This is a genomic window from Vibrio sp. La 4.2.2, from assembly GCF_027586995.1.
In the GTDB taxonomy this organism is placed as follows: Bacteria; Pseudomonadota; Gammaproteobacteria; order Enterobacterales; family Vibrionaceae; genus Vibrio; species Vibrio mediterranei.
Map to the genome: position 1 here is coordinate 403,700 of NZ_JAPPTJ010000002.1, position 115,343 is coordinate 519,042.

The following is a 115,343-nucleotide window of genomic DNA, read 5'->3' on the forward strand; positions in this document are numbered from 1 at the left end:
ACAAGTGAAGTATTTCTTCAAACCCTGCGTCTCTGTCTGCATGTTTACCTAAGTTTTCGCAATAGTTCGCGAAGTTACTCATATAGTGGCAGTCACCTTCAAGGGTTAACTCTCTGAACATTAATGATTGGCTGTTGATGAGCCACTTGGGGCTATCGGGACTTTGTTGTACGCCGGTTAAGATCGAAGTAATAATATTATCTAAGAGATCCTCATCAGACGACGCTAGCGGTATTAGAGAGTTCAAGAAATTAGATTCTGATGTTGTATCAAGGACGCTTGGTGCAGAAGGAACTTTTGATACCCAATCATCTATTTTGTTTTGACGAAACGCTTCGCTGACAAAGAGTTTGGTGAGCATCATTTGGTTTTGCTCATCGTTTTCTGTCATTATCAATGTCGCTTCTCGTTGAGCCATGAGTGCAGCGATTGACGATTTATTCTCTCCATACTGTGAGTTCGGGACGTTGGACATCAGGTGTTGAAGAATCTTGGTAGCTCGTTCGATTTTGTAGTTGACGATTGTTCTATGCCTCTCCTTTTCTATAGTATCTGGATATTTTGATTCATCGAAATACGCGATGACATGTATAGCACCATCATTGATACCTGACGATCTCAATTGCCTCGTCGCTGTACCTGAAGGAGTTACTGAAACGTAGAGGTTAAAACCAGCATTGCTTGCGATGTTAAGCTCTTGTGGAAGTGTCTTACTTACTTGACTAATTGATATGTTGTTCACGGTCTTCGAGGCTGGAACTGTTGGAGGGGGTGAAGTTGGATTACTTGAATCGCTGTCTGACTTACAACCTGAAGCAATAGCTAGTGTCATTGCGCTAAAGCTTAGCAACTTAATCAAATGCATTTTATTTCCTAATGATTTCTAACGGTAACCTTTACAAGCTCAACATTATTTGAAATACGTTAATGCCTATAAACGAAGTGGGACAGTTATAAAACGTGAGTCTACCCTCTGAATTGTGCGCGATAGTAATAAATGCAGAGCAGAAATCTAGGTGTACAAATGGAGTTACAGTGCTCAATTAAGGTATTTGTAAGTATGAGTACAATAATTATCTAGTCACATTTAGTCATTAAATGTAATTTCTCGGTTCCATGAGTAATGTGATACCACTAAAGTATTAATTTTAATGGTGTGGTGTACTGTATATTTGGGCAAAGTAAGCTAATGTAAGCAAGGACGTTGTAAAATCCGTGATACTAAACTTTTTTATGTTTTTTTATATTGGCATTGAGAAATGCTCAACTTTCAATATACTCCGGCGCGTTTACGTTTTAAGGAGGAGTTATGGATTGCAATATTTTGCTTATCGAAGATGACATGCATATTGGAAATTTGACCAAAATGTTCTTGGAGGCAGAAGGTTATACAGTCAACTGGATTGAAGACGGATCAATAGCTCTGAATAAAATCGATTCTCTTAAACCCGATCTAGTGATATTAGATTTAATGTTACCAGGAAAGTCAGGGGTGGATATTTGTCGAGAAGCGCGCGCATTTTATTCTGGAATGATTATGGTAGTTACGGCAGCAGAAGATGAAATGAGTGAGGTGTCGCTATTTAAGCTAGGGGCTGACGACTATATAACAAAACCAGTGAGAGGCCATATTCTTGTTGCTCGTATTGAAGCGTTAATGCGCCGTTATAAACCTGTCCAACAAGCTGAAAAGTCTTTATATATATCAGATGCTTATGGAATTGTCGTTAATAGTGAGAACCAGACCGCATACTATGAACAGAAACCTTTAAATCTCACTAACTCTGAGTTTGAAATTCTTCAGTTACTTATTGAAAATAAGGGAAAAACAGTTTCTAGAGAGCATTGTTGTCGAGTTGTCAGAGGGATTGAGTACAGTTCCTACAACCGTTCGATCGATATGCGAATTTCAGGCTTAAGGAAAAAGCTGATTCAAGCTGAAATATATGACGCAATTATCAAAACAGTTCGAAACCAAGGATACAGACTGGTTAAGGCCTAACGATGAAAATAATGTCTCAGCCGAAAAACATGTTTACCTGTTTGTACATAGAAAGTCTAATAGGGTTAGTATTAACCTTCTTCGTCTTTATCAATGTTACGAATGTTTTATTAAGACACGAGGATATTGGCTCTTTTATCGACAATGGTAACTCTTACGTTCAAGATTATATCGATAGTCAACATGAGAGGCACGGATTTCATCATAAACTCAACAGCATGTCCTCTTTGCAGTATTACGACTACAAATTAATGCTATCGGACAGTACTACTCCCATTACAGACGTCTGTTCAGATTGTGAACTATTCAAACGAAGAGATGGCATTGATGTTTATATCAAAAATAACCAGTTATTTGTAGCCGCTTTTCCAATACCACGTGCCAACAAGCAACTATTTTTTATAGAAACCGAAGACCCGTTTAGTGCTGACGCTAAATGGTATGAAGACAGCGATAACCAGTTCTTTTTTGCCTTATTCGTGACATTGAGCATCGCTTTAGCAGGATTAATTTACTTGCCGTTGCACAGAGTTAACAAGCGCATTAACAAACTATTAGTTGTGCAGACAAAATTTGGACAAGGTGACCTTAGTGTTCGCTCTGAGGTGTTCCATATTTCACCGATAAAAGAACTCGCTCATAGTTTTAACGATATGGCTGATGATATCGAACTAAAAGTAAAAGAGTCGCTGGTGTTTTCTCAGGCTATTCCTCATGAAATCCGAACGCCCCTAACTAGAATTCAAATGGCCAGTGATTTACTCAGAAGAGAGGATACAAAGGACAAACAAACACTCTTTAACGACATAGACAGTTATATTGAAGACATTTCCCATTTAACCAGTGATATTCTTAAGTTATCGAGGCTTACTAACGGTCGGTGCGGTGAACTACCAATCGCTCGCGAGGCATTTTCCGTTTCTGAACTAGTTGAAAAACGTATCGATGTTATCGCTGATACCAAGCAAATTCAGTTTATCAAAGATTCAAACATCCTAGATGATAGGTATTTGGCTTCTAAGTGCTTGTCCAAATTGGTCATTGATAACTTGCTTAAAAATGCACTTCGTTACGGTGGCGGGGTAGTCAATGTCACCTTGAGAGAGTACCACTCATGTTGGACTTTGGACGTAGAAGATAATGGTCCTGGCATCCCTATTGAAAAGCGAGAGGAAGTATTTATCGCCTTCTCGCGTTTGGACTCTTCGCGAAATCATAACAATGGCGGATTCGGTCTAGGGTTAGCTATTGTCGCTCAGGCAAGCAGAAACTTAGGATGGAATGTATCTGTAGATGAAAGCCACATTGGTGGCGCCCGTTTTACAGTAGTGATCCCGAAAGAGTGAATTGCTTTGTACGAAAGAACTCATGACTAGAAAGAGATTAAGTCATGAGTTCTTACTGTAGAAATTAGCGTTTGAACAAACCTTTACTGTTTAGGTAACCGAGCATATGAGGTCGAGATTCACCTTCTAGCTTACTAGTAACTTGTGAAGACCACGTACTGCTTTTTTGGTTTGTTGATCGATGTGCGTAATAGGAAAGCATCACATCATCGTATTGTGCAACCGCATTTTTATCTAGCTGATGGTATTCATTTTCATGCACAATGACGTCAAGAGGCAAGCGTGGTTTTACCTCTGGGATTTGGTCTGGATATCCTAAACACATCCCAAAAAGAACCGCAGAGTGCGGGGGCAAACCTAACAACTCATCAACTTCAGCCGCTTTATTTCTCAGGCCTCCGATATAGACGCCGCCTAACTCTAGTGACTCGGCCGCCACTAAACAGTTCTGTGCCATTATTCCGGCATCAATAGCACCGATTAAACCTAACTCTGTGTAGTCAACTTTCACGTTTGGGTTTAACTCTTGGTGTCGCTGATAGTCTATACAGAAAACGAGAAATTCAGCGGCTTGAGCCACATAGGGTTGATTGCCAGAAAGTTCCACCAGTTTGTTGCGCTTATCTTTCTCTGTGACCCTGATAATAGAGACGACTTGCAATAGGCTAGATGATGATGCGGCAATTCCAGCTTTAAGAATAGTGTCTAGAATATCCTTATCGATAGGTTGCTGCTTAAATTTTCGAATAGAACGGTGGTTGAGTATTGTTTCTAGAGTAGAGTTCACGTTCCTTTTGTCCCTATGGCTAATATAACTTACTGAACCTTAGTTTCTTTTCATAGGAGATTGCAAGTTTGAATTGCATAGGGGACTGTAGAATAAAGAAAAAAGCCTCGCAGTAAGCGAGGCTTTAGAATGTGGCGGAGAGATAGGGATTTGAAAGCTATCTCCGCAAGATCAAAACGCTTATTTTACAATGACTTAAAGTAATGCCTCAAAAGACGATATTGTTGATTGTATAGTACATCTGTAACTAAATTTAGACAGACATACGAGAAAATATCTTTACGTTATTTCACTGCTCTTTTTGAATTATTCGTAATAGCTGTGAAGCTATTTCTTCTACTTCATGATGAGCACTTGATAAAGCGACCTTGTCCGCCAAGCTATGACTGAACCTAGAGACTTGCTCATGATCAACGCCGTGCCAAATGGGTAAAATAACTTTTCCACCTAACATTGACCTATTTACAAGAGCATCTAATTCATATTGAGGCCATTGCTTAGAAAAAAAAGCAGGAGATAATACAACAACGCCATACTTAGCATTACCAAGACCTGAATCTATGGAACGGCGCAAACTGTCTCCCATTTCTAAAGTAAACTCATCATACCAAATCTTTAAGCCTAACTTGTTTAACTCATTAACAAGAGGCCTCACAAACGCAGGCTTGTCTTCACTGGCGTGAGACACAAAGAAGTCATATTGCTCTAGTCTTTCCATTGTTCTTACTTTTTCACTCGAAACGGACATACATTCACTGATTACGGCTTGAAGCTTCGCCCACTCAACCTCAGCCATTCTTGCTTCTTCATTGTAAAAAACCTCATGCATTGAGTACTCAACATCAGAGATATAGAAGAAAAATTTGTTTGAAATTTTCTGGGCATTTCTCTCAACCCACTTCCACTCGTAGTTAGTGATCGTATTGATAGAACGTTCAACATACGTTCCTTTAACTAAATTACCAAATCGAAATCGGCCTGTAGAGGGGCTAAATGCTATAAAATTAGAACCTCTACCTGAGAAGATAAAATTGAAACCATCATCGCGAAGAGTTGACTCGGAGTCTTTACTCTTTCTACGAGCATTAAAGAAAACGTAAATTGATCCCAGTGTTACCATCAATAGTAAAGTAGGGAATAAATATTCCATCATTAGTATCACCTACGTATATAAAGCAAGTTGGTGGCTCTTCAAAGAACCACCAATCCCATTCTTAGTGCTTCTTACTTGTTTTATTGATCGGAATCTTAAACATTCCACCATTTTTCCGAGTGATTCGCTTTCCTTTAACTGTGATATAAGGTCGATAAATGTATTCAATTTCTTCATTAGTATTTGTATTAGTAATACTCATAACTTGGATCTCTTTCAAAGAAACCACACTAGATCTTGACCATATACATAAATTTTGAGTATGCTCACGAAATCTAAGTGGTCATGCTTAGGAAAAGTTAGTCTGTACTGCAATTCAGTCTAACTCGCTTAGATGATTTATAGGGCAATGAAGCTGCAACTTCGTTGCCCTTTTCATTTCTGTTCTCTACGTACCCCCTTAAATGGTTCTCCATCCATTTTTACGTCCATGATTCGCCCAGTCTTAGTATCGCGTTTAGCCCAAAGACCTGACGGTGTTTGGAACTGCGAACGCCCTTTAACAGCTCCGATTCTTTTGTTGTCACCATATGGTTTGTTGACTGCCATGATTATCACCTTACTTGTCATATGAATTTTAAAATGAGCCTTAGCTCATAAAACATACTAACCTAATCATTTTGATCAGATCAAGTGGTTAAAGTGATTTTTTTGTGTAATACTAATTTTGGCTTAGGAGAATGAACAATGAACAACGAAAATCTATCATTTGCCGTGAAAGAAAGGCTGCAGTACATTGAGTTCTTATTACAGTTTCGTGGTTGGCTGGCTAGAGGAGATCTAGTTGATAAATTCGATATTTCTGCACCTGCAGCAACAAGAGACTTTAGAAAATACAAAGAGCTAGCGCCAAACAACTTAGACTTTGATGATAGCGGGAAAAAGTACATTATTAACGAAGCGGCGTTCTCGCCGATGTACCCTCTAAAAATTAATGAAGCCTTAGGAAAACTCAGAAGTCCAGTTTTAGCCAAATCACTAGGGCTTGGTGAGGGTGAGAGTTTCACTGTCCCGCCGCGCTTATCTTTACCCAAGCTCAATGTACTGATGTCCATTTCTAGGGCAATTCTTAATGGCAATGCGTTACAAGTTAATTACTTATCTGTACAAAATGGGGAATCTAGTCGAGTAATTGCCCCACACTCTATTGTTGACAATGGCCTCAGGCTGCATATAAGAGCTTATGATTATAAGAGGAACAAATTTTGTGACTTTGTTTTAGGTAGAATAATCAGTGCACATCATTCTGATAAGGTTGTTCTATCTGAGAATTCTAGGAAAGGGGATAACCAGTGGAATAGGTTCATTAGATTAGAGCTGGCTCCTCACCCAAATAAAAACAATGTCCAAAACAGTATCACCATCGAACATGATTTTGGAATGGTGGATGGTGCTAAAACTCTTGAAGTTAGGGCGGCCGTTGCGGGTTATTGGTTACGCCTTTGGAATGTTGATTGTACTAAAGATGCCTCTTTGTTGGGTAGTCAGTATCAACTTTGGTTGAGAAACCACGAAACTCTGTACGATGTTGAAAGTGCAACACTATCTCCAAGATCATAGTACTGTGAATCCAATGTAGCGTCTCATTAAGAGCAGTGAAGATATGGAGTAGTTTAGTACTGTAATAACTCTAATCACAAAACGCATGGTTATGCCTTGTGTTGCTTAGTGAATTTCTTCAGTATGAAGACTACATCTTTCTGAAAATTGCGCCTCTAAGGTAATGAGGTGCAATGTAACAAAATAAGCCTAGATACATGGATAAGATCAAAGAGTTACTCAAATCAGGTTTTTTTCCAGTCCAACTGCCGCCAACCTTTACAACAACCGAATTTGCTGAGAGTTATCATAAATTTCAAGGTCGATGGTCAGCACATAAACAACCAGAGACTAAGGCGGAAAAGTTTTCAGTAGCAAGATCTTCATATTATCGAAGAGCGACAAGCATAGTTAACCCGATTAGTTACTTTTTTCTAGTTAAAGAAATCGCTGAGTATTGGTCTGACATTGAACGACACTATAGAAAAAGCAATATTTCCTTGAGCAAACCTAAGCTGTCTCCATCGCTCAGAGCAATAGATATAAGTCGTTTTAGTGAGCTTTATGAAGCTAAAGTGACAAAATCTGCGGGTTATCGATATGCATTGATAACTGATATTACTAGCTATTTTCCTACTATCTATACCCATTCAATTCCGTGGGCTATTCACGGCAAGAGTGCAGCCAAAAGAAACAGGAAAGCATCATCAGCTTTTTTTGGTAATATTTTTGATAGTAAAAGTACTAAGTTGCAAGATGGACAAACCATTGGATTACCGATTGGCCCTGACACTTCACATATCATTGCTGAGTTAATTGGAGTCGCAATTGATAGAGAGCTCAAGGAAGCGATAGGATATTGGCCTGCTGGTTTTCGCTATGTTGATGACTACTGTTTATTTTTTGACAAACGAGAACAGGCAGAAAAAGCTTTAGCAGAACTAACTAAAGCGGTAAGCAATTTTGAACTTCAAATCAACCCATCAAAAACAAAAATAGTTGAAGTAAAAGAGTTAGTTAGTGAGTCTTGGAAATATAGTATAAGGAAGCTAAAGATATCCGATGAAAAAAGGAAGCAGAGAGATGATATCCATAACTACTTTGAAGTCCTTTTTTCGATAGAGGATAAGTTTAAAGATGAAGCAGTTGTAAAATATGGTCTAAAACAAATATCTTCGTCTATCATCCGCAAATCAAATTGGGATATTTTCGAAGCATACATACTGAAATGTGGTTATAGCTTTCCGAACACGCTCCAAGTTATAGCAAACCTTCTTTCAACATATAATTTTTATGATTATGAACTGAACAAGCCTGCTATTGAGAGGTTTTGTCATAACCAAATTAAAACCCACTCCATATCTGATCACCATAGTGAGGTGTCATGGTTGCTGACGATATGCAAGGGTCTTAAGTTAAATGTTAAGCGAGAAGTCGTGCGTGAAGTAGAAGGCATGGATAGTTCTGTTTGCAACCTTCTAATTTTAGATATGCATCACAGTGGTCAAATTAGCTCAAATATTCTTGCCGATACCTTAAGAAAATTTGCTAGTACCGACTCTCTAGAGAGTAGTTCTTGGTTACTATCTTACGAAGCTGGTAAACGTCTCTGGCTCAAGAACGAAAATACTGACTTTATTAAAACACACCATTTTTTCGGAGCTCTTCTCAAGCATAACATTAGCTTCTTTGAGCCAGAAAACCTAATTAGCCCCATATTTAAGTTCAAAGATACTGAAGAAGGTTATGATTTTTCGACCTTTTTTGATAGTGATGATCATATCGAAACTCATTTTGACTTCGATGACCGAGACGATGAGTATTTTGATGAGCTGCCAAAATATGACGGTGAAGAGAGCAATGAAAGTTATGAAGATCAAGGCTTTGATTTTCTAGCGGATATATTATAGATAGTTGCTTCAATTGAACATAAAGCCTTGCCTTTATGGCTAAGGCTTTGTATCTAGTTGTATCTCCAAGTCTGCTTTTTTCTTTAGTTACACATCCTATCAGCAATTTCTTTTAGGCTCTTTAGATCTAGACGGCCGTTAGCCCAGCCTTCAGCAAATGGTATTGTGTTTGATTTAGGAAGTTGGTTGTCATGAAGATCTCTGACCCTGATTCTCGAAGGAAGGGCGGCACCTTCACCTACAAATATGGCTTCTTGTTGTGACAAAATGGGTAGTGCTCCAACCATCCCAGACAAGCCATCTGGTAGAAAGCGGGCGACATGCTGTTGATCCGCAGAGTTAGTAAGCCTTAACACAACCCAAGTGCCACACTGTGATATCACAGTGCTATCTACATCTGCGGGCCTCTGACTTACTAACATTAAGCCAATCCCATATTTTCGACCTTCTCGTGCAATGCGTCTTATTGCTCCTTGTGCTGCTGCATATTGTGCCTCTCCATGATCAGGTACGTATCTATGCGCCTCTTCACATACGAGCAGAATCGGATCTTTTTCTTTCTCTTCTTGTGTCTGGAATACTTTATATTGAAATAATAGTCTAGCAATCAAGGCAGCTAGAGGGCCCGCAACTTCGTTAGGGAGGCCAGAGATATCTATTATTCTAATATCTTTTTTATCCTCAACAGGAGCCCCAACAAGCTGGTTTAAAACCTTGTGAAGTTTCATTTCATCTTGTTCACCTTCCCAACATTGCAACATAAAAGACAGCCGTTTATCTCTTCGGAGAACTCTCACCTTATCTAAGACTGATGGAATACGAGCTTTCCCTAAATCCGTAGGTGGCAAGGTTTCAAGGATCTTCGAGCCTTTTTTAAAACGTCCTCCTTGTATGAATCTTATATGGCTCTCAAACTCATCTAAACAAAATGGTCTTGGTTTATCTCTATCAAACTCAAGAATGTCCGATGTGTCTTTTTTATCACAAAGGTTTGGATCATCATGGTTTTCTAGCTCTTTCAATACTTCCGTATCAAACTCTCTAGGACACGGCTGCACAATTCCAGCTGCAACCATTCGAGCATGTGTCAGAGCTTTTTGGACGATGTTGTTTTGGCTAGTGGCACTTTCTTCAGTCTTGCCAACTATCAAACTGGTAAATTCATCGCTTGACATTAACCAGTATGGTAATTTTATTAATTCTTGTTGATCCTCACCCGCTGTGATGCCATAAGCTCTATACTGTATAGCCCTTTTACTGAATGCGGCACCATATTCCCCATGTGGGTCAATTACGACAATTTGCGGAGAAAAACTCATCTCTCCAGTGTTATGCTCCAAAACGCTATGAATTATTGCGGCGACAGTTCCCGACTTTCCTGAACCTGTTGATCCCAATACAGCACAGTGCATCCCGAACATTTTGTTTATATTCGCTCTGCAAGCAGTTGACTCCGATGCGCTATATACAGCAAATGGAACTAGTGGGTCGACCTTCTCTTCTCGTTCACCTTCAGCTGAGCGATAAACACATGAAATCTCGCCATTTGTTAATAAAAACACGCCTTGTTGAGGCAATGGGTATGTCTTAATACCTCGCTTAAAGGACAATTTAGAACTAGAGTTATTCCAACTACCTTCGGCCAACAGTTGCACTTCCATAAGTCTTTGATCAGATTCAGTATTTATAGGTATTCCAGCCTCTAACAATTCTTCAGAACGCATTCGAAGCATTGTAACTAAACCGAAAATAACCTTTCGACCATAGTGGATCTTAACCATACTGCCGATTTGTCCTATTGGATAAACCCGACCTTCGAAAGTTCGAGTTAGTTCAGAGACCTTATTCGAGATTTCAACTTTGATAGTTGTCCCTGAGACCTCAACAACTTGACCTATTTTCAGCTCATCAGTTGGTGTAAACATGATTTATACCTCACATCCGTTTTTAAGTACTGATGTGACACCTTTGAATGTCCACCAATCGTCGTCATCGCCTTTTCTTTTAAAGGGGCCTTGCGCACCAACATATAGACCATGAAGAGATGCAATTATTACTCGCGAGCCATAACTCGACTTACGCCATCGCTCTAGACAGGATGGAATTTCTTTTCGGCATTCAAGAAAAGCAACTAAAACGGTTCTATTGTCGTCTTTAGATAGGGCGAACTCGATTTCATTGTTGATGTGATCATCTCCAAAACTATATCCGCACACAGCTAACACATTACTATTTGGAGAGTTTAGAGCTTTGCGAAATAGGTCAAATTGTGCAGAGAATGGATCTTGTTGGGTTGCTATATATTTTGTAGCTTGAGGATAGATGAGGACTCGACGATCAGCTTTTGGATAGCGATCATTATCTCTGACTCGCCAGACATGTCCCTTTTCACATAGAAACCAGTCTATTGAACCATGCATTTTGACTAAGTTGGCACGTTGGCCATTAGTAGGGACAGGCTCGCCATAGCGTTGAGTTCGGTGAGCTACTGCACCTCCAGAAAAACCATCCCAGTAGGGGATTTTGTTCAATGCCAAAGCATCTTCTAGCAAGGTGTCATAGTTAGTTGTAAAAATGTTTACGGGTTTTCTCCGCTCATAAATACCAGCGCCTGCGTGATTGAACAGAGTGTCAATAAACTCTTTATGAGAGTCAATTTCGACTATTGGTTTAGATACAGTTCCTTGTTCAGTTGTGTTTCCCTCTTTGTCTTCAACATAGCCACTTCTAATTACATTCGAGATCGAGTCAAGTATTAAACGATGGGCTACTTGCAGTTCCTCCAACTTTACTTCAGCACCATTTATGCTGACTTTTTTATCCTTACTCCTTTCCGCCAAGGCTGCATAGTCACCTAAATGGCTGAGAATATGTTCGATATGGCACTCTGGAGGCAACTCTATGAACAAAGGGGCAACAATCTGATCGAATATGCCCTGATTGTCCGTTTCTAAGTCTTTTTTAACTTTATTTGTCAACGGGTACATGAGTGGTAGTTTAGCGTCAAAACTAATACCTGCACCCATTAACCAGCTTTGCTCGGAGCACTTCAGGTGTTCCTCTACTTGAGAAAACAAATCTGCGTCTATGAGGTTTTCCATTCTAATCCTTTGATTTACCTTGCATGTGGTAAGGTTTTATTACTCCAATATTGCTCCTGTTGACTAAGCAACTCAAGTCATAATAATAAGCAATGTGATTTCATCGGATTTACACCATGAATACGATAGTGTGGAGCGCACATAAAACAACTTGGTAAATTACGGCTAGTTATAAACTGATTACTTGCTTCTATCGATTTTTCTAGCCATCTCTTACTTAGGTCGTCTGTCCTCAGAGGCTGTTAGCTTCGCCCGTGTTTCAGATAGGTTATCTCTAGCCTCGACAGAGCAGCCAGCTCAGCAATGCTTAGAACGATGGCTCTCGTTTTCGCTCAGCGCAGAATCCAGCTTCACTTTCACAGATGTATACTCATTTTGCAGCGCGGAAAGCTGTTCATTGATGGATTGATGAGTCCCTTGAAGCGTGTCGTATTTCTCAGCAATGGAGTTTAAATTGCTTGTAAGTTTAAGATTGTCTTGAATTAACTCGGAATGACTTTGTCTAGATTCAGCCAGCTCACATTCTAGTTCTTCAATTCTGTCTTCAAGCTGTTCTTTTTCCACAACTTGTTTCTTAAGCCGTTCTTCAATATCAGCAAAGTCAGCTTCAGCTTGCTCCTTAGCTCTATATGTTAGATTGTACTTTGCGTCGAGATCTCTGACACGAATAGCCATCATAGTTTCATTATGCTCGTGCGCCTTGTTATTCAAAGCAGTCGTCATATCACGCATTACTTTACAAAGCTCTTCCTCCCGCTTAGCTAAAAGTTCCTGCAACTCCACTGGAAGCTCATAAGACAGAAAAGCACGGGTAGCTTCACACTCTTTATAGTCTTGCGCATTGAGTGCTTCAACCGAGATATGTCCACCTTTTATCAGGCGATCTAAGTCCGATTGAATTGCGGAAATTTTTCCTCGGCCTAATACTTCTTTTATGCTCCAGCCCGAAGGCTTCTTTCCTTTGCTGATCAATTGAGTCGCAATGTTGATGACATCGTCATCCGTATATGATCTTGGTCTAGCCATTGTATTACCTATGTTTTAGTTATTATGTTTAGGTTAGTAAGTTAGTAAGTTAGTAAGTAAGTTAGTAAGTTAGTAACTTACTAACTTACTTATCCAGTGAAGCTTCCGCTCCAATATTAATGTTGGCTTCCTTTATGGTCTTGATTTCCTTAGAAACGCCTTGTGCTACTGAGGGAGGAAGCTCAAGTGCAGCACTAAAAGCGGAATCAAGATACTCAGCTTGCTTTATAGCCATCTTTTTGTCGCGAGCATTGATAGCAAGTAGCACTTTCTTGAACACACTGACCAACCTCGGAACGATAGCGTCAGTTAGCTCTAGAGCCAGTTGGGATAACTTTGATTGTTGATCTTTAAGCTCTGTTATCTCAGTGGTTACTGTATCTTTTTCAACTTGAAGCTCACTAAGGTTGACCTGCACTTGAGCCACGTCATTGAGTAACTTGTCAAAGTTATCTTGTAAGGAATGAGTGTTTTCTACTAGCTCATTGTATTGCTGTTCTGCTGAATGAACCTTTGCTTGAACCAACTCAAGTTGGTGCGAGTAGTAGTTATGGCTTCGAGCAGACTTAGGCAAGTTTGCTTCCTTGTCTATCTTCTTGCGCTGCGCGGATTTTCGCTCTGTTTCGGGAGCAAATTCAGCTTTCAAACTCTTGCTCTTAAATAGTTGCTCATTGGCAAAATCAAGCATCATACGTTGATGGTAATGACCAAACTTTTGACTGAGCTTCCTGGTAAGCTTGCCATCCTCGGGAAGCAACGCTTCGCTGCGGTGGTTTTCACGAATATACTCATTAACGATGTTAATCTGAGTTTTCCTCAAGTCATATTCACCAGTTTGGTTGTTCCTACCCGAGATAAAGTAGTGAGTATGTGCTCCAGTATTGACATCAACATTTCGCTCATCATCATGTCCAATAATTGCTTGAATATCATAAGCAGGATAATGGTGCTTCAAAAACTCACGCGTAAATGAAATGTATTCTTCAAGCGTTATGGTGTCGTTGCCAACGTTCCATTGATGCGGAACTTTAAAGATGCCTTCTTGCATAAATACATTGTTCGCTGCTGGTCGCTTCTGCAACTGGTTATAAGCATTCAGATACGTTTCTAGCATCTTGATGCGTTGCTTTTTCCGCTGCATTTTCAGCTTTTTAAATTGCTCGATACGTGAGTAGGGCACATGCCCTTTTGCGTTTAAGACTGCTTGCAAAAACTCCGCAGCCTCGGTATTTCCTTTGGTTGTTTCACTCTTAATGGCGTTGTTCATTTTGAGGCGATACTGCCGCTGCTGAGTTTGCAATTTCGATTGATTGCGAATTTTTGGCTGCGGTGCCAACTGATACAACAGCTCTAAACGCTCATCTTCGGGCAATGAGTGCAAGGGTAAAACCTTTGACCCTAGCCAAATTAAGTTGGTATCTGCCAGCTCCTCATTCCACTCTAACCGCTTAGAGTCATTAACAGCGGTGGGTGGTGCAATACGTAATGAGTGAGCTAGAGAGTGTTCGCACTTAACTCGATCAACTGGTTTTGATGTGAAGTTAAAGCGTCGATGAAAGAATCGAATTTCCTTCATAGTCACCCCCGAAGGGGTGAGTATGGTAGAGAGTCAAGAGAGACATCTCTTGCCCGCAGCTCACGTTCATCTTTTTGGAACAAAAAGTGTGACGGGAGCGCAGCGGGTTGCTTTGTCATCTCACTTTTAAAGTGGATGACTTTGGCACCGATGGTGCCATTCTTGGCAGTGAAACTGCCAAGGCTGACACCACAAATGCCAATTGTTGAGTAAGCTATCATGACTGACTCCCAACAAGCATTTTGACCGCAGCGAGAAGCTCAGGTTTAGTTTGAAGAGTTTTGATTAACACCAATTCATCATTCTGAATGATGGCTTCTCCAGATACCTCTTTTTCATCATTTTGTAACAACTGCCCAAACGTTTCCGCAAGGTGTTTCGCTGCGGCATTTGCATAGTCGGGTGAGTCGTCAATGATCCATTCGCCATAGTGCTTATCGATCATCGCAGTGTCAGTATGACCCATTTGCATTGCAATCCAGTCTTTCGATATGCCTGCGGTTAAATTTTGACTTGCGAATGTATGGCGCAGTTGACCCGCTCCTCGATGGTCTACGTCAGCATCTTCGACAAACCCTTTAAAAAATGATTTGTTATATTGCGCAGCATTAAGAAACGGGGCGTCGTTTTTGCTGTTGTAGAAAACAAATCGAACATGTTCTTGAGTACGTGTTTTATTGTCTTCTTGCACAACAGAAACCTTCACTGCTGGCTTGTTACCTGTTATCTTAAATTGCTTCTTCAGAACGCTCATAGCCAATGTATTGAGCTCAACCGTACGGACAGACTCTGGATTTTTCGGTGTTTTGTACTTGGTCAGAACTCTGGCTCGTCTAACATATAGCTTACGCCTATCGAAATCGACATCTTCCCAGCCAATAGCAAGAATTTCACTAATACGTAAACCCGTTAACACGTTGAGCACAGCGGCATTTTTCCCACTTTCGCACAGCGGCGAGGTGTTGTGCAGTTTTTTCAGTTCAGCTTTAGTAAAAGGATAAGGTTTACTCTTACCGTTTTTCAGGGTCTTAATGCCAACCATAGGATCGATATCAATAGCGCCATCACGCTTTGCTATTGCAAATGTAGCTCTCAAAATAGTCAGGAATGCATTGATAGTTTTGTTGGCGTAGCATTCATGCAAGTCATCTATGATGTCGAGAACGTCACTATGGCAGATATCCTTAATTGGTATCTCACCATATAACTTGATCAATCGATTCGCTTTGCAGTTGTCAGATTTGAATGTCGATTCTGCTGCCGAAAACTTAAAACTTTTCATGTGGCTATCGATATATTGTTCTAGTGTTTTTGTGTTCCCATTTTCCATTTTTTCATCTTAGGCAGCTTCGGCTGCTCTTCTATTTGAGAGCATCATAAGTATGAAAATTAGAAAGCACAAATCACTAAACTTTAATAATATTAGCTACTTATTATAATTCTTGGGCACTTCCGTTCTTAATCAATCAGTTAAGAATTGAAATTTCCCCCAAAAAAAATGGAAGGCAGTGCTGCCTTCCAGTGGTTGAACCTCAAGAGGTTTAACGGCTGTTCTCTCCTAGGAAAAACCGACCGATTAAACTTTTCTAGCTGCTTTACTGACATGTTCTGCAAACCTCTCAGCATCTTGCTCAGAATATGATTTGCACTTCTTTCGAAACTTTACTGGTTTAGATAGTTCCTCTCCTTCGACCGTCAGGGTGAAGTTTTTAGTACAACCTACTTTCAAATTCTTCGATTGATTATGAGTGTTCTTCATCGTTGTAACCCCCTAACGCGTTCTTAATACCTTGTTTGTAATGTACTACCAATTATTCCTAGTGTCTTTTGACATAATTAGGGATTAGGTCGAGTAGAAATTCGCTTGGTCTTCCATGAGTAAACAAAAGGATACTTCTCTTTAACTCCTTGCTTAGGTCTGACACTGCATTCTCATACGCATCATTTACGGCGTAGTGCAGTGACATGTCGTCTGAATAAGGTTCATTACTGTGTTGACTGATTAAGCCAACTTCAACTAGATACTGCATCACTAACAGGCATAATTTGTCGATATATTGATTGTTATGAGGTACATGGTACCTATGGGCAAAATCACTATATTGGTCTTCGAAAACATGCCAAAGACTGTAAACTGAAAAGTTGATTGCCTGCAACGCTCGCAACCAATCCGAGTTTTGTTCTATACAAGGTGACTCACATTTTCCATGACTAGCATTTTGATAATGCTCCACTATGCTATCAGTGATTACACGGGTAAATTGATATTCCTCTCTTACGAATATAAGGATTAAGTGACAATCTCTTAGCTGGCGCAACTCGGGATAAATCTGAGCAGGTAATTCTTTTAGCTTTGGCGCAAGTTTGTATGCTTCGACGAGAATATCGTTACATACACTAGCCATGATTTGATAGGTATGTATATCGAATGCAGAATGACGTTCTTGTGCGGAGCTTGGCGTATAAGACCACGAGCAATTTACACCGCTCCAGCTACTAGGAACTTGAAGAGTTTCATTCGAGGGTAAGTACCATTTCAGCAGATAGTGTCCTGTTTGAGCTTTATTATCTTGCTCACTCGTCTGTAGAATAAATTGCATACCGATAGCATTTTGAAAAGTCATCGAAACTAGGCTCGGCTCTAAATCTAGCAATGAAGGTTTAATGGTACTGACTATCAAATTGACTAACTGCTTTTCGTTTAGATCAAACCCAGTAAAGACCTCAGTGAGGCGAGGCCAAAGCGTATTTTGGTAACGAGAATGCACAGATTCAGATGTGTTTTTCCAATCTACTTGAACATCCTCATTTCGATCTAGCTTCTTACGAATCTCTTCGGGCGAGAGGTTAAACAAGACATACGACAGCAGACGATCTTTCTCTCGAAAAGAGATGTTAATGTCGGTATTTCGCGCCAAGTATTCATCAAACGCCCTGATGAGATTGCAATAAGTAGATTTGTTACGTAAACGCATAGCAACCTCCTACAGCAAGACCAAGCTATCGATGGACTCTAGTCGCCTTGCTGCAAGTTCATACCTTACAGCAGCGTCCCACCTGTCCTGGCCATTCTTGGTTATGAACATTGCAGTTAAGACCAATAACGCCTTTTCAACAGAGGTGAATCTATATGGCATACAAAGATATTCAGCATTGTGGGAGAGAAGATTAATAGTCCAGTATGATTGACTATTTAAAGTTACCCTACAGATGCGTATTGGCTCACCAGATGAATCATATTTCCTGACAAGAGTAACTTTCGGGTTAGATGTTGCATCTTTAGACGGAAAGGTCACGCGCTTTGGCTTTAGTGTTCTGTGCTGAATTTCATTTAAGTACCCAAAAAAACTAATTAACTCATCGTGTGAACTAAACCCGAAGATGTCAGCCAGAATGTGTTTCATGAGACATGGCTTGAATGTATATTTTTTATTCTGTTTTAGATTGAAACAAATCTTTGTAGCTAGTGTTTCTATAACCTCAACATTGGGTGGTAATTCTGTTTCAATCCGAAAACCAGACTGTGCAATCGCGCATCTAACAGCTACCGATACCGCTGTATAAGTAGGCAATTTTCGAGTGATATGTTTGCACTTACTAAAGACTAAAAACCTAACTGCAACGCAATGTATAAAATAATCCATCAGCGTTTGAGTGGGCAGTTTATGGAGCTTGTAGCAACGGAGTATCGTCCAACTAAGCTCCTGACTTAGCATATGCTTGATGGTTGTAGGGAAGGTAGTAATAGACATAGCAATCAACTCCACCCCTCATGATAGTTACAAGCTCTTTTTTGACATAAGGGGCACAGTTAATTAAATACATGCGAATAAGCTCTGTTTGCGATAAAAGAGCAAACGCTATCAGCTGCCTCAAAGGGACTCAAACTGAACCGTACAGAGAACGTATTGAAAGGATAGGCAATTACATTTTCTATGTCAACGTGCAAGTGCAAAAATAACTCTTTAAAAACAATAATTTAAGTTATAATAATTAAGCTCACCAAGGCCAAGTAAGGAAAAGTAACTAACTCCCCCCTTACTCTTTAGTCAGTTTGAATCTATCCACTGCGTCTTTAAGTAACTCAGGTTTAAGTGCTTTACCATAATGCCCGAAAGTCATACTGTGATTCTTGTGCCCCACGATCTGTGACACTATATGTTCTGGAACACCTGACTTTTTTAATTCGTCAATAAAGGTATGCCTAAAAGAGTATGCGGTTGGTCGTTTACCAGCTTTAAAACCACAAGCCGTCAAAACTTCACCCATGGTATCTCTATAGTCCTTTGACCAGTCCAAATCCTTTCCTCTTGGAATAAAATCAAAGAGTTGGAGATGTTTCTGATCATGCCGTGCTTTCACGTAATCTAAAAAGCCCATCTTTAATAGGTCTTCATGAATTGGTACTTGTCTTTTAGATGCTGCGTTTTTTAGGTGCTGTTGTTCACCATTATCAGTAAATGAAATGGTTGGAAATGGTTCTGAAAACTTGATGTCGGCAACACTAAGTTGGCAAGCTTCAGAAGGACGGCAACCATGAAAGTAGATGACGTTAGTAGCCCAACGAAAGGATAGGCTTTGCTCGTTAAAGGCACGGCTTGAGAAAAGACGTTTTAATTCTTTTAGTCCCCATCGTGGTCGATGGGAATGTGACGAGGAGCTTTTACTTGGTAGCTTTATATGAGCGAATGGGTTCGTGGCTATTAGCTCTTGCACGACACACCAGTTCATAAATTGTTTGATGGCCGCGAGATAGTCCCTTAAAGTCTTATGGCTTAATCCTCGGCTTAAGAGTTCGTCTCGATAAGCCATAGCTACGCTACTGGTAATACTCGTTTCTTCCAGTTGCTCAACAAACTTTAAGAAGTCGCCATTACGTTGTTTTAGCTGCTTTAGGGTAAGGCTAGTAACTTTTTCTAAACGTTTGGATTCAACAAACTGATCCAATGTTTTTGAATTAATGACAAGCGCCGTTTTCACTTTTTGAAGTTTGCCTTTTGAAGTAATAGGACGACACTTTGAAAGGTGATCTGTAGCTTGGTGATTGAAGGATTTCCTGAGCTGATTGATTTCATCATTCAATAGCTGTTTGAAGCGTTCGAATGTTAGTGGCAGTGCCTTTGCTTCATCAAACAGCTCAAAGATGGTTTTGGTTTGCTCGATGTTGCGTCGGTATGCTAACCGTCGCTCTCGTGTGAATAGGGATAAACGGATCTCCTTTGGAAAGCCATTACCTTGGAGTGAAAGAGGGGTTGCTATACGTGTGTAGTACACACCATTTGATTGTCGAAACAAATACATCTGTATCTCCCATTTGTATCTGTCGACTTTTGAGGTATAAAAACGAAAAAACCGCTGTAAAAACAGCGGTTTAATCTTTAAATGTGGCGGAGAGATAGGGATTTGAACCCTAGATACGCTATTAACGTATGCCGGTTTTCAAGACCGGTGCTTTCAACCACTCAGCCATCTCTCCGTTTTGTGGCGCTAATAATAGAATCATAGGAAAGGGCTGTAAAGAAGAAAATTCCCTTTGGAGCACTGACTGCGTTAAATGTAGTCAAAGTGATGTCGATTTACTCATGATGCTCGTTATGTGTGTGATTCCAAGAAGATTGTTTTACTAAAAGAGGATATTCAGCGAGTTTTACTGCTAAATAAAATAATGTTTTTTATTGCTAAAGTATTGAAAAACATCAATAAAACAGCGTTCAGAATACGCGTGTTCGCTCGAAAAAGTTTGCGTGATGAAGGGACATGCTTCAAAATAGTAGGGTTAGTTCTTATGAACTGAGATTTGAGGTCAAGATGAAAGTTGTAAAATTGTTTAAACAAAGAGCTGATTCGGTTAAGCATCAGTCTGAGCTTATGCAATGGATGTCGCCCACTATTCGCGAATATTGGACTGAGTTTGTCGACAAGACAAACCATAGCAATTTTTTAGCATGGGTCAGAGACTATCACAAGCCTGCAGTAAATGAACCACATGTAGTACAGGTCGAACCAGAAATTGTGCTCAAGCCCGCAGCACAGGCACTATTTGACGAACTGCAAGACAAAATTGGCACTGTGATTCATGAAGGTAACTGGATTCACGTAGGTCAAGAACGAATCAATCAATTTGGATCAATTACTGAAGATAACCAGTGGATCCACACTGATCCAGAAAGAGCAGAACAAGAATCACCATTTAAGACCACTATCGCACATGGTTTCTTAACTCTGTCTTTGTTGCCAGCACTAACAGATAGTGTTGACCCAGATAAACCTCTATTTCCGACTGCGAAGATGATGGTAAATATTGGGTTGAACCAAGTAAGGTTCCCATATCCAGTTAAGGTAGGTAGTAACCTTCGTGCTAAGAGTACCTTGGTCAAAGTTACACCGATCAAGAAAGGTCTTGAGATAGAGCGTGAAATACGCGTAGAAATAGAAGGAATCCGTCGCCCAGCGTGCATTGCGACATCTGTGATTCACTTACACTTCTAAGTCGAATTTCAAAAAAACCAGCATCATTGCTGGTTTTTTTTTTGCTTGCCACTAACTCAGTCATGATTGACGTAACACACTTCATAATTAATATTTAATCTCTCCATCTGTTTAAACCAACGTTTTTGATTGTTCTGAAGTTTGTCACCAGGTCCCTTTACCTCGCACCATAACCATTTGTTGCCTTTAAACGCGACAAGATCAGGCATACCATTGCGATATGCTGTTAGGTCTGAGAGAAGAACAGCGAACAAATCTGCTAATTGCTCATAGTCAATGGATGTCATTGCCAACTCTAACCATTCGGTATCCACTAGGTCCCAAACAATGAATGGGTTCTGAATATCTCTTTTTGTTTCTAGAATGCTTAGGTACGGTTTAATGCCAGTTCGTTTAACTTCGGATAGTCTTTGCTCGATTGCGCCTTTTCGCCTTTCAGTAAATGACGGATGATATAAATCGAGCGGTTGGCGTTGGTATGGATTGATAAAAGCGCCTTCGACAGGGGCAAAAATAATGTCCCAAAATACCAAGCCAAACATAGTGTTGAGAAACTGATTCTCTAAATAGAAAACCTCCCATCCTAGATCAGATAACTTATTGCAAACAACTAACTCAACACGCTCATGAGATAAGTCAAGATTGAACCTACGTTCTGGAAAACTAGGTTTGACCGTCTTCTCAAGAGTTGTCTTTAATTTCCTGTCGAGTTTAGCTTTTAGTCGTTCTCCGACTTCTTGCTCATCAATGCTTAGAGGGTTTTTAATCATTGTTAGTGCAAGTTTAATGGCTGCGTCGAATCTTTCTTGATGAATAAGTATACGAACTTGTCGCTCCCTCGAGGGCGGAAGTCGGGAGGACTCGAACAAGCGCAAAGCGAGGTCGAGGTCGCCATGTCGTTCTAGATCTCTTGCGATTAAATTAGTGAGTTTGTCTAATTGTCTAGTGGCGTACTTTCCGTTTGCAGATGGGAGCAAGTCAGCAAATTGCCTTATGAGCTTAGAACAAGGCTTTGTTAGTTCTGTGTACGCTATCCTTAGATCTGTAATTTCAAGAGTTGAGTCGATTTCCGCTCTATTATTGAACAACCTAGTTGCCTTAGACACTTCATAATTCTCGAACTTATGAATTCCTAAGTTCTCTAAAACGAATTGTGCAAACTCTTGGTGCCGATTTCCAAAGAATAGTAAACAAAGAAGGGGTAACACCTCATCGTCCAACAGTCTGACGACAGTGAACGGAAGTTTCGGAACATGATTAGGCTGTTGGTGATGTAACTGTTCTATCAGTTCGTTCTTTTTAGCGGTACGTTTTAGACCTGAATAAAAAGTGAGAATCTCAGGTTTTGATAACAACGTGGATGCGAGTTCAAATGAACTTGTCGGTGGGTCTGTACTTATAAAACCATACTCTATGAGTTCTAATATAGGTGAATCGAGACAGCCGATCTCGGGATAGTTCAGTTTATCGTCTCTAAACCAAATCCCCTTGCGAGTCATTAACCGAATAACAAGGCATTGTGCGTTTTCACTAAGAGTGTGAAACGATTCAATCCAATGTCGTTCACTCTGTTTCAATAAATCAGAGTAGATAGACTCAACATGCAACAACAAACGTATGAAGTTATCTCGATAATACTTAGGTGGCAGAGTAGGTGGTGAAAAAACAGGCACTAGGAACGACGCTTCTTGTTTAGGTGAATTCCGTTTTATTAAATATTAGTTGAGTAATTTGAGCTAGAAAAAATATCACATTACCAAAAACAGAGCGTTTGTTGAGTCGTAGATTAGTGATGTAGATCTATCAGCTAAATGGATGTTTTTCTGACAATACTAATTAACTGTATGATTATTATTCAAAAATAGCTGTATTGATATGTTTACACTGTGTCTAATTTTAAAAACGAGCAATTAATTTGCCTTTTTATTTAAATAGTGATTGAACTTATTGTTCGAAGCAGATAAGTTACAAGGAAAGAGCACGACATAAGTCACAAAATGGAATGCGGTCGTGTATCAAAGATGTAGATTTAAAAGAATAGGAAGAAGTAAGCAATGTTTCAAACTGATGATGTACGAATTAATAAAGTAAAAGAACTATTACCACCAGTTGCTGTTTTAGAGAAGTTTCCAGCGACAGAAGTTGCTTCTTCAACAACGTTTAACGCACGTAAAGCAATTCACAATATCCTTCAAGGCGACGATGACCGTCTGCTAGTGATCGTCGGTCCATGTTCTATTCATGACACTGAAGCGGCGATTGAGTACGGCAAACGACTAAAAGTACTGCGTGACGAACTTGGTGACAGACTAGAAATCGTAATGCGCGTTTACTTTGAGAAGCCACGCACAACAGTAGGTTGGAAAGGCCTCATTAATGACCCTTACTTAAACGACACATTCAAGATTAACGATGGCTTGCGTATGGGTCGTAAGCTTCTTCTAGACTTGACTGATATGGGCATGCCAACGGCGAGTGAATTCCTTGATATGATCAGCCCGCAATATGTTGCTGACCTTATTAGCTGGGGTGCGATTGGTGCGCGTACAACTGAGTCTCAAGTTCACCGCGAACTGTCTTCTGGTATTTCTTGCCCTGTAGGATTTAAAAACGGTACTGACGGTAACATCAAGATTGCGTCTGATGCGATTCGCTCTGCTAGCGCTTCTCACCACTTCTTGTCTGTAACCAAATACGGTCATTCGGCGATTATTGAAACCGCTGGTAACCCTGACTGTCATATTATTTTGCGCGGTGGTAAAGAGCCAAACTATAGTGCTGATCATGTAAAAGCGATCAAAGATGAGTTGACAGCGAATGGCCTACCTGCAAAAGTTATGATTGATTTTAGTCATGCGAATAGCTCTAAGCAATTCCAACGTCAAAAAGTCGTTGCTAGCGATGTAGCTCAGCAGATGGCTAACGGTGAAGACGCTATCTTTGGTGTAATGATTGAGTCTCACCTAGTTGAAGGCCGCCAAGATTTAGTAGATGGAGTTGCGCCAACTTATGGTCAGTCGATTACTGATGCGTGTATCGGTTGGGAAGATACTGAAAATGTACTTCGTGAACTGGCAGACGCTGTTGAAGCACGTCGTAAAGCATAAGCATTTTTGATAGATGTTTAAGCCCTTGGCTAACCGAGGGCTTTTTTATTGAATTATACAGTATGGCATACTATTATGTGTGGCCTTATCATATTTTTAGGTTAAATATAATGAAGCTGTCTATCCATCATATCCTCATCGTCTGCTTTAGCGTTCTTCTTCCTACTACCGTAAGTGCAACCACATTGAGCAATGAACAACTCTGTACGGCAGGTCTAGCGCTTGCCATTGATAAACAACCACGTGGAATCAATACAAAAGGGCTAGCCGGAAAACAAATACTTCTGGCGTTAAAAGATGGTAACAACGACTGGGATTATCGTTGTCACGTGAATCGTTCTTCAAAAACAATAAAACTCGAGGCGAGAGAGTCTAGACTAAATGATGCTTACCTGAAGCAGGCTATCCGTTACGATGTTTCCAACAAGGCTAGATCCGTAGAGGTAAAGATGAAACGAAGAAATGGCGGATTTAAATCAGAAAAGTATCAAGCCAGACAACTCAAAAGCTAATGCGTTTTATGACGGAAAAGGGAGCATTAAATGCTCCCTTTTAAAGTCACTCGACAATGATGTCTTTCACAGTGGGGTGTTCATGAATCGAGACAGGATCAAGTTTCAAAGTTTGCGTAGGGTAGGCAATATCAGCGTCATTTTTCTTAATAATGTCCATTACTTGTAATAAGACATCTTGCTTTACTTCATGATAGCGAGCCCAGTTTACTGTTTTGGTAAAGGTATAGATAAAAAAGTTAAGCGAAGAAGGACCAAATTTATCGAAATTCACCATCAGTGTCTGTTTGGTGTCGATATCTTTATGATTTTCTAGCATGGTTTTCACTTCATCAACAATCTGACTAACTTTGTCTCCATCGTCATAACGAAGACCAATCGTTTCATAGATTCTGCGATTAAGCATACGTGAGGGATTCTCAACGACAATGTTGCTGAAAACAGAGTTTGGAACATAGAGTGGTCTTTTATCAAAGGTACGAATAATGGTCATTCTCCAACCAATACGTTCCACTGTTCCTTCTATTGCGCGGTCTGGAGAGCGTATCCAGTCACCGACCTTAAATGGGCGGTCAAAATAAATCATCATGCCGCCAAAGAAATTAGACAGTAGGTCTTTAGCCGCAAGACCAACAATTAAGCCACCGACGCCACCAAAGGTAAGTAAGCCTGATAGACTGAGGCCTAGCGCCTGCATTACCGTCAATATGCCTATGGAGATAAAAAACAAGCGCGCTACTTTTGCTATGGCCTGAACGGTCGTCTCATCGCGTTTTTTCTGAGCCAAGACATGCTCTTCAACGTTTTGAATAAGTCGAAGAAAAATCCAGATAAAGGTTGATATAACAAGCAGTAAGTCGACCTTATTTAACCAACTCGTATCTGTTTCTGTATGAGAGGTCAGAACTAACCCAATAGATACGGTTGCAGGCCAGAGCCAAATGAGGACACTAATAGGAGACTTAACCGCTTTGATGAGTAGATCATCCCATACAAGACTGGTTCTTTGTGTCAGTGCTTCAAGTCGCCCATAGAATATTCGCCAAACAACCCAAAGAAGGAAACTACTGCCAGTGATAAGTAGTAGATTACTTAATAGATCGTAGCCAAAAGATTGAATATAGTTTTGTAGCGTATCCATAGAACTGTTCATCGCCGTTAGAAACCTTTCTATTAACTCAATGTATTTGTTCAGATCAAACAATGAGTAAATGAATCGTAATTAACGGATATTACTCAGATTAATAAGGATAGTACATGCAGAAAGTGATTTTTATTTTATGGCAATAAACCATTTTTTCAATACAAAAAGAAACGCGATACCGAGAGTAGACTGGTATCGCGTGCGTTCAACCTTTGAAAAATGAGCAACACTTGCAGCATAGGTTTATGCTGCCCACTTATTGGTCAAACAAAGCTAAGTATTGTTCATAACCTTGCTGTGCAAGCTTTGATTTTGGAATAAAACGCATTGCCGCTGAGTTCATGCAGTAACGCAGTCCTGTAGGCGCGGGGCCATCTTTAAACACATGCCCAAGATGAGAATCTGCAAATCTGCTTCTTACTTCAGTTCTTGGAAAAATCATCTTGTAATCAGTGTTTGTGACAATGTAACCCTCGTCTATGGGCTTAGTGAAGCTAGGCCAGCCGGTTCCCGACTTGTACTTGTCAGTGGAAGAAAATAGAGGCTCTCCGCTAACAACATCTACGTAGATACCATCCTCTTTGTTATCCCAATATTCATTGTTGAATGGCTTTTCTGTACCATCTTCTTGAGTAACATAGAACTGTAAGTCAGTAAGGGTCTGTTTGATTTCATTGTTATCTGGCCTGGTATAACGCTTTACCGAAGTCTTATTCATTTGGTTATCTATCATTTGGCGAAGGGTCATTGGGTTATCTTTTCTGTCTTCACCGAAAATCTCATCTAAGTATTGGTCGCGACCAGAATTGTATCGATAGTATTTGTATTTCAAGCTACTTTTTTTATAAAAATCCTGATGGTATTCCTCCGCAGGCCAGAAAGTATCAAAAGCAATCAACTCGGTAGCGAGAGGTTTTTGAAACACACCGAGTGTGTCTATCTCGGACATAAATCGCTCCGCAATCTGCTTTTGCTCGGTGTTATGGTAGAAAATAGCAGGGCGATATTGCGGCCCTCGGTCTACGAATGAGCCTTTATCATCAGTTGGATCAATATGACGAAAGAAGTAGTCAAGAACTTGCTCGTAAGAGACTTCGTCAGCATGATAGCTTACTTGAACAACTTCAATATGACCTGATTTGCCACTCGCGACTTGTCGGTATGTCGGGTTTTGCTGTTGACCACCCGCATAACCAGATACAACTTCTGTCACGCCATGTAATTGCTCTAAATCTGATTCAGTACACCAGAAACAGCCACCCGCTAAAGTCGCGACCTCTTGATTCGCTCCTTTTGTTTTGGGTGAGTCAGCCATCCCCTTGCTCGGTACCATAAGCCAAAAAACTGGAACGGCCGCTACTAACGCAACAAGTAGTTTGGTGAAGTTCGTCATTTAAGCTCCAAATTAAGTAGTGTTTGTTATTTCTAGTAGACAGAGTGGCATGGGGAAAAATTTCAAATTGCCGTTTTATCGGTTACTATCTCAGTCCTTACAATCAGTCGGACTGCAGAGGTTTATATGCAAGCGGAAGTGAAATGGATCGAAGGATTCAAGTTTTTAGGACAATCTCAATCTGGTCATTCCATCGTGATGGATGGCAGTGGGGGTGATACCGCACCAAGTCCGATGGAAATGGTTTTAATGGCAGCAGGTGGTTGTAGCTCAGTTGATGTGGTAGACGGATTAAAGTCAGAAAACCAAGCCGTAACATCGGTAAATGCGAAGCTAACGACAGAACGTCGTGAAACAGCACCAAGAATCTTTACCGCGATTAACATTCATTTCGAAGTCAGTGGTGACAATCTTGACGAAGCCTTAGTGGCTAAGTTAACCAAAGATTCATTAGAGAAATATTGCTCGGTATGTCTCATGCTTGGTGCTGGTGTTGAAATGACTCACTCTTGGGAAATTATTTAAAGGACGACATCGGTGAAAGAAAAGGAGTTCGATCAACTTATCGTTGTTCTAGGAAAGCGCCTCAACAACAATGCACTCACTCTGGAAGGAGTGTCTAGAGTTGAAGAAATCTTGCGTCATGTTGGCAGCAGTGACTGTAGCTCATCGATTATTGCCTTTTGTGGTGGCGTGACGAATGGACAGTCAGTTTCTGAGGCTCGATTAATGTTTGAAGCGTTTGAAGCTGGTCTTTCATCGATGGATAATTCCAACATTGGCGCTGTTTTGCTCGAAGAGAAATCAACAAGTACGGTGGAAAACATCATTCACTTGTCAGAAGTACTCTTAGAAAGTGAATTGCTACAAAATGGTGCGAAAATTGAAGTGAAGTTTGTTTCGAATGACTACCACTTGGAAAGGATGTTTACCATCCAGTCCTTACTCGATGAGCAAGGCTTGCTACGCTACCTAAAATCCGAATGCCAGCGTGCAGGGTTGAATTTAACGATCTCATCTGACATAAAGTCACATTTCCCAGTACCTTATCCTCACCACTGTGTAAATGGACAGTTGTTTCTCTTGCTCGATGAACTGACGACTTACCGTGTTTATTTGGAGGGGGTTAGGGATAAGGTGTTTAGACGTCCTTTATCTGAAGTAATCGTAAAACCGTTATCCATTGCCCATCGTGCATTAGCGCAGTTAGAAGATCTCGTTTCACCTACATCTCATGCTGTGTTGTATGACCAACTGCCGGCCTTGAAGGCAGCAGTTGAAAGAACATCATCAACAGAGAACACCAGTGACATAGAGAACGATCTTTCTTTATTCGACACTGTATTAAACTACCTAAATCGATGTTTGGATCCTGAGCGGGACGAGAGTATTAAGTGGTGGCGATAACAGACTTCTGGTGAAAATTATCATTAAATTAGTCGATTAGTTCGACCTGTCTCCATGATGTCCTACACTCAAAGTATCTAAACTTTAGTTGGGCAAGGGAATGAGGCAACTTAACTTTTGGAATAACTTGTCGGTTCAACGCAAAATGGTTTTACTTGTGTTGTTACCGATAGTGCTGATTATTTTCTTGGCATCTCGTCAGATTTCTACCCTAAATCTCCAACTAAACAACCTTGAAAAAGTAGAAGCGTTAGTACGCTTTTCTGAAATTCTTTCCGATACACAATCACAGTCAAATTCTACGCGACTTGAAAAGGCGACTGTTGAGCTTTCCCCTGTGCTTGATTCTCTCCAACAATATGCGGCAAAAATATACGGTGTAGAAGATTTAAAGCGGATTGATAACCTTCTTGTTGATTATTTTGAAACGCTTGAATCGATTAGAGATAGCCAAGATATAATGGAGACCCATGAGCTAGTTGATTGGCAAAATGAGAGTTACAAGCAATTACTGTTGTTTGTAGAGAAAACTCCATTAACGGCTGTTATTCCACAAGTCGATGGGCACTTGGTATCTCTCGCACAGTTAGAGTGGCTAATGTTCTGGGCTGGAGAAGAAATCTGGCAGATCAATGCGTTAGTAAATGGCAATCAACTAAACAGTGAAGCTATGCTATCAGCAAGAGAGTCGATAATTAACTTAGTGCAGAGCCAGCAACTTTTTGTAGAAAGGTTTATCGCGATAAATGCGGATGAAACTCAAGTTAGTTTGCTATTGAAAGCCTTTTCTAACGCTGCTTTTGAGCAAAGCAGTGTTTTTAGAGAGCAGCTTTTAAACACCAAGAGTGCAAACGCTTTATCTGTAGCTGATATTAAGCTTGGAATGGAAGCGCTAGACTTGAGGCTCAATCTAATTCAGGGCGTGTCTCAGTCTATTGAGGTACAACTTAGAAGTGAAATTAGAGAACTTGTCTCTGGTTTTGAAAAACAAAGACTGCTTTTTTTAACACTAGTTGGCGTTCTAACCATCTTAGTGGTCGGTATTGGGATAAGTCTTGCTCATCGTGTAACTCGTAATTTGAGTTTGGTTCTATCTTACTTGGAGAATGAAAAAAGTACTGGAGACATACCGCTTACGGCTCGAATTGGCGGTAAAGACGAATTGAGCCGCTTTGCTCGTGAGGTCGAAAGGTTGACGAACGAACAGCAAGAGAGTCAACGTAATCTGCTTGAAGCTAAAAACGCAGCCGAGCATGCGAAAGAAAATGCCATCGAAGCAAGTAAAGCAAAGAGTAGTTTTTTAGCAAACATGTCACATGAAATTCGTACCCCTCTAAACGGTGTTATTGGTATTTCTGAAGTCTTGTCTGATACAGACTTGACTGCTACTCAAAAAGATTACGTTGATACGATTGAGACCTCATCCCAGCTGCTATTAAGCCTAATCAATGACATCCTAGACTTTTCGAAGATTGAATCAGGGATGCTTCAAATCAACCCGCACTCCACTTCTATACGGGAAACGATTTATGACATCGCATCGATCGTGGCACCAAAAGTCAAAGAGAAAGGCATAGAGCTAAACGTTGATATCGACCAGAACGTTCCGTTTCGTGTTCTTGCTGATGATCATCGCATGCGTCAAGTGTTAATGAACTTTATGTCTAATGCCGTTAAATTCACTGATAAAGGTAGTGTTACCATAGGAGTACACTATCAAGGCGAGTCTAATAACATGGCGTCGTTGATGTTTGAAGTTCAGGATTCGGGTATTGGCATCGACAAAGAAAGGCAATCCAAAATCTTTGAAGCGTTTGCTCAAGAAGATGACTCCACAACGCGACAGTTTGGAGGTACGGGTCTTGGATTAGCGATCAGCACTCAATTGATTGAATTAATGGGAGGGGAAATCCAACTTGATTCAGTGAAGGGAGTAGGGAGTCGCTTTTACTTCACACTAGAATTGGCCATTGATGAAAAAGAGTACCAGCACCGCAGTCCATTACTCTTCGATGAGCTCGTTATTGTTTGTGATGCGTCGGCCTATGAACGCCGTTTACGTGCTGAACTCGACTTTTATCAGCTGAACATTGCTCGGGTTTGTCGCTCAATTCAAGAGGCTGACTTACTCAATCCACAGAAGAAAACTTTATTAATTTATGTTGAAGGTGGAGATGTCAGTTCTGATAAGGATGAAACACGCTTTGCAGAGATCCAAGCTAACCGAACGGCAATATGTTTAATCAGACAGTTTGAAAGCTCGAATAAGGACTTTGGCAATAACATTTGCGCACTCATTACTTACCCTTTACTGGGTAATCGACTTTTGAAATCGCTCGAGGCGTGCTGTCGGACGTTAGATAAAGGGCTAGCTACTCCAAACATCGACACTTATGCTACTAAACGAGTCAAAGTCTTATTAGTTGAAGATAATATCGTGAATCAAAAAGTAGCTAGCCTGCACCTTAATAAAATGGGGCTTGAATATGATGTTGCGAACAACGGTGTAGAAGCTATTGAGCATTACAAGAAAGATACGAGCTACGCGTTTATTTTGATGGACTGTATGATGCCTATTATGGACGGATTCGAAGCGACAGAAAAAATACGCAGTTACGAATCTAATAATCATCTACCTCGGACTCCAATTATTGCTTTGACAGCTAGTGTAGTCGATGATGACATTCAGAAGTGTTTTGACTCGGGTATGGATGATTATGTTCCTAAGCCCTTCAAAGCCGAAATACTCAAAGAAAAGATTGTGTCGGCGATTGAGCTTAAAGGCGCGGTTGATAGTCCTATCGTACTCGATAACAAGATATCGATTGAACAGACACCTAAATCTAATCCAGGACCGGAAGAGACTCAATCAGTGTCTGATGCTCACTCTTCTGGAAGAGTTCTGTTGGTGGAAGATAATTTAGTTAATCAGAAGGTTGCATCACTACATCTCAAAAAAGCTGGGTTTGATTACGTGATAGCGGCTGATGGCCAAGAAGCATTGGAGCTATTTATCAGTCAAGGTAAGTTCGATGTCATTTTGATGGACTGTATGATGCCAATAAAGGATGGCTTTCATGCAACACAGGATATACGCTCGTACGAGAAAGAGAATGGATTGAACCCAACGCCAATAATCGCGTTAACAGCCAGTGTGGTCGATGATGATATTCAGAAGTGTTTTGATGCAGGAATGGATGCTTATGTGCCAAAGCCTGTTCGCAGAGAAAAACTCCTACATGAAATGAACAACTATCTGTCTTAGTTTTTCTAGACCTAGTCTTTTTAACAATGGCATTGCGGGGACACATATAACGTCACGAAAGATAGCAATGCCATTGTACTATTAAATAAAGGCATACTTTGTTCGCTTTATTAGGTGAACCATCACAACGAAACACCTACTATGAGTAAACCTAAATTACGCGAGTGTTTCGATGCTACTTATCTCTATTTCAATTCTTATATTTGCTGCTTTATTGTTACCCATTATTCGTAATACAGAGAAGGGTTCCCTCGACCAATATAGTCGAGCTCTGGTGCCAGGGAGAGTGATTAAACTGTCAGAGGGTTATGTTCATTATGAATTACAAAGTGACGAATGTGGCGAGGTAGTGGTGCTGGTTCATGGTTTTTCCGCACCCTCATATATGTGGGAGAAAAACATATCTTCGCTTGTTAGTGCAGGCTACAGAGTGCTTACGTTTGATTTGTATGGACGCGGTTTCAGTGATCGACCTAATACAACCTATGATTGCCAACTATTTGTTAACCAGATAGAACAGTTAACGCAGGCAGTTGTGCCGAAGGATAAATTTCACTTGATTGGTTTGTCTATGGGAGGCGCAATAGTGTCGGGCTACACTTCAACATTCCCACACAAAGTACTGAGTGTGGGTTACATTGCACCGTTTAATCAGCCTATTGACCTTGGTTCATTGACATTACCTGTCATTGGCAAATGGCTTGGATATAGTTTCTTTATTCCGAAGCTTGCCGCCAATCAACTTAATGATTTAGTCTATCCGGAAAAACAGCCAAATTGGGAAAAGAGGTTTGCAGAGCAAATGCAATTCAGAGGTTTCAGAAGAGCCATTATCGATACGGCTATTAACCTAATTTCCAAAGACCCTAGCGAAGATTATAAAGTAGTTGGGCGAAGTGGCATAAACAAATTGGTTATTTGGGGTGATCAAGACAAAGTAATACCAGTTAAAGATGCTAGCAGGGTAGTTGACATGTTGGGTGAAAAAACAACATTAGTGTTATTGAAGAATGCTGGTCACGTATTGCAGTTTGAGGCGGCTGAGCAAGTGAATGTTGCACTGTTGGAACATTTAGCTCGGAGTTAAAGTAGCAAATTGACAGCGCCAGTAAGTTACTGGCGCTTTGTTTGAATGCCTAGACTCGCTCAGCTAAATACGCATCGTAATCTGGAACTTCGATTTCAACTTCTTGCTCTAGAAGGTTGGACTCAAACAAGAAGTTGGCCGTTGCACGGTTTGTGGCGACAGGGATATTCCAAACGCTAGCGATACGCAGTAGGGCTTTAACATCAGGATCATGCGGCACCGCGTTTAGTGGGTCCCAGAAGAAAATCAGCATGTCTAATTTACCTTCAGAGATCAACGCACCGATTTGTTGGTCGCCACCCATTGGGCCACTAATCATACTTTTGATTGCTAAGCCGGTCTCTTTACTTAACATGTGACCAGTGGTGCCAGTGGCGTACAAAAAGTGACCTTGTAACTTTTCTTTGTTCTCTTGTACCCAACGCAGCAATTCTGGTTTGTAATGGTCATGTGCGACCAATGCAATGTGTTTATGTGCTGGCATGGTACGAATGGTTTTTTGCATTTGACTCAATTCCTAAGTGTTTATCTTCCAATTCCAATAACCGAGTATTGTCACATTGATTATTGGAATTGAAAGGTATTCAGATACTTTGATGTTAATAGTTGTATTACTCAGTATCAATGAAGATAACTGATATCTGTGACAGTTAATCTCCTTGGACTGAGAAGACAGGTCGGTAGCCTGTAGGAGATAGTGATTTTTCAATCGCTAGACTCGATAAGTGTGTCGGTGAAAGTACTTCAATACTCGGTGCTTGGTCTTTTTGAAATGGAATACCTCTCAAGTAAGAAGTGGCTTGGAGCAATGAGAGGCGACCTTGTTCAACCATTTTGTCTGTTGGAGCTAGTTGAACTTTATCTCGCAGTAACCCACGGTAAACACCGTGACTGAGGTAGATGGACAAAAGCTCAATACTATCTTCTTTCCCAGAACTTCGTAGTTCACTGATTGCTGCTTCAATCGCAACAGCGCTCCCAACAATATAGGCCAGACTATCGTGGTCCTCTATAACCTTTTGAACCAAGTTACGCTGTAACTCTTTATCATTGTCAGCCCATAGAGTTTCTACTACATTGATGTCGCTATCTTTGATAGCTTCGAGAAACCCAAGAATGACGGGCTTCGTGCCACCACTAGATCGAGGACCAGGCAGCAATGCTACAGGGGTGCTTCCTGAGCCCTTGGGGTGTTTCTTGGCAAGATAATCTCCAACTCTGTAACCCATCCAATACCAATCAACGCCAACCACGCCTTTCACGTGTTTAGATTGTTGTTTGTCGACGACAAGGTGATTAACGGTTGCAAAAACTGGTACATCACCTGTATAGACCGATAAATCGTGTGTGAATGCGGTAGGCGAGACGGTGCCCAGTATAATGGCATCCGCGTTCCATTGACGACAAGCACTTAACTGAGCCCTTTGTTTATCAATATTAGGGTAGCCACCAGACTCTAACACTTTCAACTCTACTTTTTGCTCTTTGGCTTCTTGAACCATGCCGTAGTTAACGGATAGCCAATAGGAATCTTTGAGGTGAGGATAAATTGCACAGATCTTTTCTTGAGACGCGATGGCTTGCGAGCTAGAAATGAGCAAGGCAGCAGAGAAAATGGAATGGAATATGTTTTTTTTTGACATTGGTTAATCGTTTAGTGGCATCTCTATCTTCAACACTGCAAAATATAGCGTACTATCAAAGAGTAAAGAAGTGGATTCTGCCGGAGTGGTTAATGTTACTCGCTAAAGCCAGTATTGGCCGTAAATTATTATTCTCGTTTCTTGTTATGGCGATGTTGGTTCTGCTATCAACGGCTATCGGTGTATCAGGGTTCTCTTTTGTTGCTAAAACAGAGCGCAATGTTGTCGATACCGCTATTCCTTCAATGCTCGAAGCGCGTGAAGTGTCAGAGTTGAGTACTCGTATCATCGCTTCTGTCCAAACCTTGTCTAATGCGAAAACCAAAGAACAACACCAAGAAGCCGGCAAGGTGTTGTTTTCACGTTTGGAAGCGCTCCTCACTCATATAAAAACGTTAGGTTCAGACTCATTTGATTCGCAATTGCTCAACGAGCTTGAGAACTATGTCCAATCTATTATTGATAGTCTTGTCGAGCTTGGAGTTGCTGTGGAGCAATCTATTACATTGGATCAGTCTATTGATGATGAAGTCGAGCTTCTAAGAGTAAAAGCAGAAGAACTCGAGCAGCTAACGCGCACTCAGGTTCTTAACACCAGTACTATCGCCGTTGCGAACGTCACTCACATATATCGCTTACTGGAGCAAGAAAATAAAGCCGATGCCCTAGATGCGCTAGACAGTTTGGTAGAAGTCGACCTTGACTTGTCGGAACGATTACATGAGTTGCACTTATTGGCTTTTAAGACTCTAAATCAAATTGAGGAGAGTCGTACCGTTTCAGATCTCGGCCGAATTGAAGAACTGCAGAAGGACTACCAAAACAACATCAGTATTATGACAAGACGAGTCAAAGGGGTTGAAGACCCAGCTCGTTCTAAGCAAATGAGTGAGCTTTTGGCTGAACTATCTCAAGGAAAGCGCGTTTTCTCATTACTTACTCAGAAACACAATGTTAGACAACGCTCTAAGACGTTGATGCAAGAGACCCTAGAACAGTTTACGTCGTTAAACTCCACGGTGTCTAAGTTGGTCGATCAATCAAATGCGGCGACCACGAAAGCAGTGGCTGAGCTATCTTCGACATTAAGTTTTGCGCAATGGACGTTAACTCTTTTATCTATTGCAGGTTTTGTCGTTGTTGTTTTGATTGTATGGCGAGTGGTTTATGTGTCCGTAGTGAAACGTCTAGGTGAATACTCATCAGCACTACTTTCCATTGCTAAAGGCCAGTTAAAGGTGGATGTCACCGTCAAGGGTAATGATGAACTTGCTCATATGGGACAAGCCATCATCACCGCTCGCAATACTGCTCAGGCACTCAAAGTGGTTGCTGAGGCCGAAGCAGCGGCAAAAAGAGAGCTTCAAGAGCACAAAGAACATCTTGAAGAGATAGTAGCGGATCGAACGTTACAACTTCAGAAGAGTAATGAACGATTAAATCAAGAAGTTCTTAACCACGCTAAAGCGAGAAATGCTGCGGAACAGGCCAACCGCGCTAAATCAGCATTCTTGGCGACAATGAGTCACGAAATACGCACTCCTATGAATGGAGTTCTAGGTACAGCGGCTTTAATGGAAGAGACACCACTAAACAACCAGCAACAGAAGTTTCTGGATGTCATTAATCGAAGTGGTCAGAACCTGCTTGCGATTCTCAATGATGTGCTCGATTACTCTAAAATAGAAGCAGGGCATTTAGAAATCAGAAATAAGCCGTTTGATCTTTATCGTATGATCCAAGACTGCTATCAACTTATGTTAGGCAAAGCTTTAGAGAAAGGTCTCGACTTTAAATTTCATATCGAAAGTGACGTGTCTGATGTCTATTGTGGCGATGTAACTCGATTAAGCCAAGTGCTTAATAATCTCGTTGGTAATGCTATTAAGTTTACACCTTCCGGCCAAGTGGATATATACGTCTCACTCGATCCAGATGACGAAACGTGTGTCATGATTGAGGTCTCAGATACAGGAGTTGGTATCAGCCCTGAGGATCAGCTCAATCTATTTGACGCATTTACTCAAGCTGAAAATGGGTATTCGACTGCAGGCGGCACTGGGCTTGGCTTAGCGATCAGCCAAAAATTGGTCAAAGCGATGAATGGGGCAATTTACGTTGACTCCTACTTAGAAGAAGGTAGCCGCTTTTGGTTTGTTGTTCCACTGGAGCAATGCACTATAGATAAACAAGAAATAATCCAACCGCTTGGTATCACTAAAACGGTAAATGGCCGCATCCTGTTGATTGAAGATAATGCGGTTAACGCAATGGTGGCTGAAGGCTTTTTAATGAATATGGGACACCATGTCATTTGCGCTGAAAGTGGCCATGATGCAAAACATATTTTTTCTCATAACGACTTTGATATCGTCCTAGTTGATATCAACCTTCCTGACTGCAATGGCGTTGACCTAATGCATCAACTTCGTGAAATCGAAGATTCTCAAGCACAAAAACATCATGCGCCTATGATCGCCGTTTCTGCTCACGTATTTAGTGAGGAAGTTGAGAGCTACTTAGAAGCAGGTTTTGATGGCTACCTTCCGAAACCCGTAGATAGGGAAGCGTTAAAAGAGATGATACAAACGAAGTTAAAAGGCCGCGATTTCGAAATGAAAAATGAAGAACATGTAATTTCTACTCATGAAGAACCTGCTATTGAACAAACGGGTATTATCGATCCTAGTGTTATTGAGGCAGACATCAAAGTGCTAGGAATCGAAAGAATGGCCAAGATTGTAGACGCATTTACTCGTACAAGTGAGCAGACATTACACGAGTTAGAACAAGCTGCACAAATTGATAATGCTAAAGATATTAAGGCGTTAGCCCACAAAATGAAGGGCTCTGCAGGCTCTCTTGGCTTAAGTAGACTTTTTGAAATCTGTTTATCCATCGAATCTTCAGAAGATCAACTTGGACGATATTTAGAACTGCTGGAACCTTTGGTTGCGGCTCAGAGAATGTCCGTAGACTCACTGATAGCAGTGCTGGATAAATATACAGGTCGAACCAAAAGGTGACTACTTGCTGATATTGACTTATAATTGACGTAATATCATGTCATTAATTTGTCGAGGTGCCAATGTTGAGTTTACAACGTGAAGGGTTAGAAGATCCCAAACTATGGGCCAACGCGTTTTACACGACAGTTGATCATATCGCTTTATTTGTGGACTTACCTGTTCAGTCATTAAAACGAGTAGACCGCATAAAGCAAGCGAGAATTCAAACCCGTCTTTTAGAGGTCCATGCACTTTTAAGAAGGGTTCAACCTTGGTTTTCGAGTGAGCAAGCGGCTTGGTCATGGTTTATTGGAGAACCGATCGCCTCGTTTGGTAGATTGACGCCTTCGGAGATCATTAAGCAGTATAAAGCTGACGGTGTAGTCGCACTGAACGATTATATTACAGCAAAAGAAATGGGTTCTTTTGAGTGATTTTGAGTCAAACCAACCCATTGATATCCAGCCTGCTTTCTGCACCTTTAACTAGGTATCAAGGCGTTTGTTATCGAATGCACAACCCCGTTTGGGCATGGTCTCCACTAAGTACTGAAGGGGCTGCGCGCGTGGGTGGGCGATTCAATCCTAAGGGATCACCAGCACTTTACTTAAGTTTGAAGCCGGAAACGTGTATTGCCGAGGTAGCTGGTGGCGCATCAACACGTTTGCTCGATCCGATGACGCTATGCTCATACCATATCGACATAAATGGAGTACTCGATTTACGTTTATATTATCAAGAGTTCTCTCCTGGTTGGCGACTTGAGCTGTTTAAGAAAAAACAGCCTTTGGGCTGGGCTCTATATCAAGCACTTCAACAACGTCCTGAGGTTAAAGCTTTATTAGTACCTAGCTATCAAATGGTAGGCGAGTATAACTTGGTCGCGTTTCGTTGGGAGGATGGTGAAATCACCTTATATGATCCGGATGGGCGTCTCGCTTCGGTGTATGGTGATCAGCTCACTATTAAATCATGAAACAGAAAAAGGGCTCAAATGAGCCCTTTGCATTAGATTGTCCTTGATGGTTTACCGTTCGTCTTCATAAAAGGTGCGATGTTCAATCGCATAAGGGTCTTCATCAAGTCCTCTGTTTGAGAGTCCTCTCAAATGTTCAAGTTGGTGTTCCAACATATTTACGGCCTCGTAGTCGCCGTCTGAACAGGCAACATATATCTGTTGCTCGATGGCTTCAATGCTATCTTTAATGCTCATCATACACCTCCTAAGAGTTCCGGAGAGCACCTATCTGTTCTCAAATCGATTATAGTCCAAAAGACCAAATTCGATAGGCTGGGTGCGTTGGTAAAACTCATGAACGCGGTCGCTAAAACTCCAGAATTCATTGCTACTACGTCTAACTGCATAATTGTCTAGCAGTTTTATGTAACTCTGTTCATCCTGAATATTTTTAAGTTCGTTAACGAAATTTCTGATTTCGCGCTCTTTGAGAGTTAGGTACGCAGCAGGGTAGCTGCCGATCACTCCACGCACAAATGTGAGACTGTCATTCTTGTAATCGCGGTTGGCTTCTTCTGAAAATAAGCTCGAAATATTAATGTGAGCATTATTGTGCAGTAGCGTAAATAACTGTTCATTACCTGACTCGGTTTCTATCATAACCATAATGATCTGTGGTACGGATTTAAGTCCTTCACCTGTGATGCTATCGATCTGCTGAAGCAAGGCTTCATTTTCTGCAGAAAGACCTGTGTTGACGATTTTAAATCGGTCATGCAGCACTGGCTCAAGTTTGGCTTCAATCTTGTCAAATAGCTCAGATTTGTAATCTGTGGTTAAGTAAAGCTCTTGAGTCGGTTGACTAAATGGTTTGATGTTTCGTTGTAAGAAAGCACTAAATTGCGGACTTTGGTCTTGATACCAACTACTGAATTCTTCATGTCTAACTGTATTTGGTAACAGAGCCAAAAAGTTACTTTCTCCTTCCATACGCAAGAAGTCCATAAACATACGAGTGATAAGTTGATGGCCAAAGTTCCCATAAACATCAAAGCCTGCGACGAGTAGGTAATGAATACGCTCAAGCAGCGCATAGTCTAAGATCCATGCCGTTTTGGGTTTAGTACCAACTAGGCCTTGAACAACCGATGCACTGTCGAAATGCCTAAAGACGGTTAGCGCAGCATTTGGGTTCTCGCCATCCCCGGTCCAAAGTACATCAGTTGTCAGATGCTTTCCACCCTTAAACCACGTGTTCATAAACTCAGATTTAGCCTCAAGGTATCGAGCCTGTTGATTCGAATACTTGACCCAGTTAGTGATTGGGACGGTATTGCTTTCTAGCTCACTAGGGAGCTTTAAGTTGTCAGCTTGATCTTGATAAAATTGGCTTACCGCAGGTATATCGGATTTCTCTGGATCTAAAAAGAACACCCAGAAACGATCGTTAATTACATTAAGCGCAAGCTGTCCGCGACAAACAGGCCCTTTGATATACGCCATAATAGTGTTTTGTGCGTTGTCTAACATAAAGCTAAAACGCGCTTTCACAGGTATGTCCTTGAAGGCCGTCATAGGGTTAGCTGCTATATTGATGTCGTAGCTTGGCAAGGCCTGAACGACATAATCCGGTTCAATAAACCATTCATACCATTGTTCCAATTTCTGATCGTTAAGTGCAAACGGCATATGGGTTTTATCAACAATGGTGCTTCGAACGGGAACAAGACGATAGTAGACACGTTCCACGCCCGGTGCGTCATAAGGCCTTCTGGTGACGATACGTTTTAATGGTTCTCCTGGAGGAGTTGATGAACGAACAATGGTGAAAAATCGACGTTGAGACTCAATCTCTGAAAAATACAAGTGAGACAAATACAAATGTTCATATATATAGCGAGCGGCAAGTTGGTTTTTGCGAGCACTCTTGTTTAATAATACTTCATACTTGTCGACCATCATTTGTTCTTCTGCATTCAGCGGAATAGGCGCGTTCATTTTTGCTCCCGCACTCAACCAAGCAATCAGCGTTTGATACTCCGATGGTTCCAAATTAGGCATGCCAAAAGGCATTCCCCAGAGCGGATAATCTGATTCATAAGCGTCATATTCTTCAATGGTCGGGCAAACTTGAGTGCGATCAATAGAGAAATCAAAACCTTCAAGTTGTGCCGTTTCTGGAAGAGGATGTCTGGCTTTTTGAGTGATCATTCGAGAGACCAGTCCAGCGTCCAAGTTACCAGCTAATGTTTGCTGACGTTCGTTCAAAACAGGAAAGAAACCGAGTTCTCGCCACTCAGAGGTATTTTGTGCGTCTTCAAACAATCGCGTTGGTTGAGATGCCGTTAAGCGAGTACCTTGATATACCATTTCTTTACTAGCACCTCGGTCGATTCCATCAACAGAGGATAATTTTAGCTGACAAGGTGCGTCATAGCATGCATGACATACAACACAGCGGTTATCGATGATTGGTTTTACTTCAGTAAGAAAGTAATCCGCAGTGGGCGAGGTTGGGGTAACAGTTCTTTCTCGGACTTCTGGTTTCCCAAATAGCTGGTCATAGTTTAAGCCGGCGTAAGTGGCACAACCAGAAAACACCAGTACAAGTAAATAAAGGACAATACTTTTCGTTTTCATCATTAGCTCTCAATGCTACGCAAATTGCGTTCAAATTCCTTGTTATGCATAGTGCTAATTTTTGTTAATAAATCAATATTTTTCCAACGTTTAACAAAAAAAAGGCTCAACGGAACGTTGAGCCTTGATGAAACAATATTAGATAGAGCTGTTAAGCCGCTGAAAGTTGCGCCGCTTTTTGCTCTGAAATTGGTTTAGTGATGAAAGACAGAACCACACAAACGCCCATCATTGCAGCTGAAATTGTGTAGGCCAGGTTATAACCGCCGCCGTGAGTCATTGAGTAACCAACGATTGCTGCACCGATTGCACCGCCGATACCCCAAGAGGTGTAAAGTACGCCGTAATTAGTACCGTAGTTCTTAAGACCGTAATATTCCGCAGTTAGAGAAGGGAATACAGCTAGAAGCGTACCGTAACCAACTGCAGCAACAGCGGTACCGATAATTAGCATGAATTCGCTAGTGAAAGTCGAAAACATCACCATGTTTACGCCTTGTAAGACAAACGCAAGCATCAGCGTACGAACGCCACCAATTTTATCCGATAGTATACCCGCTGCAATACGACCACCAGAGTTGAAAATAGCCAGTAATGAAGCTAGGTAAACAGCATTTGGTAAGTTAGCTTGAACACTCGCGATATTTGTGATGTTACCAATGATCATCAAACCGGCTGCCGCTGCAAATGCATACATGATCCAAAGCGAGTAAAATTGAGGTGTTTTAAGCATCGCTTTCCAACCAATATCGGTCGCCTTTTTCACCTGAACTGGTGCTTTGCCTGCTTTTACTTTTGGTTCTTCAGGAATGTAACCTGCTGGTGGGTTATTGATAGTAGCAGCAAGTGGAACCGCAATGATTAAGACACCAACACCTAGAACCATAAACGCAGAACTGATCCCCATTTGTCCAATCAGAGATGAAGTCAAAGGTGCCAGGTAAACCGCTGCTAAACCAAACCCAGCGGCGATTAAGCCATTAACCATACCTTTTTTGGAAGGGTGGAACCACTTCATCGCAGATGGAGAAAGACAAGCGTAGCCAAAACCGATACCTGCGCCAGTGATAACACCAAAGGTAATATTTAGCATTAAAACTGATTGAGCAAAGCTTGACGCGATCATGCCTAAGCCAGTTAGTGCTGCACCTAAAATTAGAATATTACGTGGACCCATACGGTCTTGAAGAATACCCGCAACTAAAAGACAGATAGAGAAGGTGATGGTTGCAATAGCATAAGGTGAGGATGCATCAGCGGCACTCCAGCCCCATTCGCTAACTAACGCTTTATTGAAGACACTCCAAGCATATAGGATGCCAAGACAAAGGTTGATACAGAATCCAGCAATTAGGATTCGCATAGCTTTATCAATCTTGCTCATTTTGGTTCTCTGATATTTCGAACAACGTTCGGGGGTTAAAAATTCAAATTAAGTTTGCGTTTATCAACATATGTCGCAAATGAGCGCGGATTATAACCAATAAAACTGTGATTGGAATCGATTTCTTTGAATTAGTTCAAATAAACTCACTCATGTAAAATAAGTTACGCTTTCAGGTTAATATTTTGTTTCATCGAAAGTATTTCCGGTGCTGTTCACAGAAATCTAAATTAATCCGAATTCTCTTGTATGTAATTTATTTGTTAATTCAGTTGCAGTTAACGTAGGTAAAATACGTAACATACTGTAAACAAAGGAGAGCAAAGGTAAGTTATGTTAGCTACTTGTTACAACAAAAATGGTGTCGATTTAAACTGGTAAATTGCGTAAAAAACGTGCTTGAATTTCGATAAAATAACACAGACAATACATGTAAAGTGAGTTTGCATATTTGAAAAATGGATATTTCAAACACTATTTTTCTATTTTGTTGAGGTAACTTATGTTCATGACTAAGATTTTAATGTTGCTTGGTGTTTCACTTGGAGCAGGTTATGCGGCAGCTGATCACCTTCACTCATACCTTTTAGGCTTATCTATTGCATCACTAGCAGTAGGCGCATGTTACATGATTGCTTTTGCAAGTACTCGATTCCCTCAATTTGCAATGGGCTTGTTGTTGTTAGGCACGATGGCCAAATTGACCGTTACTGTAGTTGGTGTTGGCCTCAGTATCTCAAACGATCTGATCACATCGCCTATTGTTTTTGCGCTTTCATATCTGTTCTACATTATTGCAGTAAGTTATCTGTGGTTTAGCTATAGAGATAGCATTACGCCTACACCTAAAGTAATGAAGTCATCGTTGGCTTAAAGATATCATTCAAAGGTATCTAAAAAAGGAAGGTTTACCTTCCTTTTTTTGTGCCTAAAATCCCATATAAAACAGAATGCACACTGTAGTGTAAATCAATGTAAAGATGAAAATAATTGCCACTAACGCAAGTGGAAATGATAGTAATTCGTATTTATATTTGTAATAATCAACGTCCTTGATGTGATTCGAACAGATATAAAGAAGGAACTATGAAACTTAAACTGTCGATTATCGCTAGCTCAGTGGTGCTAGCACTTTCTTCAAACGCTTTCGCGGAGAATGATGTTTCCTCATTGAATGAGGTGGTTGTGACAGGCTCTCGTGCTGAGAAAACTGATCAAGACAAAACGCGTTCTGTAGCTAAAGTGGACTTAGAAAAACTCGATGAAATCCAACCTAATTCCGTCGCCGAAGCTATAAAGTATGAACCTAACGTGTCCGTAGTAGGTGCAAATGTACCTGGTAATCAATCTATCAATATCCGAGGATTGAGTGGTAACAAAGTCTTGCAAGTAATTGATGGCAACCGTCAAAACATGCAGTACGGCCATCGACCTACTTACTTTTTAGATCCATCTCTTTTAGGTAGCGTTGAAGTTGTAAAAGGCCCAATCAGTTCGTTATACGGGTCTGGTGCTATAGGTGGCGTAGTAGTACAGAATACCCTGAGCGCTGACGATATCGTTGAAGAAAACGGTTTAGGTGGTCGCGTAAAAGTTGGTTACCAAGACAATGGTGATGTTTGGACAAATACCGCGGCTTTAGCCAACAAAAACGACAACATTGATTGGATTCTCGCTGGTAGCTACAAAGACAGTGGTTACATGAAACAAGGTGATGGTTCTACACTTTACGGTACTGAGGCTACTAACAAAACGGGCCTTGCTAAGTTTAACTGGCAAATCAACGAAGCACACAAACTTGGATTTAACCTCCGTTATGCTGATTTAGATGGTCGCCCACCTGTAGTAGGTGACTCTAGTGGCCAACTTAATGATCCTGATGGCTTGATTAGTCGCCGCACTAAAGATCAATCCTATGGCGTCAACTACGCATTTAACCCTAATAATCCTTGGGTTAACCTAGAAGCCTCCCTATATAGAAATGATACTAAGATCACCGAAAACGACCCCTCTATAGCTGGTGAAGATATATCTCAAGTAAACACCACAGGGTTCAATCTAACGAACCAATCTGAATCAGGGAAATTGAAGTTATTTACCGGTGTCGATGGTTATTTAGATGAGCTAGATGCAACACGAGCAGCATCAGTTTCGGGAAGACCTGAATTACCTAAAGATGCACAAACTTCAGTAATTGGAGCGTTTGGCTACATCAATTACCAAATTGTGGAATCATTAGTCGCTGACTTGGGCGTCAGATACGATTCATTCACATCTAAAGCTCAAGGCTATGACGACAATAACCAGTCGGCATGGTCGCCATCTGTAGGTTTGTTGTGGCAAGCTAAGCAGTGGATGGCCTGGTCGATTAGATATGACGAAGCGTTCCGAGCGCCTGATACATCAGAGCTTTATATGAGTGGAACACACTTTGCCTTTGGACCTGGTGGTCCTAGCAACATCTTTGTTCCAAACCCAGAATTGAACCCAGAGAAATCTCACAACATTGAGCTTAAGGGACAATTTAACTTTGAAAATGTATTTGCTGATGACTCTTTAGACATAACAGCAGCTGCATTCCAAAACAAAGTTAAAGACTTTATCAACTTAGATGTAGACATGACACCTTCTAGCTCGTGTGGTATTGGTGGTTCGCTTGAGGGGTGTGCAGGTACAAGTAGATCGAGCAATATCGATAACGCAGAACTTACCGGTTATGAAGTAGCAGCGGACTATCGTTGGCAGCAACTATTGGTCGGTTTATCTTATGGTCAAACTCGTGGTAAAGATACCGATACTGATGAATGGATTACTAACATCCCGGCGGATAAATGGGTCGCACATTTACAATATGGTTTTTGGAATATCGACACCAAAATCGGTACTAGGGCTACTTTCGTAAGTGCACAGGATCGAGTTCCAACAGGCTACACCGAGGGGCCATTTGACTCTTACCAACTTGTTGACTTTTATGCATCTTGGGAACCGACAAGCAACCTCGAAGGGCTAAAGGTTGATTTATCTTTAATTAATGCCTTTGATGAAAATTACAGAACAGCATGGACGCAAGTATATCAACCAGGTCGTTCTGTTCGCTTAAATGCTCAATATACATTTTAATATGCTCAGATTTTAAAATGCTATAACGTAGAAAAGCGGCTTCTAAATGAAGTCGCTTTTTTTATTCACGCTAGGTTGTATTATATATTTATCTGTTTCATTGATAAGGAAGTTAAGTGCATAACCCCATAACACTAGAGGCCCTTCATATTCTTGACGCTATAGAAAGAAGAGGGTCGTTTGCTGCAGCTGCATCAGAACTCGATAAAGCAACGTCATCCCTGAGCTATCAGATTCAAAAACTTGAACAAGATTTAGATATTATGATCTTTGACCGTTCGGGCCACAAAGCATCTTTAACGGATGCAGGAAAGCTGATTCTAGAGAGAGGACGAGTCATACTCCAAGCTACAGAGAATATGGTCAATGAGGCTCGTTTGCTTGCAAATGGTTGGGAGCTTGACCTTACTATTGCATACGACAGCATTATTCCTGTTGGCAATTTTTTTGATTTAGTTGATAAACTTGGCATGGTGAGCAAAACCAGAATCAAACTAGAGGAAGAGGTATTAGCTGGCTGTTGGGAGTCATTAAATGAAGACCGTTGCGCTTTGTTGGTGTGTCCTCAACCTGAAGTTGTGCCTCAAGGGGTGAAAACACAAATACTTGGCCCTATGTCAATGACTTGGGTAGCTGCAACTGATCATTATGTACATAAACGCAGTGGTGTTTTTGACAGTAGTGCTCGAGAAAAATATCGAGTCATTGCTATCGCTGATACTGCGAGAGAGCAACCTGCATTAAGTGTAAATATTCTAGAGAAGCAACCTCGTCTTACCGTATCAAACTTAGTGACTAAAATAGATGCATTGGTAAAAGGGCTTGGGATTGGGACCTTACCAACACAAGTAGCTGAAACCTTGATCAAAGAAGGTAAGCTCAAACGAATCAAAGACACCGATGAAGCGACCATAGATATCGTTATGGCTTGGAAAAGAAACAATATTGGAGAGGCCAAGTCTTGGTGTATACGTCATTTAGCCAACACTTGGGATCTACAATAATTGCTCAAATTATCGATTTAGTACTAAAACCATATCTGCCACACCATCTTCGAATTGTACGTCTAGCTCAAAACCCAATTTTTGAGCTAGCGTTAGCATCCCACGGTTTGTTGGCATGGTCATTCCAGAGATCTGTCTGGTGTTCTTACTTTTACAATAATCAATAATTTTATTCATTAATACACGCCCAAGCCCTTTGCCTTTCAAATCAGAACGTATCAAGATGGCGAACTCGGCGTCAGAATTATCGGGGGTAACTAAAACTCGAGAGACTCCTATGATGTGTGGATTAGCGTAACTAAGGTCGACAGCAACAAATGCCATTTCACGGTCGTAATCGATTTGAGTTAAGTTTGCTAACGCCTCATGGTTAAACTCACCGACATCTGAGAAAAAACGCTTATAAAGGTCTTCTTTGGTGACGTTATTAATGAAATCTGCATGAAAGGGTTCATCCTCAGGTCGAATAGGGCGCAACGAAATTTTTGAGCCATCTTTCAAAGTTATGAGCTCCTCCATCTCGGTAGGATACGGCCTGATTGCAAGCCGAGCTTGAGGTTCTCCTTCGTAGCCTTTTATTACCACTGAAGCATCTAATATAGTGATGTCATCACCATTCAAAAGGAGTGGGTGGATATCTAATTCGTGTATCTCAGGGCAAGCAACAATGATTTGTGAAATTTTCACCAAAAATTGCGCTAAGTTTCCAAGATTTACCGGATTAGGAGATTGCTGGAATCTTAACGTTCCTTTGTTAATTGCATTAATAATTAAGTAACGAGCTAGAGCCATATTGACTGGTGGCAATGCGGTGACCGCCTCTTTTTCAATTTTCCAGTCTGAACCACCTTGGCCTAGAAAGATTGCTGGCCCGAACGTAGCATCAGTGATCACTTTGACGCGAATCTCTTGACCACCTGCAATCTTAGCCATTTGTTGTACCGTCAATCCTTCAATCCTTGCTTCGGGATAGGAGAGCTTGGTGCGGTCGAGTATTGACTGTGCCGCGCTACTGACTTCATTGGCATCTCTCAAGTTTAACATGACGCCATGTATATCAGACTTGTGAGCAATATCAGGAGAACGAAGCTTCACTGTGACAGGGTAACCTATATTTTCTGCTAGATGTATCGCCTCTGTTGGGTCATGAGCCAACCAAGTGGGAAGAGTAGGAAGCTCAAATAAATCAAATAGTTGTTCGCAGATATGAGATTCAAGTTGCGTGAATTCTTTATCTTCGGATATGGATTCAACATGGGATGCGAGCCATTCGTGAGCTTTAGAAAGCTGCTCTGTGGTATACGAGTCTGTCGTTGTTGGTGTTTCCATTAATTGCCATTGATTTCGTCGGTATTCGACCAAATGCATGAAGGCCGTGACTGCGCTCTCAGGCGTTCTGTATGTTGGTATACCATGATTGGTAAATAGAAGGCGGGCGGCTTTAGCTGTCGCTTCTCCAGACCAGTTCGTCAAAACATTAAATCGTTTAGATTTGGGGTGTTTTTGGATCGTTTCAATGAGCTTCGCAGCCGTTTGCTGCGAATCTGCTGTGGCAGATGGGCTATGCATGATTAGAATAGCATCCACATCATCACTGTCTAAGACTATGCTCAGTGCGTCACAGTACCTTTTCGCGGTTGCATCACCGACAAGGTCGATAGGGTTCCCATTGGACCAAGTATCAGGTAGAACCTTAGACAGTCTAGATATTGTTTCATCAGAAAGTTGGGCGATACTGCCGCCTCGATCGGTCAACGTATCCAAAGCCATGTTCGCTGGGCCAATTCCGTTGGTTATTACAGCTAGTCTTTCTCCACGGAGTGGGACGGAATGTGTTAACGTTTCTACTGCTGCGAATAGTTCGTGTGTGTTATTTACCCTAAGCATACCGGCGCGCTGAATCGCCGAGTCGTAAACGATATCAAATGAGTAGGATTCATTGCCTTTAACTAAATTAGTCAGATTGTTTCTACCTGCCTTTAAGACCAGAATCCGACGGTTACGCGATGCCGCACGCGCTGCCGACATAAAACGGCGAGCATCGCGAATAGAGTCTACATACAAAAGAATGGATTCGGTCTTACTGTCTCGAGCTAGGTAATCAAGTAACTCATCGAAATCCACATCCAATCCAGAACCAATGGATAAGAATGCTGAAAAACCTATGCTCTTATCATTGGCCCAGTCAAGTATAGTAGTACAAACCGCTGATGATTGAGATATGAACGCTAGTTTACCTGGCTTACAGTTAACAGGAGAAAATGAGGCATTGAAGTTTTGCCAAGGTAAAAGGATGCCGAGGCTATTTGGACCTAATATACGCATGCCAGACTGCTGCGCTATCTGAAGGCATTTTTGTTCTATCGTTGTCGCATCATCAAACGGACGACTCATATCTGATGCCATTACGATAACGGTTTTAACGCCAGAAATCGCAAGATCATTGAATAAATCTACGTTTCGCTCGCCTTTAGTGCACAAGATAGCTATGTCTGGTTTTAGCGGAAGTTCACTCACTGCGCGATAGCAGAGTATGCCGTTAACAGATTTATATCGAGGATGAACGGGCAAAATCGTACCTTGATAACCTCCCAAGAGAAGGTTTTTAATCACTACGCTACCTGCTCGATGAGGCTTTATCGATGCGCCGATAACAGCAATAGAAGATGGCTTGAAAAGAGTGTCTAACGACATGGTTTACCTCTACAACAGTAAAAGACGACAGTGACCTACAAATGATCCTTATGAGACGTAACTATAGTAGTCTAGGAAGGCATCACTTAGACACTGTTGGCTCCTAAAATTAGACATAACATATTGCTGTACCTCAATTATTGTGTAACATGTCACAGGAAGAAAGGACAGGTGCTGTGAATCTTTGATTCAAGAGAGTTCTGTCTGCATGATTTAGGGAATTATTAACTCAGGCAGTAATAAAATGAAAAAAGTCGTTATTTTAAGTTTAGTTTCATTATTAGCAGCGTGTTCTTCTAGTGAGTATACAACCGAGGTGAAATCTGAAAGTTATCGCGAGGATTACGCACCCGTAGAAACAACGACAGTTGCTCCTGTTGCTGTAGCGGCTACACAAACAGAAGATGTTAAGAAAGAGCCAGCGGCACAGAAAGCCCCCGTGCAAGAGCAAAAAGTGGCTGCAACTACCACGACAACGACCCAAACACAGCCTGCTAAAAATGATGTAGTAAAAATCGTACCACCATCAAAAAAACAAGCTGAGCAAGATTTCCGTTTTGGCTACACAATTCAAGTAGTTGCCGTTGGCAGCCAAGCCAAAGTTGCAACTTTTTCGGATAAACTACCAAAGAACGGCCAGCCAATTTGGCAAAACTACAAGGTAGTAAACGGAACGAAATGGTATTCAATCCTCTTCGGTGACTATGCAACGAAGCAACAAGCGAAGGAAGCTATCGCGACACTGCCAAATGAGTTTAAAAACCTTAAGCCGTTCGTACGTAGCATCGACCAAATCAAGAAGTCGGAATATCCGACATTGAGCAAGCTGAACTAATTGATACTCATACTGTTATAACGCGTTCAATCCAAAATTGAGCGCGTTTTTGTATGTATTATGTGCAGACAGTAACTATGGTGGCAGATTTAACAGATTTAGAACTGAATGTTGTTTCTCGATCGTTTATCATTTAGTGAAAGCAATTTAAGGACAAGCTTAAGATGTCAGAACTCAATATTCTTCTTCTATGTGGTGGTGGCTCTGCTGAGCACGAAGTGTCTCTCGTTTCAGCAAACTTTCTTGAAAGCCAACTCAAACTCAATCCTAGATTCAATGTTACGCGGGTTGAAATAACTCAAGAGGGCTGGAAGTGTAGTGATGGTCATTTAGTTGTCTTAGACCTTAATCAAAAAGCCCTTGTTAATGATCAGCAAACTCTGCACATCGATTACGTTGTTCCTTGTATTCACGGTTTCCCTGGTGAAACCGGCGATATTCAATCTCTTTTTGAGATGGCAGGTATTCCGTATTTGGGCTGTGGCCCTGAAGCTAGTAGCAATAGCTTTAACAAAATCACATCGAAGTTGTGGTATGACACATTAGACATACCTAATACACCTTATCTATTCCTTACCGACAACGATAAAGAAGCTCATGCGAGAGCTACTCAAGCTTTCGAAAAATGGGGAAAAGTATTTGTAAAAGCCGCAAAGCAGGGGTCTTCTGTGGGATGTTACAGTGTAACTGAAATCGAACAGTTGGAGGCCAGTATTGATGCAGCTTTTGGTTATTCGGATCAAGTTGTTATAGAGCAGTCAGTAAAACCAAGAGAGCTGGAGGTCGCGGCTTACGAGTACAAAGGGAAATTGCACATTACCAAGCCTGGTGAAATTATCGCTCCTGATGGTGCGTTTTATACTTATGATGAAAAGTACAGTTCAGACAGTCATTCAACTACAACAGTAGAAGCGAGTGACCTAACAGACGAGCAGTTAAACATTATTCACACCAGTGCAGTCAAAGTATTCACGCAAATGAAGCTCAGACACCTATCAAGAATTGATTTCTTTTTGACCGAAGACAACAAGATTTACCTAAACGAAGTTAACACCTTTCCAGGTATGACACCGATTTCTATGTTTCCGAAGATGGTTGAGCATTCTGGTCTTGAGTTCTCAGAGTTTTTGTCCGACTGCATTGAATCTTCATTCCGTTAATCATAGTTATTGTCGTCTTTAAACTTTGCTTTTTCCTTTTCGGATAGTGTCCGCTTGCCGCTATATTGTAGTGGCATAGCGGGGCTAGCCCATCGACCAAATTCTTGAATTTCTTTTATTTTAAGACCGTCCTGAGCCAACTTTTTAACAGCACCTACACGACACGATTGGGAAGAAAATTTAACTTCAAACGGTAGTTCTAGTATGTCGCTGGCCTGACGTAAGATTCGAAAAATCGAAGAATCATTCAGTTCGTTGTCCTTAATGTTGCCGTGTCGGTCAATACCGGTAAATATAGTAGTGCAGGGTGTTAGTTCGAGCCATCGTAATAAAATGGTGCTTGATTCATTGCTTAATTGGTAAACTGCGCTATCAATCTCCACGAGACACTCATCGTATTCGTTAAGCTTTACATTCATTCGAGATAGTTGACGTAAATCTCGCCGTTTTAATGCGCATTCAAACATCACGCTATATATAGCCAAGTCTCTAATATCTTTCGGAGATTGACTACGTTCAAGTTTTAACCTCAACTGTTTGAGGTGTTCCTGTGTTAATGCTTGAGTTTCTGAGACAGAATCAATGCCTAAAACTCTTATATTTTCAATAATTAAGCCAATTTCTCTCGATTTGACAGGATCTTTAAAATCGAATAAATAGTGGATTAGTGATATCGTTACGACGTAACGTTTTATTGTTGAATACTTTCTTGTTCGTCGTTCACGCTCGATAAACGCTTTTATAGTGGCGACGGAAGCTGGAAGCGATGGGTAGTGAGAACTGAGACAAAAGTCATTGAACAATTTCCAATCTTTGGTCATCGCGATGACGGAATTTTTAGAATAGCGATAGGAAGTTAGTTCATCAAAGGTACTTGTATCTATAGAACCTCTAAGTTTCGCTAAGTATCTGTCAATTTGTTTTGTTTCTGTGATTCTGGGTATGTCTTTTTTCATACTAATGCACTATAACTCGATTGATTGGTTTAGAATAACTGATACCATGTGAAACACAATGTAAAGCATCAACGTACACAATAAGAGATAGATCTTTATGGCTCTAGCGAGTTATCGTGGGTTTACCCTCAAATCCATTGGTACAACAAACCAAGTTTGGAAAGTAACCATTAAAAACAGAGAGTTACAAGGCTCTTTACCTGCGGTTAAAAAAAGCATTGATTGGTGGTGTGATACAGCGTCTATCATAGATCCATCACAGCTGACGCAAGCTGCAACTGAACGCGCGAGCGGGTCTGCTGGCGCACAAGAAAATTTTCATGGGTTTACTATAAAGAATGATACAGGTGCAAATAATGCCTGGTACTGTATGTTTAATGGTAAACTTATCAAAGGTGGTAAGCTTGCAATTCAACGACACATTGAAGCTTATCTAATCGCAAAGAAGAAAGCAGAACAAACTAAGAACTAACATGACTCTTGTATATTCAACAGAAACTGGACGCATTAAAGAAGAAAAGCAAAAACCGGAACGTCCAAAAGGCGATGGTATCGTTAGAATTCAAAAACAGACTAAAGGACGCAAAGGTAAAGGTGTTTCAATTGTCACTGGCTTGGACTTAGAGGATGCTGCGCTAAAACTCATTGCAGCGGAACTGAAAAAAGTTTGTGGTTGTGGTGGTTCTGTCAAAGACGGCAACATCGAAATACAAGGTGATGCAAGAGACAAAATAAAAGCCGCATTAGAGAAAAAAGGATATACCGTCAAACTTGCGGGCGGTTAATCCAACAGCGTACAAGCCAGCATAATAATGCTGGCTTTTTTGAGCCTAATAGAAACAGAGTTAAACGTAGATTAACTCATGTGATTATTAGGTATTTTATGGTAAATGTCGATTATGGTTAAATCGGGACTAAAACAAGGTAGTAGAGCGGTTCAAGGTAAGGATTTTAAACTCATGCATCTTGTATTTAACATAAGATAGATAATGCGCACTCATCATGAGGTATATACAACGACGTATTAAGGCCTTTGACAACTACCTAAAAACTATCTTCTATGATTCTAGAGATTCTAGAGATTCTAGAGATTCTAGAGATTCAATTAACACTCTAGTTATCTAAGACCTGACAACGAGTTTGTATAAATCCTTAGGAACATGTTCCTTTCTTAAAAACGAAACCTCACGTTATAGAAACATAATGACGATAAAAAAAGCCACTTGAATGTTGGGGAGTTCAAGTGGCATCAAAAAACACCGGACGGCGTATGTGCAAATATTTTTTATTAATGTTCCCAACTAAAAGCAGCATCACTTTGAAGGAACCTAGATAACCTACCTTAAACTTCTCTCCTTACATAATAACGTTTTAACACGAAACCACATTTATGTTTTGTTACGCACCGTACTGGTTGTTGTCCTAGTTTAGTCTTTTTGGATCGTTGACTTTAACCTTGGAGCAACCTTTATGGTTAACAAATGGAATCAATTAGTCGAGTATTTTTATTATGGGTATGTGTCATCACAACGGTTCAGATGTTCAAAACACACGTCCGATATGGCGTGTGCTTCTAATAGTCGCAACTCTAGTCTTAGTTCTGGTGATCTTATTTGGCTAACTAAGAGATTATCATAAACGTGACACTGTCATGTTTTATTTGGTTTTGACTAATCAAAGTCACCTATCAGTCTTTGTAATCGAAGGCATGCCTCTTTATTGTTACAAGCCTCACTCACCTAAAAATGATCAAATTATGATCGTGACTACTTACTATTCTTTAACCACCTGCCTTCATTGAGCAGCATAATTCACTGCAACATATACACTGCTCGAACGGTTAAGTAATTTTATTACAAGCTCATATATTTAAATGAAGCTGACAGTAGATTATGCTTCTATAAATAATTGATATATATTGAATATGTTATTTACAATCACCAAGCGCTCATGAATCACGAGCGTTTTAGCTCTATTCTGTAGCATGTATTTGATATTCGAATGGATTGAATTTGGGCACAAAAAAAGCCCTTTAAAAGGGCTTTATAGATAAACTTGAATAACAGAAATCAACTTTGTTCGTCAGAACTGTCTTTCGATTTTTCTTCTCGGATCTCTTGAGCTATGATTTTGATCGCTTGAGCAGTACTAATCCCCTGCTTCATCAGTTCTTGGATTCGTTCTACAGCAGCTTGCTGCTCTTCATGACTAAGGGATAAATCGTCAAACATAAAGTCCTCCCAATAACACGGACGTTAATTAATGACAGGACTATAGACTATTTAGATTTACTAGCAAGGGAATTAAACCTAATAGGTTGCAATAAAGTTGATTGAAGCCCCCATAGCCTTAGGTGATGTGTAACTTGCAGCAATGTCCATTTCAATAATATTTAGAGGACGTAAACCGATACCTGCTGTAATTGTTCCATCTGAATCTCGAGCCATGTTCTTCATATACCCTCCCCTTAACTGAATTTGTCGCGCTAAGTCGACTTCTACACCCGCTCTTAGCATTCTTACGTCATCATCGAACTGAGTGAATTTCTTTTCGGTGTTCAGGTCGTAGTCTACGGAAAACTGAAAGTAATCAGCGATAAAACCTGCACCAACGGTATATAGGGGCGACAATTGGTATTCGTAGCCATAGTGTATGTCTTTTCCCCCAATATTCTTAGAACCGTTCGCGGTTTCAATATTTCGCGACAATATGTTTTTGGCTGAAAACCCTACTCTAAACGGACCATGGAACCATAACGCTCCGGCGTCAATGTTAAATGCGGTATCGCCCTGAGAGTTTTCTCTTATGTTGTTTAAATTAAAATCATTTAATGAACTTACTGAAGCGTACGTATAGGTTCTTTGGATTTTCGGAGAAACGCCGAATGAAAAATGTTGACCAAATAAAGTTTGGTACTTGGCCAAGGATATTCCGATTTCGGTAACGGCTACTGAAGCGGTTTTTACTGCCGATCTAGCCGCTTTTTCCGCATCATTACTACCTGTTTGATCAATATCTGGTGTAGCTACGTTTTCCACATATGCCTTGCCGAATATATTTGCCGCGATGAAACGGTTAGGAAGCCCAAATGCTACAGCACCACCAAAATCGACTTTGGCCTGTGTACCATTCAACTCATTAAGCGCTGCCGCACTCGGGTTATTTACGACGTTATCAACTTTATCCAACATTTTGTCTTCGTCGTTGTAGTTAAGCCCTAAGCTAGGTAACAACATTCCTGCATCATCGTTTCGTCGATAGATGGCAACTAGTGCTGGATTATAGAATGGAGCAGTAAGATAAGAAGCAGAGACAACCCCCGTTCCGCCCATCGCATCGCCACGAGCATCGATTGCTAACGTCGAAGCGCCTGCCGACATAGAAGTAGTAATAATAAGGGCTGCTAGTGTTTTTAATTGGGTTTTCATCTAAAAATAACGCCGTTAATCCTTTGTGCATTTATTAACGGCGTCGATTAGAGATTCTTTAGCGTTTTCAGAGCGAAATCTTACTTATGAGTTATTCATCGGCGGACACGTCGAACGTTTTACTAATTATTTGAGAACGCTCGAAAAGTATTGGGCCTTGCCAACGGCTTTGCTTCATTGAAACTGCAAGCACATATCGATCAGGTGTGATGTTGTTAGCTTCTAGACTCGTTGGATAATCAGACTCGTACTCTTTGCCCCATACTTGAGTATATTTGCCACCAATGTAATCGTATAAACCAACTTCGAGTTTTGGTAGCGGGCAATAAGGATTTAGAAGCGCATTTTTCTCGATACGCCATTCATCTTTTGCTGACCAACGAACAGTCTGTTTCAATGACTGATCGGTAAAGATCAACCACTGACTCCAAGTTTCGCCGTCAAGTAAGCGCACGTCAAGTCTATAAAGACCGACATCTAAGGGCGATGTTAAGTTGTAACGGATCCCATAAGCTGCCTCTTCCGTTACGGCGTCACCAATTGGATTCACGTAGAATTCGCTGTCGTTAGAAACTCTTCTATCAACCCATTTTTTTAGGCTTATTTCTGAAATGACTCGTTTCGATTCAATTTCTATCGCGGATAAATAGGTGTCTCTTCCTGGGCTTTGAATAGATTGTTGCCTTACTACCACAGAATTAATCCATTCAGGTAGAGGTTGAGAGGAGTAACCTTTACCGCAATCCACTTCTAAAGATTGTAAAAACAACCTATTTATGTGGTTCTTGATACTCTTAGTCGGTTGTTGTTGCCACTCTTCCACTAGCGATTGGAACATAGATTCCAAATCACGATTAAGTAAATGACGATGCGCTTGTGTAATGGTTGTATTATTTTCAAACCAATCGGCACCAACTGACGTTGATGCCGTAAGGATTGCTAGCGCTAAAAATTTTGATGCTCTAGACATTAGCCTTTCATTTTGTAGCCAACACCACGAAGTGTTTCGATCTCTAGCCCAGGAAGCTTCTGTCTAAGTTGTAACACGTGAGTGTCAACAGTTCGTGTTGTTGGGAAGTGATTGTAACCCCAAACATGGTCAAGCAGTTCATCACGAGTAAACACACGTCCCAAGTTACTTGCTAGGAAAAGCAATAGATCAAACTCTGTACGCGTTAACGTAATCAGCTCACCTTTATAGTTCACTTCACGAGTCGCTTTATCGATTACCAAACTCTCTGTTACAACCTTAGTTGCATCCTCAGTGTCAGCTTCTGGTGCGCGAAGCTGTGCACGAATACGAGCAAAAAGCTCAGCTTCCGCGAAAGGTTTGGTTAAATAATCATTTGCGCCTGCATCTAAACCGGTTACTTTGTCTTTTACTGTGACTAACGCAGTGAGCAATATCACTGGAACATCTTTGATTTTCTTCCAACCAGCAAGGTGCTCTACTGAGTCACCATCCGGAAGTTGTCGGTCGAGAATTACCAAGTCTGCTTCTTCCCAGTGTTGCTCGACCTGAGAGATGAATTCAGCGTGAAGGCAGTTATAACCAGCCAACTCTAAACTCACCAAAAGGCCGTCAGCTAGATTCTTGTCGTCTTCAACAAGTAGCAGTGTCTGTTTCACAAGGTATCTCCAAAATAAATGTTGTTGGTGGCCCGACTAGGTACATCTTACCGCCCATTCGACCAACCATAGATTCTACTATAGTAAGACCAAGCCCAAGGCCTGCCTTACTTACAAATGGCTTTCTAAGCTCACGCCAGTCCTTTGAAGTTAATTGTCCGTTGTCGATGACTTCAATTTTGATAGAGTTTGAAGAAGTCACAACATTCAAACTCACTGGTGCAACGCCGTACTTAATCGCGTTACGTATTAGGTTATCAATACAAGTTCCTAACCAATATATGTTAATTTTAGCTGCTACGTCTTGATTAATAGTCAAATTCACGTCAGCTTCAAATTCTTCCTCTGCTTTGAAACTTAACCAATCTTGTACAGATGGTAGCCATTCTGTCGATAAAGGTTTGTTATCAGATTGTAGGTAGTCTTTACTGGCCTCAGCTAACTGACGCAGTCTACGTGTATCTTCACATAGTCTTCTAAACTCATCATATACAGTTTCTGGTAAGTGCTCAAATTCACGTCTGAACCCTTCAACTGTCAGAGATAAACTGGCGATGGGTGTTCTCAATTCGTGTGTAAGAATTTGTAACACTAACATCCGGCTTTTCATCTCTTGACGTTTTGTATTCCAGCGATAGATTGCCCAACCAATTACTAACAGTATGTTAGCGATGATCAAGCTGATCATGCTGATACGAAGTACATCAGAATGATCTTCGACTTCCCAACATAAGTTCCCTCTTTGCACGAAACACGTATTGGTTTGAGAAGCTAGTTTAAAGTTGAGGCCAGCCTCTTTTGCTTTCGAGATCCAAATGTTCGAAGGGAATAAATAGTAAATATCGCCTCTTCTCAACCACAGTTCCTCGTTTTCAACGAACATTGAGGAGCCTCGGATTAAGGATATAACAGTTTGCTCATCCATCACTTGCAGCCTACCCAAGAGAGAACCTGGTGCTGCCAGTTCTCTTTCTTTGATGTGCATAAACTTTTGAAGTTCTTGTTTTTTATCTGGGTATTTGGTGATGTACCTAGCTGCGTAAGTACCACCACCGGGATGAATCAGTCCACTGCGCGCAAACCATTTCGTCGATAACTTACGACCACCACACATTGCTCTAGTAAAAACTAAAGGTTCTGTGATTAAAGGGCTTAGTGGTAACGTGCCACTGCACTTTTCAGCCAACCGATAGAGTTGTTGTACTTCTTTCAAGGGGTATTTACTTGTTTGAGGAAGCATAGATATAGGTGTAAGAAGCTGTGTCGGGTAATCAGCCTGAATAACCCTTACATCGTATGAGGCGGTCGCTTGTTCGAAATCAAAAAAACTGACGAAATTATCTATACGTTCAGGTAGCGACTCAGCAAAAGCCAGAGGAGCAAGAACAATAGATATAATGGTAAGCAAAGGGCGCGCTAGTTTCTTCAAACGAATTATCTTGTCTGGTCAATAATATAAAAACACTAATTTACATATTATCGGCAAGATTCGCGCCAAGTGCACGCAATTATTTTGTCAATTATTGGAAAACACGACTTGAGGTTCTATTTACCATGCTGACTTAAAGGTAGCCCGTGTTATGACGTCAAGATCTTTCCAACTCGACCTTTTAGCTTCGCTAAACGCAGTTCAGCTATGCGTTTTTGACGCAAGATGCTCTTTGCAGTTCCACGATCCGGATCGATACAAGCTTGGTACTTTAGCTGTGAGTAAGAGGTTGTTGAACAACTAAAATACTGTGTACAGGCTTCTTGTCGTTTGTCGAGCGTCGATGTGATATCGGCGAGATGATTTTTATGAACTAGATAATAAGATTTGGAGTCCTTTGCATAGTTCACTATTCCAACTGACATAATCGCGGCAAAGATTGTAAAGCAAACAAAAGATTTTAGCATCGAAGTCCCTTAATTGAAGTGTTGTTCTCACTGAGTGATTAGGCTTAAATCAATACAAACACTACAAGCTAACGGCGTTTCTATTGGTTATAGTAGTTATAACCGGACACAAAAAAAGCCAGCATATGCTGGCTTAATCATTTTTAGTGAGCTTTAAAGCGCCTTGGAAATAGCGTCCACACTTTCTTTAGCATCACCGAAGAGCATCGAGGTGTTCTCTTTAAAGAACAGCGGATTTTGTACACCCGCATAACCCGTATTCATCGAGCGCTTAAATACAATAACATTTTGCGCGTTCCAAACCTCTAGAACAGGCATACCAGCAATAGGACTATTTGGGTCTTCAAGAGCCGCAGGGTTAACCGTGTCGTTTGCACCAATAACTAGGACCGTGTCAGTTTCGCTAAAGTCATCGTTGATTTCGTCCATTTCCAGAACGATATCATAAGGTACTTTCGCTTCCGCCAATAGAACGTTCATGTGACCAGGTAAACGACCCGCGACGGGGTGAATACCAAAACGCACTTCCACGCCTTGAGCACGCAATTTTTCAGTGATTTCATGCACTGGATACTGAGCCTGAGCCACCGCCATACCGTATCCAGGAGTAATAATAACTGACTTGCTATTTTTAAGCATATCGGCAACATCTTCAGCCGATGTCTCGCGATGTTCACCTTGCTCTTCATCGCTTGAAATAACCACTTCTTGACCAAATCCGCCGGCAATAACACTAACGAACGAACGGTTCATCGCTTTACACATGATGTAAGAAAGGATGGCACCTGACGAACCGACCAATGCACCTGTAACGATGAGCAGGTCGTTTGCTAACATGAAACCAGCTGCCGCTGCTGCCCAACCAGAATATGAGTTAAGCATTGAAACGACTACTGGCATATCCGCACCACCAATGGATGCAACCAAGTGATAACCGAATGCGAAGGCAATTAGTGTCATCACAATTAGAGCAAACATGCTGCCGTCTGCTTTCACGAAGTAGATCATCAGCAAGGTTGAGACAACAATTGCAGCAAGGTTGAGTTTGTGTTTGTGCGGAATATTAAGTGGCGATGATGAAATAACCCCGCGTAATTTACCGAATGCGACTATAGAACCAGTAAAGGTTACTGCACCGATAAACACGCCTAAAAAGACTTCTACCATGTGAATTACATGATGAGCATGAACTTCGGCTTCAGAAAGCATTTCAACGTTAGCGATTGCCGGTGGATCAATATAACTATTGTAACCAACAAGAACAGCCGCTAAACCTACGAAGCTGTGAAGAATTGCTACTAGCTCGGGCATTTCAGTCATTTCTACTTTACGTGCATAGAAAATACCAATCGCCCCACCGATTACCATTGCTACAATAACCCAGCCGAAGCCTTGCGCATCAGGACTGAAAATAGTCGCAATTAACGCGATTGCCATACCAGCGATGCCGTAATAGTTACCAGCACGTGCTGAGGTCTGTTTAGACAGACCCGCTAAACTCATAATGAAAAATAATGCAGCAACAATGTATGCTGCTTGTACTAATCCTGCAGACATGTTGCCTCCTATTTATCTTTACGGAACATTTCAAGCATGCGCTTGGTTACGGTAAAGCCACCAAAAATGTTGATGCTTGCTATTAATACCGCGATAAAGGATAAAAACGTGACAACGCCACTTCCTTGTCCAATTTGAAGAAGTGCACCTACAACGATAATCCCTGAAATCGCGTTAGTTACCGACATGAGTGGTGTATGAAGTGCATGTGTGACGTTCCATACCACGTAATAACCTACTACACACGCCAATACGAAGACTGTAAAGTGAGATAAAAACGCGGCCGGCGCAACAGAAGCAACCCAGCCAAATACACCAACGGCAGCAGCAAGACCCAGCAGCTTTTTCACTGGTGACGTTGGCTCTTCTACTTTTTCCGCAGGTTTAGCTACTTCTACTTTTGCCGGAGCTGGTTGAGCAGAGACTTGAATTGGCGGTGCTGGCCATGTGACCTCACCTTCTTTAACTACGGTTACACCGCGAAGTACAACGTCTTCAAAATCGATGTCAATATTGCCATCTTTCTCTTTACAAAGAAGTTTTAGAAGATTGACTAGGTTAGTCGCATAGAGCTGAGAAGATTGAGTTGGAAGGCGGCCTACCATGTCTGTATAACCGATAACTTTAACACCGTTCTCTGTTGTTACCACTTGGTCAGCAACAGTGTATTCGCAGTTACCACCATTCGCTGCAGCTAAATCAACGATAACGCTGCCAGGCTTCATTGCATCAACCATTTCCTTTGTTACCAGCTTTGGAGCTGGTCGACCAGGAATCAATGCCGTGGTAATAATGATATCAACATCTTTAGCTTGCTCCATGTAGAGTTCAGCTGCTTTTTTGTTGAATTCATCTGACATTTCTTTCGCGTAGCCATCACCTGAGCCCGAGTTCTCTTGGTAATCAACTTCCAAGAACTCTGCACCCATCGACTCTACTTGCTCTTTTACTTCTGGACGCACGTCGAATGAACGAACGATTGCGCCAAGACTGCCTGCAGCACCTATCGCAGCTAAGCCAGCAACTCCAGCCCCAGCTACCAGCACTTTAGCGGGTGGCACTTTACCAGCAGCGGTAATTTGACCAGTAAAGAAGCGTCCAAATTCATGTGCAGCTTCAACGACGGCTCTATAACCAGCAATATTGGCCATGGAGCTTAATGCATCTAAAGCCTGTGCACGAGAGATTCGCGGTACCGAATCCATAGCCATCACGTTAATGTTCTTACTTGAAAGCTTTTCCATTAACTCTGGATTCTGGGCCGGCCATATAAAGCTCACTAAACTCGCTCCATCTTTAAGGAAAGTAATTTCCTCATCAGTAGGCGCATTTACTTTTAGCACTAAATCCGACTCCCATACTTCCTTTGAAGAAGTGATGGTAGCTCCAGCGGCTTCATAAGCTGAATCGTCAAAACTCGCAAGCAGACCCGCTTGTGATTCTATTGAGACATCAAACCCCAATTTTAGTAACTGCTCAACCGACTTGGGCGTCGCAGCGACTCGCGTTTCTCCCGCGAGAATTTCTTTTGGCACACCAATTTGCATAGCTATTCCTTAACTATTGGCAGAAGTATTGTTCTTTTTTAACCAACCAAGTGCACAACATCAAGCTATTTGTAATAAAAAAACAATATTTCATTACATATAACTGAACGTAATGACTTTTAAACAGGCATCTTTAGTAAAAAAACCACACGAAACCCTCAATATAGAGGTCTTACCAGTGTTATAATACGCTTTCGCAGAGGAATTTCGTGTAGGTAGGTCATATTATGACAATAAATGCTGCAAGCAGATGACCAACATCAATTAAATCAAACAACTAATACTGGTCTTGCCAGAATAAATCTTCATCAATCGACATCAATATATTGGTGGTGGGATTGATTTTAGAAAATACTGTCTCCCATTTGGTCGATGAACATTTGTGCTTTTTTTAACATTAGCTCATTCGCATCAGACTCAGACCCAACCACGTCAGAGCGAATAAAGCGATGCTCTTTTATTTCATCACCAAATTGCTTTGTAATCCTGCCCGCAATCCTATACTGGCCACCTTCAGCTAACGCTTCCTGGTAGATTAAAAAACCTTTGTACTCAACTGGCTCAACGATTTTTGGCTCGGCAGCCTTAGAGCTACCAAATAACTTAGAGAAGAATCCCACTTTTTTTCCTCTTTCTATATGGATTGATTCATGTTGTAGGGTTTATAGCGCTTGGTCAACCATTAGCGTTTGGAAAGTGAATCTTGTTTACAATTTGCGTTACTTCTAGCTTCGCTATATAGACGTTAGGTTTATGAAACTCATTAAACTAATGAAGTGATTTTTCTTGAGTTTGAGAATATGGCGTGAGTTTTGAGCCTTCCATTAACAAATTACTTGGCAAAACATCAAATTACCGTATCCTAAGGTGTTGAACTATAATCTACTGTTAAGTCTCTGAGTCATATCGTTAATGTCGACCTCTTTTGCTAGCTCAAATCTGTTCCGGCTATTTATTCCCCTTATCATGATTGCGGGTATACTCGTAGGCTTAAACCATATCATTGCAGCAACTCAAGCCAACTCCGGCTTTGTTACAAACCTGCCCTATATTTTGTTTGGTACTGCTTTCGCACTAAGCCATAGCTTCAAACAATCGCGTATTGCTATGGTGGCACTTTCAATGTTGTTAGCGTACGGCGTAATTCAATTAAGATTACAAAGTCCTTTATCGACAGGAACGACTCTTCTAGAACTCTCCTTGTTAAGCCTTTTACTACCTGTTGCTTGTTGTCTTGCGTTTCTGTTTCCAGATACCGGTGTATTGAGCAAGGGAATGTACCTTTTCTCTGCTATTGTCATAAGCTTTTTACTATGGAGCTATTTGATATTGAGCCACTTTGCTACTGGTGGCTTTAACCATTTTGACAGTGATCTGCTCTTGGCCATTCCTGAAATTTCGCGTTTACCTTTGGTTTTAGTTTTGTATAGCCTTGCTATAACCGGTGCAACGGGTATTTTCTTATTAAATTACAATCGACCGATTGATGCTGTTGTTTATACCAGTATCTTGCTTGCGAGCAGCACATTCATTTTCTTTCATGTACCGCATATGTCGAGCACTCTGTTTTCTTTAGCGGGTGTTTTAGTCATTATTTATGTTATTTCCGCCAGCCATCAAATGGCGTTTAACGATCGACTAACAAACATTCCTGGTCGTCGTGCTTTAGAAATGGACATGAAGCATTTGGGCAGAAAGTTCACTGTTGCGATGCTGGATGTCGATCACTTTAAAAAATTTAATGATACCTACGGTCACGATACAGGTGATGATGTATTGAAACTGGTTGCTTCACGAATGTTATCTGTTGGCGGGAACGCACGAGTCTATCGATATGGTGGCGAAGAATTTACGATTCTGTTTAAGGGTAAAACAGCCAAGGACAGTAAAGTCTATCTTGATGAATTGAGAGAGAAGATAGCGGATTATGAAATGGTGATTAGAAATAACGCCGAACGCCCGAATGACAACAAAAAAGGCGCAAAACAACGTAGTGCGAGCAACAAAGGTTCAACAGTAAGTATCACTGTAAGTATTGGTGCAGCAGACAGCAAAAGCACAAAAAAACCAGAAGAAGTTTTAAAGAAAGCAGATAAAGCGTTATATAGCGCCAAAGAAAAGGGACGCAACCAAGTTCAGTGCGCCCGCTGATACTGTCCTACGTGAATTAATCTTGGTTGAAAAACAGGACTATGCTACCCCCTTTGAGGTCACTTCCATAGTTAATACTTAATCCAATCCCGATATTATCAACAAACTCAATCTTAAACGGAGGTGTCATTAGCCAACCGACCGTACCTTCGTAGTAATGAGGAGTTCCAAGCATACCGACAGTATCCCCTCCAATATCGACTCGCCTAAGACTTGTGTAAATAGTCTGAACTGAACGCCCCCAATCAGTTACATCATAAAATAATTTGGCTTCATTGGACCAATACCAGCCTTCAGGCGTTCCCACATCCCCATCATTTGCTTTTCCCCAACCTACCCCTGAGAAATAGTTGAAGGTTGAATTAAACTTCACTTCCCCCCACGGTTTGTATTTGTGGTAATTGAAGCCGACTTTAGGTTGCAAACTAGCTGCCCACGCAGACGTATTGACGACTTTGCCATCTAGGAACGGCTGAAGTAATTTTGAATAAGGAGATTGAAAATCATAATCACTGTGCAGATATTGAAGGTGTACTCCTATGCCTGTCTCAAACGTCCAGTGTTTAGAGAACTGTATTTCTTGTTCATAGCCTGTAAACGCACCTAAAACATATTTGGTATGGCTATCTGGTGCATCTACGATTTGGTCTTGAATTCTGAGCGCTGAAAACCTAAGTGTTAGCCTCTGTTGGAAACTGTCATCATCATTTAACGAAAAGGTAAGCGGTAACGCAGAGACAGCAATGTTTTTGCGTCGATCAAGCGCCTCTTGCGAGCCAATTTCGTCGTTATCAATATTGAGTACTGAGCTTGGATCAAAGTCTTTGAACCCTAATGTAAGAGCATCACTGTCTGTGAGAATGATAGCTGCTGCGAAATCTTCTTCAAACAAATCACGGAATTCAGGCTCAGCTGCGCTGTGAGAAGATAAAGTTGTAAAACACATCAAAGAAACGAAACGAGCCTTGGACACAGCTTTCTACCCATTGTGGAAATATCTTAATAATAGCCCCACTTTGAATAATTGTGGGTAACAGTATGTAATTTAGGAAGTTATCTAGTGGAACAACATAAAAAAGCTCCTCATAAAATGAGGAGCTCATAACGTAAATTTTACGCCAGACTCACGAGGTTGTACTAATGATATCGCCTTCAATTTGGGAAACGTACCTGTTTCGACCGGTTCGTTTTGCTTGATAAAGCAGTTTGTCAGCACTTTCATACAGCTCGTTGATGGTCTCAGTCCCAGTTGGAACCAAACTAAATACACCAAGTGACAATGTCACTCTGTCCGTGGTGTGAGAGAACTGGTGGGGAATGTTTAACTGAGAGATCCCTTCTCTGACTCTAGCTGCGTTCTCTTCTGCTTCACGAATATCACATTTACTAAGTAAAATAACAAATTCTTCGCCGCCATATCGGCCGACATATTCACCACTACGAATAAACATCACATCGAGAAATTGAGCAATGTTGATTAAACATTGATCACCTTCAGTATGGCCATAATTATCGTTGAACGCCTTAAAGTGATCGACGTCCATCAAAATAACCGAGAGCGGCATCTGATGACGACCGTGCCATTGAATAAGTTCTGTGAGTTTTTCGTCCATATAACGGCGGTTAAATAGTTTAGTCAGCCCATCTTCATTTGCTTTGTGTTGCAGTGCCCTGTTAGCTTCTTGTAGTTGTGCACTTGCTTGTTTAAGTTCACGACGCATATGAGCTATACGTTGCATAGCAACAAGTTTGGATTGTAGCACTATCTTATTAACTGGCTTAACTAAGTAATCATCACCACCCGCTCTGATAGCTTTTGCAATCATTTCAGGTTCATCATGACTACTCAGAAAAATAATCGGAATCCAGTCTGCTTGATAGCGTTCACGTATTTCCGCAGCCACTTGAAAACCATCCATTTCAGGCATTGATATATCTAGTAGTACAAGCTCTGGATCGAACGATGGGTATAAGGCTAACGCCTCTCTTCCGCTCGCGGCGACTTCTACTACATGACCAAGTTGTTTAAGTCGAATTTGAAGCTGCATCCGTTCTAGTTGCGCATCATCTACGAGAAGAATTCTCATTGAAGAATCCATGGGTGTCATAAGCCTTCCTGTAATTGCACGCCAACCCTAATGAGTCAGATATAACACATATTAGGACAATATTCATCCAGTCCCACTTTAATCAGAGTTTTAACGTATTGATAAGGTTGATTTGTCCAATATCGGGAGGATTTTTACTGAGACTTCGATTATTATTGACTTTTACATCGCTTCTCCTAGGATAGGCGCAATTTTACACACTGAGATAGTAGTATGTCTGAGACACAAAATAACGAAGCAACCAAAGTTGACTTAGAGTTGGTATCCCCAGAATTACGTCAAGTAATCACGTTTGATGACGTGCCTGAAGAATTGCATAACATGGTGGTTTCCATTCACGAGGTGACTGAAGAAGCTGTGCGTGAAGCTTGGGACACATTACCTGCCAGTGCACAAAATATCCTTGATAACTTTGAGCAGTTCCATGCTTTAATTTCAGTTAGTCAAGCATTTGCGGGCGTCAGCACAATGGAAGAATTCACAACGATGGATTTCCCTGCCGACATGACTGACGAAGAGAAAGAAGACTATCGAGCTCAACTGCTGGATAAAGTCTTAAGCAACTGTATTCGTGATATGGTTAAGCAGATTAAGAAAGCGCGTCGTGATGCTATTCTGAAGCGTGATTTTAAAGAAGTATTTGAGAAATAAAGTACTTTGTTCTCGTTTAAAAGGTCGCGAATTCGCGACCTTTTCTATATTTGCGGTTCGATCGCCACATCTCTTTGAGAGACACTGACACCTTTTATCTGAGCATACACTTTCTGGCCAACTTCTAGCGCAAGGTCATCAATAGCCCACTGAGTAACTGTTGCTATCAATTTTTGTTGATTTGTCAGTGAGAGAATGACTTCCACACTCTGCCTTGATGTGCCTTTGCCTCCCAGATGAATAGCTTCTACCGTACAAGATAAAATATTACGGATCGATGTTTTACTTGGGCGTTCCAGCGCAATGGATACATCACTTGCTCTTACTCTCAATCGAACATGTTCACCTATCACGCCTTCTGTGTGTTGAACCCATAAATAATGCTGTTCAGTTAGCGCTACTTTCGTAAGCCCGTAATAACTGTTTTGCTCCAGAATCTCTCCCTTAAACAAGGAACTTCTATCTGAAAATGATTGCCACGACTGCATAATCGGTGAACTCCAAACGTTCTCAATGGTATCACTCTCCACAACTTTGCCATCTTCGATGACTACTAGATGCTGAGCAAGACGAAGGATTTCATTCAAACTATGAGTGACATAGAGAATTGGAATATCAATAGAGTGCGATAGTTTCTCTAAAAACGGCATTAGTTCACGTTTACGTGAAATATCCAATGACGCTAATGGCTCATCCATTAACAAAATTTGTGGTTTACTTAGGAGTGCTCTTCCGATTGCAACACGCTGTTTCTCTCCTCCTGACAGGCTGCTTGGATAACGATTTAGTAAATCCCCAATAGCTAAAAGCCCAACAATTTCATTGAAATACGCTGGGTCGCAACCCGTGACGCCGTAACGCAAATTGCGACTGACAGTCATATGGGGAAATAATCTTGCGTCTTGGAACACGTAACCCACTTGCCTACTTTCAATCGCTACATCAAGTTTTAAGCTAGAGTCGAACAAAACGCGATCTGCGACTTCAATTAGCCCAGAATCTGGTGTTACCAAGCCGCTGACCAAATTAATCAACGTCGTTTTTCCTGCTCCAGAGCGTCCAAATATGGCCGTAATACCTTTCGCTGGTAGCTGTGTTTTTAAGTGAAAGCTTCTATCAGAGAAGTTCTTTTTTACGTCGAGACTTATTCTATTCATTTCGCTACACCCAATCGTTTACTCATCCAACGATTTAGTCCTTCTGCAAAATAGAGGGATGCAAGAGAAATAACAATCGAGATAATACATAGCCTCATCGCCGCATCTTCCGCACCAGGGGTCTCTAAGAAGTTGTACATAGCGAGTGGAATAGTTTGTGTTTCACCAGGAATATTCGACACAAAACTTATCGTAGCCCCAAACTCTCCCAAACTTCGGGCAAATGAGAGCATAGTTCCGCTAATCACTCCTGGAATAACGAGAGGCAAAGTGATGGTAAAGAAAACCTTTAATTGCGTAGCACCAAGCGTACGCGCAGCTTGCTCTAGTTTTTGATCGACGCTATCCATTGAGAGGCGAATAGAGCGAACCATTAGTGGGAGCGATACAATGATGCAAGCTACAACCGCTCCCCGCCAACTAAAGCTGAAACTAATGCCTGTAAGGTCATAAATGAACTTTCCTATAACGCCCTGTCTGCCCATAGAAATCAGTAATAGATAGCCAATAACCACGGGAGGAAGTACGAGAGGAAGATGAATCAAACTATCGAGAATACTCTTGCCGTAAAACTCTTTCTTACTTAGGATCCACGCTAATAAAACACCTATCGGTATAAGCCAAACTATAGCTACACCAGCTACCTTCAGGCTTAACTGTAATGCTTGAATTTCGTAGTCTGTTAACATGCTTATTGGTTACCATCCAATGGCGAAAATCCGTATTTGGCCAAGATTTGCTGGCCTGATTGAGACTGAATAAACTCTACAAACTCTTGGGTCTCGTGGCGAGAATTCAATTTAACTAGCGGGTAAATAATAGGATCATGGGTCGTGTCAGGAAAAGCGCCGATTACATCAACAGAATCGCTTGCCATCGCATCAGTTTTATAGACGATCCCCAATGGAGCCTCATTTCTCTCAACCAAAGCTAATACTTGTCTAACATTATTAACTGGCGCTAAATGAGAACGTACAGACGCCCAAACATTTAAAGATTCGAGCGATTGTTTGGCATAGATACCAGCGGGTACAGAGGACACAGTCCCTATCGCCAAACGTTCACCATTTAACCATTGGTCCCAACTCTTCGCAGAATCGAACACAAACGCACTTTTATGTGATACGGCGTTATTTTTGATTAACACCAGCCGATTTTGTGCAATGTTGGATACATTTTCTGCTTCGACTGTCCCTTTCTTTATTAAATAGTCCACCCATTTAACGTTAGCAGAAATGAAAAGATCCGCTGGAGCGCCCTGATAAATCTGACGTGCTATAGAAGAAGAACCACCATAAACCTTTACTACATCAACATTTGATTGCTGATTAAACTCACTGGCTAATTCATCAACGGCATTCGTCATAGAAGACGCAGCGTATATATTAAGCGTTGCCGCCAATGTTACTGGTGACAGTGTAACTAAAAGTAAAATTAATAACTTTTTCATCAGTTTGTGAAACCCAAGTCTGGCCAGAGTTGTTGAAGGTCTAGGTGGTTTTCGAGAGCATCCGCTATCGTATCCAGCGCTTGTTCCTTTTCATCGTTAATCGAATAACTAGAAACAGACTCTCCGTTTACCCAGCGCACCAATAAAGATACAAATTCGGAAGAGTCCAGTATGCCATGAAGGTAGGTTCCAATTACTTGATTATCCTCACTAATAGCACCATCTTTCGTGCCAATACTGAGTTCAATAAGTGGCTGGCTTGAAACCTTGCTTTGTCCCGCATGTATTTCATAACCAGAAACGCTTACGCTTGTACCTTCAAGAGATAACACACCAGTGACGTTGGTCAGCTGTTTCTCTGGGAGTAGTTCAGTGTCAACATCAAGTAAGGCTAAACCATCACTAGTTCCGATTTTTCCTTCGATACCGAGTGAATCGGTAATGTGCTTGCCTAATATTTGAAATCCACCACAGATTCCCATCACCTTTCCGCCAAATCGTAGATGTCGATAGATATCCTTATCCCACCCCTGCTCTCTCAGATAGCTAAGGTCATCTCTAACAGATTTCGTGCCCGGAAGAATAATCAAATCAGCATTATCGATTCGCTCTCCCTTACCAACGTATCGAAAGTCTATTTCAGGATGTAATCGGAGAGCGTCAAAATCGGTGTGATTACTAATACGAGTAAGTATGGGAACCACGACCCTTAGTTTAGTTGTTTCGGCGGTCACGTACTCCGCAGTGATGGCGTCTTCTGCTTCGATATTAAGGCCGTGTATAAAAGGGATTACGCCAATTACTGGCTTCCCTGTTTTTTGTTCTAACCATTCAAGCCCTGGCTCTAGCAATGAAATGTCACCCCGAAAGCGATTAATAACAAAACCAACGACTCGATTCTGTTCACTCTCAGATAGCAATGCTAATGTACCGTATAAATGAGCGAATACTCCTCCACGGTCGATGTCTGCCACAATAATAACAGGAACATCGGCTTCTTCAGCAAAACCCATATTGGCAATATCGTTTTGTCTAAGATTGATCTCTGCTGGGCTTCCTGCACCTTCGATCATGATGGCGTCGAAATGATTGGCTAGTTTAGAAAAAGAATCAAGAACATAAGGCATAGCCACTTTTTTGTAGTCGTGGAAGCCAACTGCATCCATATTAGCAAAAGCTTTGCCTTGAATGATAATTTGAGCACCAGTATCGGAATTGGGTTTAATCAGAACCGGATTCATGTCCACTGTCGCGTCAACACGAGCTGCTTGCGCTTGAACAGCTTGCGCACGGCCTATTTCGCCGCCATCTTTCGTGACGGCACTGTTCAATGCCATGTTTTGAGGCTTGAATGGGGCAACACTGATCCCTTTCCGCGCTAAGACCCGGCATAATCCTGCCACTAAGACGCTTTTACCTGCGTCTGAAGTTGTTCCTTGAACCATTAGAGCTTGTGAAGTGCGACGCATATATTCTCAAATTGCTATGAAGTCTTTGGTAAGTTTACCTTTTTTACTCCTCAGACCCAACCGACAGCCTAAAAAACCTCAGTGAATGGAAAATGAATGCCACACTCAGCAATGGTTAAGCTTAACTACGTTTTAATAGTAATCGACAACTAAAGAGACACTCTAAAAGGAACCAAGTTATGAAAAAAACGGTATTGAGTCTAGCAGCGGCACTAATTCTTACTCCAACTCTTGTGTTAGCAAAAGACGGTGGGCACCATGATTCTAAATCGCCTAGCGTCGTATATACAGGGCCGGTTGAAACGATTTCTGTAACCGAGCTATTAACTGATACCAGTATGTTTACTGAGAAAAACGTTATTGTTGATGGCTATTTAGTTCGTCAAGTTCGGGACGATAAGTTTATTTTCAGTGACGGTGATGCTGAAATTCAAGTAGATATGGACGATGCGCGATTAACTACACCTATTAATAATGAAACTAAAGTAAGAATTTTCGGAGAGTACGAAGGTGGAAATACACCAGAAATTGAGGTTGACCACATTCAAATAATGTAAAGAAAAGTTCGACTTAGTCAAAAATGGTCTGTATTTTGCAGACCATTTTTCTATATACTGGACAAACTCATTTTTAGAGACTATGTCGACATCAATTCATCACGGAGTTCTCATGCTAGGTAAAGCAAGCCGTACTGCCCTATTATCATTGGCAGTCGCCGCCCCTTCGTTGGTTTACGCTAACAACTTCAACTACAATGCTTTTCAAGTTCGCTTAGGCGCCGATCCTGGTACTGTTGGAGCTGAATTTACAACGTTTTTCACAGAAAACACCCACTTTATACTTCGTGGCGACAGTCGATTTGAAGGTGATTGGGACGTGGCTGGCGGTATTGGTTTTAACGGACCAGCTGGTCAATTCGCAGATGTGTATGGACAATTACTAGTGCATAACATAAAAACAAAGAGCCACGACAAGTGGAATACAGACTTCGCATCTGAGTTTAATATCGGCTCCCGTATTTGGTTCCTTCAAAATGTGGAAGGTGATGCTCGAATTGGTATGCTTAACGGGCATGATGACACTAAATTCATTTGGAAAGTGGGCGCACGTTTCCATTCAACAGACGTGCTTTCACTCGGTGCCGCCATATTTGACAACGGAACCTACGGAAACCAAGTCGAAATGTCTGTTGCATTTAACTTCTAGCTTCTAATATAAAAAATGGCTTTCCGATTGGAAAGCCATTTTTTATTACCGGTTACTTGGATTATTTATTGCTTGGTTTAGGTTGGACGTATTTACGACTCACATCCACAAGAGCAATATCTCTAAAGAAACTACGACCTAATAACACTGGGTATTTGAGATGCGTACGGTCAGCCAAAGTAAACTCAGTCTTGCTAGTCATATCACCAATCTTAATGACGGATACAATAACTGGGCGTTTATCGCTTTCTTCGGAACTAGACTGTTTTACTTTCACCCAACGTTCAACTGGCATACTCATCTCTTTAGACTCTACACCACTATGCTTTACCTTGAACTTAACCCACTCTTTACCATCACGTTCAAATGGAACGATATCGACGGCACTCAGTGACGATGTGGTAGCCCCAGTGTCTATTCGAGCTTTAGTCGTAACTTTCATATCAACTAAACGAACATATTCTTGCTCACCTAGTATCAGTTTACCCTCTTCATTTTTCACTGGCGCAGGCTTAGCGACTGGCTTTTCTGGTTTAGCCTCAGGTTTCTCTGCGGGTTTTGTCTCTTTCTCTGGTTGTACTTTCTGAGTATCACTTTCTGTTTTTGTGCTCTCAGTTTCAGTTGCACTTTTTTCGGTTTCTTTTTCTGATTTTGCAGCTTCAGTGTCTTGCTTAGGCTGTTCAACTTGTGGTGGAGTCACTGGCTCAGTTGGTGTAGTAGAACAAGCTACTAAGCCACCACTTAACATCAGTGGTAAAATCACTTTCCACGGTTTCATTCATTCACCTTTATTAATTCTATTTCTGTGACGTGCAAAAATGCTCATCGATTATTGACTGACAGCAATCAGCGCATTGGCTACATAGGGCAGTTGCGACTCAGATAAGCCAGCGATGTTAATTCGCCCATCGTCTACACCGTAAATAGCAAAGTCATTACGCAAACGCTGCATTTGCTCTGGAGTAAATCCTAGCACAGTAAACATGCCTTTGTGAGACATGATAAAGTCAAATTGATCAGATGAATGAGTATTTTTCAATTCTTTACAAAGGCCATCACGCAATGCAACCAATCGTTGTTGCATTTCAGTCAGTTCCGTTGACCACATGTTGGTTAAGTATTCATCGGCCAAGATGGTTTTGACCAATGCTGCACCATGGTCCGGTGGCATTGTGTACGTCGCTCGAGCTAGTGTAAGCAGTTTACCTTTCGCGTTCGCAGCCTCAGTCGCATTTTTACCAATGACGATCGCTGCTCCAGTGCGTTCACGATATAGCCCGAAGTTCTTAGAACATGAAGTAGTAAGGAGCATTTCTTCAACATTTTCAGCCATATGTCGAAGACCATATGCATCTTGCTCTAAGCCGTCACCGAAGCCTTGATAAGCGACATCAACAAATGGTACAAAACCATTTTTCACGCTTAGCTCTGTGATGGTTTTCCAATCTTCTAACGATATATCAGCGCCAGTTGGATTGTGACAACATCCATGAAGCAATACGACGTCGCCTTGTCCTGCTTGAGCAATATCAGATAGCATTAAATCACGGTCAACCTGTTTAGTTGCTGGGTCAAAGTAGCGATAATACTTAACCTGTAGACCCGCTGCTTCCATTACTGGTTTATGGTTGACATAGCTTGGGTTCGAAAGCCAAACCGTTGTCCCTGGCTGAGCAACATTTAGTAAATCTCCCAACATACGCAAACCACCACTCGCGCCCGGAGTTTGAATGACGGACATACGGTCATAAATAGGTGTTTCACCAAACACGACTTTAGCAATACTTTGGTTAAACTCTTCACACCCAGCAAGACCAACATAAGCTTTAGTCTGTTGTTCCGTAGTGACAATGCGCTGAGCTTCAGCAATGGCTTTCATTATTGGAGTTTGCCCGTCACTGTTACGATAAACGCCAATGCCTAAATCAACTTTGTCGGCACGTTCATCATTTCTAAAAGCAACGGATAAGGAAAGAATAGGATCGAGCACAGGCTCGGGTAATTGAGAGAACATGAAAGTCACAACCCTTTGAAATTCAAGTAGTGGCATCACGTTAGCATTAGATTAAAAATATTGAAATAGTTTTGTTATAAACAGGATTAATTCGGAGTGTACATAGTAAAGGGAGCATTGCGCTCCCTCTTTTATATTAAAACTGTTTGAATCGATGAATCACTTGATTCGAACTGCCCCGCCATTCTAACTCTGGGTCAGCCAACTCTTTCTCGAATTTGCCATCGACAAGCACGTCTACTAGGTCAATCACTTGTTGTTGCTCAGGTGACAGCTCCTGTAACAAATAACCGCTCCAAAGCCAGATATCTTTATCGGGACATTCACGCCTTACTCGTTCCACCAGCCGTAGTATGCGGCTTACATTAGAGGGGTGTAACGGGTCTCCTCCAGATAACGATAAACCTCTCTTCTTAATACGAGTATCGTTTAGATCCGCAATGATCCGATCTTCCATCTCATCGGTAAAGCTATGTCCTGAATGCAAAGACCATGTCGCTTGGTTATAGCAGCCTCGACATTGGTGAACACAACCCGAAACAAAGAGAGTACAACGCGTACCAGGTCCATTGACTACGTCGATAGGATGATACTGATGATAATTCATATATTGACTCTCTTGGTTCTTAGTAAATGATATTAAAGGTGCTTAACGCGACGTTTAACTTCTTCTTGTTTACCAAAGTTAAATGGGCGCGCATCTGGGCTACCTAAATAACCGCATACACGACGCGTTACAGATACTCGAGTAGAGTCGTGGTTACCACATTTAGGGCAAGTGAAGCCTTTGCTAGTGCAGTCAAACTCTCCCATGTAGCCACACTCATAACACTCGTCAATTGGTGTATTCGTACCATAGTAAGGAACGCGCGTGTAACTGTAGTCCCATACATTCTCTAATGCTTCAATGTTACGCTGCATATTTGGGAATTCGCCGTAACAAATGAAACCACCAGAGGAGATTTCTGGGTAAGGCATTTCAAAGTCAATCTTGTCGTATGGATTAACTTTCTTTTGCACGTCCAAGTGGAAGCTATTGGTGTAGTAGCCTTTGTCTGTCACCCCTTCGATGATCCCAAATTCTTTAGTATCAATTTGGCAGAAACGACTGCATAGGTTTTCACTTGGCGTACCGTACAAGCTAAATGCGTAGCCGGTTTCTTCAGCCCATTGGTTTACCACTTGCTTCATGTGCTTGATAACATTAAGCGCCATGTCGCGCATAGTATTGTCATCGTACATATGAACGTCATTACCAAATAGAGCCGTAACCATCTCATGAATACCAATGTAACCAAGAGAAATTGAAGCACGACCATTCTTAAAAATTGGTGCGATAGAGTCGTCTGCTTTTAGACGTACACCACATGCGCCTTCCATATAAAGGATTGGGGCAACACGAGCCTTAACTTTCTCTAGACGACTAATACGTGTTTCAAGAGCTTTACGCGCCAGCACTAAACGGTCGTTTAATAACTCATAAAACTTCTCAACACTACCATTGGCTTTGATAGCAATGCGAGGAAGGTTCAAGCTCACAACACCAAGGTTATTGCGCCCTTCATGTTGAAGTTCACCGTTTTCTTCGTATGTACCAAGGAAACTACGACAACCCATTGGCGTTTTAAATGACCCCGTTACTTCAACCACTTTATCGTAGTTTAAAATATCTGGGTACATACGCTTAGACGCACACTCTAACGCTAGCTGTTTAACATCGTAGTTCGGATCTTCAGACTTATGATTTAAGCCATCTTTGATTGCAAACACCAATTTAGGGAATACTGCTGTTTTGCTGTTTTTGCCAAGACCAGCGATTCGATTCTTCAGAATCGACTGTTGGATAAGTTTTGACTCCCAACTCGTACCAAGTCCAAAGCCGAAAGTAACAAATGGTGTTTGACCATTGGCAGTGTGCAAGGTGTTGACTTCGTACTCTAATGATTGGAATGCGTCATAACATTCTTTCTCCGTACGAGCTTGAGCAAATGCTTCTGGCTGGTGAATGTCCCACTCTTGAGCAATTTGAAGATGTTTGTCATAGCTTGCTTTTACGTAAGGCGCTAAGACTTCATCAATACGGTTAATCGTTGTGCCACCATAAATATGACTTGCCACTTGGGCAATAATCTGTGCGGTTACAGCTGTAGCAGTTGAAATTGATTTAGGAGTATCAATCTCAGCATTACCCATCTTAAAGCCATGCGTTAACATGCCTTTTAAATCAATGAGCATACAGTTAAACATCGGGAAGAAAGGCGCGTAATCAAGATCGTGATAATGGATGTCGCCTTCGTCGTGTGCTTGCACAACGTCCCTAGGAAGAATTCGAGTCTTCGCATAGTGTTTAGCGACGATACCCGCCAACAAATCACGCTGCGTCGGGATAACCTTGCCATCTTTATTAGCGTTCTCATTAAGAAGATCGGCGTTGCTTTCTTCAATCAGACCTTCGATCTCTTTAGTCAGAGCGCTTTTCTTTTCACGAGCAATATCACGGTCATGACGATATTCAATGTACGAACGAGCAAGTCCTTTATATGGACCTTGCATTAGTTCATTCTCTACCGCTGTTTGAATTTCTTGAATGTCTACATGTTCGCAATCCTGCAGTTTGAGCTCTACCGCTAAAGCCACATTTTTAGCGTAGATTTCGAGCTCTTTATCTGCATGTTCCGCCGCACTTACCACAGCAGCTTCAATACGATCCTTTGTAAACGGAGCACGAGAGCCGTCTCTCTTGATTACGATTGTTTTCACCCTTTCTCCTTACCCAAAGTATACTCACAGAGTTATCCACAAATACACTATATAGGGTTGTTACTTTTTATTCTGACACAATATATTGTGGTGTATTTAACGAAAAGCACCAAACCAAAGTATTGATTCAGATCAATAAAAATTGGCTACTGAGCAAGAAGAATTCGATCTAGATGAAGTAGATCTCATATGAAGGAAAAACAAAATTTTTCACGAAATTTAACGCATTTTTGGTTGCAATTTTAGTAACGCTTGCGGCACATTGGCTGTGAGGGAATTTTAAAATGGCAAGTGCGATGAAAAGAACATTAAGTTATTACAAGTGGTTATTTTCTTTAGTAATTGGAATATCACTTTTTCCTACATTGGTGTCAGCAACAACGTTTACTACATGGAATATTGAATGGTTAACGCTTAATCCATCATCAAAGTTCGAAGCAAGTCAAAGGGGCAAGGACGACTTTCTCGCTTTAGCACGTCAATTTGAAGTCCTCTCGCCCTCCGTGTTAGCGTTTCAAGAAGTAGATAGTCAGGAAGCCATCCGTAAAATAGTTGGCAACGATTACGACATTTATTTGTCGGATCGTGCACTACCATCTAATAAACAACATCAATTCTCCGCGATTAACCAATACACTGGCTTCGCTGTGAAAAAGGGTTTGTCCATCAAAGACGCAGCGGACTTCCCTCTTAGTACAGGTAGCAAACTAAGATTTGCTTCTACAATCAAACTTAACGTGGACAACAAAACAATAAACCTGTTGTCAGTGCACTTAAAAGCCGGTTGCTCGGGAAAATTCGTCAATCAAAACTCATGTCATACTTTAAAAAAACAAGGAAAAGTCATAAATAGTTGGCTAAAGCAGGTCGAACAACAAAACGAGTTATACATTTTGTTGGGTGATTTCAATCACAACCTAGCGTATAACGGCGATTGGTTATGGAAGACAATCACCAATGGTCTAGATACTGCGCCGCGTTTAACCTCTCAGCAAACTAAAGCCACGTGTAAAGTAAAATCTCGCAAGAATAACGACAAAATACACCAATTTCGCTCTCTCATCGATCACATCATCGTCAGTCCAGAGTTAAGAACAAGTCCTGCTGTTCAAAGTCTCATGCCACTCGAGGACGTGCTAAAGCACCAAATGAGTGATCACTGCCCTTTATCGATAGAGTTGTATGATTAACTAGAGATGACATTTCCAATTTTGATGTTTACAGTATTTTGGTTATTACTTAACCCAACCTTCAAGAGTGATCTTCTTGGTGGGCATAACGCTGTAATGTCACTTTAGTTGAGGAGTAATCCAATAAATACGGTAAGCCACTACGCTGCTTGTTTTCCGTTTTCTTTCCTTGAGATATTATCGCCAATGAACATACCAACCAACATAGTGACAACAAAACCCAATACGCTATAACTGCCGTTTGCCATCGATGCAATTGCGGGTCCCGGGCAGATACCTGCAATCCCCCAACCTAACCCAAACAGAGCGGCACCGCTTAGTAGCTGACTATCAATTTTCTTGTTGTCGGACAAGCAGAATGAATCTGCACATACTGGCTCCTTTCTCTTGCGGATGATTAGCCAATAGCTTGGTGCAAATACCAATAATGCTCCACCCATTACAAACGCCAAATCAGGTGACCAATGGCCAGTAACGTCGAGAAAAGCAATGACATTCTTCGGGTCACTCATGCCTGAGATGATCATACCTGCGCCAAATAGCAAACCTGCAACGATAGATATCAACCTTTGCATATTCAAAACTCCTAAAGCACGTGTGTCATAACAAATGTGGTCAACATGGCCACCACCATAAAGGTTACAGTCGCCATTACTGATCGAACAGATAGTCGACCCATTCCGCAAATACCATGGCCACTTGTACAGCCATTGCCTAATTTAGTACCCATACCCACGAGTAAACCTGAGATAAGAACTAATGGTGTTGACACGACCATAGCAACAGGGGCTAATCCAAACCATTTTGCGGTTGCTACTCCGCCGACAACCATTCCCAATACGAACAATACACGCCAGCTTGTATCGCCGGCTCTTCCTTTATAGATTTTGCTCACTATGCCGCTAATACCCGCTACTTTGCCGTTGAACAATAGTAAAATAGTCGCGGAAAGCCCTAGCATCATGCCGCCTAATAACGATGCCCACGGAATTGAAAACTCCATTGTTACCTCACTAAGAGTTAAATCTAAAAATAATGTTAGTGGCGAAACTTAACGAAAATTTCGCAAATTGAACCCACTACAGAAAGCCCTATCAATGGCAATATAAACTATGTAATTGGCTTATAAGCCCTGCAACTCTCTGATCTTTTAAAGAGTAATAGACATGTTGAGCTTCTTTTCTTATCCCTACTAGCCCTGCTTTCTTCAATACTGACAGATGTTGGGAGAAAGCAGACTGGCTTAGGTTTGAGTTGGACTGAAGCTGGCCTGCACCTTGTTCGCCATCTACAAGCTGGCATAAAACAAATAGCCTATCAGGGTGTGATAATGTTTTGAGTACATCCGCTACATCGATGACTCGGCTTTTCATTTCCATTAAGTCCACAACGGCAGTCTCCACGATTTGATCATTTTGCATAGCGCGCATTATCTATCCAATTTATTACTTTAGTCAATACTTAATTAGCTTTTTAATATTTAGATAATTTTACATTAGACTTTTCTAATCTTATTGATATAGTAACGACAAATGAACATTGAATGCACGTTTAGAACATCGCACCTAAACGACACTGACAGAGGTAAAGTATGACTAAGATTTTAATCGTAGGCGGAGTTGCAGGTGGCGCATCTGCAGCAGCAAGAGCTCGACGTTTGAGTGAAGAAGCCGAAATTATCATGTTTGAGCGCGGACCTTTCGTTTCATTTGCAAATTGTGGTCTTCCCTATCACATAGGTGGAGATATCACCGACCGTTCAAAGTTATTACTTCAAACTCCAGAGAGTTTCCTCGCTCGTTTTAATGTTGACGTTCGTGTTATGAACGAAGTCATTTCCATCGATAAACAGAACAAATTTGTTACTGTTCGCAACCTCGTTGATGGTAGTGAATATTCTGAAAGTTATGACTTTCTATTACTAAGTCCTGGCGCGGCTCCATTTGTACCGACCATACCAGGCATTGATAACCCATTGACTCATACCCTTCGCAATATCCCCGATATGGATCGAATCATAAAGACGATTCAAATGAATAAGCCTGAGCATGCAACAGTCGTTGGCGGTGGCTTTATCGGATTAGAAATGATGGAAGCTTTCCACCAGCTAGGAATCAGTACCACCTTAATAGAAATGGCCGATCAGGTGATGACGCCCGTTGATAAAGAAATGGCAGGTTTTGCACATGCAGAGATTAAACAAAGAGGCATTGATCTCAGATTGAGTGCAGCACTTGAATCTGTTGAGTATATTCCGAATGAACATATTGCCGATCAAAATGCTGGAGAGACAAACGAACATCAACATTTACAAGGCAAGTTACGTTTAACATTAAACAATGGCGATGCGTTAAATACTGATATGCTTATCTTGTCTATTGGTGTCAGACCGGAAAATACCCTAGCCCAAAACGCAGACCTCGAACTTGGCGCGTTTGGTGGTATCTCGGTCAACGAACACCTACAAACCAGCGACCCGTATATTTATGCAGTAGGCGATGCTGTTGAAGATCCTGATTTCATCACAGGAAAACCTAGCTTCGTTCCGTTAGCTGGGCCTGCTAATCGTCAAGGTCGGATGGCTGCTGACAACATGTTAGGCCGTAAAGAGAGTTATCAAGGCACACAAGGTACTGCGATTGTTAAGATCTTCGATCTTGCTGTAGCGTCCGTGGGTAAAAACGAAAAGTTGCTTAAACGTGATAATATCGCGTACGAGAAAGTATACGTACATACCGCTAGTCATGCCGGTTATTACCCTGGTTCGGAAATAGTCTCGTTAAAGCTATTGTTTAGCCCCGAAACTGGCAAAATTCTTGGTGCGCAAGCAGCAGGAAAAGACGGCATTGATAAACGTATCGATGTTTTAGCTGTGGCTCAACGTGCAGGAATGACCGTAGAGCAGCTACAACATCTTGAACTAACTTACGCTCCCCCTTATGGCAGCGCCAAAGATGTCATCAACCAAGCAGCCTTCGTTGCCAATAATATTTTAAAAGGTGATGCAACACCGATACATTTCGATGAAATAGATAATTTGAGCGACAACCAGTTGTTGTTGGATGTACGTAATCCAGGTGAGTTAGAAAACGTTGGTTTCATTGACGGCGCAATTAATATACCCGTAGATCAGCTGCGCCAACGTATGGATGAGCTTCCTAAAGATAAAGAGATCATTATTTACTGCCAAGTGGGGTTACGCGGTAACGTTGCATATCGTCAATTAGTGAATAATGGCTATAAAGCCAAGAACTTAATTGGGGGCTACCGAACCTTTAAGTTTGCACAGGCATAGCGCTACCTATTTAACCTAAATCAAAAGGAGCACTCAAAGAGTGCTCCTTTTTAATGTCCGAATTCGATATCAGTTAACCAAACAGACGCTTCCAAATACTTGGATTACGCTTGTCATGGTACTCCAATCTCAAGCTGTCCACTTCACGTAATGATTGCTTGGCCGCTTCAAGGTCACCCTGATCCAGTTCCGCATTGACTTCACTTACCGCGCCTGACAGCTTTTTGAAACCTTCCAAATACAATTCTGTTTTCTCTGGTGGATAATCACCTTGCTTTGAGTCGGCAATTAGATTTTCCAAATCAAGTACTGGTTTGCGCATTTCGTCAATGGACTGAGCTTCTGCTGCTTGTTTAAATGCTAATTTCATGGCTTGCATGTTCTTCTTGAGGTCCACCTCCTCTGCTAGAGTACTAGTAGAAAATAAAAGAACTGATGTAAGCAGGCTAGCCGTAGTTATTTTTATCATTATTATTCCTTTTGAAGATCAATTAGACCCCAGTTTCCTGAGGTCTGAATACCGAGTTTACTAAATCTCGTTACTACAACGTTAATGAAATTGTTTCTAAACGTTATTTACGCAAATCTTAGAATTCGGCAAACTCTTCTATCGGTGCGCGTCCTCTCAGCTCTAGGAAATCCAAGAATTGACGAGCGTTGTAAGTAATAATCTTATCCGTCGGCATTTCAACCGTAGTCAGCAATTCACTGGTCAGTTCGAATAAACCAATGGTATCGCAAAAATGTGAGTCACTGCCTGTAGTGATGTACCCACCCGCGCGCTTTACTGCTCGAGCGATGTCATAGCAGCGGTCCACACTTCCGACTCGGCTGTGCCCTCTCAGCGTTGAGTTATTGATCTCTATTGCGACATGATTGGCTGCCGCACAGTCCGCTACGCTTTGAAAATCAAAGTCAAAGTTCGGATTTCCCAAATGTCCAAGCGCATCCACATTGCCACTTTCAATTGTATTGATGAGCGCTCGAGTGTGGTCCTCCTTAGTAGAAGGTCTAAACACAGGCTCATGAAAGCTGCCAATAATCCAATCAAGTGCTTTGTATGACGTAGGATGTACATCAATGTCCCCATTCACATTAAGAATATTTGCCTCTACACCGCGAATAATAGCAACGTCAGATAGAAACCTTGGGATAACACGTTGGTTGGAGAAAAACCAAAAGTGAGGGGCACCAGGCATTGAATCAGCATGATCTGTAGTACACAGGACTTTTAATCCATGTTCTTTTGCCGCTTTAGCATTTTCAATAATGGTGCTGTAGGCATGCCCACTTGCATAAGTATGAGTATGCGTATCTACCTCAAATTTCATTGTTATCTCCTCTATTGCTATTAAGCCTCTATTATCAGCGGAAACTGTGGCACTTTAACGACAGCGAATATCGATTGCTCGCATAACGTAAATCGTCTTAGAAAAAATCGATACCGCCACGTCCGCTATTAGGGTCTTTTGATTTAGAGCGCGCTTTATTCGGCTCAGTAGATTTCTTTTTCTGTTTAGCCGATTGCTCTCTCGTCTTTTTTTGCTGCTTGTTCTGCTTTTTTTGTTTTGACGAAGGCGCTGCTACCTCTGGCTGTTTAGGTTGCAGTTGTTTTCTTTCCTCAGGTTCAACAGGCGGTTTGTCACATACAACGACATAATATTCTTGGTTAAACTCAAAGAAGTCACCATCATACATTTTGCGTCGTTTTCGCGTTTCTAGCTCGCCATTCACCGCTACATAGCCTTCCGCTATAAAGTGCTTAGCTTCACCGCCGCCTCCAACAAGGTTTGCTACCTTAAATAGTTTGTATAGCTCGATTGGATGGCTTGAAACTTCGATACCAATAGCTTCAATCTCAATGGCATCGTCGTCATAGTGTTCGTCGTTGTATTCTTGGCTCATAATGTGATTTGAATCGAATATTTCCCCGCATTGTACTGTGTTGTTGAGTAGCAAGCCATTAAAAAGCCCCGTAAAACGGGGCAATTCGTATTTTCCTCTTTTTCTCACCAAGCGAGGTTGTTACTACTCGCTGACACGAGTTTCTGAGCCGGTGGGTTACCATCATACGTCCAGATTTCAACTAAGAACGCATCAACGTGTTCTGCAGCTGAGAAATCGATTTGAGCACTCCCATTGTTCAGTGACGTAGAGGCGATTTTACTGTCGTACACTGGAGTGAGTACACCAGAGCCGTCGTCCTCATACTCTGTATAAACCGAGGCAAACGCTCTACCAGTTACGTCGTTACTTGCGTCAATGTCCAATGAGTAGTCTTCGATTGGCTTATAATCCAACGTATCCGGTATAGACAGATCACCCATTGTTCTTGATACTGACACTGTAACCGGAGCTGGAACCGGCTCAGGAGCGGCCTCGGTGGTATTCCCCGTAGAGCCCCCACCTGAAGAGTCGCCGCCACCACCGCCACCGCCTCCACAAGCAGTGAGTGTTCCGAAGGCAATTAGTAAGGTTATATATTTGGTATTCATAATCATCTCCTAAGGAACGTAACATTTGCCGGGCGTAGCATATTGCGATTCAAACCAGTTTTGAGCATTCTCTCCAGATGACTCTGCGTAAGTAGCAAATTGAGGATACGCAACCACCAAATCGATATACTCTAGTGGCCACTCCCACTCGTCATTTATTAATAGCGCCCAAGGCAGATTCTCTGCTGTCTTAAAGTACACGCCAGTATTTGAGTTGCTTACATCGACGCCTAAACCAGCGAACATATCTGCATCAAATTGCTCAGTTGGTTCGTAGTTAGGTAGGTGCACTTCCCATTTACGCCCTGGTACAGTAAACCCATCTCCATGATACGTATTGTCTGTAGCGAAAATGAAAGGGTCGTACGGCATAGCCATTAACCCAGTAGTAGTGCCGCTATTGTAGTTAACGTGAACCGTAAAGTTGAGTTGTACATCCTCTTGCTCAGCACATGAAGACAAAGTCCTATGGAAATCGCAACCGTCTACTTTAAATGTCGACGTATCGTTAGTGATGATAATAATCGCTTCATTAGAAATCAGTTCTAATCCACTTGAAGCCAATGTCTCGCCGTTTTGGATTTGACGAGTGGTAGCGCTATCAATATCGTCACGATTGACACCTTTGAGTCGGATAGCAAAGCCATTATGGTAAGATGCACCCACTGCCCCTAAGTAACCATCAATCTTAGATTTAACTACTTGGTCGTTTTTGAGAATTTCCGTGACACGGTAACGCACAACGACATCGTTCATGTCATAGTCGGCGGTATAAGGCCAGTTATCCTCAAACGCAACAGTGGCGTAACCGGTAGCATTGGGATAATAGCGAACGGTGATGCCATCTCCAGTAACCGTAAGAGCATGATCCTCAACTTCACCACTCGTTGAACCACCAAAATAATTTAACCCTGTTTGTTGACTAAAGCGGAAACGACTCCAAGTTGTACCCACTGTTGCATCAATATCAGCTGTAAAAACTAGATCGTTGTTTCCCGCAGATAGCGATTCGTCGGTAAAAATCTGCTCCCCCGCATCCGCAAAGTCACCATCTTGGTTCCAATCTATCCATGCAGACAGATACCCAGAGGTGGAAGCATTAACCCTAACAATACTATCGAGCCCTGGTTCGACCGCAGTGACAAATCCCACACCGTTTTCATCATCAGTGCCTACTTCATCATCCGCTAAATTGTTGTAACGTCCATCTTGTTCACCATCTGGTTCCCCACTTCCCAACCATGTACTACCGTCGAGCTCATGTCGTGGGCCATTGTCAGCAAGTTTTGTTGAGTAACTTTCCGGAGCATCTCCAAAATCAATGTTAGAGTCCTCATCTATCACTGGTGCGTTCGCACATCGAGCGCCATCGTTTTGGTTCGAATTTGGACCATCGGCAAATTTGACAGCCGGAACTATGCCCGCAGCAATGTTTGCGGCATTACCCGGTGAAAGGTCAATGCGATAGATCTGACCATCTTGATTTCTCGACACATAATAGTAGCCATCTACATCGAAGTACCCAGCACCAAACGTACCCGTTTCGCCAGTATCACCAATATAAGTTTCCTGACCTGTGCTAGCGTTAAACGAATATAAAGCACCCGAGCCGTTATCTACGCCATAGAGCTTGCCGTCGCTTGGATGGAAGGCGAAGTCAGTGAGACTTACTACCGCACGCGTCGTCACTCGATTAACCGGTAAAACCGCACTACTATCACTCGCGAGCGGTGAAAGATCGATAGTAAACAATCCTTTTCCTGTTCTATAAAGGTAATAAACACTTTCGTAGACATCACCGACATAAAAGGTGTGGTCAGTCGGTAAACCCGATGTATTCACGACTTCCGCTTGGAAGTCGCTCCCTAAACGAACGATTCGCTTATTGCTAGTGTCATATCCATAGATATAACGGTTGTCAAAATCGAAACCGACACCGTTAATGTTCACATTCATACCAGTATCGCTTTGCAATAGACTAGTCGAGCCCGTAACAAGGTTGACACCATAAACTTGAACTGGATTAGATTGGAAAAGATAGGCTTTGCTTGGGCACGTATCAAACGGCGCGGCGTTGCTAGACGTACTAAACAATAGTCCGCTCAGGGCTAAGGAAGCCACCAGTCGTTTTGTGCCTTGTGGTAACATCTGTTTTTTCATCTGCTGTTCCCTGCTTATGAATGATCAATCAGATGTCTACAAAACTCATGCCATATATTTATTTACTATATTTCAAATAGTTATACTTTCCATTAAATCTATTTTCAATCTGCAATTCAATTTAGCTAACCTGCGACGGAAGACTTTTCTTTATGAGAAATAATGACCTTTTGAGGCGGAAATACCGTTGTTAGAACACTGGTCATTACAATGAGCATTAAACCAAGTAACTGTGTGTGACTGAAATCAACATCAAACACAAGGAATTGCCATAACGCTGTGAAAGCCAGATTGCTATAGATTAAAGGTGCTAATTGAGAATTGCTATCAGCAGTTGAATAGGCTTTGTGTCGCGAAACCTGCGTATTGATAATCAATAGTGCCATAATCGCCAAAGCCAAAAGAACCCCTGTATTTACTGCATTGTCGCTGAAAATACTCACAGGAGAAGTCCAGTGAGAAAACGTCACAATCGTTAGTAGAATTAAACTCGCAATACCAAATGTCCAAGCATTAGTTTCTAAACCTGACATTTCCGTTTTTGACGCTTTATATAGGCTGAGTTGAGAGCCAGCATTAAAGAAACCCGCCAGAAGACCAACTAAAAGTTCGGGTTTAACAACAAACCCACTACCATCATTGGCCAACGTTACCACTCCTATAAACGTCATAAACAACGCTACGATAGTCGACCAATGGAGCTTAATATTGAAGAGTATCTTTTCCAAAACTGCGATAAAAACAGGCCCTGTTCCAAATAGCACAGCACTTTCCACCAGTGAGAGTTTGTTCAATGCATAAATAAAGCACAGTTGACAGGCTCCAATACACAATGCTCTTACGACGAGCAACTTGGCCATGGCCAAATTAGGCGTTCTTATCTTAGTGAAAATCAGTATCGAAAATATGAACAAAGCAGGAAGCGCAAATCGTAAGAACGCCAATGTGGTCACATCAAGGCTTTCAGACAAGAATTTAGTTAATAACCCAGTTACAGATAAGCTAAGTGTCGACGATAACATATAGAAAACAGGAGTATGGGTTAGTGAAATTTTAATCATGTATCGTGCTCGCGAAATGTGTCTTTTGGGCTAAATTATAGTGATCGCGATCACTGAAAAATACTGAGTAATTATTAATGATTATGTAAGTTTTACTTACATAGAGTGATAAATGAAAAAATACCTTGCACTCAAATCCATCTATACATTCGTAGCCGTAGCCGAAACAGGAAGCATGTCCGAAGCGGCACAAAAGCTATTTGTAAGTCACTCAGCTGTAAGTCAGTCAATTAAATCATTAGAAGAACAACTCGATACTAAGCTGTTTCTTCGAATTGGACGGCGCATAGAGTTAAATCAACAAGGCCGCCTTTACTATAAAAAAGTTGCGCCTGCTCTAGAGAAAATTGTTGAAGCTAATGAAGCATTGCTTAACAAAACCGTGACAAATAGGCTTACTGTAAACATGGTTAACTCATTGGCTCTTCACTGGTGGATCCCGAGAGTAACCAATCTCCAACATTTTGCTCCAAATCTGGATATCCGTATTTCAAACTTAATTGGCAGTTTTAACCTTGAGAAAGAAGGCGTCGATATCGCCTTGATTCACGGTAAAACAGACGAATGGCAAGATTATTATTGTGAAAAACTGGGTGACGATGAATTGGTGTTAGTGTGTAGCCCTAACCTACTCGATAAACACGCAGCTATATCACTCGACGCAGTGCTAGGGGATTATCCTAGCATTTTGGTTACTAACGATAGACGGAAATATGATTGGGATACATGGTGTAATGCCAACGCTTTAACACTCCCTAGATACCATAATCACCTGATTTTTAATGCTTCTGTACAAGCTATACATGCCACCATCAGAGGCTTAGGCATACTTGTCACTCACCGTTTGTTTATCAAAGATGAAGTGGAACAAGGACTGCTAGTTGAACTTGGTTCCCCCATCCCAAACCCTTATCAAGCGTTCTACTTTGCGTGTTCTCCAAAGAGTTTGAAATACGAAAGTGTTATTACGCTAAGACAATGGCTGCGTACCGAGTTCGGCCAAAAAGAGTAGTCGATATAAGCGCTTGCTCCACCTATTATTCAAGTATTTTGCGACAAAAACTTCGCTCGCCACTTGTATGCAGGGCTTTACTATCTCGTTGAACCTCCTACAATGTGCACAAATTTCAAAATATAGGTTTTCACTCATGTCTATCCAATGGTTTCCAGGCCACATGCACAAGGCTCGCAAAGAAATCGAAGAAGTCATCCCACAAATAGATGTCATTATTGAAGTGCTTGACGCACGTATTCCATTTAGTAGTGAAAACCCTATGATTTCTCAACTCCGTGGCGACAAACCTGTCGTCAAGGTGTTGAACAAACGTGATTTGGCGGATCCAGAAAAGACGGAACTTTGGATCGAGCACCTAGAGAAAGAGCAAGGTGTTAAGGCAATGGCCATCACCACATCTAATTCTCAAGAAGTGCATAAAATTCTTGAACTTTGTCGAAAACTCGCGCCACACCGTGAAGAGATTGGTAAAAACATTCGCACGATGATCATGGGAATCCCAAATGTTGGTAAGTCTACTATCATCAACACCCTTGCCGGCAGAACCATCGCAGTGACAGGCAACCAACCTGCCGTTACTCGTCGTCAACAACGAATTAACTTGCAAAACGGTATCGTGCTTTCTGATACTCCGGGGATTTTATGGCCAAAAGTCGAAAACCCCCATAGTGGTTTTAGATTGGCGGCTACTGGCGCAGTAAAAGATACCGCTATTGAATACGATGAAGTGGCGTTCTACACCGTGGAGTATATGGCGGCTCAGTATCCAGAACGTCTGAAAGAACGTTATCAGATCGACGAAGAACTTCCTGAATCTGATTTAGAACTTATGGAGCTAATTGGTCGTAAACGCGGTGCTTTACAATCTGGTGGTCGTGTTAACCTTCACAAAGCTTCCGAGATTCTACTTCACGAATTGCGAAACGGTACTTTAGGTCAAGTCACTCTTGAATTACCTGAAATGATTACTGAAGAGCTCGTTCAAGTGGAAATCGAAGCTACACGTAAAGCAGAAGAGAAAGCTAAACGTAAAGAAGAACGCCGTAAACGTTACTTAAAGAACAAGCGTTAATTCCTCACCTTTTGCTATTAGGAAGAACGAATGTTACTCGTTCTTCCTAGAAAACAGTCATTTATAAGCCACAGTAGTTTCTGCTAGAATAACGGTTTTATCAGATACAGCATTCTATTGTGAGCATTCTTGGTCAACTTCGCCTTCAATGGGCCAATAAAACGTTTAACTACAGTGTGTTAATGCTCATAGCGCTATTAGGCGTTGTGATTCCCGCTTGGTATTTCGAGCAACACACATGGGTTACACCATTAATTCTCGGCGTCATCGCCGCTGCGCTTGCCGAAACTGACGACAATTTTTTCGGGCGCATTAAAGCCATCACCCTTACCCTCATTTGCTTTGCCATTGCCGCATTTTCTATAGAGATTCTATTTAACATTCCTTGGCTATTTGCGATTGGACTTTTTTGTTCAACGTTCCTGTTCATTATTCTTGGTGCCATCGGTCCTCGCTATTCTAGTATCGCATTCGGCTCATTGTTAATTGCCATCTATACTATGCTCGGAGCGCATGAAAGTACGAACATTTGGTTCCAGCCGTTGTTACTACTAGGTGGTGCGAGTTGGTATTACTTAGTTTCTATTATTTGGAATAGTTTCTGGCCAATGCAACCTGTTCAGCAAAGTCTCTCTAATGTGTTTAATGAATTGAGTTTGTATCTAGATGCTAAAAGAAACTTATTCCACCCTACGTTAAACCTGATTCCACAGCCGCATCGCTTAAAAGAAGCTAGCCTTAATGCATGTACCGTCTTCGCGCTCAATGCTTGCAAATCGACGTTATTGAACCGCTCTCGACGTGGTCACGTCGATGGACCAAGTGATCGCTTTTTACAGGTTTACTTTATCGCGCAAGACATTCATGAGCGCGTAAGCTCAAGTCACTATCGCTATCAAGAGTTGGCGACCCAATTTTCGCATTCTGATGTCCTGTTTCGTTTCAAGCATGTATTGGAAATGCAGGCTAAAGCCTGTAAAGAGATCGCCTTTGCACTTAAGTTGGGGAAAAAATACTCTCACAGCAACGACTCGATTAAAGCGTTAGTCGAATTACAAGATTCAATTGAGTATCTGGAGCAACAAAATAATCCTGAATGGTCGCCTTTATTAGTTCAGCTAAATTATCTGTTTAATAACTTGGCTACTGTAGAAAAGCTACTTAGTAACGTCAGTAATCCGGATAGTAACGTTTTAGAAGACGGGATACTGGACGACACCAACCCACATACGTTCACAGCGATGTGGAATCGAATCAAAGCAAGTATGTCGAAAGAGTCGATACTGTTTCGACATGCCGTTCGCCTATCAATAGCGCTGACTATTGGCTATGGCATTATTCAAGGCTTCAATCTCGATCGAGGCTATTGGATCTTGCTGACGACACTCTTTGTGTGCCAGCCAAACTACAGCGCAACACGTCAAAAGCTCTCAGCGCGAATTGCAGGTACACTTGTTGGGTTATTTGTCGGCGTCCCTTTACTTACTCTGTTCCCTTCTCCTGAGAGCCAACTGTTCCTGATTGTCCTGTCTGGCGTGATGTTCTTTGCATTTAGAATCAACAATTACGGATACGCTACCGGCTTTATCACAGTTCTTGTGCTGCTTTGTTTTCATCAGCTTGGTGAAGGTTACGCCGTGGTATTGCCACGTCTGATGGATACACTTATTGGCTGTGCTCTAGCAGTAAGTGCCGTCTACTTTATTCTCCCGGATTGGGAGTCGAAACGTATGCACAAGATTATGGCGAATTCGCTGAGGACAAATCGAAGATATCTAATGCAGATTATCGGTCAATATCGTCTGGGTAAAAAAGATGACCTGAATTATCGTATCGCCAGACGCGATGCTCATAATGCCGATGCTAATCTTTCGACTGCGATTTCAAATATGTTGGCGGAACCAGGACGTTATCAAGTGGACACCGATAAGAGTTTTCGCTTCTTAACGCTAAGTCATGCGCTTCTCAGTTATGTATCGGCTTTGGGCGCGCATAGGCAACGACTCGAAGACGAGTCAATCCACCTTCTCGTCTTGGAGGCACATAGGACCATAAACCATCATATCGAATTACTAGAAAATCAACTTGAAGGTATGGGGAATGAAAATAACGTAACTACCGTTGATCAGTTTGATATACACCGACGATTAATAGAATGGCGTGATGAAGATGATCGTTCGGCTCGTATGGTCCTGCAACAATTACACTTAATTTATCGAATGTTGCCCGAATTCCACGCGTTAACTGACGCCCTGACACAACCACATAATGAGGGCACCAAACAGGTTTAGGCCTCGCTGGCCCCCGCCATTCAGGTTGCTTCTATTTATTGTAAGTGAAAGCAACCTGACTATTCTTACAGTTCAATTAACTGTTCCTTACAATACTCGGACAAATTCTCATCAGTTCAACGATAGATTAAGCATCAGCACCATATTACGATGTGAAGATGAACGGAACTCAGACTGCTTTACTCAACAATTTAAATAAAGGTCATAGAATGTCGACGCAACAGTTTGAACAGTTAAGAGAACAACTCAAATTGCTATCTCCTCAGCAATTAAAAGCGTTACAAGGTGAAATTTCCAACCAACTTTCCCCAAGTGCTGCGAATCTACTTAGTGACGAAGAAGTCAGCGCTCTGACACAACTATTCCAGTAAATACCAACCGTTGTATTGTTTCAAAGTATTGCATTTTCTCTCAGTAACCCATTGGATTCACGTGGCAAAGTAATAAGATGTCACATAACCGCACTGGAACTCCTTGTATCTGAGTGTTAGGTGGGTAGAATCCCCTTCCAAACTGTTTTACTAAGATCCGCATGCCAAAAGTTAACCTTCATAAACGTGATTACCTCACTAGTATTGATAAAGATCTCACTTTGACTGAGTTCGATGCTAAGTTATCGCCTAAGCAACACACACCTTCTCGAAAAGTGAATCGTAGCCCTTATCTAACTGCTCGTAATGTTGACTACCGCTGGGGAATTCTTGATAACTCGGAAGCCAAGTCACAATTACTCGATGCTCATACCGAATCCCAAATGGATAGCTATGCCAAAAATATCGAGTTTTTCATAGGCACTCTAAAAATGCCTGTTGGTACAGCAGGTCCTCTACGGGTCAATGGGTTATTTGCACAGGGCGACTATCAAGTCCCGTTGGCAACAACAGAAGCCGCTCTTGTCGCTTCTTACAACCGAGGTGCTAATCTTATTACTGCTTGCGGCGGTGCTAGCGCTATGTTGCTTAATGAGGGCGTAACGCGCACCCCTGGTTTCGCCTTCAAGTCGTTAATTGAAGCCGGAAAGTTTGTGGCTTGGTTAGTAACACAGTTTGACCACTTTAAACAATTAGCTGAATCTACAACATCACACGGAAAGTTAAGCGATATCAACGTCAATATTGAAGGTAATCATGTTTATCTGGTATTCGAGTATTTGACAGGAGACGCTTCAGGTCAAAACATGGTGACCATAGCAACCAACGTTGTATTTGATTACATCATGATGCATACCCCTATCGAGCCTGATTATGCGTTTCTCGACGGTAACTTATCCGGTGATAAAAAAGCCAACTCTCAAACCCTACGTAGCGTTAGAGGCAAGAAAGTCACCGCAGAAGTTCTTATTCCAGCAAGCTTAGTCGAAAAATACCTTCACACTACCCCAAAAAAAATGGCGCAGTTTGGTCAGATGACCACGGTTGGCGGAGCGCTCAGTGGTACTATCGGTATCAACGCACATTACGCCAATGCGTTAGCAGCACTCTATATCGCTTGTGGGCAAGATGCCGCATGCGTTGCAGAGTCTGCTATTGGCATGACGCGTATGGAAGTGACTGATGCGGGCGAGTTGTATGCTAGCGTAACCTTACCAAACCTAATGGTTGGTACGGTTGGGGGCGGGACAGGCTTACCAAGTCAAAAAGCCTGCTTAGATTTACTAGGTTTGCATGGAACCGGTAACTCCCAAGCCTTGGCGGAAGTTGCAGCAAGCCTTTGTTTGGCTGGTGAGCTGTCGATTGTTGGTGCATTTTGTGCTGGCCACTTCTCCAATGCCCATCACAAGCTCGCTCGTTAGTCCATACCGACGACTAAAAACAGGGAAGCGAATTGCGCTTCCCTGCCTTAATTACTTCTCTACCGCCTGGTTTGCTCCTAGGTGATAATGATATTGTTTGAAGTGTCGTAATGCTTCGTACAGAGATTTCTCTTTAATCGGTTTCACAATGACAAAATCTGCGCCAGCAGCAAAGAAGGCTTGTCGGGTTGAATCTAAATTGTCTGCGGTACAAGCGTAGATAGGAACTTTTTGATTAATCGTATTCCGAATTCGTTTAGTCACTTCAATACCTGATACGGAAGGTAATTGGTTGTCCATTAAGATCAACTCAAACGACATCGTACTCAGAATCTCTAGCGCTTCCTGCCCGTCTTTAGCCCAAATCACATTCATACCGTACTTTTCACAGAAGGCTTTGGCAATAAAGGCGTTGGTATGGTTGTCTTCTACCAGCAGCACATTTACTACTTCAGAAAACAAATTGAAATCGATAACCGTTTCTTCAACACTTTGTTCAGCTTGCCCGATTGCTGTTTCTACGGGTAACCTAACTTCGAATCGAGTCCCGCGACCTACCTCACTACTTACATTGATTTGACCATCAAAAATAGTCACTAAGTTTTTAACAATCGCTAACCCAAGACCACTACCACCATACTCACGTGTCAACGTTGCTTCCGACTGAACAAATGGGTCAAAAACCTGTTGAATTTGATTACTAAGGATACCAATACCGGTGTCTTCGACATGAATAGTTAACCAATTGGTTTTACTCGAATCTGTGGTTTTAAGCGCGAAACTTACCTTAACGTGCCCTTTGTGGGTGAACTTTATCGCGTTACTAACTAGATTGAACAAAATCTGATTGAGGCGAACCTGATCTGTATTTAAGGCTGTATTTTCATTTAAACCATTTTGGATAACGAGCTCAATATTCTTATGATCGCAAAGAGGCTTATATATACCCTCAATCGCAGTAATCACTTCTTTGAACTTGAAGTTATGTTTTTCAAGCTTAAAGCTACCATTCTCAATTTTGGAGAAATCTAAAATATCGTTCAACACTGCCAGTAGGTGTTCACCACTGTTACAAAGCACTTCAATTTGTTCTTGATATTTACCATCATCACCTCCTTGCTTAAGAAGCTGTGAAATACCTAAGATTCCATTTAATGGTGTACGAATTTCATGACTCATTTTCGCTAAAAAGTCAGTTCTAGCTTTAGCTGACCATTCGGCTTCTTTACGAGCTTTAATACTTTGCTTTTCTGCCTCGACCAATTTAGTAATGTCTTGGCCCTGTGATAGCACCAACGTACTGTCATCCCTAGTCTGAATCGCGGATAAACTCCACCTAAAAACTTTTTCTCCAATAGGGACATCAATACCTGTTAACGTCGCTCCCATACTCGCCTTCATAACAAGTGGCGTCATCTCGTTTACAAATAGAACAAAGCTCTCGCTGTTTGACTGATTTAATTCTTCAAACAGCTCTAATGATTTTTTCGCTGCCGGGTTAATTTGGAGAATAGTGGCTTTCTCAGTCCAGACAATGATTGGGGAAAGAGAAAAATTGAATAAATCTTGGAACAGTTTTTCTTGCTCTGACAAGCGTTCAAAAGTATTGCTTAACGTGTTACCAATATGATTGAACTCATGGATACTTGAACCAGCAAACCTCTGAACCCGCTCTTTATTTACAGCGACTTTGGTGTAAACCATCAGCTCAGACAACTCTTGAGTTACTTTTCTATTTAGCCAGCGCCTAGTTAAAAAAGATATGGTGGTTATGACGACAAGCGAAAGAAAAATCCAAAATAAATAGCTATTACGTAGTGCAAGAACACTAGGGTTTCGCTGTACTGAAAAGATAGTCAAGACATCTTGTTTCGTCCCGACAGTTAAGTTTGTTTCAGTGATCAATAAACGATTTAAATCTGTTTCTCCGCTATAAATCAAATCAGAAATTGATTTAAGCGTATAGTTGTCATCAGGTGAAATGGTCGACGCAATAAATTTATTACCAAAACGCAGAATAACATCATCACTATTGCTGCCACGCAACAAGCTAGCTAACAAACCTGCATTGTCATCTAGAACAACGCCAACAAATAGGAACCCAAGGACTTCCCCCGACTCGCTTTGGATAATTGGCGTACGTCGAATCAAAGTGTGCTTAAGTCCTAACTGAGAGTCAGTAACCAGTGCATTCCAATTACTGTGGATGTCTACTTTGTGAAACAGCTCATTTAAACTAGAAGACTCCAAACCATAGAAAAGAGCATTGCCATCATCCCAAATCACATCACTTAAATGACTGATAAATCGAAAGTCTGGAGAATGGATTGGCTCAAGGTTGTCTTCTCGGAGAAAAAAATAGTCTAACGAGCGAGAATCATGATTGTTGAAAAAACTCTCAACCGTATCACTTTTGGCATTACTGTCTTGCAAAATTTGTAACGAAGCGAGGCGATATTCGAAGAAGTTATGTATTAAACTACTCGTTTGGCGCGAGGTTCGTTGCACTTCTTCTTGCACGATATCTCGGCTTAAATGCCAACTTTGAATCAACACCCCTACAGTAAAGATCGTCACTACCCATACAACCGTACGAGTAATAAGCGTCGCGAGTGTTTTATGTTTATTGAAGTTCGTTAGTGGCATCAGCTTTTATCAGAATATCTAAATGCTTTCTTTTTCAATTCATCGATCCTTGATTGCGAATCTTTACTGGTAACTAGTTCAAAATCACCGGAATAAACCGTTGGTACGGGCTTTCCTTCAAGGTCCCACTTAATAGCTTCAGCCATTGCAACACCAGTGTCGTCATTCATTCTCATAACGGTTACATCAAGCTTATTATTAGCGATCGCATCAAGTTCAGCAGACCCTCCTCCCCAACCATTAATAACGATATCATTGCGTTTAAGCTGCTCTAGAGCATCAACTGCGCCTAGAGCTACATCCGTTGAGCAAGCATAAATAAAGCTAATGTCTGGGTTCTGTTGCAAGCTACTCAATGCCGCCTTGTAGCCACTCTCTTTGTTCGCTTTTGTGTAATAGGATGAAGCGAGTTGATAGTTACCCGAGTCTTCCATGTCTTGGATAAATGTACCGCCACGTGCATCGCTAACGTAACCTTCTGAAAAATACAAGACAGAATAGGAATGGTTATTTTCAAAGCGCTGTTTAAAGTAATCTGAGAGTAGATGACTGCCAATCACGTGGTCAAAACCAACATAAAGAAACGGAGGGTTTTCATCCCATGCTCTCACTGGAGTCGTGATATTCTGCAAGATGAGCTTGGTGTCAGTTGAATGAATTACGTGTTCAATGAACTTACGATGACGTGTCGTATCTAGTGTAAAAATCAAATAACCGGACTTGTTTTTTACCGCTTCCATCAGCGAAACACTTTGCTGTCGCAAATCAATATTAGGTCGAGTAAAAACTTGGTTAAGCTCGTAGTTAATACCAAGTTCTTCCATACGTGTCTCGAAGGCTTTGATGTTCCTAACCCAATAATCAGACACCTGTTGACCGGGGTAAACCACCGATATTGTCACTGGTTTATTCTGCTCGACAGAGAGTGGTGTTGGCTGTCGCCTAACAACCTCGGAAAGTTCATTGGTAAGCTGTTCTTGAACAGGATGGGCACGGAGATATTCTTGGTAATCCCAATAGCCCGGCAATATTTCACTCGCTGCCGACTGAGTGGCGAATGGAATGATTATGGAAGCTAGCAAAGTTGAATAGATTCTGTTCATGTATTGCTTATCATTATTCTGTTATAGAACAAGTGTATACAACATCTATGTGTTCAGCCAGTCATCTTACTACAGTTATTTTCGCTCGAAACGGACAGCCTGCTTTACTAGATGTTCTTTCTGCGCTTTCCTGAGCTTCTTGATAGCTATTTCTGTTTTCAGAGCTTCACTTTTGTTTATTTCGGATTGACTCCACACAAGCTGTAAAGGCCCTTTACCACGCAGCGCTTTGGCTCCTTTACCTTCTTGGTGTTGTTTAAAGCGCCGCTGTAAATCATTAGTAATACCGCAATACAACGCCGAATGAGACGTTCTAACAAGGTAAACAAACCAAGATGGCTCTTCGTTTTCAACTTCCATGACTTAATTTCAAAATACGCCAAAAAAACAAGGGTAGCGATGATTGCTACCCTTTCTCGCATTACATAAGTGAATTGACCAGCGCTTTGAGCTCACTAAGCTCAGACTTTAAAGATTCAACTTCTTGCTCTAGAGCTTCAATACGCTCGGTCGTCGGAGTGGAGACGGAAATAGGACCAGCAGATTGCTGTGCAAACTCCTCAATGTCGATTTCGCCACTAAATAGGTGCATGTATCGAGACTCGCGTTTACCCGCCTCTCTTGGGAGTTTAACGACAAGAGCGCCGCCTTCACGACTGCTCATCGCATCTAAAACAGCTTCTACCTCTTTAACATCCGTGAACTCACATAGACGGTTAGTTCTGGTACGTAATTCGCCTGGAGTTTGAGCGCCTCTCAACAGCAAGCAACATACAATACCTTTTTCCTGAGCGCTCAGTTTTAAGTCACCAAATTCCGTGTTGCAGAACCTATGTTGAAATTTCGATACACGGCTATTAAAGCCACTTTCATCACTCACTAAACGGCGAGAAATCAATGCTTGAGCTGCATCTTGAACTTCGGCTTCTGACAAAGATAACACTGGGTCACGATTGCTTTTTTGATTACATGCTGTTGTTAGACTATTCAACGTAAGGGGATAGTGATCGGGCGTTGTCACTTCTTTTTCGATAAGGCATCCGATAACACGGGCCTCGACCAAGGAAAGTTCTATATTCATTGTTATATCCTTTTATTCGCTTTAAACCTTACAGAAGTAAGCATACGTACCTAGTGTTCAGAAAGAAACGGAACCCTAATAAAATTGCCATCTTGGTCGACCATCACAACCTTACTACGGTTGAGCTCAACTTCCGTCACTTCCAGTCGAGAGCGCTCGTTGATATAAGCCCCCTTCAGTTTCTTTGACGGCGAAACTTGAGGTTCCTCTTGATTGATCACTATGTCACTTTTGAATTCAGGAAGTGTTTTTGCGTGAGGTAACATGGTTTTCTTAAAATTGACAAACATTGGGTTCGGAAATCATAGCTCTAAGTGAGCTATTAACTCAATTGTTTCTTTCTTGAGTGATGACATTATGAGCAATAGACCGTCAGTATTGATCTAAGGGCTGTTATAACGAGTTTTGTTATGCTTTAATCAGGCTAGATTTTGACAATAATTTAGGAAAGGACTTATGAGTAGCGTATTCGAGATCGTTGCACAAGCACGTCGTAAGAACAAACTAAAACGCGAGCTTCTAGATAACGAGAAAAAAGTTCGTGATAACCGTAAACGTGTAGACTTGCTAGAAAACTTGATGGACTACATCAAGCCTGAAATGACTCACGATGAAATCGTCACCATCATCAAAAACATGAAAGCAGACTACGAAGACCGTGTTGATGATCACATCATCAAGAGCGCTGAGATTTCAAAAGCTCGTCGTGATATCAGCCGTCGCATTCGTGAACTGACTGAAGAAGACAAGCAAATGGTTCAAGGTAAGAAGTAATCGCCTAACCTGATTTATAAGCCCGCTTTTAAAGCGGGCTTTTTTTTAACATTTTACTCAACAAAAACCGTTCTTCGTAACTAAGGTCAGGAGAAAAAACGTTTGCGTAATCGCTAACCCTCTCCGAACACAAAAGTGAGGCTTCCATCACAGAACTCTGGCTGATATAGTGCACCCGAATTAGCAACACCGTTCGAGGCAAGGAGCTTCCTCGTAAATCTCATGATGAGAAGAATAGGTACCAGACTCACTGGCAAGATTTAGAGGAGCACATTATGGACATTAATATGGTTGAGTTATTGGGTTATGCAGCATCAATTATGGTGGCTATCTCATTAACGATGAAGGATATCGTAAAGCTACGAGTGTTGAACTTTATCGGCTGTGCATTATTTACAGCTTATGGACTGGCTATTGATTCTATGCCAGTTGTTATCACCAACGGCTTTATAGCTTGCGTCAACGTTTACTTCCTAATCAAGATGCAACAAGAAAAGCGTGTTGTAAGCTCTAACGCTTAGTACAAACAGAATTCGAAAAAAGCCTCACTAGATGAGGCTTTTTTATACGTAATGGTTTCTTGCTTAACCAAACCAACGACTGAACCACGTTATTTCACCGTAAGCGACCAGATCAAAAATTGTCAAAAACACAGCAGTAATAATCGCTAATTTCACCAGTTTATAAGCGATGAGCATCATACCAAGTTTACCCTTTGTATTTGAAAGTCTGGAAGATTTTACTTCCTTCTCGATGAATCACAAGTGATGTTGTTTTCACTTAGCTTTTTATGCGGGCCGGCAAGTCCAAGCATTACGTATTAATCCACTTTTCAACAAAGCCTCCGCTTCGAGAGCATTGCAATTAAGCCAATCTGAAACCGATTCAGCCGCAAGCAGCGCTGGCATACGGTGATGATAGCGTAGATACTCCTGTGTCGGTGCAGTTGTGAGTGTGATAACCCGCGTCGACTCCGGATAACCAATAGCTGCCATATACAAAGGCGACTTATCTGCTGCATAAAACAAATACTTGGTTTTGTTTTCAGTGGACGAGGTTTCTTGACTCCATTCATACCAACCAAAGCATGGTACAACGACCCTATGTAAAGCAAAAGCTTGTTGAAAAGTCGGTTTAATAGATACCGTTTCAGCTTGAGCATTAATAATCAACTTACTACTCCAGCTTGTTCGGAGCCCCCAACCAAGTGGAAACTGAAATAATTCTTGTTCGGGAGACGCAACAATGCATTGAAGCCGTTCGCTCGGCCGAATGTCTAGATTGGGCGCGGCATAAAAAGCAACGCCAAGTTGACGTGATACAAATTGGCTAAATGGATCATCGATAATGTTAAGTCGACCGCACATAGTAAAACTAAACCAGTTTTTTTCGATAATTATAGAGGATCACGTGCGATTTCTCTTGACGACGCAAGCCTTGGCTCTTAGTTTTGTTTACGGAACGCCTTTGCTTGCGCGTCTGGAACGGCCGAGATTAAGCGGTTCTCGGCCAACCCCTTTCTTATCAGCATCTAAGATAAAAAATATCAAAAAAAAGAAGCCAGCTCGTTTGAGCTGGCTAAAGTGCAGTGTGGGCTAAATTGCCCCTCCTGGTATAAAGTAGACTAGTAGCGACCATGCGCCTATCCAACTCAGTACCACAAGCGTATCAATCCAATCTCTGTTCCACATGGTTCCTCCAGTGAATGTGGCGCAATCTGTTTCGATAGACTGCAACCGTCAAGATCAGTTCAATAAAAGCAATTTACGTTCCATTATTTTGGAACCGAGTCTTTGTTTTCTCGGTTTATTCTATTCACTACATACGGTCTATCCGATAAAAGCTTTATAAAACAATCAGCCATAGACCAATTTGTAACGGTACCTGTCCCTTCCATATTTAATATGGCGTCGTAGCCCTCTTTTCCTTTCATGGTGTAAGCGCTTGAACTACCAGTATATATTTTGTTCAACTCGATTGGCTGGTTAGCAATCTTAATATCTGTAACTCGAGCCCCTTTAGGTTTGTCTTTGTCATAATGAAACTCAAGTTGCGACGTATATGGATAACTGCCTGAACCCGTTCCTATAACACCATTACCTATTGCGTTGTCGATTGCGCCTTCGATGATACGTGGAATGTACTTCCCTTTTATCTTATAGATGCCTATCGGCACGGCAAAAGGCAATAATTTTCCGGCAATGTCCGCCACCGAAATAGCGCCGCGATTAAGGGAATTGCGTACGCCACCCGCATTGTGAATAGCAAAGTCAACCTGATGACCAAGCGCTTTCATGGTGTGCAAAAATGACGCAGCAACGAGAGGAGCAATCTCACTACCGCCCTGTTCATCTGGGAGCCTAATATGTCGAAGAGTAAGATTCAGAGTCGTCACTTTTTGCTCTTGTAATGCCTTTACTCTAGGACGGTACTTATCATTCATTATCTGTTTGATTGACGGATGTTTGCGACAAACCTGGACGTTCGGATGCGATTGAACTCTATCTCGAATCGCTTCATAAGGAATGGATGATACCTCACCGTCTACATCCATAAACACTCGGCGTCCGACTAACAGTTCGTTTTTGCCGTAAAAGCTCACCACTGAACCATCACTATCAAACTCAATTTCACAATGGCCCATCATCATCGCATGGTAACCCGCTTGAACCACATATGTGCCATTCACATTAACGCCATAGTGATCTTTGGAAGCCAATCCTAGTTGAGAAAAGTCACCCTGTAACACATGGCTATGTCCGCCGATAATAAGCCCAACACCTTCCAATTGGCCCGCTATTTCAAGGTCGGTCTCATAGCCCATATGGCTTAAGATAATGATTTTATTGATACCACTTTGTTTAATGGCGGCGATAGTCGCTCGCGCAACCTCTAGCGAAGACTCAAAGCTTGTATCACAGTCCGGGTTCGCGATGTCAGCCATTTTGTCGATAGACAAACCAAAGATGGCCACTTGTTCGTTCCCAACACTCTTCACTATCCATTGTGCAGTTTTTTGCTCCACATCATATTGGTATAGATTCGGATGCCCATTTAGCGGAAACTCTTTGTCCCCCTCTCTAGAGAGGTTCCAGTTACCCGCCAATAACGGAAACTCTATTTCTCTAATGAACTTCCCGACAGGTTCATTACCCATATCAAGTTCATGATTACCCAGTGCCATCGCATCTGGTCTAAGTTCATTGAGTAATTCTGCGTTTGCTTCGCCCTTAAATAAAGAGAAGTACAGCGTCCCTTGAAAACAATCACCTGCATGTAACAGCAAGAATGCCTCATCATCCGCCTGTGCTCTCAGCTGTTCAACTCGAGTTGCAATGCGTGCAAAGCCGCCAGCGCTAACAAATGGTTGATATACAGTTTCGTTATGGACGATGGTTAATGGAAGAGACGTTGGTTCAAAGTATGAGTGAGTATCATTGATATGAGCAATCGTTAGTTTGAGAGGTTTATTGTTTTTCTTCATAGCGTTTCTCTGTTATCTCCCCTCTGATGTTAGACCGCTTTATGTGACATTCCAATGAAGTTCTTGAAATGCAGAGCACATTATACAGGTCTGTGTTTGATATACATCACATAAATTCTCTAGGGATATTTGAAATTAATATGAGCTTGATTACAGCTCATTCTCGAAAACCCTCTTATAATTGATTGAGATAGTTAGTATTTTCGATTCTACGTACTAACTACAACTTAAGGAGAATTGGATGAAGTTAGAACGCATTGATATATCCGGTTTTCGCGGTATTAAGCGCCTCTCTCTCGCGCTCAATGACCTAACCACGTTGATTGGTGAAAATACATGGGGTAAATCTTCTTTACTTGATGCCTTGTGTGTTGTACTTCCTGCTGACGGCGAACTGTATCAGTTCGAAATGAAAGATTTCCACGTCGATTACGCCGCTTCACATCCCCAAACGAGGCACCTACAGATTATTCTCTCCTTTGTAGCCACTGAAAGAAACGAAACTCACTCAGGCCGTTATCGCAAGCTCAAACCTATCTGGCAACAAGACAGTAATGGAGTAGAACGTTTTTATTATCGAATCAGCGCTACATTAGAAGGCTATGATGTCACTCAGCACTATGCCTTTCTTGATGTAAATGGTTCTCCGCTACGGTTACACCATTCAGAGAAATTAGCGCAAGAGTTGATGACACTTCACCCTGTTATACGACTTAGAGACTCGCGTAGATTCTACCACCATGAGATTGCTACTAATGGTCATAACTCACGCTCTGAAAAGCGAATTAATAACACAGTGCGTCGATTAATGGCGATACCTGGCCATGTGAATAAAGGAGAAATGAAAAGTAGCCTCAACTCGATGAAGGTGTTGGTAGAGCACTATTTTTCATTTAAAAGCCACTCACGAGGACTTTCCAAAAATGGCAATCGCGATGGGGTATTCTTCTCGCGGCCTTCAAATGAGCAAAATCTCTCCCAAGTGATCGATGAAACGAAGAACCATCAAACGCGGTTGCTGCTATTGGGGTTGCTCAATGCTTATCTACAGGCAAAAGGTCCAACTGAACTCAGACGTTGCGCACGTCCAATACTCATCATTGAAGATCCTGAAGGTCGTTTACACCCAACTCACCTCTCCCGCGCGTGGAGCTTATTGCAAATGCTTCCTATGCAAAAGATCCTCACAACGAACAGTAGTGACTTACTCGGCGCAGTCCCACTGGAATCTATCCGCCGACTCGTCAGACAGTCTGATAAGACTGTTACGACAAGTATTTCTCCTAACAACCTAACTAAAGATGACTTGCGACGGGTTGGTTTTCATATCCGATTTCATCGTTCCCGCGCACTTTTTGCCCGTTGTTGGTTACTGGTTGAGGGCGAGACTGAGGTATGGCTGTTCAATGAGCTCGCTAATCTTTCGGGCTATAACCTATCCGCTGAAGGCGTTCAAATCATTGAATTTGCACAATCAGGTCTTAAGTCTTTGATCAAAGTCGCTCAAGCATTTGGTATTGACTGGCATGTTGTTACGGACGGTGATGCTGCGGGGAAGAAATACGCAACTACTGTTATCCATCAATTACATGGCGACCATCCGCGCCATCATTTGACCGAATTACCCGATAGAGATATTGAGCACTATCTGTATACACATGGTTTTGAAGATTTCTTTAGGGATCTCATCAAAATTCCTCATGACCACCCAATACCACCAAAAAAGGTGGTCACCCGTGTACTCAAAAAGTTTGCAAAACCCGACCTCGCACTGGCGATTGTGGCAGAATGTGAAGAAAGAGGACCAGACAGCATCCCTCTATTGATAAGGTGGATCTTGAAGCGAGTTGTGACTATGGCGAACGGTAATACTTAATGAAAAGCCTGATATCAATTGTTTTGATACCAGGCTTTAACTTTGAAATTCAGTCTTTTACTAACTCTTGAGTCGTTTTGACGGAAAGCTGTTGATGTAACCAAAGTCCACTGGCTTTCATTGAATAGCCAAACAGTCCACCAAGCACTAAAGACGGTACAACGATTTGCCAGTCACCATTGGCTGCAAAAGTTGCACAAGCACCAATAAACGTACCTGGAATGTAACCTAACCAATCACGTTTTGCTTGAAAACACATAAAGAATGAAACTAAAGCTGTCATTAAATAGCCAACGATCTCTAGGTTGACCAGTGAAGAGCCATGAATGATCACTAAAGCCCAAACGACACCAGACATATTGGTTAGTAAGCTTTGTGCTAAACCTTTTACACCATCTTTCGGTGATGCAAAGTAACTTGTACACCCTAGGAACCCGGCCCACGATAACAAACCTAACGACATCGCTGTCCATCCCCAGATGCCAGAGAGAATACCTGTGGTAATTGAAATAGCGATTAGTGGACTCATAAAGGGTTAACCTAGCAAAATGATTGATTATGCTAGGTTAACAAATACACTGAACATTGACGTGATTACGATCACGTTAAGATTATTTACATTACATTGCGTACATTAGTTATGTGATACAAATCACTATAAAACTGAAGGGCGACCTTTCATCATTCGTAGCCCTTCTCTCTTTGCACATTCAGCTAAAGGGTTCTCGGCCATATCAGCACGCCAGATGAATGACAGTGTGCGTTCCATTTCTAGTTCGGGAACGTTCAACGCAACCAACTGACCAGCTTCAATAAAGCGCTCTACATCAAGATATGGTAAGCAAGTTAGGTATTGGCTATTTGCGACCATGCTACGAAGCACGGGTACGTGCTCGTATTCGCGCCAGACATCTAAGTCTGCAATGAGATGGTGGATGGAGCTATCAAAGATTTTACGGGTACCGGAACCATGTTCGCGCAATACCCAGCGCGCTTGCTCCAATTGAGCGAGGCTCACTCTATCTCTTTTTGCAAAAGGGTGATGGGCAGATGCCACCACTGTCAAGTGGTCTCGACACCAAACTTCTTGGTGAACTCGATTATCGTCGCAACGACCTTCAATAATGCCAAGGTCGTATTTGTAATCCAAAACACCTTCGATAACTGAGTCTGTACTCTGCACTCCCAACGTAATTCTCATTTCTGGGAAGTCGTTGTCGATTGCACTAATAAGATCAGGGACTAAGTGTTCTGCTGGTGTTTGACTCGCACCAAGCTTTAATTCGCCACTCAATAGATGCTGTTCGTAAAACCCCATCTCAATTTGCTGGGCGTCTTGTAACAAGCGTTTCGCTTTTGGACGCAGCCAGACTCCCCAATGGGACAACGCCATCTGCTTCCCCTGACGTTCAAATAAAGGGCGGCCAAGCATTTTCTCTAATTGCGCTAACGACATGCTAGTGGCTGATTGGGTTAAAGACAGCTTTTCAGCAGCTTGACTGACACTTCCTGTATCGGCTACTGCATCAAATACTGCTAACTGCTTTAATGAATATCGCATCTGCTTTCCTTCCACTACTAAATCCAAATTGAATGCCGCAATCAATTCTCAGGCGTCGACCGGACATCATCAGTTTCCCTTATGCTGCCCGTCAGGTGGATTTTTTGTGATTATTATTTCACCACCAAGAATCTCATTAACCTGTCAATCTCTCACTTAAAAACAGTACGTTATGGACAACAGCCCTTATTCTACCTTGTGCAGATTAGTTATCAATATTTCTGATTTAGATTTTAAAAATTATCAATTTTACCACTAGGTACTCTACCCCTTAATCTAGATTCGAACACGGCAAGGGGCCTTGTTCTCGCACTTTGATTAAGGAGTTATGAAATGCGCGAAACATCCAATACGACAAGAGTAAGGAGTCATTAATGGCATCAGCTAGCTCCGACAATCATCTGCTCTTTTCGCCACTTGAAATGATGGCAGAAGCTGAAAAGTTTGCCTTAAGTAAAGCGAAGAAAACCAGTGGGATGACGATGAGTCTGGCCATCATGGCCGGGGCCTTCATTGGGCTTGCATTTCTTTTCTACATCACAGTTACGACTGGAAGTGCAGATGCAGGATGGGGACTAAGCCGATTAGCGGGTGGACTCGCATTCAGTATGGGTCTGATTTTAATTGTTATTTGCGGCGGTGAGTTATTCACCAGCTCTGTTCTCTCGAGCATCTCGTGGGCAAATAAGCAAATCAGTTTCAGAAAAATGCTGTCAATTTGGGGAAAGGTCTATGTCGGCAACTTTATCGGCGCAATGTTCTTGCTGTTGATTGTGTCAGCAGCCGGGCTTTACCAAATGGACAACGGTCAGTGGGGCCTTAATGCACTGAATATCGCTCAACATAAGCTTCATCATACGTGGGTACAAGCTTTTGCATTAGGTGTGCTTTGTAACCTACTTGTTTGCTTGGCGATATGGCTAACCTTTAGTTCAGCGAACGCTATGACGAAAGCTGCAATGACCGTCTTACCTGTCGCTATGTTCGTTAGCAGCGGTTTTGAACACTGCGTAGCAAACATGTTTATGGTGCCACTTGGAATTGTTATTCAGAACTTTGCGGGCAGCGAGTTTTGGGCGGCAACGGGTACATCCGCTGCACAGTTTAGCGATCTAACCCCAATGCACTTTCTCACTAATAACCTAATACCAGTCACGCTAGGTAACATCATCGGTGGCGCGGTTTTGGTAGGACTTGCCAATTGGAGCATCTACCGAAGACCACAACTAAAAGCAGCAAATGTCACTGCAATCACAACAACTACTGCGCTAACGTCAGTAAAGGAGACGCAAATGAACAACAACATCATCGTAAAAGACATCATGAACACTCAACCGGTAACGCTTAGTGTTGAAATGCCTACTGCAGTTGCACTTGATACGCTTTTAGACCACAACTTAACAAGCGCACCAGTCACCGATATTGAAGGACGTTTGGTTGGTTTCTTCTCTGTCCACGACGTAATGGTCGACCTTTGGTGTCAAGACTATATTCCGGAGCAAGGTCAGAAAGTAGTGGACTTAATGAGCCGTGATGTCGTCGCCATCAATGCTACCGAAAAGTTGGTTGATGTGGCTGAGTTTCTTTGCATCGACAAAGAGCAGCTATATCCGGTGAGCTCTATGGGCATCGCTACGAGTTTCTCTACTCTATCACTAGAAGAACGTGCTAAATCGATGAAGGTCAGTAAGCCACATGTGTTACCGGTTCTTGAAAATGGCGTCTTAGTAGGTGTGCTGTCTAGAGCAGAAGTTATGAAAGCAGTTCGCCCAATCTATGGTGAGCGCCTGAATATAGTTGAACGTGAGCTTGAAACTGCATAGTTCGACACAAAAGTTTTTGGCTAGGAAATAAGTCGTTTGGCCGAAAAAAGCCCCGGTGTAAAAACCGGGGCAATCTTATTCGTAAAGACTTAGTTATTATTATTTAAAACGGTACTGAACACCTGCGCCAGCAGAGACTTGAGAATTAGAACGCTTACCTGCTGTTTCGTAGTTCACAGTCATTGATGACGACCAGTTTGCGTTAAATTGATATGCACCACCAAGAGCAAGAGCTTGCTTCGAACCCGCAGCACCAATACCAACACCCATAGCAAACTCACCAGCATCTTGAACCATTGGGCGTGCGTTAGTCACAGCGTGAGATGTTGCGACAACACCATCCATGCGATCTTCTAGGTCTAGCATTTTGTCACCCATTTTCTTCATTTGACTTTCTAGCCCCGAGATTCGGTTAGAATTGCTGTTAACGCGGCTATCCAAATCATTGTAGGCAATAGCTGCATCTTTATAGATAGCTTTGCCTGCTTCTTCTATACGCGCATTAACCTCAGTATCAATCTCGATAATATCATTATTTGGTGTTTCGACAGTGTGCTCTTTGATTTGTCCATTCGTAGCTGCGGCCTTGATGTCACGTAACACCTGAGCTTTATCTTTATCGTCTAGCTTATTGAATTCTTGAATGTAAGAATCAATATTACCTTTGTTGATGACAGCCACTTCATTACCTTGACCATCTTTGAGACGAATATCAGTGATTCTCTTTGGATCACTCGCTTTCACTCTTTCTATCGCGTCCTCGACTTGAGTAGCAGTTTCCATCTCAGTTCCGTCTGTATGGTTTGCCACATCGTTGTTAGGTTTCCAGTTATCAACGACTTGATAAGTATCAACTGTAGTGTCGCCACCATCTGTTCTTTGAACGCGAGTGATTTTCCCTGTATTAGTATTAATGTCAATTAGATTGTTATCATTCGAAATATAGTGAGATCCATTTTTGGATTCTACAGTTCCAATAGCAACACCCTCAGCGTCTCGAATTACTGATTTCATTTTACCATTGGAGACTTCAACAACGTCAACAGTGTAACCATCAGCTGCTAGTTCATTTACAACATTTTCGATTTCACCAAGCTCTACCGCCACATTACCTGTAGATGCCAGTGCACAAGTCGAAAAAAGAGAAGTTACCGTTAAAGCAATTAGTGTTTTTTTCATAGTTAAATTTCTTCGTATCAATAAGGAAAATAGGATTTATTATTTGGCGACTATCCCTTCGCCCTATCGAAACATCAGCCACTCACCGTAGACCAATCATTTCGCCAATTACCGAGCCGTTCCGTTGGTAACTGGTGTGCTCATTGCTGAGAACGAGGCGAATGTTAGATACAAAGATTTTTCTAATGTAGTTGAAGAAAATTAGTTATTTATAGAAAGCAGTTAACGAAATATTAGTAAATGATTCGCAACTTAAGAGGAAAGGAAATCTGACGATAGTTATCAGTATTTTTGATTTAGTTTGGTTCACAAAAAAGCCCCTTTAAAAAGGGGCTTGAAAAATCAAATTAGTATGCTGATAAGAAATGGTTATTTCTTCACGCCTTCTACGTGAAGTTCCATGTCAACATAGCTTGAATCGCCCATGACTGGAATCTTGAAATCAGCCAATTCTAAGCGTGTCGTCCCATTAAAGCCTGCACGTTCACCGCCCCAAGGGTCTTGGCCAGCACCAACAAACTCCGCTTCAATTGTAATAGGCTTCGTGACGCCGTGAAGCGTTAGGTCACCCATGACATCAAGTTTGCCGTCACCTTTATCTTTTACCGCCGTACTTTTGAAAGTGGCTTCTGAGAACTTACTCGCATCGATAAAATCTGAACTGCGGATGTGCTTGTCACGCTCAGCATGATTTGAATCTAAGCTTGTAGTATCAACAACGACTTCTACCGCTGATGCGTCAATGTTTGCTGGATCATAGCTGAACTCGCCTGAAAAGTTGTTGAATCTACCTTTAATAAAACTATAACCAAGGTGACTCACTTTAAAGTTAATAGAGGCGTGTGCACCCTTCGTATCAATTACATAGTCTGCAGCATTTGCACCTAGCGGCAACATCATTGCCACTGCCATTCCTGTAGCGATTAGTGTCTTTTTCATTTCGAAACTCCTAACATTTTTCGAAGAGTATTATCTTTGTTAATAAAGTGATGTTTTAACGCGGCTAGTGCATGTCCAGCGGCGGCAATAATAACGAACCAAGCAGCATAAAAGTGAACTTCGCCCGCTATGTCAGATTGGTTAGCAAACAACTCACCAGCACCAGGTACAGTGAACCAATCAAATACTTCTATGCCCCTACCATCTGAGGTAGAGATTAAATAGCCACTGACGAATATAACGACCAGAGCTAGATACATCAGTAAGTGGCCAACTTTTGCACCTAATTGTTCAATAGCGTGGCCTTCAATTTTTGGCGTGGCAGTGACACTTTTCCAAAGAAGACGAAAAACCGTCAAACCAGCTAAGAGAATACCTATCGACTTATGCCAATGAGGAGCTGTTTTGTACCACTCGCTGTAGTAGGTTAAGTCAACCATCCATAACCCAACGGCAAACATTCCTATAATCACAATCGCAGAAAGCCAATGCAGTGCTCTCGCCATAGGGTTATAGTTTTTTACTTCGTTTCCAGTCATTACCAATTCCGTTATTTGATATTGCATCTCATTTAGTATCTTAACAACCATACAACCTTTGAGATACAGTATTTACCTAAATTGACACTTTAACGATAATCACTCTTTGATAATGTTCTTCAGTTTTTTCGAACAAGATATTTATTTATCAATTAGTCACTTAGCTATCTTCTGGCATTTCTATCTCATATAACTCATCACTAATATCCATAATTTTCCGTTCAAGTACTTGTTTGGCATCATCTAACCCCTTGTTATAGAAGGCGGGACCTAGTTTTTTGATTAGGAAATCTAGTAAAAACTCACCGTCGAACTGCCCTAAGTCATAGTCAAGTTCATCACTAAAATAGGTTTGTAAATCACTAATGAGCTCTGCTCTTTTTTTGCTATCGAACATGTTATTCCTAATTATTTGTTACAATTAAAGGGTTAACTATAACACTGCTTAAGTTAAGGCAAGTATTCCGCAGTGGATCCCAATCCCGCTTTCACAATTTTCCACGCAAGTCTCATAATCTTTGATTATTTTCCTTATAAGTTTCATTTTTGAAACCCATAAACTATCATAAAGACAATTTTATGGAGGAAGCATGACCGACGGATATCAAGAACGCATTTCTACACTGCTAAAAGAGAAAAATATTACCAATAACGAGTTGGCCGAAGCGATCGGAAAAGGTAAAGCCACAATAGGACGTTACCTCACGAAAGGCCCAACACGTACTTATCCGTCTATTGAAGATCTTTCATTAATCGCTGATTATTTTAAAGTGCAAGCGCATTGGCTTTGCTTTGGTGTAGGCGACAAACATACAGACGCTGAAGATATTACCCATGCAGCAAACCAAAGTGCGATCACTGTAGCTGTTTATAATCGTACAGAGGTCAATGCACTGTTAAGCGGCGACATGCCACCTTCAATCGGATCTATACCTGTTCCTCCTGAATACAAAGAATGTTTTGGCGTAATGTACCCAGTTACTGGGTCCGTCTCCTATAAATGGGATTGTATCGCGCTCGTTAATCCAAATAAGCCTTGGGTTAACGATGACATCGTACTAGCAAGACTTCCGGGTAACCCCTATCCGGATTTTTTTACTCTTGTTAAAGTTGGTACCATCATCCACGTCTGGTATGGCGACGACACAACCAAGAATGCGATCCATCAAGTCAGTGATAATGATATTGATGTGTTGGGTGTCGTGCGTTGGGGCACTTGGGAAAAACGAATCTAATAAAGATTCCGTTTCAAGGAAGAGGGATTTTTCATTGTTGCAAGATATCGTAGTTCATAGTATTCGCAACTTTCAAGCAGACTGCCAAAAACTCTGCCACCAGCACTACCCTGCCGTCCATAATGGTGGAATGACCGAACATCACCTCGGACTCGCATTTGCAAGACGAGTTTCCGCAAGCTTTATAAGCTTGGGCCATAAGGCAACACTTGCACCTTTAGATTCGAAAGGCGATTCGGCAAGCTCATGTAATTATCGGGTCAGTTCTTCTTTGGGGACTATTTGGATAATCACTCATCATTTCATTAATGCTAACTCCGCAAGTAAAGAGCGCCTATTTACTCACCTTCAACAATGGCAAGCAGAGAATCATTACGCCATTCAATCTAAGGATATTTTGGTGATTGTTGCCGACCACTGGATCAATCGGTGTGCTCAGAGCAGAGCAATTATCCATTGGTGGCAAAATACACTGCCACCCAATCTCGACAGTTATGCCCGCCAAGGAGTTAAATTGCTTGAGGCCGATAGTTCACTTAGCGGCTCACTTCGAAATCGACTTGCGATGACACCTAGCTTCATTAATTTCACTCATCCGTTAAAACGAACGGCTAATCAAGACCCAGTATTAAAGTACGTTCAGCTTTTCGCCATTATTTATCCATAACCCCCTTTGTTTTTCATGGTAGTTGTCATCAAACTTTAACTACAATTTCTCATAGTGGTTCCGTTACTAACCAAACCAGAGTTGAAGTGAAAAGTCTCAAACGATACCAATATGAAAAATACGCTGTGTTGTGTAACTTGGCATACCCTCGAGTATTCAAACAAACACGCTACGGTTTCGATCCTAACGGACAACGAATTGTCGCCAATAGATCTGGAAAAACCGTCGTTCGTATTCTGTGGAGCCAAAACAAAGAAGAAGCAGTCATCGTGATTAAAGGCTCTCACAGTCCTACTGATTGGTTATTAAACTTCGCTATGTGGCAAAGAAGCTGTCGACACTTTGGGCTCAGCTACTCCATCCACGCAGGCTTTCACTTTATTCTTAACCAAGAAAGCCAACCCACACACAAAAAAGACCAATTAGGTCTTTCTGTATTCGAACGCACGATGAGCATCGCTTCTGAGTTGATTGAGAATGGTAAACGTATCGCGATTACAGGTCATTCCTCTGGTGGCGCGATCGGATGTATTATTGCTGATGCACTTGAACAAAAATATCCTAAGTCGATAAAACGCATTGTTACGTTTGGCCAACCTGCTATTGGGGGTTATGGATTTAAAAAGCGTTTTAAATTAGCCCATAAAACTTACAGAATATGTTGTGACCTCGACGTCGTCACGTTTTTACCGCCCATTCCATTCGCGTACTGGCACGTGGGAAAAATGTTATGGCTCTACAACGGGCGCATTTATGAAAACACACCTTCATTAGTGAGGTTTGGGCGTTCATTAGTATCCTGGTTAGCTCGGCCTTTTTCCTATCATTTAATGAGCAAATACATAAGGAACAAGGATTTCTTTGATGAACGTTAAAATGAGATGTGTTTCAAAAAAAACATACAAATCTACAAAAAGTTAATCGATTACATTAATCAATACTATTGCTATCGCAAATATGAGACAGATCAACGTAGTTAAGATTTTTGGCCGAGTTTTGTCTGCTTTTTATACAAGATTTCATCAAATTATAAACACTGAGACAAATTCACTTTCAAAAAACGTTAATGGTTCACCTTAGCTCAGCCAATAATAGTGATATTTATCACAGATATCATTCAGTTACTGAATTTGACATCCGCGATCAGCGTGCCATGATAGTTTGAATTTCATTTATAAAACGCTGTAAATGCTGCTAACCGATAAACATCAATTTTCCCAACGAATAAGACTCGATCGTTCAGGGTGCTGTATTGCAACCTATAAACACTTGACCTTAAAAAGTGTGTTCCAGCCTATATTCAATATAAGAAATGAAATAATCGGTATGGAAGCATTGGTTCGCTTATTTGACCAAAATGACGAGCCAATTCCACCCAATCTATTTTTCCAGAATGACGAAATTTCATTAGCCGATCAACTCAATGTGGACAGATTAAGCCGCGCCATTCATCTGCGTAATTTCAGTATGTCCTTGTACAACAATCGACTTATATTTCTCAATTTCCTTCCGATCTCTAGTGAAAGGCTGGCGGCAGAAGGATTGAAATCATCGCTGTTAATGTCTCGACTTAAAGCTTTGCAAATCGATAATAAAAGAGTCGTTGTTGAGCTTGTGGAGTTAACGGCCTTTAGTGCGAGAACATTGGCTTCAGCTGCACGCCAGCTAAGTAACGAAGATTTTCTAATTGCTATCGACGATTTTGGATGTAAAGAATCAAGTCCAGAAAGGGTTAAGCAAGTTAGACCTAATATACTAAAGTTGGACCGTCAGTTGCTTACTGAGTATATGAGTGGAAATCAACGACCGTTACTAACGGGTTTAAAACTTGCTAAACAATCGGGTGCGAAGACCGTAATAGAAGGTGTAGAGACAGAAGAACAACATGTTGCGATGAAAGCGCTGAAGATCGACTTCTATCAAGGATATCACTTGGCTATGCCAACTGCTTTGCTTCCTAGATTGCAACAAGTGGTTTAAAATCGTTTACCTAACATAAACGTCACGCCTTCCCTCGTCTTACCGCTCTGCGCCATTAACGAGGCTTCCCAGTTATCACTGAACTCTTTTTGCATTCCAACCATTGTCGACCATCTACTTGAAGTTTGTTTGGCACTAAACCGGATGTCTGCAAACTGTCCTTTAAGTTGCCTTTGATAATCTTGGTACTGTCCACCGACTACAACTTTCCAGCCGCTGTCCCCGATATTAAACCCTACTAGCGGAGTCACCACCAAAGCATCCAAATCAACACCTAGACCGGAGACAGCTGTAGAGACATATTGTGCATCTATGGTCGTAAAAAACTGTTTATGCCCATACGCTAAGGTTGTGCCTATCGATGTAATGGTCGACGTCGTTGCCATTCCATTAAGTTCTAGCTTTGCAATGTTGTCGTTAATTAAATCATTAACACCAATTGATATGTCCGATGTAGTGATCGCTTTGCCTATCATGGCGTTAAAACCCCAAAAAGGCAGCAACCAAACATCACCTCTCACCGCGATAATACTCGTTGTATTTACCGTTTGACTTGCTCCGTCCGGCAATAATTCCCCTACCGCCTCACCGTCAACTTTAAAGTCGCTCAAGTTCATTAAGTCTTCTTGCTGATGAGTAAACAATGATATCCCGATCGGTTTGGGCAGCCTAATTCCAACGCTACGTACTCGATCTCCAAAGAAAGGCAGAGTACGACCAAAATCTTCGTCCTTTACTTTTAAATGAGACGAAACGGCTGATTCATTGGCTAATGCCATGGTGCTTATCAATGTCAAACAGAAAACAACGTTACGC

The 115,343-nt window shown here is 41.6% G+C and carries 105 protein-coding genes and 1 tRNA gene (1 of these 106 cut by a window edge); 40 read left to right on the forward strand and 66 right to left on the reverse strand.

All coding sequences use genetic code 11. The features are described 5' to 3' along the window. A protein-coding gene (locus OH456_RS04990; protein ID WP_270032932.1) for a hypothetical protein crosses the window boundary here: on the reverse strand, positions 1–865 show its 5' portion. The gene continues 749 nt to the left of window position 1, outside the view; only the first 865 of its 1,614 coding nucleotides appear in the window; its start codon is at positions 863–865; the stop codon falls past the left edge of the window. Between the two features lie 444 nt (positions 866–1,309). Between OH456_RS04990 and OH456_RS04995 the strand changes: the two genes are divergently transcribed. Both OH456_RS04995 and OH456_RS05000 read left to right on the forward strand, forming a co-directional pair. Next, positions 1,310–2,002, forward strand: a complete 693-nt coding sequence (locus OH456_RS04995; RefSeq protein ID WP_252039794.1) for a response regulator transcription factor — start codon at positions 1,310–1,312, stop codon at positions 2,000–2,002. Between the two features lie 11 nt (positions 2,003–2,013). Further along, positions 2,014–3,348, forward strand: coding sequence for a sensor histidine kinase (locus OH456_RS05000; protein ID WP_270032933.1), 1,335 nt, complete (start codon positions 2,014–2,016; stop codon positions 3,346–3,348). A gap of 64 nt (positions 3,349–3,412) precedes the next feature. On the opposite strand, the gene nfsA is transcribed toward OH456_RS05000, so the two are convergent. From nfsA to OH456_RS05015, 3 genes are all read right to left on the reverse strand, one after another. After that, positions 3,413–4,135 carry an oxygen-insensitive NADPH nitroreductase gene (gene nfsA / locus OH456_RS05005; RefSeq protein ID WP_198558930.1) on the reverse strand — a complete coding sequence of 241 codons (723 nt, stop codon included), beginning with the start codon at positions 4,133–4,135 and terminating at the stop codon, positions 3,413–3,415. A gap of 289 nt (positions 4,136–4,424) precedes the next feature. After that, entirely contained in the window at positions 4,425–5,288 is an 864-nt protein-coding gene (locus tag OH456_RS05010) for a toll/interleukin-1 receptor domain-containing protein (protein ID WP_270032934.1), read from the reverse strand. Between the two features lie 375 nt (positions 5,289–5,663). Further along, positions 5,664–5,837 carry a hypothetical protein gene (locus tag OH456_RS05015; RefSeq protein ID WP_206376118.1) on the reverse strand — a complete coding sequence of 58 codons (174 nt, stop codon included), beginning with the start codon at positions 5,835–5,837 and terminating at the stop codon, positions 5,664–5,666. Positions 5,838–5,975: 138 nt separating this feature from the next. Here OH456_RS05015 and OH456_RS05020 point away from each other — a divergent pair, with 138 nt between their 5' ends. Next, entirely contained in the window at positions 5,976–6,848 is an 873-nt protein-coding gene (locus OH456_RS05020) for a WYL domain-containing protein (RefSeq protein ID WP_270032935.1), read from the forward strand. A gap of 197 nt (positions 6,849–7,045) precedes the next feature. Continuing rightward, on the forward strand, positions 7,046–8,737 hold the full coding sequence (locus tag OH456_RS05025; protein WP_270032936.1) for an RNA-directed DNA polymerase: 1,692 nt from the start codon (positions 7,046–7,048) through the stop codon (positions 8,735–8,737). Between the two features lie 83 nt (positions 8,738–8,820). Here the strand turns inward: OH456_RS05025 and OH456_RS05030 are convergent, their stop codons facing one another. The 11 genes from OH456_RS05030 to OH456_RS05080 form a co-directional block, all read right to left on the reverse strand. Beyond that, entirely contained in the window at positions 8,821–10,662 is a 1,842-nt protein-coding gene (locus OH456_RS05030; protein WP_270032937.1) for an ATP-binding protein, read from the reverse strand. Positions 10,663–10,665: 3 nt separating this feature from the next. Beyond that, the gene (locus OH456_RS05035) at positions 10,666–11,838 is read right to left on the reverse strand and encodes an SIR2 family NAD-dependent protein deacylase (protein WP_270032938.1); all 1,173 of its coding nucleotides are present in this window, start codon (positions 11,836–11,838) and stop codon (positions 10,666–10,668) included. A gap of 297 nt (positions 11,839–12,135) precedes the next feature. Further along, the gene (locus OH456_RS05040) at positions 12,136–12,864 is read right to left on the reverse strand and encodes a hypothetical protein (protein ID WP_270032939.1); all 729 of its coding nucleotides are present in this window, start codon (positions 12,862–12,864) and stop codon (positions 12,136–12,138) included. Between the two features lie 85 nt (positions 12,865–12,949). Further along, the gene (locus OH456_RS05045) at positions 12,950–14,440 is read right to left on the reverse strand and encodes a hypothetical protein (RefSeq protein WP_270032940.1); all 1,491 of its coding nucleotides are present in this window, start codon (positions 14,438–14,440) and stop codon (positions 12,950–12,952) included. A gap of 2 nt (positions 14,441–14,442) precedes the next feature. Then, on the reverse strand, positions 14,443–14,661 hold the full coding sequence (locus OH456_RS05050) for a hypothetical protein (protein ID WP_270032941.1): 219 nt from the start codon (positions 14,659–14,661) through the stop codon (positions 14,443–14,445). Next, the gene (locus OH456_RS05055) at positions 14,658–15,722 is read right to left on the reverse strand and encodes a tyrosine-type recombinase/integrase (RefSeq protein WP_270032942.1); all 1,065 of its coding nucleotides are present in this window, start codon (positions 15,720–15,722) and stop codon (positions 14,658–14,660) included. Before OH456_RS05055 ends, OH456_RS05050 begins: the two co-directional genes overlap by 4 nt. A gap of 294 nt (positions 15,723–16,016) precedes the next feature. Continuing rightward, on the reverse strand, positions 16,017–16,199 hold the full coding sequence (locus OH456_RS05060) for a hypothetical protein (protein ID WP_270032943.1): 183 nt from the start codon (positions 16,197–16,199) through the stop codon (positions 16,017–16,019). Positions 16,200–16,257: 58 nt separating this feature from the next. Next, the gene (locus OH456_RS05065; protein WP_270032944.1) at positions 16,258–17,415 is read right to left on the reverse strand and encodes a hypothetical protein; all 1,158 of its coding nucleotides are present in this window, start codon (positions 17,413–17,415) and stop codon (positions 16,258–16,260) included. Positions 17,416–17,424: 9 nt separating this feature from the next. Then, positions 17,425–18,192 (reverse strand): hypothetical protein, encoded by a 768-nt coding sequence (locus tag OH456_RS05070; protein WP_270032945.1) that lies wholly within the window; start codon positions 18,190–18,192, stop codon positions 17,425–17,427. A 286-nt stretch (positions 18,193–18,478) separates the two neighbouring features. Then, positions 18,479–19,741 carry a tyrosine-type recombinase/integrase gene (locus tag OH456_RS05075; protein ID WP_270032946.1) on the reverse strand — a complete coding sequence of 421 codons (1,263 nt, stop codon included), beginning with the start codon at positions 19,739–19,741 and terminating at the stop codon, positions 18,479–18,481. 84 nt (positions 19,742–19,825) lie between these two features. Beyond that, positions 19,826–19,916, reverse strand: a tRNA-Ser gene (locus tag OH456_RS05080). Positions 19,917–20,248: 332 nt separating this feature from the next. Here OH456_RS05080 and OH456_RS05085 point away from each other — a divergent pair. Further along, positions 20,249–20,929: a MaoC family dehydratase gene (locus OH456_RS05085; RefSeq protein WP_006075750.1), complete on the forward strand. Its 681-nt coding sequence runs from the start codon at positions 20,249–20,251 to the stop codon at positions 20,927–20,929. Between the two features lie 56 nt (positions 20,930–20,985). Here the strand turns inward: OH456_RS05085 and OH456_RS05090 are convergent, their stop codons facing one another. Further along, complete coding sequence (locus OH456_RS05090; RefSeq protein ID WP_270032947.1) at positions 20,986–22,602, reverse strand: VRR-NUC domain-containing protein; 1,617 nt, start codon at positions 22,600–22,602, stop codon at positions 20,986–20,988. Between the two features lie 381 nt (positions 22,603–22,983). Between OH456_RS05090 and aroG the strand changes: the two genes are divergently transcribed. Beyond that, entirely contained in the window at positions 22,984–24,036 is a 1,053-nt protein-coding gene (gene aroG / locus OH456_RS05095) for a 3-deoxy-7-phosphoheptulonate synthase AroG (RefSeq protein ID WP_006074887.1), read from the forward strand. A 110-nt stretch (positions 24,037–24,146) separates the two neighbouring features. Continuing rightward, a complete protein-coding gene (locus OH456_RS05100) occupies positions 24,147–24,548 on the forward strand; it encodes a hypothetical protein (RefSeq protein WP_081411586.1) in 402 nt (133 codons plus the stop codon). A gap of 46 nt (positions 24,549–24,594) precedes the next feature. On the opposite strand, the gene OH456_RS05105 is transcribed toward OH456_RS05100, so the two are convergent. Both OH456_RS05105 and msrB read right to left on the reverse strand, forming a co-directional pair. Continuing rightward, a complete protein-coding gene (locus tag OH456_RS05105) occupies positions 24,595–25,689 on the reverse strand; it encodes a mechanosensitive ion channel family protein (protein WP_443088625.1) in 1,095 nt (364 codons plus the stop codon). A gap of 259 nt (positions 25,690–25,948) precedes the next feature. Continuing rightward, entirely contained in the window at positions 25,949–27,085 is a 1,137-nt protein-coding gene (gene msrB / locus OH456_RS05110) for a peptide-methionine (R)-S-oxide reductase MsrB (RefSeq protein ID WP_270032949.1), read from the reverse strand. 126 nt (positions 27,086–27,211) lie between these two features. On the opposite strand from msrB, the gene OH456_RS05115 reads away from it, so the two are divergent. The 4 genes from OH456_RS05115 (at position 27,212) to OH456_RS05130 (ending at position 32,844) form a co-directional block, all read left to right on the forward strand. After that, complete coding sequence (locus OH456_RS05115) at positions 27,212–27,610, forward strand: OsmC family protein (RefSeq protein ID WP_270032950.1); 399 nt, start codon at positions 27,212–27,214, stop codon at positions 27,608–27,610. Between the two features lie 12 nt (positions 27,611–27,622). Then, positions 27,623–28,492, forward strand: coding sequence for a YdcF family protein (locus tag OH456_RS05120; RefSeq protein WP_270032951.1), 870 nt, complete (start codon positions 27,623–27,625; stop codon positions 28,490–28,492). 100 nt (positions 28,493–28,592) lie between these two features. Continuing rightward, positions 28,593–31,757, forward strand: a complete 3,165-nt coding sequence (locus OH456_RS05125; RefSeq protein ID WP_270032952.1) for a response regulator — start codon at positions 28,593–28,595, stop codon at positions 31,755–31,757. Positions 31,758–31,929: 172 nt separating this feature from the next. Then, on the forward strand, positions 31,930–32,844 hold the full coding sequence (locus OH456_RS05130) for an alpha/beta fold hydrolase (RefSeq protein WP_270032953.1): 915 nt from the start codon (positions 31,930–31,932) through the stop codon (positions 32,842–32,844). 49 nt (positions 32,845–32,893) lie between these two features. Here OH456_RS05130 and OH456_RS05135 read toward each other — a convergent pair whose 3' ends face one another. Then, positions 32,894–33,349, reverse strand: coding sequence for a methylglyoxal synthase (locus OH456_RS05135; protein ID WP_006074898.1), 456 nt, complete (start codon positions 33,347–33,349; stop codon positions 32,894–32,896). A 145-nt stretch (positions 33,350–33,494) separates the two neighbouring features. Then, positions 33,495–34,487: a TMAO reductase system periplasmic protein TorT gene (torT, locus tag OH456_RS05140; protein ID WP_270032954.1), complete on the reverse strand. Its 993-nt coding sequence runs from the start codon at positions 34,485–34,487 to the stop codon at positions 33,495–33,497. A 92-nt stretch (positions 34,488–34,579) separates the two neighbouring features. Between torT and torS the strand changes: the two genes are divergently transcribed. The 3 genes from torS to OH456_RS05155 all read left to right on the forward strand — a co-directional run bounded on the left by torS (position 34,580) and on the right by OH456_RS05155 (position 38,471). Then, positions 34,580–37,513, forward strand: coding sequence for a TMAO reductase system sensor histidine kinase/response regulator TorS (gene torS / locus OH456_RS05145; protein ID WP_270032955.1), 2,934 nt, complete (start codon positions 34,580–34,582; stop codon positions 37,511–37,513). Between the two features lie 62 nt (positions 37,514–37,575). Continuing rightward, positions 37,576–37,929, forward strand: coding sequence for a hypothetical protein (locus tag OH456_RS05150; protein WP_062461522.1), 354 nt, complete (start codon positions 37,576–37,578; stop codon positions 37,927–37,929). A 77-nt stretch (positions 37,930–38,006) separates the two neighbouring features. Beyond that, entirely contained in the window at positions 38,007–38,471 is a 465-nt protein-coding gene (locus OH456_RS05155; protein ID WP_270032956.1) for an RES family NAD+ phosphorylase, read from the forward strand. Positions 38,472–38,522: 51 nt separating this feature from the next. Here the strand turns inward: OH456_RS05155 and OH456_RS05160 are convergent, their stop codons facing one another. From OH456_RS05160 to OH456_RS05170, 3 genes are all read right to left on the reverse strand, one after another. After that, a complete protein-coding gene (locus OH456_RS05160) occupies positions 38,523–38,708 on the reverse strand; it encodes a hypothetical protein (RefSeq protein ID WP_006074903.1) in 186 nt (61 codons plus the stop codon). 30 nt (positions 38,709–38,738) lie between these two features. Continuing rightward, the gene (locus OH456_RS05165) at positions 38,739–41,093 is read right to left on the reverse strand and encodes a fatty acid cis/trans isomerase (protein ID WP_270033070.1); all 2,355 of its coding nucleotides are present in this window, start codon (positions 41,091–41,093) and stop codon (positions 38,739–38,741) included. Positions 41,094–41,244: 151 nt separating this feature from the next. Further along, positions 41,245–42,477, reverse strand: coding sequence for an L-lactate MFS transporter (locus OH456_RS05170; RefSeq protein WP_270032957.1), 1,233 nt, complete (start codon positions 42,475–42,477; stop codon positions 41,245–41,247). Positions 42,478–42,985: 508 nt separating this feature from the next. Between OH456_RS05170 and OH456_RS05175 the strand changes: the two genes are divergently transcribed. The 3 genes from OH456_RS05175 to OH456_RS05185 all read left to right on the forward strand — a co-directional run bounded on the left by OH456_RS05175 (position 42,986) and on the right by OH456_RS05185 (position 46,601). After that, positions 42,986–43,351, forward strand: coding sequence for a hypothetical protein (locus tag OH456_RS05175; RefSeq protein WP_006074906.1), 366 nt, complete (start codon positions 42,986–42,988; stop codon positions 43,349–43,351). Positions 43,352–43,563: 212 nt separating this feature from the next. After that, a complete protein-coding gene (locus OH456_RS05180; RefSeq protein ID WP_006074907.1) occupies positions 43,564–45,597 on the forward strand; it encodes a TonB-dependent hemoglobin/transferrin/lactoferrin family receptor in 2,034 nt (677 codons plus the stop codon). Between the two features lie 116 nt (positions 45,598–45,713). After that, positions 45,714–46,601: a LysR family transcriptional regulator gene (locus tag OH456_RS05185; RefSeq protein ID WP_270032958.1), complete on the forward strand. Its 888-nt coding sequence runs from the start codon at positions 45,714–45,716 to the stop codon at positions 46,599–46,601. A gap of 9 nt (positions 46,602–46,610) precedes the next feature. On the opposite strand, the gene OH456_RS05190 is transcribed toward OH456_RS05185, so the two are convergent. After that, positions 46,611–49,295 (reverse strand): bifunctional acetate--CoA ligase family protein/GNAT family N-acetyltransferase, encoded by a 2,685-nt coding sequence (locus OH456_RS05190; protein ID WP_270032959.1) that lies wholly within the window; start codon positions 49,293–49,295, stop codon positions 46,611–46,613. 244 nt (positions 49,296–49,539) lie between these two features. Between OH456_RS05190 and OH456_RS05195 the strand changes: the two genes are divergently transcribed. Together OH456_RS05195 and OH456_RS05200 are read left to right on the forward strand one after the other, a co-directional pair. Beyond that, a complete protein-coding gene (locus tag OH456_RS05195) occupies positions 49,540–50,130 on the forward strand; it encodes an SPOR domain-containing protein (RefSeq protein ID WP_031493192.1) in 591 nt (196 codons plus the stop codon). A gap of 164 nt (positions 50,131–50,294) precedes the next feature. Next, a complete protein-coding gene (locus tag OH456_RS05200) occupies positions 50,295–51,290 on the forward strand; it encodes a D-alanine--D-alanine ligase (protein ID WP_236110423.1) in 996 nt (331 codons plus the stop codon). Here the strand turns inward: OH456_RS05200 and OH456_RS05205 are convergent. Next, positions 51,287–52,246, reverse strand: a complete 960-nt coding sequence (locus tag OH456_RS05205) for an integrase (RefSeq protein ID WP_270032960.1) — start codon at positions 52,244–52,246, stop codon at positions 51,287–51,289. The two genes, OH456_RS05200 and OH456_RS05205, sit on opposite strands and share 4 nt — an antisense overlap. 97 nt (positions 52,247–52,343) lie before the next feature. Between OH456_RS05205 and OH456_RS05210 the strand changes: the two genes are divergently transcribed. Together OH456_RS05210 and yciH are read left to right on the forward strand one after the other, a co-directional pair. Then, positions 52,344–52,718, forward strand: coding sequence for a DUF3319 domain-containing protein (locus OH456_RS05210; protein WP_270032961.1), 375 nt, complete (start codon positions 52,344–52,346; stop codon positions 52,716–52,718). 1 nt (position 52,719) lies between these two features. Next, entirely contained in the window at positions 52,720–53,031 is a 312-nt protein-coding gene (gene yciH / locus OH456_RS05215; protein WP_038226864.1) for a stress response translation initiation inhibitor YciH, read from the forward strand. A gap of 1,284 nt (positions 53,032–54,315) precedes the next feature. Here the strand turns inward: yciH and OH456_RS05220 are convergent. The 8 genes from OH456_RS05220 to OH456_RS05255 form a co-directional block, all read right to left on the reverse strand. Beyond that, on the reverse strand, positions 54,316–54,477 hold the full coding sequence (locus OH456_RS05220) for a YoaH family protein (RefSeq protein WP_006075648.1): 162 nt from the start codon (positions 54,475–54,477) through the stop codon (positions 54,316–54,318). Positions 54,478–54,555: 78 nt separating this feature from the next. After that, positions 54,556–55,674, reverse strand: a complete 1,119-nt coding sequence (locus tag OH456_RS05225; protein ID WP_270032962.1) for a conjugal transfer protein TraF — start codon at positions 55,672–55,674, stop codon at positions 54,556–54,558. A 91-nt stretch (positions 55,675–55,765) separates the two neighbouring features. Beyond that, positions 55,766–56,644, reverse strand: a complete 879-nt coding sequence (locus tag OH456_RS05230) for a DUF2861 family protein (RefSeq protein WP_031493195.1) — start codon at positions 56,642–56,644, stop codon at positions 55,766–55,768. Then, positions 56,644–57,303, reverse strand: a complete 660-nt coding sequence (gene vxrB, locus OH456_RS05235; RefSeq protein WP_006072729.1) for a response regulator transcription factor VxrB — start codon at positions 57,301–57,303, stop codon at positions 56,644–56,646. Before vxrB ends, OH456_RS05230 begins: the two co-directional genes overlap by 1 nt. Beyond that, a complete protein-coding gene (gene vxrA / locus OH456_RS05240; RefSeq protein WP_006072731.1) occupies positions 57,278–58,732 on the reverse strand; it encodes a sensor histidine kinase VxrA in 1,455 nt (484 codons plus the stop codon). The genes vxrB and vxrA overlap by 26 nt, the downstream gene beginning before the upstream one ends. Before the next feature lie 620 nt (positions 58,733–59,352). Next, a complete protein-coding gene (gene pntB, locus OH456_RS05245) occupies positions 59,353–60,756 on the reverse strand; it encodes a Re/Si-specific NAD(P)(+) transhydrogenase subunit beta (RefSeq protein WP_006072736.1) in 1,404 nt (467 codons plus the stop codon). A gap of 8 nt (positions 60,757–60,764) precedes the next feature. Further along, positions 60,765–62,303 carry a Re/Si-specific NAD(P)(+) transhydrogenase subunit alpha gene (gene pntA / locus OH456_RS05250; protein WP_006072738.1) on the reverse strand — a complete coding sequence of 513 codons (1,539 nt, stop codon included), beginning with the start codon at positions 62,301–62,303 and terminating at the stop codon, positions 60,765–60,767. Between the two features lie 344 nt (positions 62,304–62,647). Then, positions 62,648–62,923 carry an HlyU family transcriptional regulator gene (locus OH456_RS05255; RefSeq protein WP_006072740.1) on the reverse strand — a complete coding sequence of 92 codons (276 nt, stop codon included), beginning with the start codon at positions 62,921–62,923 and terminating at the stop codon, positions 62,648–62,650. A 292-nt stretch (positions 62,924–63,215) separates the two neighbouring features. On the opposite strand from OH456_RS05255, the gene OH456_RS05260 reads away from it, so the two are divergent. Further along, complete coding sequence (locus tag OH456_RS05260) at positions 63,216–64,454, forward strand: GGDEF domain-containing protein (RefSeq protein ID WP_006072742.1); 1,239 nt, start codon at positions 63,216–63,218, stop codon at positions 64,452–64,454. Between the two features lie 16 nt (positions 64,455–64,470). Here OH456_RS05260 and OH456_RS05265 read toward each other — a convergent pair whose 3' ends face one another. Together OH456_RS05265 and OH456_RS05270 are read right to left on the reverse strand one after the other, a co-directional pair. Continuing rightward, a complete protein-coding gene (locus OH456_RS05265) occupies positions 64,471–65,427 on the reverse strand; it encodes a Solitary outer membrane autotransporter beta-barrel domain (RefSeq protein WP_242456565.1) in 957 nt (318 codons plus the stop codon). A 151-nt stretch (positions 65,428–65,578) separates the two neighbouring features. Then, positions 65,579–66,562: a GGDEF domain-containing protein gene (locus OH456_RS05270; protein ID WP_270032963.1), complete on the reverse strand. Its 984-nt coding sequence runs from the start codon at positions 66,560–66,562 to the stop codon at positions 65,579–65,581. Between the two features lie 213 nt (positions 66,563–66,775). Between OH456_RS05270 and OH456_RS05275 the strand changes: the two genes are divergently transcribed. Next, positions 66,776–67,213 (forward strand): DUF3069 domain-containing protein, encoded by a 438-nt coding sequence (locus tag OH456_RS05275; protein WP_006072747.1) that lies wholly within the window; start codon positions 66,776–66,778, stop codon positions 67,211–67,213. Positions 67,214–67,257: 44 nt separating this feature from the next. On the opposite strand, the gene modC is transcribed toward OH456_RS05275, so the two are convergent. The 4 genes from modC to OH456_RS05295 are packed head-to-tail and all read right to left on the reverse strand — an operon-like array spanning position 67,258 to position 71,289. After that, on the reverse strand, positions 67,258–68,370 hold the full coding sequence (gene modC / locus OH456_RS05280; RefSeq protein WP_198558914.1) for a molybdenum ABC transporter ATP-binding protein ModC: 1,113 nt from the start codon (positions 68,368–68,370) through the stop codon (positions 67,258–67,260). Next, positions 68,367–69,059: a molybdate ABC transporter permease subunit gene (gene modB, locus OH456_RS05285; RefSeq protein ID WP_124942076.1), complete on the reverse strand. Its 693-nt coding sequence runs from the start codon at positions 69,057–69,059 to the stop codon at positions 68,367–68,369. The genes modC and modB overlap by 4 nt, the downstream gene beginning before the upstream one ends. Positions 69,060–69,061: 2 nt before the next feature. After that, positions 69,062–69,820, reverse strand: a complete 759-nt coding sequence (modA, locus tag OH456_RS05290) for a molybdate ABC transporter substrate-binding protein (protein WP_270032964.1) — start codon at positions 69,818–69,820, stop codon at positions 69,062–69,064. Then, positions 69,820–71,289, reverse strand: a complete 1,470-nt coding sequence (locus tag OH456_RS05295; protein WP_198558912.1) for a cobyric acid synthase — start codon at positions 71,287–71,289, stop codon at positions 69,820–69,822. The genes modA and OH456_RS05295 overlap by 1 nt, the downstream gene beginning before the upstream one ends. 179 nt (positions 71,290–71,468) lie before the next feature. Here OH456_RS05295 and OH456_RS05300 point away from each other — a divergent pair, with 179 nt between their 5' ends. Further along, positions 71,469–71,846: a YgiW/YdeI family stress tolerance OB fold protein gene (locus OH456_RS05300; RefSeq protein ID WP_198558911.1), complete on the forward strand. Its 378-nt coding sequence runs from the start codon at positions 71,469–71,471 to the stop codon at positions 71,844–71,846. Positions 71,847–71,958: 112 nt separating this feature from the next. Then, complete coding sequence (locus OH456_RS05305; protein WP_006072758.1) at positions 71,959–72,495, forward strand: hypothetical protein; 537 nt, start codon at positions 71,959–71,961, stop codon at positions 72,493–72,495. Positions 72,496–72,556: 61 nt separating this feature from the next. Here OH456_RS05305 and OH456_RS05310 read toward each other — a convergent pair whose 3' ends face one another. The 4 genes from OH456_RS05310 to nrdD form a co-directional block, all read right to left on the reverse strand. Then, positions 72,557–73,273 (reverse strand): ATP-dependent zinc protease family protein, encoded by a 717-nt coding sequence (locus tag OH456_RS05310; RefSeq protein ID WP_124942073.1) that lies wholly within the window; start codon positions 73,271–73,273, stop codon positions 72,557–72,559. A gap of 51 nt (positions 73,274–73,324) precedes the next feature. Beyond that, positions 73,325–74,509 (reverse strand): amino acid aminotransferase, encoded by a 1,185-nt coding sequence (locus OH456_RS05315; RefSeq protein ID WP_062461595.1) that lies wholly within the window; start codon positions 74,507–74,509, stop codon positions 73,325–73,327. A 136-nt stretch (positions 74,510–74,645) separates the two neighbouring features. Then, positions 74,646–75,116, reverse strand: coding sequence for an anaerobic ribonucleoside-triphosphate reductase-activating protein (gene nrdG, locus OH456_RS05320; RefSeq protein WP_198558910.1), 471 nt, complete (start codon positions 75,114–75,116; stop codon positions 74,646–74,648). 32 nt (positions 75,117–75,148) lie between these two features. Next, the gene (gene nrdD, locus OH456_RS05325) at positions 75,149–77,269 is read right to left on the reverse strand and encodes an anaerobic ribonucleoside-triphosphate reductase (protein ID WP_240205353.1); all 2,121 of its coding nucleotides are present in this window, start codon (positions 77,267–77,269) and stop codon (positions 75,149–75,151) included. A gap of 296 nt (positions 77,270–77,565) precedes the next feature. Here nrdD and OH456_RS05330 point away from each other — a divergent pair, with 296 nt between their 5' ends. Beyond that, a complete protein-coding gene (locus OH456_RS05330; protein ID WP_270032965.1) occupies positions 77,566–78,459 on the forward strand; it encodes an endonuclease/exonuclease/phosphatase family protein in 894 nt (297 codons plus the stop codon). Between the two features lie 140 nt (positions 78,460–78,599). Here the strand turns inward: OH456_RS05330 and OH456_RS05335 are convergent, their stop codons facing one another. The 3 genes from OH456_RS05335 to OH456_RS05345 all read right to left on the reverse strand — a co-directional run bounded on the left by OH456_RS05335 (position 78,600) and on the right by OH456_RS05345 (position 79,889). After that, entirely contained in the window at positions 78,600–79,034 is a 435-nt protein-coding gene (locus OH456_RS05335; protein WP_006072768.1) for a YeeE/YedE family protein, read from the reverse strand. Positions 79,035–79,045: 11 nt separating this feature from the next. Continuing rightward, the gene (locus OH456_RS05340; RefSeq protein WP_088878468.1) at positions 79,046–79,462 is read right to left on the reverse strand and encodes a YeeE/YedE family protein; all 417 of its coding nucleotides are present in this window, start codon (positions 79,460–79,462) and stop codon (positions 79,046–79,048) included. 91 nt (positions 79,463–79,553) lie between these two features. After that, positions 79,554–79,889 carry an ArsR/SmtB family transcription factor gene (locus OH456_RS05345; RefSeq protein WP_006072772.1) on the reverse strand — a complete coding sequence of 112 codons (336 nt, stop codon included), beginning with the start codon at positions 79,887–79,889 and terminating at the stop codon, positions 79,554–79,556. 161 nt (positions 79,890–80,050) lie between these two features. On the opposite strand from OH456_RS05345, the gene OH456_RS05350 reads away from it, so the two are divergent. Next, positions 80,051–81,754, forward strand: coding sequence for an FAD-dependent oxidoreductase (locus tag OH456_RS05350; protein WP_006072774.1), 1,704 nt, complete (start codon positions 80,051–80,053; stop codon positions 81,752–81,754). Positions 81,755–81,827: 73 nt separating this feature from the next. Here the strand turns inward: OH456_RS05350 and OH456_RS05355 are convergent, their stop codons facing one another. The 6 genes from OH456_RS05355 to OH456_RS05380 form a co-directional block, all read right to left on the reverse strand. After that, on the reverse strand, positions 81,828–82,214 hold the full coding sequence (locus tag OH456_RS05355; protein WP_443088626.1) for a cytochrome b562: 387 nt from the start codon (positions 82,212–82,214) through the stop codon (positions 81,828–81,830). Positions 82,215–82,341: 127 nt separating this feature from the next. Further along, positions 82,342–83,085 carry a phosphatase gene (locus OH456_RS05360; protein WP_124942068.1) on the reverse strand — a complete coding sequence of 248 codons (744 nt, stop codon included), beginning with the start codon at positions 83,083–83,085 and terminating at the stop codon, positions 82,342–82,344. A gap of 97 nt (positions 83,086–83,182) precedes the next feature. Continuing rightward, on the reverse strand, positions 83,183–83,659 hold the full coding sequence (locus OH456_RS05365; RefSeq protein WP_124942067.1) for an RNA-binding S4 domain-containing protein: 477 nt from the start codon (positions 83,657–83,659) through the stop codon (positions 83,183–83,185). 104 nt (positions 83,660–83,763) lie between these two features. Further along, positions 83,764–84,249 (reverse strand): hypothetical protein, encoded by a 486-nt coding sequence (locus tag OH456_RS05370; RefSeq protein WP_006072781.1) that lies wholly within the window; start codon positions 84,247–84,249, stop codon positions 83,764–83,766. A gap of 9 nt (positions 84,250–84,258) precedes the next feature. Continuing rightward, entirely contained in the window at positions 84,259–86,409 is a 2,151-nt protein-coding gene (locus tag OH456_RS05375) for an LruC domain-containing protein (RefSeq protein WP_270032967.1), read from the reverse strand. 125 nt (positions 86,410–86,534) lie between these two features. After that, positions 86,535–87,470 (reverse strand): DMT family transporter, encoded by a 936-nt coding sequence (locus tag OH456_RS05380; protein ID WP_270032968.1) that lies wholly within the window; start codon positions 87,468–87,470, stop codon positions 86,535–86,537. 112 nt (positions 87,471–87,582) lie between these two features. Between OH456_RS05380 and OH456_RS05385 the strand changes: the two genes are divergently transcribed. The 5 genes from OH456_RS05385 (at position 87,583) to OH456_RS05405 (ending at position 93,640) form a co-directional block, all read left to right on the forward strand. Further along, positions 87,583–88,482, forward strand: a complete 900-nt coding sequence (locus OH456_RS05385; protein WP_270032969.1) for a LysR substrate-binding domain-containing protein — start codon at positions 87,583–87,585, stop codon at positions 88,480–88,482. A 136-nt stretch (positions 88,483–88,618) separates the two neighbouring features. After that, positions 88,619–89,557: a ribosome biogenesis GTPase YlqF gene (gene ylqF / locus OH456_RS05390; protein ID WP_006072791.1), complete on the forward strand. Its 939-nt coding sequence runs from the start codon at positions 88,619–88,621 to the stop codon at positions 89,555–89,557. A 119-nt stretch (positions 89,558–89,676) separates the two neighbouring features. Further along, positions 89,677–91,848 carry a YccS family putative transporter gene (gene yccS, locus OH456_RS05395; RefSeq protein ID WP_270032970.1) on the forward strand — a complete coding sequence of 724 codons (2,172 nt, stop codon included), beginning with the start codon at positions 89,677–89,679 and terminating at the stop codon, positions 91,846–91,848. A 209-nt stretch (positions 91,849–92,057) separates the two neighbouring features. After that, positions 92,058–92,219: a hypothetical protein gene (locus tag OH456_RS05400; protein ID WP_270032971.1), complete on the forward strand. Its 162-nt coding sequence runs from the start codon at positions 92,058–92,060 to the stop codon at positions 92,217–92,219. A gap of 161 nt (positions 92,220–92,380) precedes the next feature. Beyond that, positions 92,381–93,640: a hydroxymethylglutaryl-CoA reductase gene (locus OH456_RS05405; protein WP_240205347.1), complete on the forward strand. Its 1,260-nt coding sequence runs from the start codon at positions 92,381–92,383 to the stop codon at positions 93,638–93,640. A 51-nt stretch (positions 93,641–93,691) separates the two neighbouring features. On the opposite strand, the gene luxQ is transcribed toward OH456_RS05405, so the two are convergent. The 5 genes from luxQ to OH456_RS05430 all read right to left on the reverse strand — a co-directional run bounded on the left by luxQ (position 93,692) and on the right by OH456_RS05430 (position 98,736). Then, on the reverse strand, positions 93,692–96,286 hold the full coding sequence (gene luxQ, locus OH456_RS05410; RefSeq protein ID WP_124942062.1) for a quorum-sensing autoinducer 2 sensor kinase/phosphatase LuxQ: 2,595 nt from the start codon (positions 96,284–96,286) through the stop codon (positions 93,692–93,694). Continuing rightward, on the reverse strand, positions 96,286–97,389 hold the full coding sequence (locus tag OH456_RS05415; RefSeq protein ID WP_006072798.1) for an autoinducer 2-binding periplasmic protein LuxP: 1,104 nt from the start codon (positions 97,387–97,389) through the stop codon (positions 96,286–96,288). The genes luxQ and OH456_RS05415 overlap by 1 nt, the downstream gene beginning before the upstream one ends. 75 nt (positions 97,390–97,464) lie before the next feature. After that, the gene (locus OH456_RS05420) at positions 97,465–97,749 is read right to left on the reverse strand and encodes a GIY-YIG nuclease family protein (RefSeq protein WP_031494328.1); all 285 of its coding nucleotides are present in this window, start codon (positions 97,747–97,749) and stop codon (positions 97,465–97,467) included. Positions 97,750–97,810: 61 nt separating this feature from the next. Beyond that, entirely contained in the window at positions 97,811–98,470 is a 660-nt protein-coding gene (locus tag OH456_RS05425) for a YceH family protein (RefSeq protein ID WP_198558902.1), read from the reverse strand. A gap of 50 nt (positions 98,471–98,520) precedes the next feature. Beyond that, a complete protein-coding gene (locus tag OH456_RS05430; RefSeq protein WP_270032972.1) occupies positions 98,521–98,736 on the reverse strand; it encodes a hypothetical protein in 216 nt (71 codons plus the stop codon). A 190-nt stretch (positions 98,737–98,926) separates the two neighbouring features. Between OH456_RS05430 and OH456_RS05435 the strand changes: the two genes are divergently transcribed. Together OH456_RS05435 and OH456_RS05440 are read left to right on the forward strand one after the other, a co-directional pair. Beyond that, positions 98,927–99,244, forward strand: coding sequence for a DUF496 family protein (locus OH456_RS05435; protein WP_006072802.1), 318 nt, complete (start codon positions 98,927–98,929; stop codon positions 99,242–99,244). Positions 99,245–99,519: 275 nt separating this feature from the next. Continuing rightward, positions 99,520–99,765, forward strand: coding sequence for a YgjV family protein (locus OH456_RS05440; RefSeq protein WP_006072803.1), 246 nt, complete (start codon positions 99,520–99,522; stop codon positions 99,763–99,765). 267 nt (positions 99,766–100,032) lie between these two features. Here OH456_RS05440 and OH456_RS05445 read toward each other — a convergent pair whose 3' ends face one another. Continuing rightward, the gene (locus OH456_RS05445; RefSeq protein ID WP_006072805.1) at positions 100,033–100,611 is read right to left on the reverse strand and encodes an SOS response-associated peptidase; all 579 of its coding nucleotides are present in this window, start codon (positions 100,609–100,611) and stop codon (positions 100,033–100,035) included. A 407-nt stretch (positions 100,612–101,018) separates the two neighbouring features. Next, positions 101,019–102,728, reverse strand: a complete 1,710-nt coding sequence (locus OH456_RS05450; RefSeq protein WP_270032973.1) for a bifunctional metallophosphatase/5'-nucleotidase — start codon at positions 102,726–102,728, stop codon at positions 101,019–101,021. Positions 102,729–102,969: 241 nt separating this feature from the next. Here OH456_RS05450 and OH456_RS05455 point away from each other — a divergent pair, with 241 nt between their 5' ends. Further along, positions 102,970–104,604 carry an ATP-dependent endonuclease gene (locus tag OH456_RS05455; protein ID WP_006072807.1) on the forward strand — a complete coding sequence of 545 codons (1,635 nt, stop codon included), beginning with the start codon at positions 102,970–102,972 and terminating at the stop codon, positions 104,602–104,604. A 49-nt stretch (positions 104,605–104,653) separates the two neighbouring features. Here OH456_RS05455 and OH456_RS05460 read toward each other — a convergent pair whose 3' ends face one another. Together OH456_RS05460 and OH456_RS05465 are read right to left on the reverse strand one after the other, a co-directional pair. Then, entirely contained in the window at positions 104,654–105,133 is a 480-nt protein-coding gene (locus OH456_RS05460; protein WP_006072808.1) for a DUF1097 domain-containing protein, read from the reverse strand. Positions 105,134–105,259: 126 nt separating this feature from the next. Beyond that, positions 105,260–106,165: a LysR substrate-binding domain-containing protein gene (locus OH456_RS05465; RefSeq protein WP_006072809.1), complete on the reverse strand. Its 906-nt coding sequence runs from the start codon at positions 106,163–106,165 to the stop codon at positions 105,260–105,262. 374 nt (positions 106,166–106,539) lie between these two features. On the opposite strand from OH456_RS05465, the gene focA reads away from it, so the two are divergent. Next, the gene (gene focA, locus OH456_RS05470) at positions 106,540–107,988 is read left to right on the forward strand and encodes a formate transporter FocA (RefSeq protein ID WP_270032974.1); all 1,449 of its coding nucleotides are present in this window, start codon (positions 106,540–106,542) and stop codon (positions 107,986–107,988) included. Between the two features lie 99 nt (positions 107,989–108,087). Here focA and OH456_RS05475 read toward each other — a convergent pair whose 3' ends face one another. The 4 genes from OH456_RS05475 to OH456_RS05490 all read right to left on the reverse strand — a co-directional run bounded on the left by OH456_RS05475 (position 108,088) and on the right by OH456_RS05490 (position 111,042). After that, positions 108,088–109,167, reverse strand: coding sequence for a YadA C-terminal domain-containing protein (locus tag OH456_RS05475; protein ID WP_270032975.1), 1,080 nt, complete (start codon positions 109,165–109,167; stop codon positions 108,088–108,090). A gap of 369 nt (positions 109,168–109,536) precedes the next feature. Beyond that, positions 109,537–110,106, reverse strand: a complete 570-nt coding sequence (locus tag OH456_RS05480) for a YceI family protein (protein WP_270032976.1) — start codon at positions 110,104–110,106, stop codon at positions 109,537–109,539. Next, positions 110,103–110,645: a cytochrome b gene (locus OH456_RS05485; protein ID WP_198558898.1), complete on the reverse strand. Its 543-nt coding sequence runs from the start codon at positions 110,643–110,645 to the stop codon at positions 110,103–110,105. The genes OH456_RS05480 and OH456_RS05485 overlap by 4 nt, the downstream gene beginning before the upstream one ends. Before the next feature lie 160 nt (positions 110,646–110,805). Beyond that, positions 110,806–111,042, reverse strand: coding sequence for a DUF2164 domain-containing protein (locus tag OH456_RS05490; protein ID WP_006072814.1), 237 nt, complete (start codon positions 111,040–111,042; stop codon positions 110,806–110,808). A gap of 193 nt (positions 111,043–111,235) precedes the next feature. Between OH456_RS05490 and OH456_RS05495 the strand changes: the two genes are divergently transcribed. The 4 genes from OH456_RS05495 to OH456_RS05510 all read left to right on the forward strand — a co-directional run bounded on the left by OH456_RS05495 (position 111,236) and on the right by OH456_RS05510 (position 114,527). Continuing rightward, a complete protein-coding gene (locus OH456_RS05495) occupies positions 111,236–111,880 on the forward strand; it encodes a helix-turn-helix domain-containing protein (protein ID WP_270032977.1) in 645 nt (214 codons plus the stop codon). 34 nt (positions 111,881–111,914) lie between these two features. Beyond that, the gene (locus tag OH456_RS05500; protein ID WP_270032978.1) at positions 111,915–112,547 is read left to right on the forward strand and encodes a hypothetical protein; all 633 of its coding nucleotides are present in this window, start codon (positions 111,915–111,917) and stop codon (positions 112,545–112,547) included. Positions 112,548–112,633: 86 nt separating this feature from the next. After that, positions 112,634–113,422: a lipase family protein gene (locus OH456_RS05505; RefSeq protein ID WP_270032979.1), complete on the forward strand. Its 789-nt coding sequence runs from the start codon at positions 112,634–112,636 to the stop codon at positions 113,420–113,422. A gap of 313 nt (positions 113,423–113,735) precedes the next feature. Beyond that, positions 113,736–114,527 (forward strand): EAL domain-containing protein, encoded by a 792-nt coding sequence (locus OH456_RS05510; RefSeq protein WP_038222630.1) that lies wholly within the window; start codon positions 113,736–113,738, stop codon positions 114,525–114,527. On the opposite strand, the gene OH456_RS05515 is transcribed toward OH456_RS05510, so the two are convergent. After that, positions 114,524–115,306 (reverse strand): hypothetical protein, encoded by a 783-nt coding sequence (locus OH456_RS05515; RefSeq protein ID WP_270032980.1) that lies wholly within the window; start codon positions 115,304–115,306, stop codon positions 114,524–114,526. The genes OH456_RS05510 and OH456_RS05515 overlap by 4 nt on opposite strands. Positions 115,307–115,343: the final 37 nt, after the last annotated feature.

Coding starts and splice junctions, on each gene's coding strand:
- OH456_RS04995 (WP_252039794.1), top strand. CDS start 1,310: ATGGATTGCAATATTTTGCTTATCGAAGATGACATGCATATTGGAAAT.
- OH456_RS05000 (WP_270032933.1), top strand. CDS start 2,014: ATGTCTCAGCCGAAAAACATGTTTACCTGTTTGTACATAGAAAGTCTA.
- OH456_RS05010 (WP_270032934.1), bottom strand. CDS start 5,288: ATGATGGAATATTTATTCCCTACTTTACTATTGATGGTAACACTGGGA.
- OH456_RS05015 (WP_206376118.1), bottom strand. CDS start 5,837: ATGGCAGTCAACAAACCATATGGTGACAACAAAAGAATCGGAGCTGTT.
- OH456_RS05020 (WP_270032935.1), top strand. CDS start 5,976: ATGAACAACGAAAATCTATCATTTGCCGTGAAAGAAAGGCTGCAGTAC.
- OH456_RS05025 (WP_270032936.1), top strand. CDS start 7,046: ATGGATAAGATCAAAGAGTTACTCAAATCAGGTTTTTTTCCAGTCCAA.
- OH456_RS05030 (WP_270032937.1), bottom strand. CDS start 10,662: ATGTTTACACCAACTGATGAGCTGAAAATAGGTCAAGTTGTTGAGGTC.
- OH456_RS05035 (WP_270032938.1), bottom strand. CDS start 11,838: ATGGAAAACCTCATAGACGCAGATTTGTTTTCTCAAGTAGAGGAACAC.
- OH456_RS05040 (WP_270032939.1), bottom strand. CDS start 12,864: ATGGCTAGACCAAGATCATATACGGATGACGATGTCATCAACATTGCG.
- OH456_RS05045 (WP_270032940.1), bottom strand. CDS start 14,440: ATGAAGGAAATTCGATTCTTTCATCGACGCTTTAACTTCACATCAAAA.
- OH456_RS05050 (WP_270032941.1), bottom strand. CDS start 14,661: ATGATAGCTTACTCAACAATTGGCATTTGTGGTGTCAGCCTTGGCAGT.
- OH456_RS05055 (WP_270032942.1), bottom strand. CDS start 15,722: ATGAAAAGTTTTAAGTTTTCGGCAGCAGAATCGACATTCAAATCTGAC.
- OH456_RS05060 (WP_270032943.1), bottom strand. CDS start 16,199: ATGAAGAACACTCATAATCAATCGAAGAATTTGAAAGTAGGTTGTACT.
- OH456_RS05065 (WP_270032944.1), bottom strand. CDS start 17,415: ATGCGTTTACGTAACAAATCTACTTATTGCAATCTCATCAGGGCGTTT.
- OH456_RS05070 (WP_270032945.1), bottom strand. CDS start 18,192: ATGTCTATTACTACCTTCCCTACAACCATCAAGCATATGCTAAGTCAG.
- OH456_RS05075 (WP_270032946.1), bottom strand. CDS start 19,741: ATGTATTTGTTTCGACAATCAAATGGTGTGTACTACACACGTATAGCA.
- OH456_RS05085 (WP_006075750.1), top strand. CDS start 20,249: ATGAAAGTTGTAAAATTGTTTAAACAAAGAGCTGATTCGGTTAAGCAT.
- aroG (WP_006074887.1), top strand. CDS start 22,984: ATGTTTCAAACTGATGATGTACGAATTAATAAAGTAAAAGAACTATTA.
- OH456_RS05100 (WP_081411586.1), top strand. CDS start 24,147: ATGAAGCTGTCTATCCATCATATCCTCATCGTCTGCTTTAGCGTTCTT.
- OH456_RS05105 (WP_443088625.1), bottom strand. CDS start 25,689: ATGGATACGCTACAAAACTATATTCAATCTTTTGGCTACGATCTATTA.
- msrB (WP_270032949.1), bottom strand. CDS start 27,085: ATGACGAACTTCACCAAACTACTTGTTGCGTTAGTAGCGGCCGTTCCA.
- OH456_RS05115 (WP_270032950.1), top strand. CDS start 27,212: ATGCAAGCGGAAGTGAAATGGATCGAAGGATTCAAGTTTTTAGGACAA.
- OH456_RS05125 (WP_270032952.1), top strand. CDS start 28,593: ATGAGGCAACTTAACTTTTGGAATAACTTGTCGGTTCAACGCAAAATG.
- OH456_RS05130 (WP_270032953.1), top strand. CDS start 31,930: ATGCTACTTATCTCTATTTCAATTCTTATATTTGCTGCTTTATTGTTA.
- OH456_RS05135 (WP_006074898.1), bottom strand. CDS start 33,349: ATGCAAAAAACCATTCGTACCATGCCAGCACATAAACACATTGCATTG.
- torT (WP_270032954.1), bottom strand. CDS start 34,487: ATGTCAAAAAAAAACATATTCCATTCCATTTTCTCTGCTGCCTTGCTC.
- torS (WP_270032955.1), top strand. CDS start 34,580: ATGTTACTCGCTAAAGCCAGTATTGGCCGTAAATTATTATTCTCGTTT.
- OH456_RS05150 (WP_062461522.1), top strand. CDS start 37,576: ATGTTGAGTTTACAACGTGAAGGGTTAGAAGATCCCAAACTATGGGCC.
- OH456_RS05155 (WP_270032956.1), top strand. CDS start 38,007: ATGCACAACCCCGTTTGGGCATGGTCTCCACTAAGTACTGAAGGGGCT.
- OH456_RS05160 (WP_006074903.1), bottom strand. CDS start 38,708: ATGAGCATTAAAGATAGCATTGAAGCCATCGAGCAACAGATATATGTT.
- OH456_RS05165 (WP_270033070.1), bottom strand. CDS start 41,093: ATGAAAACGAAAAGTATTGTCCTTTATTTACTTGTACTGGTGTTTTCT.
- OH456_RS05170 (WP_270032957.1), bottom strand. CDS start 42,477: ATGAGCAAGATTGATAAAGCTATGCGAATCCTAATTGCTGGATTCTGT.
- OH456_RS05175 (WP_006074906.1), top strand. CDS start 42,986: ATGACTAAGATTTTAATGTTGCTTGGTGTTTCACTTGGAGCAGGTTAT.
- OH456_RS05180 (WP_006074907.1), top strand. CDS start 43,564: ATGAAACTTAAACTGTCGATTATCGCTAGCTCAGTGGTGCTAGCACTT.
- OH456_RS05190 (WP_270032959.1), bottom strand. CDS start 49,295: ATGTCGTTAGACACTCTTTTCAAGCCATCTTCTATTGCTGTTATCGGC.
- OH456_RS05195 (WP_031493192.1), top strand. CDS start 49,540: ATGAAAAAAGTCGTTATTTTAAGTTTAGTTTCATTATTAGCAGCGTGT.
- OH456_RS05200 (WP_236110423.1), top strand. CDS start 50,295: ATGTCAGAACTCAATATTCTTCTTCTATGTGGTGGTGGCTCTGCTGAG.
- OH456_RS05205 (WP_270032960.1), bottom strand. CDS start 52,246: ATGAAAAAAGACATACCCAGAATCACAGAAACAAAACAAATTGACAGA.
- OH456_RS05210 (WP_270032961.1), top strand. CDS start 52,344: ATGGCTCTAGCGAGTTATCGTGGGTTTACCCTCAAATCCATTGGTACA.
- yciH (WP_038226864.1), top strand. CDS start 52,720: ATGACTCTTGTATATTCAACAGAAACTGGACGCATTAAAGAAGAAAAG.
- OH456_RS05220 (WP_006075648.1), bottom strand. CDS start 54,477: ATGTTTGACGATTTATCCCTTAGTCATGAAGAGCAGCAAGCTGCTGTA.
- OH456_RS05225 (WP_270032962.1), bottom strand. CDS start 55,674: ATGAAAACCCAATTAAAAACACTAGCAGCCCTTATTATTACTACTTCT.
- OH456_RS05230 (WP_031493195.1), bottom strand. CDS start 56,644: ATGTCTAGAGCATCAAAATTTTTAGCGCTAGCAATCCTTACGGCATCA.
- pntB (WP_006072736.1), bottom strand. CDS start 60,756: ATGTCTGCAGGATTAGTACAAGCAGCATACATTGTTGCTGCATTATTT.
- pntA (WP_006072738.1), bottom strand. CDS start 62,303: ATGCAAATTGGTGTGCCAAAAGAAATTCTCGCGGGAGAAACGCGAGTC.
- OH456_RS05260 (WP_006072742.1), top strand. CDS start 63,216: ATGTCGACCTCTTTTGCTAGCTCAAATCTGTTCCGGCTATTTATTCCC.
- OH456_RS05270 (WP_270032963.1), bottom strand. CDS start 66,562: ATGACACCCATGGATTCTTCAATGAGAATTCTTCTCGTAGATGATGCG.
- OH456_RS05275 (WP_006072747.1), top strand. CDS start 66,776: ATGTCTGAGACACAAAATAACGAAGCAACCAAAGTTGACTTAGAGTTG.
- modC (WP_198558914.1), bottom strand. CDS start 68,370: ATGAATAGAATAAGTCTCGACGTAAAAAAGAACTTCTCTGATAGAAGC.
- modB (WP_124942076.1), bottom strand. CDS start 69,059: ATGTTAACAGACTACGAAATTCAAGCATTACAGTTAAGCCTGAAGGTA.
- modA (WP_270032964.1), bottom strand. CDS start 69,820: ATGAAAAAGTTATTAATTTTACTTTTAGTTACACTGTCACCAGTAACA.
- OH456_RS05295 (WP_198558912.1), bottom strand. CDS start 71,289: ATGCGTCGCACTTCACAAGCTCTAATGGTTCAAGGAACAACTTCAGAC.
- OH456_RS05300 (WP_198558911.1), top strand. CDS start 71,469: ATGAAAAAAACGGTATTGAGTCTAGCAGCGGCACTAATTCTTACTCCA.
- OH456_RS05305 (WP_006072758.1), top strand. CDS start 71,959: ATGCTAGGTAAAGCAAGCCGTACTGCCCTATTATCATTGGCAGTCGCC.
- OH456_RS05310 (WP_124942073.1), bottom strand. CDS start 73,273: ATGAAACCGTGGAAAGTGATTTTACCACTGATGTTAAGTGGTGGCTTA.
- OH456_RS05315 (WP_062461595.1), bottom strand. CDS start 74,509: ATGTTCTCTCAATTACCCGAGCCTGTGCTCGATCCTATTCTTTCCTTA.
- nrdG (WP_198558910.1), bottom strand. CDS start 75,116: ATGAATTATCATCAGTATCATCCTATCGACGTAGTCAATGGACCTGGT.
- OH456_RS05330 (WP_270032965.1), top strand. CDS start 77,566: ATGAAAAGAACATTAAGTTATTACAAGTGGTTATTTTCTTTAGTAATT.
- OH456_RS05335 (WP_006072768.1), bottom strand. CDS start 79,034: ATGCAAAGGTTGATATCTATCGTTGCAGGTTTGCTATTTGGCGCAGGT.
- OH456_RS05340 (WP_088878468.1), bottom strand. CDS start 79,462: ATGGAGTTTTCAATTCCGTGGGCATCGTTATTAGGCGGCATGATGCTA.
- OH456_RS05345 (WP_006072772.1), bottom strand. CDS start 79,889: ATGCGCGCTATGCAAAATGATCAAATCGTGGAGACTGCCGTTGTGGAC.
- OH456_RS05350 (WP_006072774.1), top strand. CDS start 80,051: ATGACTAAGATTTTAATCGTAGGCGGAGTTGCAGGTGGCGCATCTGCA.
- OH456_RS05360 (WP_124942068.1), bottom strand. CDS start 83,085: ATGAAATTTGAGGTAGATACGCATACTCATACTTATGCAAGTGGGCAT.
- OH456_RS05365 (WP_124942067.1), bottom strand. CDS start 83,659: ATGAGCCAAGAATACAACGACGAACACTATGACGACGATGCCATTGAG.
- OH456_RS05370 (WP_006072781.1), bottom strand. CDS start 84,249: ATGAATACCAAATATATAACCTTACTAATTGCCTTCGGAACACTCACT.
- OH456_RS05375 (WP_270032967.1), bottom strand. CDS start 86,409: ATGAAAAAACAGATGTTACCACAAGGCACAAAACGACTGGTGGCTTCC.
- OH456_RS05380 (WP_270032968.1), bottom strand. CDS start 87,470: ATGATTAAAATTTCACTAACCCATACTCCTGTTTTCTATATGTTATCG.
- OH456_RS05385 (WP_270032969.1), top strand. CDS start 87,583: ATGAAAAAATACCTTGCACTCAAATCCATCTATACATTCGTAGCCGTA.
- ylqF (WP_006072791.1), top strand. CDS start 88,619: ATGTCTATCCAATGGTTTCCAGGCCACATGCACAAGGCTCGCAAAGAA.
- OH456_RS05400 (WP_270032971.1), top strand. CDS start 92,058: ATGTCGACGCAACAGTTTGAACAGTTAAGAGAACAACTCAAATTGCTA.
- OH456_RS05405 (WP_240205347.1), top strand. CDS start 92,381: ATGCCAAAAGTTAACCTTCATAAACGTGATTACCTCACTAGTATTGAT.
- luxQ (WP_124942062.1), bottom strand. CDS start 96,286: ATGCCACTAACGAACTTCAATAAACATAAAACACTCGCGACGCTTATT.
- OH456_RS05415 (WP_006072798.1), bottom strand. CDS start 97,389: ATGAACAGAATCTATTCAACTTTGCTAGCTTCCATAATCATTCCATTC.
- OH456_RS05420 (WP_031494328.1), bottom strand. CDS start 97,749: ATGGAAGTTGAAAACGAAGAGCCATCTTGGTTTGTTTACCTTGTTAGA.
- OH456_RS05425 (WP_198558902.1), bottom strand. CDS start 98,470: ATGAATATAGAACTTTCCTTGGTCGAGGCCCGTGTTATCGGATGCCTT.
- OH456_RS05430 (WP_270032972.1), bottom strand. CDS start 98,736: ATGTTACCTCACGCAAAAACACTTCCTGAATTCAAAAGTGACATAGTG.
- OH456_RS05435 (WP_006072802.1), top strand. CDS start 98,927: ATGAGTAGCGTATTCGAGATCGTTGCACAAGCACGTCGTAAGAACAAA.
- OH456_RS05440 (WP_006072803.1), top strand. CDS start 99,520: ATGGACATTAATATGGTTGAGTTATTGGGTTATGCAGCATCAATTATG.
- OH456_RS05445 (WP_006072805.1), bottom strand. CDS start 100,611: ATGTGCGGTCGACTTAACATTATCGATGATCCATTTAGCCAATTTGTA.
- OH456_RS05450 (WP_270032973.1), bottom strand. CDS start 102,728: ATGAAGAAAAACAATAAACCTCTCAAACTAACGATTGCTCATATCAAT.
- OH456_RS05455 (WP_006072807.1), top strand. CDS start 102,970: ATGAAGTTAGAACGCATTGATATATCCGGTTTTCGCGGTATTAAGCGC.
- OH456_RS05460 (WP_006072808.1), bottom strand. CDS start 105,133: ATGAGTCCACTAATCGCTATTTCAATTACCACAGGTATTCTCTCTGGC.
- OH456_RS05465 (WP_006072809.1), bottom strand. CDS start 106,165: ATGCGATATTCATTAAAGCAGTTAGCAGTATTTGATGCAGTAGCCGAT.
- focA (WP_270032974.1), top strand. CDS start 106,540: ATGGCATCAGCTAGCTCCGACAATCATCTGCTCTTTTCGCCACTTGAA.
- OH456_RS05475 (WP_270032975.1), bottom strand. CDS start 109,167: ATGAAAAAAACACTAATTGCTTTAACGGTAACTTCTCTTTTTTCGACT.
- OH456_RS05480 (WP_270032976.1), bottom strand. CDS start 110,106: ATGAAAAAGACACTAATCGCTACAGGAATGGCAGTGGCAATGATGTTG.
- OH456_RS05485 (WP_198558898.1), bottom strand. CDS start 110,645: ATGACTGGAAACGAAGTAAAAAACTATAACCCTATGGCGAGAGCACTG.
- OH456_RS05490 (WP_006072814.1), bottom strand. CDS start 111,042: ATGTTCGATAGCAAAAAAAGAGCAGAGCTCATTAGTGATTTACAAACC.
- OH456_RS05495 (WP_270032977.1), top strand. CDS start 111,236: ATGACCGACGGATATCAAGAACGCATTTCTACACTGCTAAAAGAGAAA.
- OH456_RS05510 (WP_038222630.1), top strand. CDS start 113,736: ATGCTGCTAACCGATAAACATCAATTTTCCCAACGAATAAGACTCGAT.
- OH456_RS05515 (WP_270032980.1), bottom strand. CDS start 115,306: ATGGCATTAGCCAATGAATCAGCCGTTTCGTCTCATTTAAAAGTAAAG.